A 103325-nucleotide genomic window follows, 5' to 3' on the forward strand; every position below is an offset into this window, starting at 1 on the left:
ACCAGGTGATCCTGGCTGGCGAGGCGAAGGAGGACGGCTCCGCAGTCACTTCGGTGGTCCTGGTCCACCTGGACCCGATCGACCAGGAGCGCGTCGCCAACGGCCAGCGGACCCGGGCTGAGGAAGTCGCCGATCGACTGGACGCCGAGAAGGTCCCCGCGAACTGGGGGCGCGACAAGCTCCGCAGCGAGTGCGCACGCCTCGGAATCCAGGCGCGGAACGAAGTTCTGGCCGAGGTCGTGAAGCTCCGCCGCGAACGGACGAACGCGGCAAAACGCCTGTCCCCAAACCTGTCCCCAAACCTGTCCCCGACCCTCTCGGGGACGGGACAGGAGGAATGGGACGAACCACCTGTCCCCGACCCGGGGACAGGTTAGTTAAAAACCCCAGGTCAAACCTGTCCCGGACAGGTCGGGGACAGGTCGGGGACAGGGCACGTCGGCCTACCTGTCCCCTCCCCCCTCCTCCTTTAGGGAGGGGACAGGTGGGACAGCCCCACCCCGGACGACCCGCAGACGGCCACCACCGAAGCCACCAACCGACCCTCCGCCGGAGATCGAAATGTCTTTTAGCCCCACCATCAACCAGCCCGCCATCGAGACCGCCACGGTCGAGATCCGCGTCCTGACCGTCAACGGCCGCAGCATGAACACCGGCCGCTTCCGCCAACTCATCGACGCCCCGCTCATCAGCCCGGCCGGCGAGTTCGAAGGGGAGCCCTGGGGCGCCGTCAACCTCCACCCCGACAAGTGCGAGGGCGACGATCACGTGCACGTCGTCTGGCAGGACGGCGACCAGCTCCGCCGCGCCCGCATCAACGCCCCCGAGCACGCCCTGTTCGAGGCGCCCGTCGCCGCTCACTACGCCATGGCCCGCATCCTCGACGGCGAACGCGACCTCGGCGCCGCCCGCAACCCCAGTGACTACTTCCGCTGCTACTCCGGCCGCGACCGGAACGGGAGGACCGCCTACGTGCGCCTGCGGCACGACGAGGTGCTGTTCCTCAGCGCGATCCCGGTCGCCTTCGACAGCCTGTGGCAGTACGGCTCCGGAGACATGGGTGCCCTGCGCCTGGCGGCCGATGAGGTCTACGGCGGCCCGCTTCCGTCCGTGGAAGATCTCGCTGACCAGCTCTCCTGGGCGGCCGACGCCTATCGGGCCGCGTGGTCGGCGCTGGAGGGCCTGCCGCAGTTGTTCGTCGGCGGCTGACGTGAACGTCGATGACGTGGTGGCGGCCCGGATCGAGGCGGCTCGACTGCGGGCCGGGTCCGCGAAGAAAGCCCGCGCCGCCCGTAAGGCCGCCCGAACCGAGGGGTTGGCGCAGCGCCACGCGGCGAAGCTCCGCAATCTCGCGGCCACCAGCCCGCCCGGCGCCAAGCCGGGCCCAATCAAGGAGGACTTGATGTCCAGCAAGCCGCTGTGCAAGCAGTACCAGCAGATCGACCCCGCCGGCCTCTACCACGTCGACCGGCTTCCTGCGGAGATGCACTCCGACGGCCGGATTGTCGAACACGGCTACAGCGTCCACCTGGGCGGCTTCCCGCGGTTCTTCTTCACCGCGATCGAGCCCGCATTGACGTTCGGGAGGGCCGCCCGCATGTCCCGCAACGTGCACGACTACGCCGTTGTCGCCGCCGCGGAGGTGAGGCAGTACTGCCCTGCCCACGGTGACGAGGTTGTGCACGTGGCCACGGGAGCCCCGCCGTTGGACCGTCAGCCCGGCGAGCAGGCGGTGTTCGCCCGGTTCGCCGCCAACGTGCGCGCGGACTCCTCCTCCTGGCATGGCGCCCCGTAGCCACGACCGGGCGGATACCGCCCGGTCGGAAACCGCCCCGACAATCCACAACCCGCAGGCCAGCACCCCCGCGCCTGTGGACAACCCGACGGACACCAAGGAGACCAGCTCATGAACTCGACCGACGTCGTTGCGCTCGGCGACCACCGTGACACGACCTTCGTCATCCAGACCGTGCCCGTCTCCAGCGGCGAGTGCTCCGCCGAGCGGGGGGCGTGCGGCAAGGCCGGCGTCATCGCGGTCCGCAACACCGTTAGCCACCAGCGGCCGGCCGAGTCCAGTACCCAGCGCGTCACGCTCTGCGCCGGCCACGAGTTCCACGCGTCTCGCATGCACGAGCTGTGGGTGGACGACGCCCGCCGTCTCCAGGACCCCAACGAGCGGGCCGCGTTCCTCGCCGCCGCCGGCGTGCACCAGGTGTAGCTACACCCGCCCGGCCGCCACTACGGCGGCCGGGCCCGACCGAAGGAGAATCACCGTGGACCAGCACGACGACATGAGCAACGCCGACGTCATGGCGCTCTGCGCCCGCCTCGGCATCGAGACCAAGACCATCACCGACACGTTCGGCCGCACCCTCATCGTGATCAACGAGGCGGGTATGCGGAAGCTCGCCGATTCCGCCCCGATCGGCTCCGCCGCCGGGCACGCCATCGTCGACCAGGTGCTGGCCGCCGCCCGTAACGCGCGCCCCGGCGGTGGGTCATGACCGGCAACGAGCTGTTCTTCTTCCTCGCCGGGATCAGCATCGGCATCGAGCTGGCCCTGCTGGTCTACTTCGGCGGCCGGCACCTGGATGCCCGCCGGGAGCTGCGCCAGGCCCGAGCCGAGCACGAGGCGGGCGGCACCGACGCCCGCGTCCTCACCGCGCCCGGTGACGGCCTGCCCGACGGCAACGCCGACCGCATCCTGGCCTACCCCCTGCCCGGCGGCCGCGCCTACATCGCCCCCGACCGCAAGGAACACCCGTGAAGACGCGTACCCGGGCGCGGGCCTGCACGGGGAAGGTCCGGCACCCCGACCGGGCCACCGCGCTGGTCGCCCGCGCCCGGCTCATCGCAGGCGGCGCCACCCGCCTGACCGTCTACCGCTGCAAGCACTGCGCGGCCTGGCATGTGGGCCACTACGGCCCGCGCTGAACGGAGCACCCATGACCACCAACTGCGAGTTGTGCGGGACTGAACTCCACTCCTCGACCCAACGCATGCTCTGCGAGGTGTGCACAGCGTCCTGCGGCCAGCAGCTCGCTGCGCTCCCGCACCTCTACCGGCAGCTCGCGGACGAGCTGTCGCCGCTCGGCTCGAACTGGCCGTGCGGCAACGGAGGGCACGGCACGGCGGTGGACGCCCCGATGCCGCTCGCGGAGCACCCGCTGGTGCTGCGGGCCGGCGGGGGCATCGTCGGGGTCCTGGAGGACTGGCGGGCCGCGCTCCACCAGGACCGGGGTTGGGCGCCGCCCCGGCTGGCGCCGGGGGTGGAGCCGCGGGTGCACGCCGCGGTGAAGGCCCTCACCGCGAACCTGCCGTGGATCGCGGAGCGGTGGCCGGCTGCCGGGGAGTTCGCCGGCGAGATCCGCGCCTTGTACCGCGAGGTGACGTCGGTCGTGGCTCCGCGGGAGTACCGCGGGGTGCGTCTTGGGCACTGCCCGGCGGTGTACGACGGGGTGCTGTGCGGGTCGGTGCTGTGGGCGGCTCCGGGCACGGCCGCAGTCACCTGCGAGTGGTGCAGCGCCGAATACCCGCCTCGGCTGTGGGAGTGGCTGCGGGGCGTCCAGGCCGAACTGGAGCAGGCGTCGTGAGCGAGAGGATCGTGCGGTGCCGGGTCCACAACCGCCTCAACGACCCGTGTTCGGGTGAGGCCGTCGACCCGGACGCGGAGCTGCTGATCTGCACCCGCCACCTGGCCGAGGCGCAACGGCTGATCGCGGAAGCGATGGGGCGGGCGGTTACTCCGGCTTCGCCGGGCGGGCGGGAAGCTCGTCGGTCTCATGGGTGAGCCAACGAAGGAACGCGTTGATGTGCGCGTTCATGTCGGAGCCCACCTCCGCGACCGCCGTCTTGGCGCGCTCGTACAACTCGGTGGTGTCGGGGCGGTAGGTCTTCGCGGTCTTCTTGTGGACTCCGGCTGGCATGACGGAATTCTCGCACAGTGGATTGCCACTGGTCCATGGATGTGCGTACAGTAGTGGAGTGCCACTGAGGGGCTGCTCCACCAGCCCCGGCATGCAGCGGCCCCGCACCGGGACTCCACTCCCAGACGGGGCCTGACCGAACACCTGCGTACACAGGAGACCGGCTATGGCTGATCTTGCCATGAGCGCTGCCCCGAGCAGCACCCCCGCCACCCCCGACGAGCTGTTCGTCGCCGCGTACACCCAGTACCGGAAGATGGTCCGCTTCACGATCATCAACCGGCTCGTGACCTCCGACTACGACCTTGCCGACGACCTCACCCAGAACACGTTCCTCCGCCTGTACCGCTACCGCACCAAGCTCCCCACGACCCGCAACGTCGGCGGCCTGCTCCGCGTCATGGCCCGCCAGTCGGTCTGCCACTACTTCCGGCTCATGCGCAACACCCGCGAGGTCCCCGCCGACACCGGCCACTGGGCCTACAGCAACCGCCCCCTCGTCCCCGCGACCGGCGGCACCCTCGCCCCCGTCCGCGACGGGTACGAGGGCGGCTCCGACCCGGACATGGACGAGGCCCTGCGCCGCATCCGCACCGGCCGCCAGATGGCGGTGACGGCATGACGACCATCTCCCGCATCCTCGCCGCCGCGGCCGACCAGCTCGACCCGCACGCGACCATGACCCACCCGATCGGCGGCCACGAGATCCCGGTGTGCATGACCACCGGCTGGCTCGACCTCGCCGTGGGTGATGCGGTCACCGCCGTTCTCCACCACATCCCGGGATTCATGCGCCTCGCCGACCAGTTCGCCATCATCGCCGCCGCCCGCCGCGCCCTGCCGCCCGTCGCCGGAACCATCGCCGAGTACGCCACGCAGCTCCGCACCCTGGCAGGTGCGCTGTGACGACCTGCCTCATCCCCGACTGCAACGGCTCCTGGCACGACGAGAACATCTGCGACACGGTCCTCGCGGACACCGCCACCCCGGCCGGCGCGGCGCTGATCGCCGAACTCGAAGCCAGCCCGACGATGCCCACCACGCTCGTCGTGTGGGAGGGATCGGACGGCCGCGACCTGATGCGCACCTCCGACCAGGCCGAGGCCCGCGCGTTCGCCGACCGGCTGCGTGCGTTCGCCCACGCGGTCGACAAGGGCGCCGGTCTGCTTGCGAGTCCGCCGAGCGGACCCGCAAAGCCGGAGCCGGTGGACTACGCGTCCCGGTTCGCGGCCCTCGACTCCGACGTCCTGTTCGACGTGGAGGACGCCGACGGCACCGACGCCCCGCACGCCTACGTCGAGTCCCTGCTGATCGTCCTCGCGGACTGGCGCCGCCACCTGGTGGGCCTGCTCGCCGAGGCGCCGGCCTGGTCCATCCCCGAGGTGACCGCCTACGAGCGGGCCCTGTCCCGGACCCGCGAGGCGTACATGCAGTGGTCGTTCCGCTGGCAGAACGGCCCGGTGCTGCCGCACTCGTTCGACCTGCCCCAGCCCGTTGCGGGGGACACCGTGTCTTCCGCAAACGTCGCCCGGATCGTGTCGGCCGGCCGCCGCACCCTCGCCGTCCGCGGGGTGGCCGCATGAACGAGACCCGCCCCGACACTGCCGCGAAGGCCACCCCCACGGGCGAGGCCACGTTGACCAGCAGCGTCCACAACCTCCTCGCCGCGATCCGTGACGCCCTCGACGTGCCCCTGCCCGGTGTCGAGGACGCCGACGAACGCCGCTTCTGCTGGCTCATGGACGACCGCCGCTCCGCGATCTACTCCACGCTCAACGCGATCCTGAACAGCCCCACTCCGCAGATCCACGACGCCGATACCGCGTACATCCGCCGCCGCATCGAGGACCGTCCCGTCACCTACACCGTGTGGCAGGACCCCGACCAGACGGACGGGAGCGCGAAGTGACCGACCGGACCATCGCCATCGACACCCGCGACCACGGGCCCGTCACCGTCGTGTGCCCGCCCTGGTGTACCGGCCTGCACCCCGCGGGCCTGCTCCGCGAGGAGATCCACCACCAGGGCGAGCCCGTCGACATCACCGTCGACACCAGCCGGGGCCCGCGCCGGCTGATCGAGCTGACCATGTGGCAGACCCCTTGGCCGGTGCCGTCCGACCGGCACTCCGACGACGTGCACATGGTCGTGCAACTCCTCGACGGCGACGCGTTCGGGTATGACGTGCAGGGCTTGGGAGCACTCGCCACGGACTTGATGGACGCCGCGGCGAAGGTGCGCCGCCTCTCCCGCCGGCTCGCCTGCGAGCACCGCGGGGGTGAGTGGTGACCCGCACCGGAGCCGGATGGCGCCTCGCCCTGTTCGTCGTGTCCGTCGCCGCGCTGGCCACCACCGGGTGGTCGCTGTACGCCGTCGCCCGCCACTACCAGGCCCCGCAGGGCATCGCGGGCGCCGCGGTCGCCGTGTTCGACGGCATCGCCTACGCCTGCCTGCACCTCGCATCAGACGCGTCCGCCAACGGCCGCTCCGCGTTCGGCCCCCGCCTGACCGCGCTGGCCATGGCGAGCACGTCGGTGTACCTCAACATCAACCACGCCCACCTGATCCACGGCGGCCGCCCCGCGGCGGTGTTCTTCGCCGTGCCCACCCTCGGACTGCTCGCCGTCTCGGAGATGTCCTGGGCCGGCCCGCGCGCCGCCCGCCGCGCCGAGCTGGGCGAGCGCCCGTACCGGCCGCCGGTCTTCGGCGGGATCGCCTGGGTCCTCGCCCCGATGCTGGCCGGCCGCACGGTCAAGGCCCGCGCCGTCGACCACATCGAGCACGGCGGGCGGCCCGCGCCGTCCGGGGCGGCCCCGCGCTCGGCCACGGAGGTGCTGCGAAGCCGGTTCGCGGAGATGGACCCGGGTGATGCGGTCCGCATCGCCCATGATGCGCAGCCCGGGCTGCCGCCGGCGGAACTGGCCGCGCTGCTCGTCACCTACGGCGTGATTGTGGACGCCGTCCAGGTCGCTCTCGTCCTCTCCGACACCCAGCAGCGCATCACGGTCGAGAGGGGTGATGCGCCCGGCCCCGAGGCTGATGCGGTGCAGGTCGGAGAGCTGCCGCCGGTCACACTCACGGGCGCCATCGTGGATGCCGCGGCCGAGCTGGGGCCGGAGGCGAAGTCGGCGGACATCGCCTCGCTGGTAGAGATGCGGCACCGCATCACGGTCGATGACGGGTACGTGCGCACCGTCCTCCACCGCGAGAGCAAGAAGGCCGCCGGTGATGTCGGGCAGGGCGGGGGTGGCTACGCATGAACCTCCGCCCACCCGGCCCGCATCAGCCCGCATCGCCTGACGCCACCCTCGTCCAGATCGGCGTCGACGACCAGGGCGGCCCGCTGTACGCCTACCGGCAGACCGCCCCGACCGTGATGCCCGCCCCGCTCGTACACCGCCCCTGGGGCGCCTACGCCGCGCTGGGCTGCGGGTTCCTGTTCGCCCTGACCGTCGTCGGCGTGGTGCTCGTCGCCATCGTCATCGGGTTCGCCATCGCCCTCGCGGTCCTCGCGGTGTGCATGGTCACCCTCATGATCTGCCTCGTCGTCCTGCGCGGCCTGTGGAAGGACGTCCGCCGGGGCTGACGGCCCTTCCGTCCCACTCACTTCCCGCGAGGAAGTGGGTCGGGCGGTGGGGCCGGCCAACCCGGCCGGCCGCCAACCCGAGAGGACCCGTCATGGGCCTGTTCAGCAAGAACAACGACCAGCAGTTCTACGACCAGCGCGCCTCCGAGGTGCAGGACGCGGTCGCCCGCGGCGACATCGACGCCGCCGCCCGGCTCGTCGCCGGCGCCGTGATCGAGGAGGGCACGGCCGCCCTCACGCACCTCACCACCGCCGTCGAGCGCAACAACCGGAAGGACTGAACCCCATGGCCGACAAGACCTACGTCGTCACCGCCTCGAACCCGGACGGCACCCCGTACACCGACGCCCTCGGCAAGCACGCCGTCGTCACCGGCGGCGCCGCCGCCTACGGAGACGCCGACCGTGACGAGCGGGTGGCCGCCATCGAGGCCGCCGGCCTCACCCCGCACGTCCGCCCCGCCTGAACAGGAGACAGACCCATGTCCGAGGAGCCCATGACCGCCGCGCAGATCAGGGAGCGCGCCGCGCGCCGCCTGAGCCAGCCCCGCCCCGCGCCCGAGGAGATCGCCGAGGCCACCGCCTGGGCCCTGCTCGCCATCTCCGCCGCCATCTCCGAGACCAGCACCCCGGCCGGAGGCACCGAGTGATCCGCACCCACCCCAACGACCCCCCGCTGACGGTCATCGAGGCCGGGAGGATCGCCCGCATCACCGCCGCCGCCATGATCCGCGGCGGAACCCTGACCACCGACCAGAAGACGGCCGTCGACCGCATCCTCGACGGCGCCCGCAAACGCGCCGAGAAGGCCGCGAAGAAGTAGCTCCGCCCCGGGCCGGCCGCCAAGCGGCCAAGCAGACCGGCCGGCCCGGGCCCCGCACCTCCCGAAAGAGAGCAGGACGTACAGCATGACCGACACGATCACCCGCCCGGCAGACGACACCACCGACGAGCCCCCGCCCGTCCTGCTCGTCAAGGCCCCACCGACCACGCCCGAGGACCAGGGCGAAGCCGTCGACCGGCCCGACAACCCCCTCGCCGACTGGTTGACCGTGCCGGACACACCGATCCTCCCCGCATGGCTGGCCACCCCCGCCGCGGTGCGCGCCAACGCCGGCGCCCTGGTCCGCCTCGGCGCCTACCAGGGCCGCTACCACTCCATCCGCCTCCCCAAGTACGGCGCGAAGGCCCTGGGCTTGGCCTGCCGCGGCGGATACCGCTGCACCGTGCGCCTGTGGCCCGTCCTCGCGGCCGCCGACCACACCAAGACCGTCAAGGCCCTCGCCGCGCAGCTCAAGGCCAAGCCCGACGACGCAACGCTCGCGGCCGCCCACCAGGCCGCGCACCGCGCCCGGACCGAGGCCCGCCGGTACCGGTTCGGATCCGCTGCCGCCGTTGCCGGCGCGGGCAGTGTGGCCCTCGCGCTGGCCGCAACGCCCGTCTTCCTCACGACTGCTGCTCTGCTGCTCGGCATCCTCGCCGTGGTCGGCCGCAAGGGCGCCACCGTCCCGTTCCTCGACACCGCCGCGCCACCCCTGCGCATCGACATGAACGCAGCCCAGCTCAACGACGCGCTCCGCGCGGCCAGTCTGCTCAAGGCCGGCAAGGGCGACGACGAAGGCCCCAAGGTCCGCGTCATCAGCGGCCCCATCCGCGACGGCCGCGGCTGGGCCGTCGTGTTCGACCTGCCCACCGGCGGAGGCAAGAAGGCCGCCGACGTCCTCGCCAAGCGCGAGGAGATCGCCGCCGAGCTGGGAGTCGACGAGATCCAGGTCATCATGTCCCGCGTCCGCGCCGCCGGCGGCGGCCACGCCGGCCGGGTCTCGATGTGGGTCGCCGACGACGACCCCTACCTCGGCGAGCCCACCCCGTCGCCGCTGGCCACACTCCCGACGTTCTCCGTGTGGGACCCGATCCCGTTCGGGCAGGACGCGCGCGGCAACCGCGTCACCGTGCCGGTCATGTGGCAGTCCCTGTTCTTCGGCGGCCTGCCCCGCCGCGGGAAGACCTTCACCCAGCGCCTCATGACCGCGGCCGGCCTGCTCGACGCCCACGTGCGGCACTACGTCGCCGACGGCAAAGGCGGCGCCGACTGGATGCCCATGCGGGCCGTCGCACACCGCCTGATCCTCGGCGCCGAAGACGACGCCATCGCCGCGTTCAAGGCCATGCTCAAGGAGCTGCTGGCCGAGATGGAACGCCGCTTCGCGCTGCTGCGCGGCCTACCCGCGTCGGTCTGCCCCGAAGGCAAGCTCACCCCGGCCATCGTGCAGCGCTACAACCTGCCGGTCATCTTCGTGACCATCGACGAGTTGCAGGAGTTCTTCACCGCCATGGACAAGGACGACCGCGAACAGGTCATCGACGACCTGTGCCGGATCGCGCGGCGCGGCCCGGCCGCCGGCTTCGTCTCCAACTACGCCAGTCAGCGCCCCGACGCCGACTCGGTGCCCACCAAGCTCCGCGAGATCATCACCCTGCGGTACTCCACACAGGTCGTCGACCGCACGTCGTCAGACATGGTCCTCGGCAAGGGCAAAGCCGCCCAGGGCGCGGACGCCTCGGTCCTGTCCGAGGAACACGTCGGCACCGGCGTCCTGGTCACCGGGCCCGCCAGCTTTGTGACCGTGCGGGCCGACTACCTCGACAACCCCGGCTTCGCCGAGCTGTGCCAGCGCGGCCGCGCGCTGCGGCAGGCCGCGAAGCAGCTCACCGGAGATGCCGTCGGCGACGTCACCGCGGCCGCCGACCAGGCCGGCATCACCATCCCCCCGGTGCTGTCCGACGCCCTCGACGTCATGCGGCACACCGACCGCATGCACACCGCCGACCTCCTCGCGCGCCTGGACAACGCCGACACCGACACCTACGGCGACTGGGACGCCGAACGCCTCGCCCGCGAACTGGAAGCCGCCGGAGTGGAGCGCACCGGCAAGCAGGTCAAGATCGGGAACGTCAACCGGGCCGGATACCGGCGCGCCGACCTCGAAGCCGCCGTCCCACCCGAACTGCTGCTCGCCGCGCGACAGGTAGACCCCGCCCCCGCTACCCACCCCACTACCTGAACCCCGACGGCACCCCGCTACCCGCACCCGCGACGTAGCGGGGACCCGCTACCCCGGTAGCGCCCCCGGTAAACGGCCCCTGACCTGCACGGTAGAGGCCCGTAGAGGGGGCAAGCCCACCCCCCGGAAAACCATCCTGGGCGGCATCATGGGGTCATGCACACCGCGCCCCGGCTCCAGCTCGCCGACGCCTACGCCGCCTCCGTCGAAACCGGCATCAAGCCCGGCACCATCCGCCAATGGCTCCACCGCGGCAAACTCACCCGCCACGGCTACGACACCGCCGGCCGAGCCCTCATCGACCTCGCCGAACTCCGAAACCTCAAGGGCACTTGATCTACGCCCCCAGCAGGTGTAACACTCAAGGCACGTCCGGCATGCCCAGACGGACCCCGCAGGCCCCGCGCTCACCGAGCCGGGGCCTGCCGCACGTCCCCAGCGCCGCAGAGCAGCACGGCAGCTCGCCGGGCCCACAACCCGGAGGACACAGGTTCGAATCCGGTCGGCGCCACCAAGACGCACAGCCGCACCGCGGCCACCAAGGATCCGCCATCCGGTCGATCGGACCGGCGGCAGCCCTTGAACAGGAGGCCAACCCGTGAGCACAAACACGAGGCACGCGCACAAGGTCAGCATCACCAGCGACGGACCCACCAAAGCGAGCGTCGTCGTTGACGGCGTCGACCTGGCGGCCGGCCTGACCGGACTCACCCTGACCATGGGCGTCGGCCAGATCCCGCAACTCACCCTCGACGTACAGATGATCGACGTCACCGAGATCCACGACATCGACGCCCAGGTGCTCATCCCCGACACCGCACGCAACGTCCTCACAACACTCGGCTGGACACCGCCACACGACAGCGAGGTGTCCACCCGGTAGACGGCGCCCACGCCCACCCGCGCCAGGCACACCACGGCAGCGAGGTGGTGACGCAGTGGCATCCACCAGCGACCGCGGTTACGGAACCGACCATCAACGGGTTCGTCGAGCGCTGCTCGCCGAGGCATACGGCCGCCCCTGTCACCACTGCGGCGCGCCCATGCTCAAGGGGCAAGCGCTCGACCTCGACCACACCGCCGACCGGAGTGCCTACCGCGGCTTCGCCCACGCCTCGTGCAACCGCAGCGAAGGCGCCAAGCGAGGCAACGCCAATCGCCGCAGGTCAAAGGGCATGCGAACCTCTGAAGCTTGGTGAACCAATCAAAACGGACATAGTACGACAGGCGGGACGAGGGGGGCATGTCCGACACGGGTTCATGATCGTCTCCTGACCCCGCCCCCAGTGAACGAATCCGTCCGTGAGGCTTTGCGTCCCGGGACACGAAAAAAGCCCCTCTCGCTCATCTTCTGAGCGATCAGGGCTTGTGACCTCGGCGTCCGTTCCGCCGTTGCAACTAGGTTCTCGCAGGTCAGAGGCTTAGTCAAGCCAATGGGGTCCATTCGTTCTTGATTCTTTTCGCCGCTCCGAGAGGAGCGTTCAAGCGGGACCGCTGACGGGACACCCGTCGTGCGGCAATCCTCACAGGCACCAGTCGCTGATCACGGCTGGGAGGAAGCCCCGAGTCTCCCGGCTCGGGGCTTCCGCATCTCCGGGAGGCCTCATGGCTCGTAAGCCCGATACGCCGTGTTCAACCTGCGGAAAGTTGCTCTGGGGAGGCTCCACATCGCTCCCGGCTGGCGAACGGAAGTGTCGTCAGTGCCGCCGGGCGACGCGGCGCCGCGAATGCCTCCACTGCAGAAGCGCGTTCCTGAGCGTGGGTAACGCCTCGTACTGTTCGACCTCTTGCTCCAATAAGTCGCTGGCGACGGTCGCGGGTAGGGCACGCCTGCCCCTTCGGCCGTGCGCCGACTGCGGCGTGCAGGTGCGTAGCCGGGGGACGATACCGCTCTGCCTGGAGCACCAGGCCGAGCGGAAGCTGGAGCGGTATCGGCGCAAGAACCGGCAGCGGCGCGGCGACGACATCGTGTCGGAGTCGTACACCCTGGCGCAGATTGCCGCGCGGGACGGGTTCCGGTGCGGACTATGCGGGCTTCTCGTGAACATGCGGCTGCGGCGCCCGAACCCGCTGTCGCCTTCAATCGATCACATGGTGCCGATCTCGGAAAGTCGTGACGACACCCGGGCCAACGTGCAGTTGGCGCACCTGTCGTGCAACGTCGCCAAGGGCGTTCGGCCGATGGGTGAGCAACTGGCGTTGATCGGCTAGGGATCCCAATGGTGAGGACTTGCGACTGCGGCAAAGAGTTCGAGGCTAAGCGGTCTTCGGCCCGGTACTGCTCCGAGCGGTGCAAGAAGCGCGCACAACGCCGCCCCGGCGGCGTCGAGGCCGACGTCAAGGTACTTCCACGGCCGGCCGACGACGAAGGGGATGGCGCGCTCGCCGAGGTGGTGCGCGCCGAGCTTGCCGCAGTTGCGCGTGCGGAGACATCGGCTGGCCAGGTGGCCTTGGCGTTGGCTCGGCGGATTGACGGTGCGGAGCAGGAGTCAGGGGCGTCGCTGGCGGCGCTCGTGAAGGAGTTTCGGGCATCCCTTGCGGCGGCTACGGCTGGCGCCGAGGTGGAAACGGATCCCATTGACGAGTTGAGGGCGCATGTGCAGCGCAAGCGCGCGGCTCGTTGAGCCGGCCTTTTCGTGGGTGCCCCCGCACGTGGACACCTACGGGGCGCAGGTCGCCGAGTTGTCGAAGCTGGCCGGGTTCGTGCCGGACCTGGAGCAGCGCCTGATCCTGGATGCGATCTTCGCAGTAGACAGCGCGGACAAGGTGGCCGCCCTGGAGGCCGCGGTCGTGGTGGGCCGGCAGAACATGAAGACCGGGCTGTTCAAGATGGCGGCACTGGGCTGGCTCTTCATCACTGACCAGCGACTCGTGGTGTGGTCGGCTCACGAGTTCCGGACGGCGCAGGAGGCGTTCCGGGACATGGAGCAGCTCATCATGGATACGCCGAGATTCGCCGCCCGGGTGAAGCAGATTCACCGAGGGAGCGGGAACGAGGCGATCGAGCTTCACGGGGATCGTCGTCTGATGTTCAAGGCGCGGACGCGGACGGGTGGTCGTGGTCTCTCCGGAGACAAGATCATCCTTGATGAGGCGTTCGCGTTGCAGCCGACGCACATGGGGTCGCTGTTCCCCACCCTGGCGGCGCGCCCGAACCCGCAGGTGGTGTACGGCTCGTCGGCTGGGCTCATCGACTCCGGCGTCCTGCGCGGGATCCGTGATCGTGGCCGCAAGGGCGGAGACCCGTCGCTGACGTACTTCGAGTGGTGCGCGCCACCCCCGAATGAGGCGTGCGCGGACGGCGAGACGTGCACGCACGCCCAGGACGTGAAGGGGTGCGGGTGCGACAACCTCGACCTGGTAAAGCGCGCAAACCCGGCGGTAGGCCGGCGCATCACCGTGGAGTACATCCTCGGCGAGCGCCGCGGTCTTCCCCCCGCCGAGTACGCCCGCGAGCGGATGGGCTGGTGGGACGACCCGATCGGCGGGGAGACCCCGATCAAGCCGGGCGACTGGGCTGCCTGCCTCGACGAGGAGTCGAAGCGGGAGGGCACGGTGGCGCTGGCGGTGGACATCACCCCGGACCGGTCCACGACGTCGATCGCGGTGGCAGGCCGGCGATCGGATGGCCTGGTGCACGGCGAGGTTGTGGAGCACCGACAGGGCACCGGGTGGGTGGTTGACCGGCTGGTGGAGTTGTTCGAATCGATCGAGCCGACACCGGTGGCGCTGATCGTGGACCCGGCGGGGCCGGCTGGGTCGCTGGAGAAGAGCTTGCTGGAGCGCGGGTTCACCTTGGACAAGGAGCCGTTGGGCGACGCGTGGCGGCTCCACATGATGGGGACGCGGGAGTACGCGCAGGCGTGCGGCGCCCTTGCTGACGACATCGCCAACGACCGGTTCCGGCACATCGGGCAGACCCCCCTGGATACGGCGGTGGACGGGGTCGCGACCCGGCCGCTTGCAGAGGCGTGGGCGTGGTCGAGGCCGAAGTCGGGTGCGGTCATTGCCCCGTTGGTGGCGGTGACGCTGGCTCGCCATGGTCATGCGACATACGGCGTCGAGGAGCCACAGGCTCCGTTCGTACTCGTTGGGTGAGGGGGCGTCGTGGCGGCGTGGAGCGAGCAGATCCCGCTGGATCAGATCACCGCGGAGGCCCGCAGGATCCGGTTCTGGCGCACTGTCCTGACTGTCCTGGGCGGCCTGCTGTTCGGGGTGGGCTGGCTGGCGGCGAAGGGCTGCGGGCTGGTCTGGCTGGGCGTGGCCTGGGTGGCGGCGGCGCTCCGAATCGGATGGCAGGAGGCCCGTCGTGGGGCTGCTCGAACGGATTGAGGCGCAGCGCGCCGCGGCGCGCACCGGCTCACGGGATGCCCCGCTGGATCTGAACCAGTGGGCGCAGTACTTCGGGTTCGGCGGCCTGGACTATCCGATCGTCCAGACCACGATGAACACCATCGACCAGGAGGCTGTCGCCCTCACTACGGCGGCGGCAGCGAAGACGAACGGGCCGATCTTCTCGCTGATCCTGGCCCGGCAGCAGATCTTCAGCCAAGCCCGATTCCAGTGGACGCGGTTCTCCGGTGGCGCCCCGACGGACCTGTTCGGCTCGCCGGAGCTTGGGTTGCTGGAGCGGCCGTGGCCGGGCGGCACAACGGGCGACCTGCTGGGTCGGATGGAGTGGAACGCATCGACGGCCGGCAACTCCTACGTGCGGCGTACTCGCGCGGACCGGTTGAACGTCCTGCCGCCGCAGTGGGTGATCATCGTGTTGGGGTCGCAGACGAACGCCGACAATCCGGCCGAGGCGCCGGACGTCGAGGTCGCCGGCTACGTGTATGACCCGCCGTCGGGTCCGATGCGGTTCTACCCGGCGGACGGCTCCAACGGGAGGATGGCGCACTACGCGCCGATCCCCGACCCGGACTTCCACTTTCTGGGCATGTCGTGGATCACGCCGGTGCTGCGGGAGTTGCAGGCCGACTCGATGGCGACGGAGCACAAGGCCCGCTTCTTCCAGAACGCGGCCACACCGAACCTTGCGATCAAGTTCGATCCATCAGTGAAGCTTCAGCAGGTCCAGGCATTCAAGGAGCTGATGGAGGAGGAGCACACCGGGGTCGCGAACGCCTACCGGACCCTGTACATGGGCGGCGGCGCCGATCCGAAGGTGATCGGCGCGGATATGCGGCAGCTCGACTTCGCCGCGACGCAGGGCAAGGGCGAGTCGCGTCTCGCGGCGGCGGCCGGTGTCCCGCCGTCCTGGGTGGGTTTCTCGGAGGGGCTGCAAGGGTCCGCACTGAATGCAGGGAATTTCTCCAGCGCCCGGCGGCGCCTGTCCGACGGGACGCTGGAGCACCTGTGGTCGAACGCCGCAGCATCCCTGGAGCCACTGCTCACGCCGCCCGACTCCGGATCGTCTCTCTGGTATACGACCCGGTCGGTGGCGTTCATGCGGGAGGACGCCGAGGTGCTGTCCCGCATTCAGCAGACCCAAGCACAGACCATCACCGCTCTCGTCCGGGACGGGTTCACCCCGGATTCGGCGACGCAGGCGGTCCTGAACAACGACATGTCCCTGCTCAAGCACACCGGCCTCACATCGGTGCAGCTCTTGCCGCCGAGCAACGGCCAGGAGCCGTTCAACCCCAACGCCCCGGCGGCACCGCCGGCTGAGCAGCCGCCAGCGGGCGGCGCCACCCCAGCGGAAGGAGCCGGCCAGTGACCGGTGAGCAGATCCACCAGCGCGTGTTCGCGCTCGACGACATCCAGATCCGCGCCGGGGGAGACGGCCGTACCGTCACCGCCTACGCTGCCGTCTTCGACTCGCCGACGCACATCCGCGACCAGGACGGCGAGTACGACGAGCAGATCGCCCGCACCGCGTTCGACAAGACCGTGCGTGAACGAGCCGGCCGTATCGGCGTGTTCTACAACCACGCGAAGACCCTGCACGGCACCCCGTCGGAGTCCGGGTCGATCCCGATCGGCACCCCGATCGAGGCGCCCCGAGCAGACAGCCGGGGCCTGCTGACCGTCACCCGGTACAACAAGACCCCGCTGGCCGACGCCGTGCTGGAGTCCATCCGCAATGGCGACATCACCGGGCAGAGCTTCACGGGCCGGTTCATCAAGAGCGACCCGAAGGGGCCGTATCTGCCGGACCGGTCGACGGGGCAGCGGGCGCTGGTGACCCGGCAGGAGATCGCCCTGATCGAGTACGGCCCGACTCCGATCCCCGCTTACTCGGACGCCGCGATCGTCGGCGTCCGCTCCCAGGGCGTCTCTGGCAACCTGGACACGCCGAACGTCGCCGACCTCGACGCCGCAGCCGTTGCCCATGCCACGGCGCAGGGCTGGACGATGCCCGACGGGGCATGCCCGATTCGCGATCTGGACCACCACGGTCGCGCCGACCTCGACACCGCGCTCGCGGCAGTCGACAACACCACCGCGGACGACGTCCGCGCCCACATCACCCAGCGGGCCGCGGAACTCGGGCTGTCCAGCCTGATCCCGGCCTCCTGGCCCAGCACTTCGGGACGCACCGAGCCGGCCCCCCGCACTCCAGCCGCTGTGCATGGCACTGGAGCCGCCAAGCCGGCCGCCGCGCCCACCACCACTCCCGAGCCGCCTCGGCACTCGGCCCCCACCTCACAGACAAGGACGACCGGCATGGCCGACGACGAGCGCATGACCATCGAGGAGCGGACCGCCCGGCTGGGCGAGATCAGCTCCCGCCTCCAGGAGATCGACACCGAGTTCAGCGGCGCGACGCTGCCGCAGGACGTGCAGACGGAGTGGGACGACCTCAACGGCGAGCACGACCGGCACGAGGAGGCCATCGCGGCGGCCACCGAGCGCACCGAGCGGCTGCGGCAGCTCGCCGCGGTCCCGGGAAGCACCGAGCGCACCGGTGGCGGGGGCGGCGGCACCCGCTCCGGGGACCGTAGCCGCGTCCCCGGGCAGATCCGGCGCCCGGAGAACATCTACGACCTCAACGAGGTGCGGCAGCAGGCCCGCAGCCTCGACGAGATGGCCGGCCTGTACCGGGACCGGGCGATGCGCGCGATCGACACCAGTCAGTTCCCCGGCGCGGACAGCAAGGAGGCCGCCCAGGAGCGCGCCGAGCGGCTGCTGAACGACGTCGATGACGAGCAGGGCACCCTCGCCCGCAGGATGCTTGCCACCGGCTCGCCGCAGTACAACCGGGCCTTCGGCCGGATGCTGATGGCGCTGTCCACCAACGGCCTCACCACCGAGGAGAACCGCGCGTTGTCGCTGGGCGTGGACGGCTCCGGCGGTTTCGCGGTCCCCTTCCAGCTCGACCCCACGGTGATCCTCACCTCGGACGGCAGCATCAACCCCCTGCGGGAGGTCTCCCGACAGGTGCAGATCGTCGGGAAGAAGTGGGAGGGCGTCACCAGCGCCGGCGTCACCGTCACCCGCGGCGCCGAGGGCGACGAGGCCCCCGACTCCAGCCCGACCCTCGCGCAGCCGTCCGTCGACACCCAGCGCGTGCAGGGCTTCGTGCCCTTCACCGTCGAGCTGGAGGCGTCGTGGAACGCGATGCGCGCCGAGATCTCCATGCTGCTCCAGGACGCCAAGGACAACGAGGAGGCCAACAGCTTCTTCCTGGGCGACGGCACCGGCGACAACCCCGGCGGACTGATCGGCACGATGCCGTCCGGCTCCCGTGTCGGTCAGACCGGCGCGGCCGGTGCTCTGACCGTCCCCGACGACCTGTTCGCGGTCGAGCAGGCCCTCGGGCCGCGGTTCCGCCGTAACGCCTCCTGGATGGCGAACAAGGCCATCTACAACAAGATCCGCGGCGCCGCCCAGAGCAAGGGCGGCCTGGCCGGGGACCTGTGGGCGCGCCTGGCCGGCGGGATGCCGCCGGAGCTGATCAGCTACTCGGCCTACGAGGCGACGGCCATGGACGGCGCCATCGCTTCCTCGGGCGGGGCGGCCAACTACGTCGCGGTGCTGGGCGACTTCCAGCGCGGTTTCCTCATCGTGGACCGGATCGGCATGAGCATCGAGCTGGTGCCGCACCTGTTCGGCGCGAACGGCCGCCCGACCGGGCAGCGCGGGATCTTCGCGTACTGGTCGAACAACTGCAAGATCCTCGTCCCGAACGCCTTCCGTGTCCTGAACGTGGTCAGCCCCGCCTGATCCCCCTTGGCGCCCCGGTCAGCCGGGGCGCCCGCTTGAGGAAGGAGACGCCGTGGCAGGCGATATCTACGTCGCGCGGAAGACCGCCGCGCTGGTCTTCGCCGGCAAGACCGTGTTCATCGAGGAGGGTTCGACCATGGCCCGTGAGGGCCACCCGATCCTGGAAGCCGCCGGCGAGATGTTCGAGCCGGTCTTCGTCCACTTCGAGGTCGACCCCGACGCGCTCCCGGTGAAGGAAAGCCAGAACGCGACCGCGGCGCCGGCCGCGAAGGACGTCCGCGCGTGGGCGAAGGACAACGGGGTCGACGTACCGGCCCGCGGCGCGATCCCCGAGGACGTGATGGCCCAGTACGCGGCGGCCCACGCGGGGGCGTGACGTGTCCATCGTGACCCTGGACGACGCGAAGAAGCAGATCAACATCCCTGCGGACGCGACCGAGTTCGACGACGAGGTGCAGGCGTACTGCGACGGCATCACCGCGGTCATCGAGGACTACAAGCGCGAGGTCATCGAGCCGCGCACCATCCGCGAGGACATCGAGCACGCCGGCCGCAGCGGACGCTGCTTCCGCTTGTGGTCGGTGCCGGTCATCTCCCTGACATCGCTCACCTCGGTGACCGGCTCGACCGTGTGGGACGTGAGCCCCACCGTGCTACGGGTCAACAGCAACACCGGCCTGGTGCGGGTGCTGTCCGGGCCGGCGGTGCGCGGCCTGGCCGAGGCCGTGTACCAGGCCGGCTACCAGACGATCCCGGACAACTACCGGAGAGGAGCACTGGTGGCCCTTCAACACAACTGGGAGACCCGCCGCGGCGCCGCGGGCGGCGGCGTCCGCAACGGCGTGGTGGGCCCTGAGGAGGTGTACGACCCGCGCTGGTCGTACAGCATCCCGCGTAAGGCCCTGGAGTGGCTGGGCGCCCCGAGGCCGGTGGTGGGCTGATGGCCTGGATGAGTACGGTCCCCGCGGCCCTGGCCGCTCTCGTGGACACGTTCAACACCGCGCCGGGGCTGGCCGACGTGACCGTCTTCGACGGGCCGGTGGCGACCAACGCGGCTCCGATGGCGGCGCTGACGGTCGGCTACGGGCTGGATGACGACCCGACCGGTGTCAGTGGCTCCACTGATCGGCCGGGCTTGTCCGCGTCGCCTTCCGAGGAGGCGTACACCGTCACGTGCGTGGCGTCGGTCCTGGACGGCGGCGGCAGCGTCCCTGCCGCCCGGGGGCGGGTGTTCGCCATCTACGCCGAGGTGGGCGCCGCGCTGGCCGCTGACCCGCGGCTGGGCGGTGCGGTGATGCAGGCCCAGCCCGGGTCCGTGTCGCTGACGCAGGAGCAGGGCAACGCCGGCGCCCTGGTGTCGCTGTCCTTCGGTATCGACGTGGTCGCGTTCACCCGCCGGTAGACCGGCCCTTCACTGCGGAGACCACCCCGAAGATCCCCAGAACGGTGAGGACGGCACTCATGACGTTCCACCAGCCGGGTTCGTCGTAGATGCTGCCCCAGACCCCAAGGCCGATCAGCCGCGGGACGGCCACCAGCAGGATCAGAAGCAGAACCGACCCGCCGACCGACCCCTGCTCCGTGGTGTCGGGCTCCGCGGCGGCCCCAGCGCTGTCCGGCCGAGACGTCTCGGCCGCCGGCTGACCAGTCCGTCCGGCGAGCACCTGCTCGACGGAGAAAGGCCGCCCGGCTCTCACCTCGATCCGCTCCTGGTCGCGCAACTCCTTGATCAGCGGGATCTTCTGCTTGTTCGGCCAGTCCGGATGAGCCCGGTCCACGGCGTCCTTGATCTCCCTCAGCCCCATTGCTCCCCCTACGGGTGTGTCCGATGTGGCCGCACTCTCCCATGTCCGCCGCAGTGGCGCGGCGGCTTCTTCCGAATCGTGAGGCGGTGGGGCCCATGGCGGCTCTTGCACCACATGTCGTGCCCCTCGTGGGGCTGCAACTCGACGCCCAGTTCGTCGCGGCAGCGTCCGGCGGCGACGACTGCCCGGTGGGCGCGGGCGTCGTGCTCGTCGTCAAGAACGCGGACAGCGCCAGCCACACGGTGACGCTGGCGACGCCGGGCACGGTGGACGGCGACCTGGCCGTCGCCGACCGGACCGTGACCGTGGCGGCCGGGACCACCGAGCTGATCCCGGTGACCAACACCTACCGCAACCCGGCCACCGGCCGCGCCAACCTCACCTACGACGGCGTCACCTCGGTGTCGGTCGCCGTGATCCGGGTGGCGACGTCATGACCAACGCCTACATCACCCACCCGGACCTGCCGGGCCGCGTCGTCGAAGTCCCCGACAGTGCGGTGCCGCACTACCGCGCCACCGGCTGGGAACTCACCAGCAAGCCGGTGCCCGTGCCGAAGCTGCCCGCGAACCCGGCCGAGGCCGCCACGGCCCCCATCTCCGACACCGGGATCACCGAGGCGAACGTCTCGGACCCGGCAGACACCACCGACACCGAGGCCGCCTCTGCGAAGCGGCGCCCGCGCGCAGCGAAGGAGAGCTGACGATGAGCGCTACCCCCATCACACCGTCCGCCCGGTACTACCGGCAGGGCCGCACCCGGGTCCTGTGGACGCCGACGATCGCCGACATCCTCAGCCCGACCCGCTCCGAGATCAACGCGGCGACGGACCTGTCCGGCGAGATCGCGGCCAGCTCCGGATGGGAGGTCACCGGCAACACCGAGGACACCCCGGATCTGGGCAGCGTCTTCGTCGGCAACATCCCTTCGACCACCACCTCCGACGCGTCCAGCCTCACGTTCTACTCGGACGAGACGAGCGTGGACGTGCGGACCCTGCTCCAGCGCGGGGTGGTCGGGAACATCATCTGGATGGACGAAGGCGATGTCGAGGGGTACCTCATGGACATCTTCCCGGTGCGGGTGACGTCCGCCCCGAAACAGCGTGACATCGCGGCTGTCGCGCAGATCATGGTCAACTTCGCCATCTCCCGGCAACCCGCGGAGAACGTCGCCATCCCGGCCTGAGCCATGGCCCCCCGCTCCGGGAAAGACCTGGCGAAGATCGCCAAAGAGCTGAAGGCGATGGACGACAAGGCCGTCCTGAAGGGCTTCCGGAAGGAACTGCGGAAGGCCGCCGCCCCGCTGGTGCCCGCGGTCCGCGCGAGCATCCGCGCGATCCCCTCCAGCAGGCCCTACTCGCCCAACGGCCTGCGCGGGCAGATGTCCCGCGCCACGACGTTGCAGGCGAAGACGACGGGCAAGCAAGCCTCGGTCGTCATCCGCGTGGACGGCCGGAAGATGGCCGCCGGCGCCAAGGCAGTGCAGGCGTACATGGAAGGCATCAAGAAGCCCTGGCGGCACCCCGTGTACGGCAACACCGAGGCGTGGGTGACCCAGCAGCCCCACCCCTACTTCTACAAGGTCGTGCGCACCGTCGGCCCCAGGGCGCGTCTGGCCGTGGCCCGCGTGATGGACGACATCACCAAGAAGATCACCTGAGAGAGCGAGTACCCATGACCCTGTCCCGTCAGGCCATCATCGACGCCCCCGACGCCGTGATCGAGAAGGTCCCCGTCCCCGAGTGGGGCGACGACCTCTACATCAAGGCCCTGTCCGGGATCGAGCGCGACGACTTCGAGGCGTCGGTGCGCCGCAACGGCGTGATGGTCTTCACCAACTACCGGGCCAAGCTGCTGGTGCGCGTGCTGGTCAACGAGAACGGCACCCGCATCTTCAGCGACCAGGACGCCCGGGCCCTCGGCAAGAAGAACGCCAAGATCATCAGCAGGCTGTTCGACAAGGCCAGCGAGCTGTCCGGCATGAGCGACGACGAGGAGACGGAGGGAAACTCCGAGGAGGAGACGGCGTCGGAGACGGCGGCTGGCTCCGATTCACCCTCGAACTCGCCCGCACCCTCTCCCGCACCCGAGACGAACTCCTTCGCAGCATCAGCAGCCGCGAGCTGAGCATGTGGTGGTCGCTCTACCTCATCGAGGCCGAAGAGCGCGCCGCCGCCGCACAGGAACAGCCATGACCGGCCCCCACACCTGAGCCGGCGGCGGCTCCCTGACCACGGAGGGGGTCGGCCATGGCTCTCACGTCGACTGGCGTCCGCTACGACGTCATCGCCAAGGACAGCGCGAGCAAGGTCTTCGACAAGATCGGCAAACAGGCCGGGAAGACCGACGGCATCCTCGGGAAGGCCGCCAAGTCGGCCGCGAAGTACGGCGCGGTCATGGGCGGGGCCGTCGCCGCCGGCCTGGTGGTCGCAGCCGACAAGGCCGTCGCCTTCCAGACCGAGATGACGAAGATCTCGACCCAGGCCGGCGGGACCACCAAGGACGTCGGCGTCCTGTCCAAGCAGGTGCTGCAACTCGGGAAGTACAGCGAGCAAGGGCCCCAGCAGTTGGCCGACTCGATGTACCACCTGAAGAGCATCGGTCTCGACAACGTCGCGGCGATGAAGGACCTGAAGGTCGCCTCCGACCTTGCCGCGGTAGGCGGCTCTAACCTCGAAGACACCACCAACGCCCTCGGTGGGGCGTGGCGCTCCGGCATCAAGGGCGCGGAGACGTTCTCGAAGTCCGCAGCGACCGTGAACGCTGTCATCGGCGCAGGCAACATGCGCATGGAGGACTTCGTCTCCGCGATCGGCACCGGGATCCTGCCCAGCGCGAAATCGTTCGGCCTGTCGCTGAAGTCGGTCGGCTCCGCGCTGGCCCTGATGACCGATGAGGGCATCCCCGCGGTCGACGCCGCGACCCGCCTGCGCATGTCCATCAGCCTCCTCGGCGCCCCGTCGGGCAAGGCCGAGGACCAGTTGAAGAAGATCGGCCTGACGGGCACGGACCTGGCGAAGGAGATGCGCTCCCCGGCCGGCCTGGTCGGCGCCATCGGCCTGCTGAAGACGAAGCTCGACGCCTCGGGACTGTCCGCGGTACAGCAGTCCCAGGTCATCTCCCGCGCGTTCGGCGGCGGCCGGTCCAGCTCCGGCATCCTCACCCTGCTGAACAACTACGACGTGCTGGTCCAAAAGCAGGCCCAGATCACGAAGTCCATGGCCAAGTTCCCCTCGGCCGTGGCGCAGCAGCGCAAGACCGTGCAGGCGCAAATGGACTTGATCAAGTCCAACCTCGACGTCACCGCGATCGAGATCGGCGACAAGGTGCTGCCGGCCGCCTCGAAGGCCGTGGTCTACCTCAACAAGACCGCGCTGCCCACCATCGGCAAGGTCAGCTTGTCGCTGGAGCGCATGATCCCTGTCAACCGCATCGAGGGCGACCTCAAGCAGGCCACCGGCTTCGTGTCGGACTTCGTGACCGGCCTGGAAGGCCCGAAGAAGGCCAAGGTCGAGGTCACCCCCGAGGTGAAGAAGCTCTCCCAGCTCCCGGCGAGCGCCCTGGAGTTCGGCGACGTCCTGCCGAAGAAGGCGGCCGTGCCGTTCCCGGTCAGCGAGGGCCTGATCCCGAGCATGCCGAAGCCGGCGGTCAAGAAGCAGGCCGAGTCGCAGGCCCAGCAACTCGGTGACACCCTGCGCAAGGCCATGTCGGACGGCCTCGGCGACGCCGTGAAGGGCCTGGACTGGAAGGGCTTGGGCGGGACTCTCGGCAAGGGCCTGGACAGCGCGTTCGGCTACGTCGCCAGCCACTCCAAGACCCTCGGGGAGAAGGTCAGCAAAGCGATCCAGGGCATCGACTGGGTCGAGGTCGGCAAGGACTTCGGTACCACGGCGCTGCCGCTCGCGATCGGCTTCATCGACAACATCTTCGCGCCGCTGTTCACCGTCGACTTCTGGAAGAAGCACTGGCTCGACACGATCATCGCCGTCGTCAGCGTCGTGCCGGTCGGGAAGGTCTTCGACGCCATCGGGGGCCTGTTCGCGAAGCTTCCGTGGGGCAAGCTCGGCGACGTCATCGGCGACGGCCTGTCGAAGATCCCGTGGGGCAAGTCGCTGGACTGGGCGAAGTGGATCGGACGGACAGGCAAGACCGCCGGGAAGGCGGTCGGCGATCTGGTGTCCCGGATCGGGACGGAACTGAAGGACTCCTTCTCTCGGACCTTCCCGTCCGTGGCGACATGGTTCGGCCGGGAGATCGGCCTTATCCCGACGCGGCTCGGCGTCATGGGCCTGGAGCTGAAGGCAGCCCTGAAGAACGGCTTCGAGTCGGTCACCGACAGCGTGCCGGGCGTCTCCGGCAAGCTGATCCGGGCCGTCCTGCGCTACTTCACGAAGTTCACCTTCTACAACGCCGGCATCAACCTGATCTCCGGCCTGTACAACGGGGTCGTCGACAAACTGGCGAAGGCCGGCGGCTGGGTCAGCGCCCACATCGTCGACCCGTTCGTCTCCCACGTGAAGAGCGCCTTCGGCATCCACTCGCCGTCGACCGTGTTCGCGGGCATCGGCGGGTTCCTGATCTCGGGCCTGTACAACGGCGTCGTCGACAAACTGGCCGGGATCGGCAAGTGGGTCTCGGCCAACATCAAGGCGCCGCTGGTCGGGGCCATCGTGAAGCCGGCGTCGTGGCTGCACAGTGCGGGCGGCAACATCATCAGTGGCCTGGTGTCGGGGACGTGGGACTGGCTCGCGCAGAAGGGACACGACTTCAAGTCGTGGGCCAGCAAGATCAAGGACAAGATCGTTGACGCGGTGGTCGACGTCTTCGACATCAACTCCCCGTCCAAGGTGATGATGGAGTACGGCGGGCACATCGTGGCCGGCCTGGCGAAGGGCATGCTCCAGGGCAAGGACGCGCTCAAGGCGGTGGCGAAGGAGGCGTTCCACTCCCCGCTGGAGGCTGCGAAGGCGCTGGTGTCCAACGGCGTGAGCCTGCCGGCGAAGTGGGCGGCGAAGCTGTTGTCGGCGAAGACTCCGGGCGCCGGCTCGGGGGCGCCTCTGGCGCCGGGTGTGGCGTCGGCGCAGAAGTACGCGTCGGGTCTCGTCGGTCAGATGTGGCCGAAGAGCGCCAGCTCGGAGATGTCCGCGCTGATCAAGCTGTGGAATGGCGAGTCGGGCTGGCGGGCCAACGCGGAGAACATGTCCTCGGGCGCCTACGGCATTCCGCAGGCGCTCCCCGCCAGCAAGATGGCGGCCGCCGGCTCGGACTGGCGGACGAACGCGGCCACACAGATCCGGTGGGGCCTGTCGTACATCAAGGGCCGGTATGGCGACCCCATGACCGCGTGGGCGAGTTGGAACTCCCACTCGCCGCACTGGTACGCGAAGGGTGGTCTCGCGCAGTTCGGCGAGACGGCCTGGGTGGGCGAGAAGGGCCCGGAGCTGATGCAGGTGACCCGGAAGGGCACCCGCATCTACAACAACACGGACTCCCTCGCCCTCGCCAAGGGTGCGGGGATCAAGATCCCCGGCTACGCGACGGGCACCGTCACGGCCGCGCAGGCGAAGGTGGACAGCGCTCAGCGGGCCTACGAGGCGGCAAAGGAGCGGGAGGATCGGGCTCGCGGTAAGGCGGCTCTGGCGGCGGCGAAGGCCGACTTGCGGGCGGCGCAGTTGCGGCTGTCGGCGGCGAAGAAGGAGTTGGCTGCGGCGACGGCGGCGGCGAAGCGGTCCAAGGCCGCGCGCACCACCGTGGCGAACGCCATCTCCAACGGGTTCCTGAAGACGCTGGAGACCGGGACCGCGTCGGCCATCGCGTCGGCCGTGAAGTCGATGAACACCAAGTTGCAGAATGCCGGGTACGGCAGCTTGGTCGCGGGCAACAACCGGACCGCGACCAAGCTCGGGGCTCTGGCGACGCAGAAGGCCAGCATCGCCTCGCAGATCTCCGCGGCGAAGTCCTACGCGTCGGATCAGGCTTCGTCCCTGGGCGACTACCTGGGTATCGGGGACACGTCGGCGACGTCGGTGTCCAGCCTGATCGCACAGATGCAGCAGTCCCAGTCGACGGGGCGCTCGTTCGCGTCGGAGATCGCGAAGCTCAGCAAGATGGGGTTGAACAAGACCCTTCTCGCACAGGTTGCGGATCAGGGCCCGGGCGGGTCGCTGGCGTCGATGCTCGCCGGCGCGTCGTCCTACGACATCAAGCAGCTCAACGCCCTCGCCACCAGCCAGAACAAGCTGACGTCGTCTTTTGGCAACACGATGGCGGACGCCATGTACGACAGCGGCGCGCAGGCCGGGAAGGGCTTCCTCACCGGCCTCCAGGCGCAAGAGACCGCGATCCAGAAGGAGATGAACAAGCTCGCCGAGGGCATGGTTTCGGCGATCAAGAAGAAGCTGAAGATCAAGAGCCCGTCGCAGGTGTTCCGTGACCAGGTCGGCAAGCAGGTCGCGCTCGGTATGGCGGCGGGCATCGCGGCGCACGGTCCGAAGGCCGTGTTGGCGGCTCAGCGCATGGCGGACATGACCGCGGCAGTGCGCGCCAAGGGCGGTACCGGCACGGGTGCGGCTGCCGCCGTCCACGAGACCCACGTTCACGTGCATTTCGATGACGAGGCCCTGCGCGGGCTGATCGACGTGCAGGTTAAGCAGGGCGTCGAGGCGGGGCACGCGGATCTGGTGGCGGCGGCACGGAACACCGGGGGGTACTGATGGCGATCCCCGGGAACTTCCTCAGTGCTGTTGCGGAGATGGTCGATCCGGATACGTCCGGGTGGACTACCACCCTGAACTGCACCAAGTCGCTGGGTTCGGGTGGCCGGAATGGCGACGGCGTCCTGACGCTCACCAGCGTGGCGTCCGGCGACATGCAGGCTGCGACGTCCGCGGCGTACAGGGTGACCGCTGGGACGGCGTATCAGGCGTTCGCGGATGCGGCCTCATCCACCCAGCCGGAGCGCATCGGTATCCAGTGGCTCAACGCGAGCTACGCGGCGGTGGGGACGGCGGCCTGGTCGCTGACGACGGACGCTGCGTCGGCGTCGTGGCACAGGATCAGTGTGGCCGCGACGGCGCCGGTGGGTGCGATCTACGCCCGGGTAGCGCTGTCGGCCACCACCACGGCGGCCGCCCGGACGCACTTCTTCGAGAACGTGTACCTGGGGCCGCCGCAGCGGACGAGCGGAAACCTGCTCAGCTTCAACGCCGAGTCCGGCGGAGACGTGGATGGCACCGCGTGGGTGGCGGACGCGAACTGCACGGTGACCAGGGACGTTCCGGTCGTGACGTGGCCGGTCAACTGGTACCTGTCCGGCGGCGAGGTCGTGAAGGCCACGACCACCGCCAACGGCAACATGGCAGTGCGGTGTGCGGAGGCGCCCAGCGTGCAGCCGGGCGTGGACTACCGCGGCTACCTGTACATCAACGCCCCCACGTCCACGTCCGCGTGCTGGGTGGAGCTGCGGTGGATGGACGGCACCGGGACGCTCATCTCCACCAAGAGGGCTGCTCTGGCGTCCCCGGCGGCGGTGGGCTGGTACCGGCAGATCGTGTCCGGCGTGGCCCCGGCGGGTGCGGATCACGTCGTGCTGGCCGCTGGCGTGACGTCGGCTACCGCCGCCCAGGTGCTGCGGGTGGAGGGCGCCACGATTCAGCAGGCGGCCACGGCGCCGGTGGCGATCGGCACGGTCATGCCGTATGAGGACGCCAGCTTCGAGCAGGGCGTCGGGCAGTGGACGGTCGCCAGCGGTGTGGCGACGATCGCCCGGTCCACGCCGTGGGGGGCCTCCGGGTACGACGGCGTGTACGCCATGGTCGTGACGTCTTCTACAGCCACAACGAGCGTGCTGGCGTCCGGTAAGTACCCGGTCACCCCGGGCGTCAACTGGCGCGCGCAGATCCAGTTCTCCGCCGCGTCCGGGACGTGGGCGGTGGCCCCGCAGATCCACTGGTACGACGCGTCCGGTACGAGCCTGGGCGCATCGTCCCTGCCTGCCGATTCGCTCGCGCCGGCGGGCGGCTGGTGGCGGGACTGGAATGACATCATCGCCCCGGCGAGCGCCGCCTCGGCCCGGGTCGAGGTCGACGTCACGGCGCCGTCCGCAGGCGCGGTGTGCCAGCTCGACGCGGTCTCGCTCACGCAGACGGCGCCGGCGTTCTCCGCGACGGCCGACAGTTCGCGGGCTGTGGTCACGCTGGTGATGCGGGAGCTGACGGTCGGGGCGACCCTGACGGTGTACCGGGTGGTGGGCAGTACGCAGGCGGTGGTGCGCGGCCCGTCGGGCGCGCTCCAGGGCGTGGTGGCGACGAGCGCGCAGATGGTGGTGGAGGACTACGAGGCCCCGCTGGGCGTGGACGTCTGGTACCGGATCGAGCAGTACGACGCGACCACCGGGGCGTTCGGTGGGAGCGAGGCGTCGGCGACAGTACGGCTCACCCTCGCGGACGTGTCGGACTGCTGGATCAAGGACCCGTTGCAGCCGCAGCGGAATGTCCTGGTCAGGGCGAGCGCCGCGCCGGACTGGTCCCGGCCGATCGAGCAGACCGAGTACCGGGTCAGGGGTCGTCGCAACTCGGTGATCTTGTCCGATGTGCGCGGTGGCCTCACCGGGACGCTCGCGGTGTGGACGGATGACGATCCGGGCCGCGGCGCCCTGCACTTCGCGCTCGACTCGGGGAATCCGCTGCTGATCCAGTTCTCGCCGGGGCTGGGCCTGGAGGACTCCTACTACGCGGTCGGTGACATCACTGAGGCGCGGCCGGTGGCCTATGGCGGTGAGCCCCGGCGGCTGTGGTCGCTGGCGCTGACGCAGCAGGACGCGCCGATCGGCGGTGTGGGCGGCACTGCCGGCTGGACGGTGCAGGACGTGCTGACGACGTGGCCGACCGCCCTGGACGTGGCCACCGCATATGCGACGGTGCTCGACCTGGTCCTCGACAACCGGGAGGCGTGAGCGTGTACACGCCTCCCTCGTCGCGGTTCCTGGCCGCACTCAACCACTCGCACCGCGTGGTGACCCGCGTCGAGCTGGTGCGGACGGACGGCACAGTGCAGGACCTTGACCACACGGGCGGGTCCGTGACGGTGGACCGGTCGGCGACTTCCCGCCGCACGTGCTCGGTGACGCTCGCGGACACGTCCCTGATCCCGCGGACTGCCGCCGACAAGCTCAGCGTGTACGGCTCCCAGTTGCGGATCTTCCGGGGCATCGGCTATCCCGACGGCACCGTCGAGATGGCCCCGATCGGAGCGTTCCGCGTCGAGGAGGTGTCCGGGGATGTGGACGTCGGCCCGGTGACGATCACCGGGTCGAGCATGGAGGCGCAGGTCGCCGACGCACCTTTCACCGCGCCCACCACCGTGCAGTCCGCCGCCACCACTGCGGTCGGCGGCATCAGCACCCTCATCCACGCCGTGCTCCCGTCTGCGGTCATCATCTCCCGGGCGACGGACGCCACGGTCGGCACGATGACGTGGGACCAGCAGGACAGCAGGTGGGACGCGTGTAGGACGCTGGCCACCGCGATCGGTGCCGAGGTCTACACGGACGCGGCGGGCCAGTTCATCATCGCTGCGCTCCCGGACTTGTCCGGCCCGTCCGTGGTGTGGGAGGTCGCCGCCGGCGAGGGCGGCGCCCTGGTGTCCGCGGACCGCGGCATGGCCCGATCGGGCGTCTACAACAGCGTCACGGCCTACGGGGAGAACACGACCGACGACACGGCGGCGGTCAGCGCGACGGTGGAGGACACCGACCCCACGAGCCCGACCTACGTCAATGGGCCGTTCGGCAGGGTGCCCACCTTCTACTCGTCGGCGACGCTGACCACGACGGCTCTATGCACGGCGGCGGCGACGCAGCTCCTCAAGACGTCCCTGAAGCCCAATGCGTCGGCGGACATCACGAGCCTGCCGAACCCGCTGCTGGAGCCGGGGGATGTGATCCGGGTCGTCTACCTGGACGGCACGCGCGAACTGCACCAGATCGCCAGCTTCGAGATCTCGCTGGACACGTCCGGAGACTTCACGCTGGCGACGATCGCCGCGAAGGAGGACGCGTGACGAGCCATGCAGCGCGCCGGGCGGCCCGTGCCCTCGCCACGGCCGGGAAGAGGAAGGCGGCGGCGACTCCGCTGGTGCGGGGTGCCGATTGGCGGACCGCGACCGTCGCGAGCATCAGCTCGACCGGCACGATCACCACCACCGACGGCATCCCGGCACGGCGCGTCCAGACCTACTCCTACCCGGCTGTCGGCGACCGGGTCGTCATTTCCCGCAACGGCGCGGGCAACTGGATCGCCATCGGGCCGCTCGGTACGGGCACCGGGGCGTGGGTGACGATCCCCGCAGGCACCGGGTATACGGCCCTGTCCGGCTACCAGGCACCCACCTGCCGCCTCTCCGGCGATGCCGTGGAACTGCGCGGCTCGTACAGCAAGCCCGGCACCGGCGTGACGATCACCTACGGCGACGTCTTCGCGGTGCTGCCCGGCGGCTACCGGCCCGCAGCGGACACGGACATCACGCTCGTCATCAACCAGGGCACCTCGGGCGCCACCTATGGGACGTGCCGCGGCATCGTCCGTGCGGCCAGCGGCAACATCGAGCACCGCGGGCCCAACAACGGGAACTTCATCTCCATCCCGCCCATGACCCTCTGGACCACCTGACAGGAGCAAGACCATGTCCTACGGGGACTGGACTCTCGACACCAACACGCCGACCTGGCGCCTCATCTTCCAGCACGCGAAGATCACCAGCTACGGGGCGACCGTCTTCGACATCTCCCACGGCATCACCGACGAGTCAGTGGACGACGCCGACATCGTGTTCCAGAAGCTCGTGGACCTGATCGCGTCCGACCCCGACTTCGAGATCCTGCTGGCGACGAAGACGGCACCGTCAGTGCAGCAGGTGACCCCCACGGAGGTGCCGGATGGCGACTGACCAGTGGGGGCAGGGCATCGACACCCTGGACTACACCGACCAGCCGGACCTGGTGGTCCTCGGCGCGTCCCTGCGGGACGGGCTGACGCCCCGGTCGGTGATGCGGTTCGCGGATGCTACGTCGCGGGATGCGGCGGTCGCCTCCCCGGTCGCAGGGATGATCGCGTGGCTGACCGCGACGAAGGTGTGGACGGGGTTCGACGGCACGTCGTGGGTGGCGCTCGCCGCAGGCACGCAGGCGTGGACGACACCGGTGCTGGCCACCGGGTACACCGCGAACGGCAACAGCAACGGCGTCCCGCAGTACAGGGTGGTCAATCTCTTCGGCGATCTGGTCGTCATGTGGCGGGGCGGCCTCGGCGTCACCTACACGTCCGGCGCTCCGGCGAACAGCGGGAACTTCCTGCATGACCCGCTGCCGGCCGGGGCAAGGCCGACGACCTTCCGCACGGTGACCGCGGCCTGCTCGGCGGTGTCGTCGGAGAGCTTGTCCGTGAAGATCGATTTCAAGGCGGACGGCACCTCGGCGATCGTCACCCAGTCCGGGGTGCAGCCGCCGTGGGTGTCCCTCAACAACATCATGTACAGCCTGACGTCCTGATGGCGTCTTCCCCGCGGCCTTCCGTGCCGCCCCCGGATCCTGCACCGCCCGCCGACGTGCAGACCCTCGTGGACGCCGGGCTCATGCCCGAGCAACCCGTGCCGTCCCCCGACCCGCCAGCGGACGATCCTCCCGTCGAGGAACCCGCCACCACCACCTGACGCCCCGGAGCCGACCGGCCCGGGGCTCTCGCATGCCCACAGGAGAATAAGTGTCCGCTCTCAAGTACGGCCGTCTGCCAGGCGCTGTCCCGGTCGGCATCCAGTCGCTGCCCCATTACGTCGCAGGAGCCCTCCCGAAGGCTCCGGCCTCGGTTCCGCCGCCGGTCCTGGCCGAGTGGGGGATGCTCGGTAACGACGAGTTCGGTGACTGTGGCGTCGCCGGTATCGAGCACGTCTTCATGGCCGTTGCCGCAGACGTCGGCGCGACCGAGAAGTTCCCGACCGACAAGCAGACCGTGTCGTACTACCTGAAGTACACCGGCGGCCAGGACTCCGGGGTCGTCCTCTCCGACTTCCTCGCCTACGTCCGCAAGCACGGTTACTACGGCCACAAGTTGGCGGCGTTCGCGCCGGTCGGCGTCCACGACGTCCCGACGTTGCAGTTCGCGCTGTGGGCCTACGACGCCGTGTACTGCGGCATCACCGTCACCGAGCAGATGATGGCCGACTTCCAGGCCGGGCGGCCCTGGACGATGGAGTCCCTGAACTCCCCGGTCGACGGCGGCCACTGTGTGCCGATCGTCGGCTACGACTCCCAGTACCTGTACATCGTCACCTGGGGCGCCATCCAGAAGATCGCCTACTCGGCGTGGCACCACATGTCCGAAGAGGCGTGGGCGCTGATCCTCGGCGAGCACGCCAACGGTGACGGGCACGGCCTGTCCCTCAAAGCGCTTCAGGCGGACCTCGACAAGGTCGCGAAGTGACCGCCCCGTCCGTGGGCCGTGTCGTCCACTACGTCTCCTACGGCACGCCGGGCGGCGAGTACACCTCGCAGTGCCGGGCCGCGATCGTCACCGACGCCGGTCCGCTCGGGGCCGATGCGGAGCCGGACCAGGTCTTCGCCAGCCTGTGCGTGCTCAACCCGACCGGGATGTTCTTCAACACCCACGTGCTCCAGGACGAGGACGGCCACGTCGGCGGCACCTGGCACTGGCCGGAGCGTGTCGAGTGAGCACCATCGCGGTGGACTTCGACGGGGTGCTGCACTCCTACGAGCGTGGTTGGGCGGACGGCACGATCTACGGCGACTGGAAACCGGGTGCGGTGGTCGCCTTGTCCCAGCTCATGCGGCGCCATGCCGTGTTCGTGCACACCACTCGCCCGGCCCGACAGGTCGCCCGCTGGATCGAGCAGCGGTCCGGTCACGGGATCGAGTGCACCACCCGCGTTCCGCGTACCGGGTGGTTGCGGCGCCCCGGGTTCTGGAACGAGCACGGCGTGCTGCTGGTCACCGACCGGAAGCTCGCTGCGACCCACTACATCGACGACCGGGCGGTGCGATTCGAGACGTGGCCGCAGGCGCTGCGCGACGTGGGGATCGAACCGCTCGTGGGGGAGGTACCGTGACCGGCTGCGAGGGCCAGGACTGGGCCTCTTACCAGTCCAGCACGCCGTCCACGACGGGGCTGAGTTTCGCGGCCGTCAAGGCCACCGAGTCGACCACCTACACGAACTCCCGGCACGCCGCGCAGGTCGCGCACGCCCGCGCTGCTGGACTGGTCATCATCCACTACCACTTCGTGCGCCCCGGCTCCATGGCCGCGCAGGTCGCCTACTTCCTGAAGCAGGCCGTCGTGCAGACCGGGGACGTGCTGTGCCTGGACTGGGAGGACACCGGCGTCTCCGGCGCGGACAAGGACACGTTCCTCAAGGCCCTCCAGAAGGCCGCACCGGGCCACCGCGTGATCCTCTACTGCAACGTCGACTTCTGGAAGAACCGCGACACCACGAGCTTCGCCGCCGACGGCTTGTGGATCGCCGACCCCAGCGCCGCGAAGGGCTCCCCGCGGGTCACCGCGCCGTGGCTCATGCACCAGTACAGCGAGGCCGGCGGCATCGACCGCGACTACTGCAACCTCACCGCCACCCAGCTTCGCGCGTGGGCGGCCGGTACGACACCGACCCCGGAGGACGACGTGGCGCTCACCACGGACGACATCAACAAGATCGCGGCGGCGGTGTGGGCTGCGGACGTGATCCCCGCGGCGCGGCCGCCGCACGCGAACGACGACTACAAGACGAACCCGACGTGGACCGCGAAGTACGGCGTGCAGGCTGCGGTCGAGGCAGCGCGTACCGCGTGCGATGTGGCGCCGGTCGCCCTCACCGACGCGCAGGTGACCGCGCTCGGCACGCAGCTCGCCGGGTCGGCCTCGTTCGCCACGGCTGTCGCGGAGCGGCTCGCCGACCTCCTCGCGCAGCGCCTCCAGTCCTGAACTCCCCACTTCGGCACGCCCCGAAGTGGTTCCCACCAGCAGAAACGGATCCGCCATGACTCTCTACGACTACCTCGCCTCGCTGTGGCGCACCGCGATCCCCCTGATCGTGGGCGCGCTCGGCACCTGGCTGGCGCACGCCGGGATCGGCATCGACAGCACCGTCCTGTCCGCGTGGCTCGGCTCCGCGTTCGCCGCCGCCTACTACGCCCTGTTCCGCCTCGCCGAGCAGCACGCCGGCGCCGCATGGGGATGGCTGCTCGGCCTCGCCCGGCCGCCGGCCTACACCAAGCCCGCACCGGCCGTGAAGAGCGTCTGACCGACACCAGCACCACGTAGGGGGTGAGCGTGCCCGATGACGTCTCCGTGGGAGAGACCTACCGGCGCCTCCAGGACCACGAGAGGCGGACCCAGCGCGAGCACGAAGCGCTGGATACCCGCATCACGAATTTGGCGCGCGACACCGTGCCGCTCCAGCTCTACCAGCAGGGCGAGCGCGATCGGGACGACGACATGAAGGCCGTCACCGACCGGCTCGGGAAGGTCGAAGACCGGCCCGCAATGAGCCTCGCGCGCTGGCTGGGGATCGTCACCGTCGTGGTCGCATTCCTCGCGCTCGCCGTGCAGGCATGGGGCACGCTGAAGGGGGCGCAGTGACCAGTCCACACGCGCTACCCAAGCTGCCCAGGCCCCGCCGCACTACCCTGCTGGTCGCGGCGGGGTGGGTGGCCGCTCTGGCCCTCGCCGCGTTCATCGCGATGGCTCTGCACTCCGTGCAGGACTCCAACCAGCGCCTCGCCAAGGGCCAAGCGGCGCAGAAGACCGTGATCTCCCGACTGTCGTCGGGGCTGGACACGAGCCGGAAGCAGCTCCAGCAGCACGGGGTGACCCCGTCGGCGCCCCCGGCGAAGAGCATCGTCCAGGACGTGCCGGGCGTGCCCGGGACACCGGGGGTCAAGGGCGAGCCGGGTAGTCCTGGACCGTCGGGGCCGCCGGGCAAGCCCGGGAAGGACTCGACGGTTCCGGGCCCGGCCGGGTCTCCGGGCGCCGACTCGACCGTGCCCGGGCCGGAGGGATCGCCGGGCGTGGCCGGTACGCAGGGCGATCCCGGGCCGGCCGGTCCTGCGGGCAAGGACGGGACGGACGGCAAAGACGGCCAAGACGGTAAGGACGGCGCGCCACCGGCCGGCTGGACGTTCACCGACGCGACCGGGCAGTCCTACACCTGCAGCCCGGTTGGCGACTTCGACCCGTCCGCGCCGCGGTACGCGTGCACGGCGGACGCCGCGGCGCCACCGGCGCAGTCCAGCGAGCGCGGCGGCCTGCTCGGCATCGGCATGCTCGTCACCTCGGCCGGCTATCGGCGGCTGTGACATCGCGAAAGCCCCCGCTCTCCTTCGGGAGGGCGGGGGCTTTTCGTCGTGCCCAAAAACCTCGAGGTCTGTGTCAAAGTGACGACAATGCTCTAGCGGTAGGGCTGTCGGTGGCCGGGGTTACCGTGGTGGTCCATCCATCCGGGCGGTGCGATGGAACCGGCCCCCGTCAACAGCGCGACGGGGGCCTTAGTCGTTCCGGGTCACTGCCGCGCGGCCGCCACGGCGTCGGTGTACTGCTCGGTCGTCAGGTCGCCGTCCTCGATGCCCAGCTCGGCGAGGACCGCGCGGACATCGGCGAGCGCGGCGTCGACCTGGTCGTCCGGGACGATCGTCTCCAGCTCGATCCAGTGCTGCCCACCGACCTCGGGCACCTGCACGAGCGTGGCGAGCATCGAGCGGCCGCGGGCCTTGAAGTCGTAGTTGCGGCAGCGCTTCTCGAACTCGATCACCGGCGTATAGCCGAGGCCGCGCACGATCGCGTGCACCGCGGCGGCGTCCTCAACGGGTGTCTCCGCCTCCGGCTTGGAGCCGGACGCCTCGTCCACGCGGGCGCCCTTGTACGTGAGGACCGTGCTGGTGCTGTCCGGGCCGTGGACGGTGCGCACGCGCAACTCGCGGTCCCCATCGGTCAGCTCGCGGCCGGGGGTGTCGTAGTACGTGTCGTGGTAGACCTCGGCCCGGCCGTCGGCGCGGCTCTCCAGCTCGGCGTGGACGTGCTCGGGGTCGCGCACCCTGGCCTTCAGCTCCGCCTCGATCAACTGCTCCTCCTCGCAGGTCAGATCGTCCGCTCGGCGTCCTCGGCGAGCGCGTCTAGCATCCTCCGGAACCCGGCGTACAGCGGGCCGCTCGGCGTGCTCATCACCTTGTACACCGCCGATTCGTGGCCTTCCCAGCCCGCGGTGAACGCCGAGAGGTACATGGTGCTGTCCAGCCGGATGATGCGCCAGGTCGGCAGGGTCCGGTACCGGTAGACGGCGAGCTGCCGCCCGGGCGCGAGGTCGCGCAGCCGGGCTTCCGACAGTCGGATGCCGCCGGCGAGGGACTCGGCTGACTCGCCGATCTCTGCCGCTCGGGTGGCCACCGTGGGCGCGTCGGGATCGAGCAGCAGCACCCGTACCCGGGGCGGCTCACGGCGTGTCAGGCCGGCCCGTAGCAGCGAGTCATTGAGGGCCAGGAGGCCGAGGCCGCGCACGGCCAGGACGTCGATTTCCGCGGCGGTTGCGGCGTGGCGCTGGATTTCGTCGGCGGCCGCGGCCTGCGACCCGTAGACGCGGACTACCTCGGGGAACGCTGCCAGGTCGAAGGCGACGCCGCCGGCGCGGGCCTCGCGGCTGGGGGCGAGGCCGAGCAGCCGGCGCGCGTCGTCCGGCATGCCGAGGCCGTCCGCGACCCGCTCGTACACGTCCAGCCGGCTCACCTCGCGGCGGCCGTTGATGATCTCGTTCACGCGGCTTTGCGTCATGTCGACGGCGGCAGCGATGCGGGCTTGGCTCGCGCCAGCGTACTTCTGGACGGCCCGGAGGACAGCGGACATGTCCCGGGCGCGCAGGGCCTCGCGGACAGCGGCCTGCTGCCAGGCCCAGTCGGGCATCTCCACGCGCGTGGTCGCGGTCGTCACGGCGCCTCCTGTACCGGGTGGGATCGAACCCCATCTCACCGTGAGATTACCGGTGGGGTATCGAGTCCGTACCCACTGTGACCGACGCTCGAAGAGAAGACCCCGCGCCGTGCGACCGGCCGGGGCGTGGCCACGCCGAGAAGGGGCGCGACATGGAGACCGTACCGCAGCCAACTCCCTTTCCTGAGGGGCTTCTTCGCCGGAATCCGGTGTGGCCGTCGGTCGCGCGGATGGTGACCGTGACCCACTACGACGGCTCCGAGACTACGAGCGTGATGCGCGTGGTCTACGAGCCCGACACGCCTCCGCCCGGTAGGGACGTCCGACAGATCTGCATCCGGGCGTGCCGGAAGTGCGCTGCGGAGCCGGAGCAGTGACCGCCTGGTGCACGCCGGGCCGCCACTCGATGCCCGACAGGGACATGACGCTGCTGAGGTACGAGCACACGCTCGACGGCGGCGAGATCCCCGTGTACGGATGCCCGCCTCACGTCCGCGAGCAGGGTCTCGTGCCGCGGCTCCCCGGCGGCGCGGCTTTCGTTGGCCACCGGAACACGTCCCCGACCGCGCCGATCGTCTGCGGCCCGCGGCCCACCCCGGGCGGTGCCCCCGTGCCGTGCGCGGAGTGCACGGAGCTGACCGCCGCCGGGCGCGACCCCCAGCGGATCCGCACCGGCCACGCGTCCCTCGACCTGTACCGCCTCATCGAGCACCGCATCGCCGCTCACGACACCGCGCCGACATGGCGGGAGGACTGCGACGCCTGCGCGCGCTGGCAGGCCGGTGGCCGAGGCATCGCGGCCACCCTCGCGGCCCACTGGAGTCGGCACCACGGCGTGATGCACACGCTGGGTATCGCCTCCGGCGGCGCCGGCAAGGGCTTGTGCTTCGCTGACCAGCCCGCGGACGTGCCACTGCACACCGCCCCCTGAGACCGCCGCGACCCCGCGCGGCGAAAGGCTCTGGCGCCGGTGCCCCTGGATCCCGGCGCCAGAGCCACCCCACCCACCGAGGAGACGCGCATGCCCGACCAACCGACGCCCGACCCCGACGACGACCTCGCCGAGATCGCCCGTTTCGCGCAAGCCGCCAACAACTCCGGCCTGCCCGAGGCGATCCGGCACGGCGCCGCGGCGGAGATCCGGCGCATCTCCGACCGCGAGCAGGAGTAGGTCCGCTGCCCCGTCACCCTCGGGGCCTTGTACGCCCGCGCCCGGCACACGGCCCCCCAAGGTTCGCCGGGCGCGGGTCCGCGCGGCGTCGGGGCGTACTCGGATCCGCCCCGGCGCCGCCCCCAGGGGTGGGCACCAATGCGTACCCTTCCCGCTGGTCACCGCCAAGGGTCCGCACCCAGTGCGGACCCTTTCTCGTCGTCCGGGGAGACGCACTGCATGGTGGCAGTCTATCCCTCTGACCTGCACGAACGGCCCGGGGTGTAGCAAATCGCGTTATTTTATTACGCCGAATCTCACACCCCGGGGGGCGTCACTGGCCCCGCACGGCCTCCCGGTACGCGTCCCGCGCCGCCTCGTACTTCGGCTTTATCTCCTGCACGGCGCCGACCGCCTGCTTCCACCCCTCGGACACCATGGGGATCGGGGCGCCCGGCGCGAGGGGCTTCACCTCGCCCAGTTCGTCGTGTTCCCGCCGCACGGCAGCGCTGTACTCCGCCAGCAGCGTCTCGTACCGCTCCAGCAGCCTGGCAAGATCCTCCGCCATCTTTGCTCCCTACTCCCGGCACCCCGGGCGGGTGCATGGCCGCAGTTCTACCGGAACGCGGCGACAGGGGTACCCGGATTGCGAGTACCCCTGTCGACCCGCGTGGGCCACCGCCTCACGCAGACCCTTAGCTTCGGCCGTGATTTCTTCACGGGCAGAGCTAAGGGTCGTTGCTGTCGGGGCCCCGTCTGCGGGACAATGGATCTGCGCAGGTCAGGCCGCACGTTGGAACTCGGATTGCGTGAGCGATGCGTGAGCGGACGTCCCAGAGCGGGCCGGAATCCCCTGGATCTCCCAGACTCCGGGAGCGGCTGACCTGGGATTCTCGGAGCGAACCAGAACCCCCGGAGTCTCCCAGAGTGAAACCTATCGACTTGTAAAGCGTAGGTCGTCGGTTCGAACCCGACAGGGGGCTCCACATCTGCCGCGGGCGGCGACGTCAGGCCCGGCGACTTCGCGTTCGCCGGAGGGCAGGTGTCGGAAGGCCTCTTCGGCGGATTCGCGGGTACGCGAGACCGCGTGAGAGCCGAATCAGCGAAATTGACGGGTCAACACGGTGCCAACCGGGTCGCGGACAGCAAGGCGGTCGAGGTCGGTGGCCGTGCCGGCTTCGCGGCCCGGGGGGTCATCTACGCCCTCGTGGGCGTGCTGGCGGTGCGCATCGCGTTCTCCGACGGGGGCGGCCAGCAGGCGGACCGTGGCGGAGCCCTTGCCGAGATCGCGCACAAGCCGTTCGGCAGCGTCCTCCTGTGGCTGTTGGGCGCGGCCCTCGCCGGGATGGCGCTGTGGCGCCTGTCCGAGGCGGTGATCGGTCAGCCGGGGGAGGACGGGGACAAGGCCGGCAAACGGCTGGCGGCCGCGGGCCGAGCGGTCTTCTACGGCTTCGTCTCGTACTCCGTCCTGGCCTACGCGGTCGGTGAGAAGACCAGCGGGAGCGGTTCGTCCGACAAGCGGACCGACGACGTCACGGCCAAGGCCCTGGGGTGGCCGGGCGGGCAGTGGATCCTCTCGGTCGCCGGGATCGGCGTGGCGTGCGCCGGAGTGTGGATCGCTGTGCGGGCCTTGATGCGTAAGTTCCACAAGCACCTGGAGATGGCGCGGATGTCCGAGCGCGAACGCCGTGTGGTGGACTTCCTGGGCATGTTCGGCGGAGCGTCACGCGGGGTGCTCTTCGCCACGGCGGGCGGCTTCGCCGTGGCCGCCGCGGTCCAGCACGAGCCGGGGAAGTCCAAGGGGATGGACGACACGCTACGGTCCTTCGCACATACCCCGGCGGGGCCCTGGCTGCTGGTGGTGATCGCCGTCGGCCTGGTGGCCTTCGGTTTGTTCTCCTGGGCCAACGCCCGCTGGCGCACGGTGTGAAGCGCGCTTTCGTCTCGGACCGCTGGCGGAGCCGACCGGGCGCCGGGCGGTCCCGGTGGAGCGGGTGGAGCGGGCAGCCGGGGTAGCTCGTCTGGACCGGGTGGACCCGGTGGTTCGGGCGGCTCGGATGGATCGAGTCGACCGGGTGGACCGGGCGGGGTGGGTGCGGGCAGGGTGCCCACGCGACCGCGTTCCGGGGTGGGAGCCGCGGTGCGTGGGGCGGCAGGGGTCAGTGGGACTTTTCGTATGCTTCTCGTACTGCCGCGGGGACGCGGCCGCGGTCGTTGATGTCGTAACCCTGCTCCTTGGCCCACGCCCTGACGGCGGCGGAGTCGTCGTCCTTGACGGGCCGGGGTGCCGTACCCCGGGCGCGCCGGCTCCTGCCGGTGGCCCCGTCGCGGACCCGGCGGGCTCCTTCCGCGTGCAGGAAGGGGCTCAGGGCCTCCATGAGCTTGTCGTGGCTGTCGGGGGTGAGGTCGATCTCGACCCCCGCGCCGTTGACCAGAATCGTGTACGTGTCGATCTCTGCGGACTCTTCTCCGGTGAGGTCATCGGTGTAGAGAGTCACTACCTTCTGTGCCATGCGAGGGACGATATGACCTCGCAGCAGGTCCTGGGTAGTCGCCCCTCACCGGCCGGGTGGTCGGAGGGGTCGCGGCGGCTCGGCGGGGCGTGCGCGGGCGCGGGCGCCGCGCGGTTCGGACGAGGGCGGCTCGCGCGCCCGGGGCGCGGAGTGAGCAGTGGCACGACGCGGCGAGCAGCAGGAGCAGAACCAGCACGACGAGGATCCCGAAACAGCCTCTACCCCCTCCGGGGTTCTTGTGGTCGGTCTCGACCAGGCCGCCGGGCGGGAGGCCGGGGTGGCGGATGGGATGCCGGGGTGGCGGGTGGAGTAGGCGGTGAGCTGCTCGTCCTCCCCTTGGGACTGCGTGCCCCAGGAGGCCCTGAAGCCGCATTCGCCGCAGCGGTAGAGGTAGGCCGTGTCGGTTCCTCAACGGTGCGTGCTGGGCGGGATGGTGGACCGGGTGTGGGTGTGGGTGTGGGTGTGGGTGTGGGTGCGGGAAGGGGTTTGTGCGCACGGGCATGCCAGGAGCCATCCAGCGGGAAGGCGGCCTGTTCCGGGTGGTCGGGGACGCCCGGCAGCGGCGCCACCTCGTTCGGGACGACCACGGCCGCCGAGCCGGTCTTCCAACCCCACAGCGGGTGGTAGTGGCCGCCGGCCCGGTGCAGCGGCCAGGCCCCGCAGCCTCCGATGCGGAAGTCCTCGACCCGCGGGTCGAGAAGCGCCGGACGGACCGCGCTGACCACCACGGTGGCCGCGTACAGGCGGGCCACATCGTCCGGGGTGACGTCGGGCAGCGCCAGCCGCCACCTGGCCAGCTCTTTGAGACGGCCGCGGCGCGGGCGGCGATGTCGCCCAGGTCGAGCGGCCCCACTGACCGGGTGAGCAGGTCCAGCATCCGCGCGACGCAGGCCCGGATCGCCTCGATCGCAGCGTGGTGCGACTCGGTGGCGCTGAACATCCCGTCGGCGACGTCGCTCCACCGTGCAGGTCACCCGGACACGCCCCGTCGGCGCCGACTCGTCGGCCACGACGCGGTCGCCAGCAGCGCGCCCTTCGTCTCCGTCATAGCTGGCCGGTCGGTCGGCAGCGGCCCGACGGGTATTTCCGACGGGGGCCCGATCGGGGTCCCCGGTCGGTGCGCTTGCCGTGAGTAGGTCGGTGCGTAGCGCTTCACGGGCCGGAGCGCCGGCGGGGGTGTGAGAGCACGGCCGCGGGGTTCTTAAAACGTATTGACAAACTTACTCGGCGATTCGTAGCTTCGAACGGCACCACACCAGCTCCTGCCGTACGGCGGGCCCGGTCTCCGCCGGTCAGGACGGGCGCGGCGCGCTTCCGGTCGAGCCGGGCCTCCGGCGGATTCGTGCCGGCGGCCGCAGGGCACGGATCGAGCGTCCGGGCCAGGCCGTCGCAGCCGGTCGTCCACCGACTCCGTCCCGCCCCCTCGAACCCAGCTATCAGGAGACCGTCCTCATGCATGACGACCGCAAACTGGTCGAGGCACGCTTGGAGCGCGTCCTGCGGGAGCGCATCCGCCCGGCGATCCACCCCCAGACGGTGCCGCTGACCGTGGAGATCTGGTCCACGTCCGGTGAGCCCGTTCCGGTGGCGGAGGGGTTGTCGGCGCCGACCCGGCCCATCTCCGCAGGCACCCCCTGGGGTACACCCTGGGGCACCAGTTGGTTCAAGGTCAGCGGAACGGTGCCCGAGGAGTGGGCCGGGCGCACCGTCGAGGCGGTGCTCGACCTCGGCTTCACCCGGCGCAGCCCCGGCTTCCAGTGCGAGGGCCTCGTCTACCGGCCCGACGGCACCCCGGTGAAGGGGCTCCACCCGCGCAACTCCGCCGTCCGCGTGGCCTCGCCGGCCACCGGCGGCGAGCAGGTCCGCTGGCACATCGAAGCCGCCTCGAACCCGGACATCGACGGTGAGGTGCCCTTCCAGCCCACGCTGCTCGGCGACCGCGCGACCGCCGGTGACGCGCCCCAGTACGTCCTCGGGTCCATGGTGCTGGCGGTCTTCGACGAGACCGTGTGGAACCTGGTGCTGGACCTGGAGGTGCTCGGCGAGCTGATGGCGGAGCTGCCCGTCGAGGGGGCGCGCCGCTGGGAGATCCTGCGCGCGGTCAGCCGGGCCCTGGACGCCGTGGACCTGCAGAATGTCAACGCCACCGCCCAGGCCGCGCGGGACGAACTGGCGAGCGTGCTCGCCGCGCCCGCGGTTCCGGCCGCGCACCGGATCAGCGCGGTGGGCCACGCCCACATCGACTCGGCGTGGCTGTGGCCGCTGCGGGAGACGGTGCGGAAGGTCGCCCGCACCGCCTCCAACATGACGGCGCTGCTCGACGACGACCCCGACTTCGTGTTCACGATGTCGCAGGCGCAGCAGTTCGCGTGGATCAAGGAGCACCGGCCCGAGGTGTACGCGCGGGTCAAGCAGGCGGTGGCGGACGGACGGTTCGTCCCTGCCGGCGGGATGTGGGTGGAGTCCGACACCAACATGCCCGGGTCCGAGGCGATGGCCCGCCAGTTCGTGCACGGCAAGCGCTTCTTCATCGACGAGTTCGGTGTGGAGAACGAGGAGGTCTGGCTCCCCGACACCTTCGGCTTCGCCGCCGGCCTCCCGCAGATCATCAAGGCCGCGGGCTCCAAGTGGCTGCTCACCCAGAAGATCTCCTGGAGCCGGACCAACACCTTCCCGCACCACACCTTCACCTGGGAGGGGATCGACGGCTCGCGGGTCTTCACCCACTTCCCGCCCGTCGACAGCTACAACTGCGAGATGTCGGGCGGCCAGATCGCACACGCGGCCCGCAACTTCAAGGAGAAGGGCGTCGCCAGCCGCTCCCTCGCGCCGACCGGCTACGGTGACGGAGGCGGCGGCACCACCCGCGAGATGGTCGCCAAGGCCGCACGGATGCGCAGCCTCGAAGGCTCGGCGACCGTGGAGTGGGAGGCACCCGCGGCCTTCTTCGCGAAGGCGGAGGCCGAGTACCCGGACCCGCCCGTGTGGGTCGGTGAGTTGTACCTGGAGCTGCACCGCGCCACGCTGACCAGCCAGGCGCAGACCAAACGCGGCAACCGGCGCAGCGAGCACCTGCTCTACGAGGCCGAACTGTGGGCCACGACCGCTGCTGTGCGCACCGGCGCGCCGTACCCCCACGAGGAACTGGACCGGCTCTGGAAGACGGTGCTGCTCCACCAGTTCCACGACATCCTTCCCGGCTCCTCGATCGCGTGGGTGCACAGCGAGGCACGCCGGACCTACGCGCGGGTCACGGGGGAACTCGAGGCGATCATCGCGCAGGCGCAGCAGGCTCTCGCCGGGGCGCGGAGCGCCGACGGCGGCGACTCGGTGGCAGGCAGCGGCGAGGTGGTGTTCAACTCCGCCCCGCACGGACGCGGGGGCGTACCGTCCGGCGGTGCGGCGCTCAGCACCTCCGCAGCGGCGCAGGCGTCCCCCGTGTCCCGTGCGGGCGGCGGCTACGTCCTGGACAACGGCCTGCTGCGGGTCGAGATCGACGGGCGCGGCCTCATGGTGTCGGCGTACGACATCGCCGCCGCCCGGGAGGCCATCGCCCCGGGGCAGGCGGGCAACCTGCTCCAGCTGCACCCCGACCTGCCCAACCAGTGGGACGCGTGGGACGTCGACGCCTTCTACCGCAACGTCGGCACCGACCTCACCGACATCACGGACCTCCGCGTTGACGGCTCCGCGGTACGCATCGAACGGGCCTTCGGTGCCTCCCGTGTCGTCCAACTGCTGTCGCTGCCGGCCGACGCCAAGCGGATCGACATCGACACCGAGGTCGACTGGCACGAGACGGAACGCTTCCTGAAACTCGCCTTCCCGTTGGACGTCCGCGCCGACCGGTACGCCTCCGAGACCCAGTTCGGCCACGTCTACCGCCCCACCCACCAGAACACCAGCTGGGAGTGGGCCAAGTTCGAGGCGTGCAACCACCGCTTCGTCCACCTCGACGAGCCCGGCTGGGGCATCGCCCTCGTCAACGACTCCACCTACGGCCACGACGTCACCCGTTCGGTGCGCGCCGGAGCCGACACGGGGACGACGACCACCGTGCGCGCGTCGCTGCTGCGGGCTCCGCGCTTCCCCGATCCCGAGACCGACCAGGGGGTCCACCGCTTCCGGCACGCGCTGGTGCCGGGTGCCGTGATCGGCGACGCCGTCCGTGAGGGCTTCCGGGCGAACCTCCCCGAGCGCCGGGTGCCCGGCACGAACGCCGTGGCCACCTTGGTGACCGTGGACGATGACGCCGTCGTGGTGAGCGCGGTGAAACTCGCCGACGACCGCAGCGGCGACCTCGTCGTCCGTCTCTACGAGAGCAGCGGCGGCCGCACCCGTGCCACGCTCAGGATCGACGGCTTCCTCGCCGACCGCGCTGTCCTCACCGACCTGCTGGAGCGTCCGCTCGCGGACACCGACCTCCCCGACCGCTCGCACGACGGAGTGGCCCTCACTCTGCGGCCCTTCCAGATGGTGACACTGCGCGTCCCGCGCGCCTGACCACGACCACTGCGCGGAGCGACTCCGGTTCGGAACCGACAGGGCGACACCGGCCGCCGACCAGGGAGGTGAGGACCGGACGGCGGCCCGGCCACCTCGGCCTCCCGCGCCACCCGGTGGCGTACCATGCCAGCAATCAAGGCCGTCGAAGAGGCGGCGGTCCCATGCCGCGTCCGTCGTCCCAGGCTGGGAGAGGCACAGTTGGCGACCATCGACAGCGGCGGTGACAGACCGCCGATCCGACGCGGAACCAACCTGCCGCGCATGGGCGACTACAACGAGTCCGTCGTCCTCGACGCCATCCGCCGCCACCCTTCCGGTCTGAGCCGGGTCGAACTCGCCCAGGCCACCGGGCTGTCCGCCCAGACCGTCTCGAACATCACCCGCCGCCTGCTCGACCAGGGCGTGGCCCGCGAATCCGGCAAGCAGAGCTCCGGCCCGGGCAAGCCGCGCACCCTCCTCGAAGTCGTCCCCACCGCCCGCTACGCGGTGGGGGTACACCTCGACCCGGCGATCATCACCTACGTTCTGGTGGACCTGCTCGGCACGGTGGTGGCGCACTACAGCGAGCGCACACCGCGAGGTGGAGGCTCTGACCAGATCGTGGCGGACATGGCCGAGTCCGTGGCCACCCTGATCGACAGCGCCGGTATCGACGCCGAACGCCTGCTGGGACTCGGCATCGCTGCGCCCGGCCCCCTCGACAATGCGGCAGGCCAGGTCCTCGACCCTCCCGAACTCCAGGGGTGGGGCAGCTACCCCCTGCGTGACCGGCTCAGCGAGGCCACCGGTCACCCGGTCCTCCTCGACAAGGACGTCACCGCCGCTGTCGTCGCCGAGCGCTGGGCCGGCGCCGCCACCGCGAGTCACAACCTCCTGTTCTTCTACTTCGGTACCGGCTCGGGCATGGGACTGGTGGTGCAGGACACGGTGCTCCGCGGCGTCTCCGGCAACGCGGGCGAGGTCGGCGGCCTCGGTGCGGGCTGCTCGATCCGGACCCTCGTCGACGAGGCGATCGCGCTCGGCGTACTCGGTGCCGAGTTCACCGTGCTGGATCCAGCCGACGCCCCGCGCGGGGTGGAGCGGTTGGCCACTCTGGTCACCGAGGGGGATGCCGCTGCCAAGGACCTGATCGACCGCTTGGCGGTGCGCATCGGCCGCGGTGTGTGTGCCGCCGCCACGCTCCTCGACGTCGACACCATCGTCTTCGGTGGCACGACCTGGCAGGTGCTGGCCCATCATCTTCTTCCCGTCATCGAGCCGATGGTCGCGCGGTCCCCGTTCGTGAAGGCCACGCACCCGACGGCGGTCATCACCACCACCCTCGGTGAGAACGTCGCGGCTGTGGGAGCCGCGTCCCTCGTGCTGGATCAGGCGCTCTCGGCGCAGCCCACTTCGCTCCTGTTGGGCTGATCCCGCCGCCGTCACGATCTTCGCCGGACCTGGCAGCGGACGGATGAGCCTGTCTTCTTCCGGCCCGGCCCCTCCCAGCGCCGGACCCGAACTCGTCCCGACTCGAACCCGGGATTCGATCCGGTTGCGGTCCGCCTCGTCTGGGCCCTGGGCGAGGCCGAACGAGGCTCGGGGCCATCCCGTCAGACGATCCCGCTGATGGTGACCGTGACGCTGACCGGCTGAGACTTGTCGTCCGGGAACGCCACCATCAGAGCCGTCGTGGCGGCTTCCCGTATCGCTCGGGCGACGTCCAGCGCGCGGTGGCCGCGGCTGGCGACGACGTGGATGCTCACCGCCCACGGTTCGGGACCCGGACCCCGGACAAGGCGAACACCCTCGGTCGGCCGACCCGGCGATCCGAGCGGCACCGATCGTATGGACGCTCGCAGTAGCCCATGCAGACTCGGCTTGAGGAAGGCCACCCCAGGCACTTGGCGGACGGCGGCGGCGACTTGCGCGGCGAGGGCCTCGCCGGCGGCATGCTGGTTCATCGGGTCCGTCCTTCGCTGGGTACCTCGCCGAGGAGATCGGTGAGGCGCACGTCGACCGTCGCCACGGGCATGCCCAATTGCTGATCAGCGGCCTCGAACACCTCCCGACGCACCTGATCCGCGAGTTCGTCGAGGTCGGGAGCGAACGGGAAGGTCACCTCCAGATGCACCCGAACCGGCTCCCGGCCGGTCTGCGGTCCGGTGCGGGTGCGTGCGGCCGGACCGGTGAACGCGTCCAGCGAGGGCGCAATACGGCACGAACCGGCCTGCACGCCGGGCAGTGATTCCGCTGCGGCGCGGAGCACCCGGGCGGCGGTTGCCTCGGTGATCCACGCGTCCTCCTCGGGCTCGCCGAGAGGGAGAGTACGGCCGGGCCGCAGCTCCAGTCGGACCACGTCCATGACACGCTCGGCGAGGGAGGTGGTGTCCAGCGGCGGAGGGGTGTCGGAGCGCAGCTGCTGGATCGCGTCTCCGAGCAGATCAAGATCCGACAGTGCCGCTGAGCAGTGGGGGCACAGCGCCGTGTGTGCGTCGCTCTCCCCGTTGTCCTGAGACTCCCACACCTCGGAGAGCATCCGGCCACAGAGCAGTTGCTCGTCCTCGGGAAGCGGCTCCGGTGCCTGGCCTGGCCGGCTGCTGCCGGTTCCCGGGTTGTTGGTCATCGCCATGCGCCCATCGCCTCCGTCAGGCCGCGTCGTGCACGGAAGATGCGGCCGCGAACCGCTTGCGGGCTGATCCCGACCAGTTCGGCGATCTCCTCGTACGTCTGTCCGTTCAACTCTCTGAGCACCCAGCAGGCCCGCTGCTCGGGTGAGAGCAGGGTCATCGCCTGGGCGAGGGCCTGCGTCGCGGCCCTCGACTCGGTCACGCGCTCGGGTGAGGTCTGATGGTCGGGCGCCGGCAGTTCAGGGGCGCCGTCCAGCGGAACGACGGGGCGGCGCGCCCGGAGGACATTCAGACAGCGGTTGGTGACGATGCGGTACATCCACGTGTTGAACCGGGCTTCGCCTCGGAACTCCGGCAGTCGGCGCCATGCGCTGACAAAGCCGTCCTGAACGGCGTCCTCGGCCTCCGCGCGGTTTCCGAGCAGTCGTTCTGCGAGTTGCAGCAGCGGTGCGGCGTGCCGCTGTACCAGTGCGGAGAAGGCGTCTTCGTCGCCTTCTCCGGCGCGGACGGCCAGCAATTCGTCGGCCGGCAATTCGTCGGCCGGCGTTTCGGACGACGGCGGATGAGTCGGCGGATGTTCCCGTGGATGCACCGACGGTCTTGCCGACGACGGTGTGGCCGTAGGCGCGGCGACAGTCTCAGTGGCGCCGGGCGGCGCTGTGCTGCCGGTGTTTGCGCTGCCCGGCCTGGTGATTTTGCGGTACCCCGACACGCGGCGGCTCCTTTCGTTCGCTCATTGTCTTCGACACGCGAAGCCGTCGGATGTCACGCCGACAGGGCAGATCAACGCGAAAAAAATCTCCACCGCGGATGCGTGACGAAGTGCTGTCAGCAGGGTCCAACCAAGTAACCGCACGCGATGGCAACGCACGAAGGAGGCAGCGATGACGGCACAGCAGGTCGAGGCGCCCGCACGCAAGGCAGTTGAGGGCTCCGCGAGGTCCGGTGAGGGTGCCACGACGGTCAGCGGCGGCAGGGTCGGCGTGAGCGAGCCGGCCGCCAACAGGGGAAAGACGTCCATCGCCGACGTGGTCGTCGTCAAGATCGCGGGCATGGCCGCGCGCGAGATTCCGGGTGTCTATGACATGGGCGGTGGCCTGTCCCGCACGATCGGGGCTGTTCGTGATCGCGTGCCCGGGTCCCGGCCGAACGTCGGGCGTGGCGTGAAGGTCGAGGTCGGTGAGCGCCAGGCGGCGGTGGATCTGGACCTCATCGTCGAGTACGGCGTTCCCATCGCCGACGTCGCCCGTGACGTCCGCGAGAACGTCATCGTGGCCGTGGAGCGCGTCACCGGCCTGGAGGTCGTCGAGGTCAACGTCGCAGTCAACGACGTGCATCTGCTGGATGGCGAAGAGCCGACATCGGATGCGCGTGTGGAGTGATATCGACTCGGCACGGCGGTCCCCAAGCCCGCGCGGACAAGTTGAGGTCAGCCTGAATCCTGGGCCAGGCGATGCCTGGCAGTTCGATGGGCCACGCCCTGGTCCGGTCCGCGATCCGGCTCCACATCCTTTCCAGTGTCGGTACGTCGGGTGAGGTGAAGAAATGAGCAGAGCAGTGGTCGGAATGCTGGTGGGCATGGCACTGGCGTTCGCCGGGTGGTTCGGAGGATTCGGGGCGTTCGTCCTTGTGGCGGCTCTCGGTGCGGTGGGGTTCGCTGGCGGCCGGCTGGTGGAGGGGGACGTCGATTGGCGCGAAATCCTCAACACGAGCAGTAGGAGTCGAAGGTGACCGCGGCGGCTGAGCGTGGCGCGACCGTCATTGCCGACCGGGTGGTGCGCCGCATTGTCGAGCGTGCCGCCACCGAGGCCCTACCCGGACGTCAGGTTGACGTCTGCCGCGCCTCCTCGACCGTGCGGGGCTCTCGTGTATCGGTGGCGGTTTCGGTCAGCGTGCCCTATCCGCTAGAACTCGAGAACGCCGGCGACGCCGTCAAGGACCACATCGTCAGCCGTGCCGGGGAGTTGACGGGACTGACGGTGAGGCCACCGCGTGTACTCATTGCCGCCCTGCCTCTGGCTAGAGATAGGGATAGGGAGGAGCGCCTCTCCCGAGCCCGCCAGGATGCGATTGGCGTCCGGGACGTCCGGCCAGGCGCCGCGCCGAGCCAGGAAGGGCGAGCAGATGCACCAGGACTGCCCGAGAGACCCCGAAGTCCGGATGGGCATGCGCTTGGTGTGCCCCGCGATCGGACCGGGCCGCCCGGTGAGGACAAATCCACTGCGGGTGCACGAGAACTTGCAGCTGGGATTGACGGTCCCGATCCCCCCAGCAGGGCGCCCGAATATGCAGCTGCTCACGGTGGTTCGGAAGCACGTAATTCGACAGCGGACAAAGCGATAGGGGGTAGCGGCTGGCGTTCGGTGCAGAGATCGTCGGCACCGAAGGTACAGCTTCGTCGGCCTGGCCGTCGGGTGTGGGTCGCGCGGCGCCTGCCGATGGCTGCGGTGATGCTGGTGGGCTCGATCTGCGTCGCGCTGCTGCTGGCCGATGTGGTTGCCGTCCATGCGACCGGGCGTGCTCCGGCCCCATGGAGGGTGCGGCTACTGGACGCGTTGGAGCGCCACGGACCAGGGCAGCATGCGGTGACGCTCGCTGGCCTCGTCGCGGCGCTGGTGGGGATCTGGTTGCTGTGCCTCGCGCTCACGCCTGGACGCCGCGGGCTGCTGACCATGGACCTGGGACCGTTCGGACGCGTGGCGCCGGGTAGCGGTGAAGGTGCCCTTGGTGCCAGCTCTTGGTCCGACCCTGGCTCAAATGTCGGAATAGCCTCGCAGACACCGCTGTCTCTGCGCGCCACCGTGGAACGCCGCACCGTCGCGTACGTGGTGTGTGATGCCGTCGCGGACGTCCCGGGGATAGCCGGCCCGCGCGCGACGGTGGGCCGCCGTCGTGTACGGGTCCACGCGCAGGTAGCGTTCGGCGACCGGGAGGAGGGCCGGGCGTCAGTCAGCGCGGCAGCCGAGCGGGCACTCCGAGGCATGAAGTTGGTTCACTCACCTCGGTTGCGCTGTGCGGTCCGTGCCGCACCGCATTGGCGACCTGTTCAGTCGGCGGTCGACCCAGGTGAGGAGGGGAAGGGAGATGGATCGGACGCGTAGCGTGGTGAACCGTGCGGTCTTGGCGCTGCTCGGTCTGGCGCTGATGGCTGGTGGTGGGTGGCTTGCGTCTGCCGCCCCATCGGTTCGGCATCGTCTTCCTCGCTGGTGGCACCCGCCCATTGCACACACGGTGCTGGTGGGACCTGCGGATCTGGCCAGGATGCGCGCACACGGTTGGTGGACGCCGGTGGTGGTCGCGGTGGCTGCTGTCGCTCTGATAACGGCACTGATCGGTTTGGCCGGGCAAGTGCGAAGGGGCCGCGCCAGAGAACTGCCGCTGTCAGGAGGGGCGGTGCGCGTCCGTACCCGCGCATTGGCTCAGGCGATCGCCGGGCACGCCGACATACCCGGTGTGGCCCGTGCCCGGGTACGGCTGAGCGTCCGGCGAAACCGTATCGACGCCGAGGTACTGATGCGCCTGAGTCCGGGAGCGGATCCGGGGACCGTCACGCGGGAGTTGGCACGTGAGGTGCTGCCCTGGGCCCGTGCGGCCGTCGCGCCACGGCCCATACGGGTCGACGTTCGACTGGCCATGCGTACGGGGCATATCGGACGGGTCCACTGAGTTCGTCGGGTGGCGGTCGCAGTGCGTGCACGGTGCGGTTGCCCGCACGGTCCCCTGCCCGCATAGTTCGTTGCCGTTGCCGTTGCCGTTGCCGTTGCCGTTGCCGCTACCCCGCCCGAGCCCCGTCTTCCCGGCGGCGGCACGCTTCGGCTCCCTTCGCCGCACCGCCCCCGCCCACGGTCGGCCGCTCCCCCCGCCCCCACCCCGCCCCCGGGCACCACGCCCCCGGCCCGGCGCCCGGCCCGGCCTCGGCCCCGGCGCCCGGCCCATGAACCCGGCTACGGCCACCCAGACATCGGATGACGGCTGCCCGCCGTCCGCGTGGCTCGCCCTGGCACCCTCAACCGTCACATGGGCCTCTACCGTTGTCGAACTGTGGGCGGATGTCGCGCCGTTGGGTGCCCGCCGCCGGTGGGGGCCTGCCTCGCTGGATCTCCTACGGAACGAGCGGTGCCTCATTGGTCCGACCGCTTGCGCGCGTCATTGACGTGTTCCTGCCGCATAGCTAACTTCGCCGAGAGCGCTCTCCTCTCGTCGGCGTCCTTAGGGCGCCCCAGAGCCCCGGAGTCCCCCCATGTACGCACTCGCATCAGTACGCGTTCCATCTCCGCATGGCTGGACAACGTTGTCGTACCTCGCTCACCACTCCGGAGTCGCGCTCCCGTGAAGCAGACAACGCTGTCGAACTCACGAACAGAGGAGAAAAACCCGCGATGACACGACTGTCGAGACCACCGGGAGCCGCCGCGATCGGCGTGCTCGCGGCTGCGGCGTTGGCCGTGGCCGGGATGTGTGCCCCTGCGTCGGCGGCCGGGAAGGCCGCGCTGGTGACGTCGCCGGCCACGCTGGTCAACCCGTTGATCGGGACCTCGAACCAGGCCGACGACTTCCCGGGCGCGGACGTGCCGTTCGGCATGGTGCAGTGGAGCCCGGACACGCCGTCACGTCCGGCCGGGGGTGGTTACGAGTACAACGACTCGTCGATCACCGGTTTCAGCCTGACCCATATCGCCGGGCCCGGGTGCGGCGCGGCCGGTGACATCCCGGTGCTGCCCACCGTGGGCGCGGTGAACACCGGGGCGACGGACGCGTTCTCCCACGCCAACGAGTCGGCGTCCGCGGGGTCGTACAAGGTCACGCTCAACAACCAGGTCACCACCGAGCTGACCACGACCACCCGCAGCGGGATGGCGCGGTTCACCTTCCCGTCCAGCACCCAGTCGAACCTGGTCTTCAAGCTGACCGGAAGCCAGAACGGCGACTCCGCGACGCAGTTCACCAAGGTGTCGAGCACCGAGGTGAGCGGGCAGGTGACCAGCGGCCACTTCTGCGGCGCGGGCAACACCTACACCGTGTACTTCGACATGGTCTTCGACCAGCCGTTCGCCTCGGAGGGCAGTTCGGCGGTGAAGGCGACGGCCAGCACCCCCGCGACGTCGGGCACGGCGTCCAAGAACGCCGCGGAGAAGCCGAACGAGCCGGTGCTGCACGGCAAGGCGCCGAAGGCGGCGACCTCGTCCGCGTCGCCGGACGCGTCCGCGTCGAACGGCTACGTCACCTTCAACACCACGTCCAACCCGGTCGTGCAGGCCAAGGTGGGCATCTCGTACGTGTCCGTCGCCAACGCGACCGCGAACCGCACGGCGGAGAACAGCGGCTGGGACTTCAACGCGACCCGCACCGCCGCGCAGAACGCCTGGAACAGCGAGCTGGGCAAGGTGCAGATCGCCGGCGGCACCGCCGCCCAGCAGCAGACCTTCTACACCTCGCTCTACCACTCGTTGCTGCACCCGAACGTGACCAGCGACACCAACGGCCAGTACTACGGCTTCGACGGCAAGACGCACACCGTGGACGCCGGCCACAGCGCGGCGTACGCCAACTACTCCGGCTGGGACATCTACCGTTCGCAGGCCCAGCTCGAAGCGCTGATCGACCCGAAGGCCGCGTCGGACACCGCGCAGTCCATGGTCGACGACTACACCCAGACCGGGATCTTCCCCAAGTGGTCCGAGGACAACGGCGAGTCCTACGTGATGGTCGGCGACCCCGCGGCCGCGATCATCGCGGACTACCACGCCTTCGGCGCCACGCAGTTCGACACCTCCACCGCGCTGACCGACCTGGTCGCGCAGGCCAGCAAGACCAACAACGACCGGCCGGGCCTGAACTACCTCGGCTCGCCCGGGTACATGCCGCACGACGGCAGCTACGGCTGCTGCAACTTCTACGGCCCCGTCGCCACCACGCTGGAGTACAACACCGCCGACTTCGCGCTCTCCGCCCTCGCCGGCGCGCTCGGCGACTCCGGCAACCAGAAGACGTACGCCAACCGCGCGCAGGACTGGCGCAACGTGCTGAACCCGGCGTCCGGGTTCGTCGAGCCGCGCAACGCGAACGGCTCGTGGACCGGCGGCTTCGACCCCACCAGCGGCACCGACATGGTGGAGGCCGACTCCTGGATCTACACCGGCATGGTGCCCTTCGACGTCGGCGGCCTCGCCAAGGCCAAGGGCGGCAACGGCGCGATGAACGACTACCTCGACACCACGCTGCGCAGCTTCACCGGCGCCAACGGCTACGCCTGGGTCGGCAACGAACCCAGCATCGAACTGCCGTGGGAGTACGACTACACCGGAGCGCCCTACAAGACGCAGGGCACGGTGCGGGCGATCCAGGACCAGATCTGGTCGAACACCCCGGCCGGTCTCGCCGACGGCAACGACGACCTCGGCGCGATGAGCGCCTGGTACGTCTGGTCGGCGCTCGGCATGTTCCCGGAGACCCCGGGCACGTCCGACCTCGCCCTCGGCTCGCCGCTGTTCACCCAGGCCGTGGTCACCCTGCCCTCGGGCAAGACGCTCACGATCAACGGCAACGGCGCCGCCGACAACGCCCCCTACGTCCAGTCCGCGGCGTGGAACGGGGCGGCCTGGAACAACGCCTACGCCCCGACCACCGCGATCACCGCCGGCGGCACGCTCGACTACACGCTGGGCACCTCCGCCAACACCTCCTGGGCGACCGCCGCGTCCGCGGCCCCGCCGTCCTACGCCGGTGACACCACCGCACCGGCCTCGCCGAAGATCGGCGCGGTCGTCTCCGGAGTCGCCTCGAACCTGTGCATCGACGACGCGACCTCCGGCACCGCCGACGGCACCCACGTCCAGATCTGGGGCTGCGACGGCACCTACGCGCAGGACTGGATCGTCGCCTCCGACGGGACCCTGCGCACCCTCGGCAAGTGCCTGGACGCGGACCACAGCGGCACCACCAACGGCACGCTGATCCAGCTGTGGACCTGCAACGGCAGCGGCGCCCAGCAGTGGACCGCCGGCTCCAACGGATCGCTGGTCAACCCGGAGTCCAAGCTGTGCCTCGACGACCCGAACTCGTCCACCACCAACGGCACCCAACTCCAGCTGTACACCTGCAACGGTTCGGCCGCGCAGAACTGGAAGCTGCCGAGCTGAGCCGCAACACCCGTACGGCGCCGTCCTGCTGAACGGCGAACCGCGCCCCCGCACGTCCCGTCCGACCGGCCGGGATGCGCGGGGGCGTTTCCGCGCGGCTCTCGCCCGATCGCGGCGCCGCCACGCCGGACCACCCCCGCCGCGGCCTTCCGCGCGCGCCCGACCGCACCTGGTCGTGATAGGGATGCAGTTCTCCCTGCCCGGAAAAACCAGGAGTGTCCCGGTATGACTATCCCTACGCACTGGGCCGCGCTGCCCCGCCCCTCGGGTCCCGCCCGACCCGGCACCGGCACCGGCGCCCGAAGCGGGACCGGTATCGAGGAACGCGAACTCAGCTCCGGCGGCTACCGCTTCGTCTCCCGCGTCGCCTGGTGCGAGGACCCCCGCACCGAGCCCTTCCTCATCCTCGGCGGCTCGTCCCAGGACCGGCTGTCCTGGACCCGGCACGAGCGCGCGCTGCTCCCGCTGGGCCACGTGGTCACCGTGGACCTGCCCGGCTACGGCGGCGCCGCCTTCCTGCCGGCCCGGCTCGGCATCGACTTCCTCGCCGAAGCCGTGCGCGACACCCTCGACGACCTCGGCATGACCCGGGTGAACCTGCTCGGCGCCTGCTTCGGCGGCGCGATCGGGCTGCGCTTCGCCCAGCGCCACCCCGAGCGGGTGGAGCGGCTGATGCTCGTCGGCATGACCAGGGACCTGCCGCAGGACTACACCGACTGCGTGCCGCGCTGGATGGCGATGCTCGCCGAGGGCCGCGGCGACGACATCGCGCGCGAACTGGTGGACCGCTTCATGTCCCCGCCGGGGACCGGGAGCGTGCGGCGGTACGCGGCCGTGTCCCGGCTGCTGTACCGGCAGTTCGCCGAGCGCAGCGTCGAGCAGGTGCGGATGGACGTGGAGCACAACCGCCGTCTGCTGGCCCACGACTGGTACGTCCCGCTGCCGGCGCCCCGGGTGCCCGCGCTGGTGCTCACCGGCGAGCACGACACGCTCACACCGCCCGCCGTGGGGCTGGCCACCGCGCGCTGCCTCGCGGGGGCGTGGTTCACCACGGTCAAGGACGCCGACCACCTCCTCCCGGTGGAGCGCAGCGACGAACTCGGCGATCTCATCGCACGGTTCTGCACGGGTCGTGCGATCGACCCGCTGCCGTACTGCAACCCCGCGACGTACGTGCCCGCCGCCGCGTAGGTGTGCCGCCGGCGCCGCACCGCTGCCACTGCACCGCACGGCCGCCACGGCACCGTCGGGCGGAGGGGTTCGGGTGTCCATATTGGTACGTGTCGCTTTTTGGACAACCCTGCCTGCGGACGGGTGAATTCCCAGGTCGTGGTGGGGTTGGGGACGTGTGTCCGGGTCGGCTGCGGGAAAAGGGCGCTAGGCACCGCACCGCCTGTTCGGATATCAATTCAGCACGGCACTTCGCGGCGTGACTCCCCGTCCGCGAAGCCGCCCAGGCGCCCAGCGCGCCGCCGGCCGCGGTGTCCCCGTATCACTGCGGCCATGTGCCGCCGAGGATCAGGCCGGTCTGCTCGCCCGGCCTCCCGGGGGGGAATCCTCGGTGGCCGTCAGGCGGGGCCTTCCGGCCCGACGGTCCCGCACCGCTCGTCCCCGCGCGTCCACTGCGCGGGGACGAGCGGAAACCCGCACGGTCCCGCACGCACCCACGAGGCACGCGCGTGTGTACGGGTACGAGGGGCGGGTACGGACACGGACGCGCAGGCCGCGGCCCCGCACGCGCGCGCCACCGTCGCGCTCAGGACGGCGGGCGGCCCGTCCGCGCCGCGGGCGGGCGCACCCGGTTCGGCGCGAGCACCCCCATCAGGTTCGGGTCCTGGGCGAGTTTCAGGCCCGCCTCGAAACGGCTGCCCGCGTCCAGCCGGTCCATGAGTTTCGCGATCACCCGCTGCACGGTGCGGCGGTGCACCCCCACCTTGCGGGCGATCTGCTCGTCACCGAGCCCGGCGGCCATCAGCCGGATCACCACCCGCTCCTGCATGGTGAGTTCTGCGCGCCGACCGGCGCCGGCCCCCGCCCCCGACCCGGCCCCCGACCCAGCCCCGGCCCCCGACCCCGACCCCGATCCGGCCCCCGACCCGCCCCCTGACCCCGACCCCGTCGCAGCCCCGGACCGGGAGGACCGCGACCCGGCTCCGCTACCGGCGCGCAGCGCCTCCTCCACCGTCACCGCCCGCAACCAGTAGTCGTCGAAGATCGCGGTGAGCGTCTGCACCAGGGCGGTGCTGCGCACCAGCAGCATGGGGTTGTCGTAGACCGCGTTCGGGTCGGACGGCATGCAGGCCAACTCGTTGTCGTGCAGCAGGATGTCGCACGGCGCGTGGTCGAGGAGCCGCACGCTGACGCCCAGGTCGGCGACCTCCCGCAGGTAGTGCAGGTACCTGGACGTCTGCACGAGGGACAGCGGGTAGATGGCCCGCAGCCGGACGCCACGCTTGACCAGCTGCGCGTCCCGCCGCAGCGAACTCTCCAGCACGTCGACCGGCGGCATCGGCCCCGGGTGCAGCGAGTCGCAGGTGCGCTGGATGGTGGCGGTCAGCGCGTCGAGCACCCGGTGCTTGGACCAGCGGTCGCGGATGTACTCCACCTGCACCTCGGACGCGACGCGCTCCACCGCGGGCCGGTAGACGTGGAGGAGGGCCTGGCCGGCCTCGCGCAGGGCCCGGGACCGGCGGGCCTGGTCCTCGGTGGCCAGGTGGTAGGCGTCCAGGGTGCGCACCAGCGCCGTGTCCGGTTCCACCGACTCGACGTGCCCGTCGGCGCGCGCCTCGACCAGCCCGATCTCGGTCAGCCGCCGCAGGGCGGCCCCGGCCTGCTCGGCGTCCAGCCCGGTCGCCGTCCCGAGGTCGCCCTCCACCGCGCTGCCCAGCCGGCGCAGCGCCTCGTACACCGCGAGCGCCCGGTCCTCCTCATCCGGCATCCGCCGGCCCTCCCCGCGTCAGAGGTCGAACTCCGCGGGGTTGAGGCCCACCGCGAAGCACGCCTCGCGTACCACTCCCTGCTCGGACTTGTCGAAGTCGCCGTCCGCGCCGCCGATGACGATACCGATCTGGATGACCGCACGGGCCTCGGTGGGCTTCTTCTGCACCTTGGCCACCTCCTGGAGCACGGCCACCTTGCCGAACTCGAAGTCCGCGGCCAGCCGGTTGAGGTAGTCCTCGAAACGGCGCTGGAGGTCGGCGGCGGGGAAGTTCTGCAGGACGTCGTTGCCCGCGATGAGCGCGGCCACCCGGCGCCGCTCCTCGGGCGCCACGCTGCCGTCGGCCGCGGCCACCAGCGCGCAGATCGCCATGCTGGCGTCGCGGAAGGCGCCGCTCTTCAGGTCGTTCTTCTTCGCCGTGAGCTGCGTCTGCATGCCCTGGGCGGATTCCTTGAAGCGGTCCCACAGTGCCATGGCGTCTCTCCTGAGCGTGTGTCGGTACGGGGCCGCGCTGCGGTCGTACGGGTCGTCGCTGTTCCGTACCGAGAACTCGCGCGGACCGTAAAGGAGTTCCCAAGGGCTGCGGGCCGACCGGGGCGGGCGCGGGCCGTTTCCCCTGGTACGCGGCCGGGTTCCGCGGTTGGTGCCGGGCGTGTTCGCTGCGGGCGAACGGGTGCACGTGCGCACGGGGTGCACATGCCGACGGCTCCCGCCGCGCCGGCCGGTGCCGGGCGGGGGAGCCGTCCGCGGGGACGTCAGAGGTTGACGCCGAAGTCCGACGCGATGCCGGCCAGACCGGAGGCGTACCCCTGGCCGATGGCGCGGAACTTCCACTCGGCGCCGTTGCGGTACAGCTCGCCGAAGACCATCGCGGTCTCGGTGGCGGCGTCCTCGCTCAGGTCGTAGCGCGCGATCTCGGAGCCGCCGGCCTGGTTCAGGACGCGGATGTAGGCGTTGCGCACCTGGCCGAAGTTCTGGCTGCGGCTCTCCGCGTCGTAGATCGACACCGGGAAGACGACCTTGTCGACGTCGGCCGGCAGCGCGGCGAGGTTGACGTTGATCTGCTCGTCGTCGCCGTCGCCCTCGCCGGTGACGTTGTCGCCGGTGTGCACGACGGTCTGGTCGGGGCTCTGCTTGTTGTTGAAGAAGACGAAGAAGCCGTCCGAGTGGACCTTGCCGGTCGCGTTCACGGCGATCGCGCTCGCGTCGAGGTCGAAGTCCGTACCGGTGGTGGTGCGGACGTCCCAGCCGAGTCCGACGGTGACGGCGGTCAGGCCGGGTGCCTCCTTCGTCAGCGAGACGTTGCCGCCCTTGGTCAGGCTTACCGCCATGGGAAGTCCCCTTTGTGTGGTCGTGGGTGTTGCGGACGAAAGTACCGTCACCCGTCTGAACGCGGCGCGGGGTTCGTACGGTTCCGTTCCCGCCGGAAATCCCCGTGACGGGGAGGGGGCGGGCGCGCGACCATGGAGTCATGTCCGGGCCACTGATCATCCGCGGCTCGGTCTCCATCCCGGAGGCCGAGCTCATGTGGCGTTTCTCGCGCTCGTCCGGACCGGGCGGCCAGCACGTGAACACCAGCGACAGCCAGGTCGAGCTGCGGTTCGACCTCGCGGCGACCGAGTCCCTGCCGCCGGTGTGGCGGGAGCGCGCGCTGGAGCGGCTGGCGGGGCGCCTGGTGGGCGGGGTGCTCACGGTGCGGGCGTCGGAGCACCGCTCGCAGTGGCGCAACCGGGAGACGGCCGCGGCCCGGATGGCCTCGCTCCTCGGCCAGGCGACGGCCCCGCCGCCCAAGGCGCGCCGCCCCACCCGCATACCCCGGGGGATCAACGAGAAGCGGCTGCGCGAGAAGAAGCAGCGCGGCCAGACGAAGCGGGGCCGCGGCGGAGCCTGGGACTGAGCGCCCGGCGTCCGGCCGCGCTCACGCGAGGTAGCGGTACCGGCCGCGGAAGTACGTGAGCGGGCCGCCCTCGGCGCTCGGGGTGCGCGCGGTCATCACCCTGCCGATCGCGAGCACGTGGTCGCCGGCGACCACGCTCTGCTCGGTCTCGCACTCGAGTATCGCCAGGGCGCCGCCGAGGACGGGGGCGCCGGACGCCTCGCCGCGGTAGTAGGACACGTCCTCGAAGAGCAGCCGGTCGCTGATCCTGCCGCGCATCGCGAACCGCCCGGCGATGTGCCGCTGGCTCTCGCTGAGCACCGACACCGCCCACCGCGGCTGCCGGTCGAGGAGTTCCTCCATCCGGGAGCCGACCCGCACGCTGACGAGCACCAGCGGGGGTTCGAGCGACACGGACATGAACGCCGTCGCGGTCATGCCGACGTCCTCGCCGCGCGGCCCGTCCTCGGGGTCGTGCGCGGTGACGAGGACGACGCCCGCGGACAGGCGTGTCAGGGCGGCGCGGAAGTCGTCGATGCTGGCGGTCTGACCCATGGTGGTCCCAGGATGCCGTCCGGGCGGAGTTCGAAGCACGTCTCCCAACGGTACGGGGCGGTGCCGCGCGGCCGCGTCGGGCTGCGGTCCGATGCCGCGCGGGTAGCGGGACCTAGGTCCGCCGGCCCACGGTCCGTGTCCAACTGCGCACCCGGAGGTGTGACTTGAGTCACAAGCGGTATGAATTGTTGACCCTGTGTACCGGCTGCACAGCTCGCTGTGATTCAGTTGCGTTGTAATTGGAAGACTGTGAATTACGGCGCGGTCGCTACGGCGACCGGGGTATGGGAAACCTCGCTGGAGTTGCCATCCGACCCGTGGGGAGGGCGCTAGGCATGGACACCGAGTCGGAGCCGTATGTCCGTCTCGCGACCCTGCGTCAGCTCCACCAGGTCGTGGCGGACCTCAACACCGCGCGCAGCCTCGCGGACGCGCTCCAGGCCGTCGCCGACGGCGTGGTCCGCGGGCTGGGGTACGAACTGGCCGCGGTGAACCTGGTCCGGCCGGACGGAGACCTCGTGGTGGCCGCGTTCGCCGGGAGCGCCGCGGGGGAGGCGCTGCTGTCCGGGCGGGTCGGCTCGCGCACCTCGTGGGACCGCCGGCTGACCATGGGCGAGCAGTGGGGGACCCTGCGCTTCATCCCGCACACCGAGGGCTGGGTGCTCGTCGACGACGACGTGCCGCAGTGGCACACCGAGGGCCCGCTGCCGCGCTTCCCCGACGAGTGGCACCCCGGCGACCGGCTGTACGCGCCCATGTACGCCTCCCAGGCGGTCGGCAGCGAGCTGATCGGGGTGATATCCGTCGACCGCCCCACCAGCGGCCGCCACCCCGGGCCCTGGGGCTGCGAGGCCCTGCAGATGTACGCCTTCCAGTCCGGCATCGCGATCAGCAACGCCCGGCTGAGGGCGAACATGCAGCGCGCCCTGGTCCGGCTGGAGCGCGACCAGCAGGCGCTGCGGGCCAGCGAGGAGAGCTTCCGGCAGGCCTTCGAGTACGCGCCCAGCGGCATGGCCATCGCCGAGATGGGCGGCGACCAGCACGGCAAGCTGCTGCGTGCCAACGACGCGCTGTGCCGCCTGCTGGGCCGCTCCGCGTCCGTCATGCGCCGCTACTCCTTCTCCGACCTGGTGCACCCCGAGGACGTCGGCGTGCTGCTGCGCACCTCCGCCGAGGGCGGCCGGGCCGAGCTGCGGCTCGCGCGGCGCGACGGCAGCTACGTCTGGGTGAGCCTGCGCAACTCCGTGGTCGCCGACACGACCGACGGCCCGCGCTTCCTGCTCACCCACGTCGAGGACATCGAGGAGCGCAAGAGCCGCGAGCTCCAGCTCGCCCACCGGGCCAGCCACGACTCGCTGACCGGCCTGCCCAACAGCGCCGAGCTGCGCTCCCGGCTGTCCGCCCGGCTGTGCGCGCAGCCCCAGGAACGCGGTGCCGCCGGCGCCTCCGGGCTGCCCGCCGAACCCGAGGGCGGCGACGGCTTCGCCTTCAGCTACGGCTACGGGCCGGACGACCTGGCAGCGCCGCTCTCCTTCGACTCCCACGTCCACACCGTCGCGCCCGACGAGTCCGACGAGGAGGGGGCCGGCAAGGGGCTCGCGGTGCTCTTCTGCGACCTCGACGGCTTCAAGTCCATCAACGACCGGTTCGGGCACCACACCGGCGACGCCGTCCTCATCGAGGTGGCGCGGCGCCTGACCGGGGCGGTGCGCGACGGTGACACCGTTGCCAGGCTCGGCGGCGACGAGTTCGTCGTCCTCGCGGACGGGCTCGCCCCCGCCGACGCGTCGGACCTCACGGTACGGCTGCGCAACGCGATCATCCCGCCGATCCGCGTGGACGGCCGCGCCGTCCGGGTCGGCGCGTCCTTCGGCATCGGATGGGCCGGCTGCGGCATGACCGCGGAGGAGGTCCTCCACTCGGCCGACCAGCGGATGTACGTCGAGAAGCGCTCCCGCGCCACCTCCCGCCCCAACCACCGCCGCGCGGGCTGACGCGGGCCGGCCCGGCGCGCACGCCCCGGGCCACCCCCTGACGCGCGACGGCCGCCACCGGGACGAGGGGTGCCCCCAGGGGCCGGGCACCCCGACCGGATGTCCACCTTGCGGAGTAGCGGGGATCGCTCTGCGGGCTGACCCCGCGACGGGTTGCCGTGCCTACGCTGGGTTATGTGCAGCGCGTCTACGACTTCTTCCGCCGACACCCGACGTGGGTCGACAGCTTCTGGGCTGCCGTCCTGCTGGTGTCGTGCGCGCTGTGGATCACCGTGGACGACTCGCTCCCCCGGCCGCAGCAGATCGTCGCCGTCCCGCTGTCGGTCGCCCTGGCCGCGGTGGTCGCGCTGCGCCGCAGGGCCCCGGAGCGCCTGCTGCTCGTCGCGGTCGCCGTCGGCCTGCTCCAGCTCGCCCTGGACGTGCAGCCCAACCCGGGCAACCTCGCCTTCCTGGTGATCATCTACACCTGCGCGTCGAACGGGGCCCGCTGGTCCTCCCGGCTCGCCCTGGTCGGCGGCCTGGCCGCGGCCCCGGCGTCGATGCTCCGCTGGCCCCCGCACAGCGAGTACTCCACGGTGTGGACGACCCTCCTCCAGACCTTCTTCCTCACCGTGATCTACGCGCTGTCCTGGGTGATCGGCGACCGCCTGCGCACCCGGCGGGCGTACTACGCCGAGCTGGAGGAGCGGGCCGCGCGGCTGCACCGGGAGCGCGAGGCCCAGTCGAAGGCCGCGGTGGCCGCCGAGCGGGCCCGGATCGCCCGCGAGCTGCACGACGTGGTGGCGCACAACGTGTCGGTGATGGTCGTACAGGCCGACGGCGCGGCGTACGTGCTGGACGGCGCGCCGGACCAGGCCAAGCAGGCGCTCACCACCATCTCGACCACCGGGCGGCAGGCGCTCGCCGAGATGCGCCGGCTGCTCGGGCTGCTGCGCGCCGGCGACGACGCGGGCGGCGAGTACGTCCCCCAGCCCGGGGTGGACCAGCTCGCCGACCTCATCGACCAGGTGCGCGGCGCCGGACTGCCGGTGCGCTTCGAGGTGGCCGGGCAGGCCCGCCCGCTGTCCAGCGGGGTCGAGCTGACCGCCTACCGCATCGTGCAGGAAGCGCTCACCAACGTGCGCAAGCACGGCGGCGACGGGGCCAGCGCCAGCGTGCTGCTCGGCTTCGGCGACGCCGCGCTCGACCTGCTCATCGAGGACGACGGCCGGGGCGCGCGGCAGGAGCTGTACGCGCAGGGCGGCCGGGACGGCCTGGGGCAGGGGCTCATCGGCATGCGCGAGCGCATCGGCATGGTCGGCGGCACCCTCACCGCGGGGCCGCGCCCGGGCGGCGGTTTCCGGATCAGCGCGGTGCTCCCGCTGCGCGGCGCGGGATGACGCGCCGGGCCGGCCCGGCAGGCGCCCTGGAGCCCCGGTACACCGCTCGCGCCGCCCTCCCGGCCCCGGACTCCCACCGAGCCGCCGCCGCGCCCTCCGGCGCCCCCTGACGGCCTTCTCGGGCCCCGGGGAGGCCCGCCGATCCTCCGACCCCTTCCGATCCTCCGACCCCTTCCGAGCCGCCGACCCCGGACGATTGCCCCCGCGCCTGCCGGCCCCGAAGTCCGCCGACCTCCGATCTCCGACCTCCGCCCCCCGAACTCCGCGACGACCGCGCACCCGCCCCCGAAAGGACCCGACCGATGGCGATCCGCGTCATGCTCGTTGACGACCAGGCGCTGCTGCGCACCGGCTTCCGGATGGTGCTCGCCGCCCAGCCGGACATGGAGGTCGTGGCCGAGGCGGGCGACGGCGCCGAGGCGCTGGACGTGCTGCGGCACACCCGGGTCGACGTGGTGCTGATGGACGTGCGGATGCCGCGCATGGACGGGGTGGAGGCCACCCGCCGGATCTGCGGCGGCGACCGCAGCGCGGACCGCGGCGCCGCCCAGGGCGCCTCCGGCGCCGAGTCGGGCGCGCCCCGCGTGCTGATCCTGACCACCTTCGACCTCGACGAGTACGCCTTCACCGCCCTCAAGGCCGGCGCCAGCGGCTTCATGCTCAAGGACGTCCCGCCCGACGAGTTGCTGACCGCGATCAGGGCGGTGCACAGCGGCGACGCGGTGGTCGCCCCGAGCACCACCCGCCGGCTGCTGGACCGCTTCACCCCGATGCTGCCCAACGCCGCCGAGGCCGCCGCCGGCCCCACCGCGATCGACCGCCTCACCGACCGCGAGCGCGAGGTCCTGCTGCTGGTCGCCCAGGGCCTGTCCAACGGCGAGATCGCCAGGAAGCTGGTGCTGTCCGAGGCGACCGTCAAGACGCACGTCGGCCGCATCCTCACCAAGCTCGAACTGCGCGACCGGGTCCAGGCGGTGGTGCTCGCCTACGAGTCCGGGCTGGTGCGCGCCGGCGGTGGCGGCGCCGCCCGGTGATCTTCCGGTGAAGGTCGGGAACAACGCGGCTGCACAAGGGAGTTCCCAGGGCAGAATGCGTAACGACCGACAGGCCCGCCGGCACACCCGAACCGGCGGAGGACCGACCACCGGCGCCGCGCCGGCATCACCTCGGCGCGGTGGCCGGAGAGCTAGGGGGAGCACCACATGCGCGCCATCGTCTTCGAGGAGTTCGGCGGACCGGAGGTACTGACCCTCGCCGACGTGCCCGAACCCCGCCCCGGCCCGGGCCGGATCACCGTCGACGTCGCCTACGCGGGGATCAACTTCGCCGACATACTGGCCCGTTCGATCGGCTACCGGGTGCCCGAACTGCCGTTCCGTCCCGGCCTGGAGGTCTCCGGACTGGTCCGCGAGGTCGGCGAGGGCGTCAGCGGCCTCACCCCCGGGCAGGAGGTCGCGGCCTTCCTCGACGGCGGCGGCTACGCCGACGTGGTGGAGGCGCCGGCCGCCGCGGTCTTCGCGGTGCCCGCGGGCATCGACCTGCGCACCGCCGCCACCCTGCCCAGCGTGCTGCCGACCGCCTACGGCCTGCTGCACGAGGTGGCCCGGCTCCGCGAGGGCGACACCGTCCTGGTGCAGGGCGCGGCCGGCGGGGTCGGCACGGTCGCCGGCCAGCTCGCCCGGGCCGGCGGCGCCAGCGCGGTCTTCGGGGTCGTCTCCAGCCTGGACAAGGCCGAGCACGCCCTCAAGTCCGGCTACGACCAGGTGTTCACGACCGACACCTTCGACCGGGAGGTGCTGGCGGCGACCGGCGGCCGCGGCGTGGACATCGCCCTCGACCCGGTCGGCGGCGAGACCTTCAGCCGTACGAAGGCGGTGGTCGCGCGGTTCGGCCGGCTGGTCTCCTTCGGCAACGCCAGCGGCGACGAGCCGTGGCAGGTCGGCCCCGCCGACGTCATGCCGACCGCCCTGACGGTGGGCGGCTTCTCCATCCTCGGGCTGGCCGCCTCGGATCCGGAGCTGCTGCGCGACATAGCCGACCGGGCGTTCCACACCGTCACCGAGGGCGGGGTGGAGCTGCCGGTCAGCGCCGAGTTCACCCTTGAGGAGGCGGCGCGGGCACACGTCCTGGTCGAGTCGCGGACGAGCACCGGCAAGCTGCTGATCAAGGTGGCCGGCTGACCCGGCCGCGCACCGTACGGTCACGGGGGTCGTACGGCGCCGGCCCGGCGCCCGGCGCGCGGCAGGCGTGTCCGGCGCCGGTCCCGGCTCAGCCCAGGCGGGCGGCGAACTCCGCCGCGGCGGCCCGGACGTCGGACTCCGTCCAGGCGAGGGCGGGTTCGGCCACGGTGACCTCGGTCATCGACAGTCCGGGCGGCCCGGGCTCGGTGAAGCGGCGCAGGCCGAAGAGGCTGGTGCCGGTCTCCTCCGCCATCCGCAGCCCGGCGTCGTCCAGGGCCGCCGCGGGATACGGCAGCCACAACTGGAACTGGTGGGTGTGCGGTTCGGCCGGGTGCGTCAGCGGCAGCGTGACCCCCGCGTCCGCCAGTCCCTCGCGCAGGGCCCGGGCCACGGTCCGGGCGTGCTCGACGTAGCGCGGCAGCCGCGGCAGCACCCGTTCCAGGGCGGCCAGCGCGGACAGCGCCGCCGGGAACTGGTGCGCGATCTGGCCGCCGTACCGGTGCCGCCAGGCCTTCGCCTCCGCCACGAAGTCCGCCGGGCCGGCGAGCGCGGCGCCCGACAGGCCGCCGAGGGACTTGTAGAAGCTCACGTACACGCTGTCGGCGAGCCCGGCGATCTCCGGCAGGTCCCGGCCGAAGTGCGGCGTGCACTCCCACAGCCGGGCGCCGTCGAAGTGCACGACCGCGTCACGCTCACGGGCGGCGGCCACCGTCGCGGCCAGCTCGTCCCAGGTCGGCAGCACGAACCCGGCTTCACGCAGGGGCAGTTCGAGCATCAGCGTGCCGAACGGCTCGTCGAGGTCGGCGACCTCGGCCGCGTCCGGCAGCCGTCCGGCCCGCGTCGGGTGCACCGTGCGCAGTCCGGTCACCGTCCGCAGCGCGTCCCGCTCGTACATCTCGGGATGCGCCAGCGGGTGCAGGGCGACCGTGGGGTTCCCGGTCCGGCCCGCCCAGGTGCGCAGGGCCACCTGCTGGGCCATGGTGCCGGTCGGGAAGAACGCGGCGGCCCCGGTGCCGAGCAGTGCGGCGACCCGCGTCTCCAACTCCGCCACGACGCCGTCGCCGTACAGGTCCGCGGGCGCGTCCAGATCCACGCCCGCCGCCTCGGCGTCCTCGGCGAGCAGGGCGGACCACTCCCGCAGGGTGCGGTCGTGGCCGTCCACCAGGACGCGTGAACACGCCGCGACGGCGGCGCGCCGCCGGGCTCGTAGCTGATCCGTCGTTTCCATCCCCAGATTGTGCTCCGCCGCCCCCGGGCCCTCCGGGCGCCCCCCGCGGGGCCCCGGGGAGCGGCGCAACCGGCCCCACCGGGCAGGTGGCCCCGGGGCCGGCGGGACGGGGCACCCGGGGGGTCACGGGGAAGACGTTCGCGTAAGGTTGACGAGAAGGGGTCGCCGAGGCTGGGAGGCGTGGTGGAGGAGAAACCCGCGAGGCTCACGGTGGGGGTGGTGGGTGCGGGCCGCGTCGGCCCGGTGCTGGCCGCCGCGCTCGCGCTGTCGGGGCACCGCCCGGTGGCCGCCAGCGGCGTGTCGGACGCGTCGCGGCGCCGCGCGGAGGCGCTGCTCCCGGGCGTCCCGCTGGTGGAGCCCGCCGCGGTGCTGGCCCAGGCGGACCTGGTGCTGCTCACGGTCCCCGACGACGCCCTGCCCGCGCTGGTGCGCGGCCTCGCCGAGACCGGCGCCGTACGGCCCGGCCAGTTGCTGGTGCACGCGTCGGGCCGCTACGGCACCGACGTGCTGGAGCCCGCGCTGCGCGCCGGGGCGCTGCCGCTCGCGCTGCACCCCGCGATGACCTTCACCGGCACGCCCGTGGACGTGCAGCGCCTGGCCGGCTGCTGCTTCGGCGTCACCGCCCCCGGGGAGCTGCGCACGGCCGCCGAGGCGCTGGTCATCGAGATGGGCGGTGAGCCCGAGTGGATCGAGGAGTCCGCCCGCCCGCTGTACCACGCGGCCCTCGCGATCGGCGCGAACCACCTGGTCACGCTCGTCGCCCAGGCGATGGACCTGCTGCGGCAGGCGGGCGTGCAGGAGCCGGGCCGGATGCTCGGCCCGCTGCTCGGGGCAGCGCTCGACAACGCGCTGCGCTCCGGCGACGCCGCCCTCACCGGTCCGGTGGCCCGCGGCGACGCCGGCACGGTCGCCGCCCACCTGGCCGAGCTGCGCGCCCGCGCGCCGGAGGACGTCGCGTCCTACGTGGCGATGGCCCGTGCGACCGCGGACCGCGCGCTCGCCAACGGAATGCTCAAGGCCGAATACGCGGAGGCGCTGCTCGGCGCCCTCGCCGACGGGGGGACCCGATGACCCGACTCGTCCACCGCGCGCGCGACCTGGCCCCCGCCACGGCCGTGGTCATGACCATGGGCGCGCTCCACGACGGCCACGCCGCCCTGATCCGCGCCGCCCGCGCGCACGCCGGCAGCGGCGTCGTGACCGTCACCGTCTTCGTCAACCCGCTCCAGTTCGGCCCCAACGAGGACCTCGACCGCTACCCGCGCACCCTGGAGGCGGACGTGAAGCTCGCCGAGGCGGCGGGCGCCGACCTCGTCTTCGCGCCCGGCGCCGACGAGGTGTACCCGGGCGGCCCGCCACAGGTGCGCCTGGCGGCCGGCCCGATGGGGGAGGGCTTCGAGGGCGCGTCCCGGCCCGGTCACTTCGACGGGATGCTCACCGTCGTCGCCAAGCTGCTGCACCTGACCAACCCGCTTCCCCCCGTGCCCGGGGCGGCCCGCACGGCCGCGTTCTTCGGGCAGAAGGACGCGCAGCAGCTCGCACTGGTCCGCCGGATGGCCACCGACCTGAACTTCCCGGTCGACATCGTCGCCGTGCCGACCGTCCGCGAGGACGACGGCGTGGCGCTGTCCAGCCGCAACCGCTACCTGTCGGACGCGGACCGGGTCTCGGCCCGGGCGCTGTCCCGCGCGCTGTTCGCCGGCCGCGACGCCGCCGCGGGCGGGCCGGGGGCGGTGCTCGACGCGGCCAGCGCCGTGCTGGACGCCGCCGCCTCGGCCGAGCCGCCGGTCGGCCTCGACTACCTGGCGCTGGTCGACCCCGCCACCTTCACCGCGGCCGCGCCGGACCACACCGGCCCGGCCGTGCTCGCCGTCGCCGCCAAGGTCGGCGGCACCCGGCTGATCGACAACCTCCCCCTGGAGTTCGGAGCCCCCGAATGACCACCTCACCCGCCGGTTCGCCCGGCCCCGCCGACCTCCCCGGCATACGCCTGCACGCCCCGGCCCCCGGCTGGTCGCTGGGCGCCGACGTGGTCGTGGTCGGCTCCGGCGTGGCCGGGCTGACCGTGGCGCTGCGCTGCGCCGCGGCCGGCGCGAAGGTCGTCGTGGTGACCAAGGCGCACCTGGACGACGGCTCCACCCGCTGGGCCCAGGGCGGGATCGCCGCCGCGCTCGGCGAGGGCGACACCCCGGCGCAGCACCTGGACGACACCCTGGTGGCCGGCGCCGGCCTGTGCGACGAGGACGCGGTGCGCCTCCTGGTCACCGAGGGCCCGGACGCGGTCCGCCGGCTCATCGCGACCGGCGCCCACTTCGACACCGACGAGGCCGGGTCGATCCTGCTCACCCGCGAGGGCGGGCACCACCGCCGCCGCATCGCCCACGCGGGCGGCGACGCGACCGGCGCCGAGGTCTCCCGCGCGCTGATCGCCGCGGTGGTGGACGCCGGCGGGCACGTCCCGCAGGAGGACGAGGACGCCTCCGACGCCGGGACCGGGACGCCGGCCGCGACCGGGACCGAGACCGCGACCGGGACCGAGACCGCGACCGGGACCTCGGCGGGAAGCGCGTCGGGAACCGGCGCGGGCGCGGGGAGCATCGAGTTCGTGGAGAACGCCCTCGTGCTCGACCTGCTCACCGACGCCGGCGGCCGTACCGCCGGCGTCACGCTGCACGTGATGGGCGAGGGCGCCCGCGACGGAGTGGGGTCGGTGCGCTCGCGCGCCGTGGTGCTGGCGACCGGCGGCATGGGCCAGGTCTTCTCCGCGACCACCAACCCGGCGGTGTCCACCGGCGACGGCGTGGCGCTGGCGCTGCGGGCCGGCGCCGAGGTGAGCGACCTGGAGTTCGTGCAGTTCCACCCGACCGTGCTGTGGCTGGGCCCGGACGCCGAGGGCCAGCAGCCGCTGGTGTCCGAGGCGGTCCGCGGCGAGGGCGCGCACCTGGTCGACGCCGACGGCGTGCGCTTCATGGTCGGGCAGCACGAACTCGCCGAACTGGCGCCGCGCGACGTCGTCGCCAAGGGCATCATGCGCCGGATGCGGGAGACCGGCGCCGCGCACATGTACCTCGACGCGCGGCACTTCGGCGCGCGGATGTGGGCCGAGCGGTTTCCGACCATCCTGGCCGCCTGCCGCGCGCACGGCATCGACCCGGTCACCGAGCCGATCCCGGTCGCACCGGCCGCCCACTACGCCTCCGGCGGGGTGCGCACCGACCTGCGCGGGCGGACCACCGTGCCGGGCCTGTACGCCTGCGGGGAAGTCGCCTGCACCGGTGTCCACGGCGCGAACCGGCTCGCCTCGAACTCCCTGCTGGAGGGGCTGGTCTTCGCCGAGCGGATCGCCGCCGACGTGGTGGCGGACACGGAGCCGGCGCCGGGCGAGCCGGTGCCGCCGGCCCCGTCGGGCGCCCCGCTGCTCGCCTCCGAGGCGCGCTACGAGGTGCAGCGGATCATGACCGCCGGCGCCGGGGTGCTGCGCAGCGCGGAGAGTCTCGCGACGGCCGCGGGCGCGCTGGAGCGGCTGCACACCGCGGCCGTGGAGGCGCACGAGCGGGACGGCAAGACCGCCGAGCCGTGCGTGGAGACGTGGGAGGCGACCAACCTGGGCCTGGTGGCCCGGGTGCTGGTGGCCGCGGCCCGGCGCCGCGAGGAGACCCGCGGCTGCCACTGGCGGGAGGACCGGCCCGACCGCGACGACCGGGACTGGCGCCGCCACCTGGTGGTGCGGCTCACCCCGCACGGCACCCTGGACGTGCGCGCCACCGACGGCCCCGCGCTGCCCTCCACCCGCCCCGGCGGGCGGCCGGCGGTCACCCCCGCCGCCGGGATCGGGGATGATGGGGCCGCCGCCGCACCGCGGCGGCCACGGCCGTGAGAGGTCGGCGCCGCGGCGCACGGCGGCGCGGACCGGCCGCGGGAGACGGCGGCACGCGCGAGCAGTGGACGCGGCACCGCAGGCGACAAGGCACGCAGCACACGCAGCACACGAAGGAGCTTCCGTGACACCCCCCGATGTCCCTGACCGGCCCCAGCCCGTCGCCCTTCCGCTGCCGACGCTCGGCCCGCCCGCCGAGTCCGCGGGCGGCGGCTGCGGTGACGGCTGCGGCTGCGGCGACGCCCCCGACCCGTACGACCTCGACCCGCTGGAGTGCGGCCTCGACCCGGACCTCGCGGCGCTGATCGTGGACGCCGGCCTGGACCCCGTACAGGTCGAGGACATCGCGCACATGGCGATCGAGGAGGACCTCGACCAGGGCGTGGACGTCACCACGGTGGCGACCGTGCCCGAGGACGTCTTCTCCACCGGGGACTTCACCGCGCGCGAGGCCGGCACCGTGGCGGGGCTGCGGGTCGCCGAGGCGGTGCTGTCGGTGGTGTGCACCGACGAGTTCGAGGTGGAGCGGCACGTCGAGGACGGCGACCGGGTCGCGGCCGGGCAGAAGCTGCTGACGGTGCGCACCCGCACCCGGGACCTGCTCACCGCCGAGCGCAGCGCGCTGAACCTGCTGTGCCGGCTGTCCGGCATCGCCACGGCGACCCGCGCCTGGGCCGACGCCCTGGAGGGCACCGGGGCGAAGGTGCGCGACACCCGCAAGACCACCCCGGGGCTGCGCGCGCTGGAGAAGTACGCGGTGCGCTGCGGGGGCGGCGCCAACCACCGGATGTCGCTGTCGGACGCGGCCCTGGTCAAGGACAACCACGTGGTCGCCGCGGGGGGTGTCGCGGCCGCCTTCAAGCTGGTCCGCGCCGAGTTCCCCGAGGTGCCGATCGAGGTCGAGGTGGACACCCTGCACCAGGTCCGCGAGGTGCTCGACGCCGGCGCCGACCTGATCCTGCTGGACAACTTCACCCCCGCCGAGACCGCGGAGGCGGTCGCGGTCGTCGGCGGCCGGGCGCTGCTGGAGTCCTCGGGCCGGCTCACGCTGGACAACGCGCGCGCCTACGCCGACACCGGGGTCGACTTCCTGGCGGTCGGCGCGCTCACCCACTCCTCCCCGATCCTCGACATCGGCCTCGACCTGCGAGCGGAAGCGTAGAGGCGGATGCTGCTCACCATCGACGTCGGCAACACCCACACCGTGCTCGGGCTCTTCGACGGCGAGGAGATCGTCGAGCACTGGCGGATCTCCACCGATCCGCGCCGCACCGCCGACGAACTGGCGGTCCTGCTCCAGGGCCTGATGGGCATGCACCCGCTGCTCGGCGACCTCGGTGACGGCATCGACGGCATCTCCATCTGCTCCACGGTGCCGTCGGTGCTGCACGAGCTGCGCGAGGTGACCCGGCGGTACTACGGCGACGTGCCGGCGGTCCTCGTGGAACCCGGCGTCAAGACCGGCGTGCCGATCCTCGTCGACCACCCCAAGGAGGTCGGCTCCGACCGGATCATCAACTCGCTCGCCGCGGTGCACCTCTACGGCGGCCCGTGCATCGTGGTCGACTTCGGCACCGCCACCACCTTCGACGCGGTCACCGCGCGCGGGGAGTACGTCGGCGGCGCGATCGCCCCCGGCATCGAGATCTCGGTCGACGCGCTCGGCATGCGCGGCGCCCAGCTCCGCAAGATCGAGCTGGCCCGGCCGCGCAGCGTCATCGGCAAGAACACCATCGAGGCGATGCAGTCGGGCATCCTCTACGGCTTCGCCGGGCAGGCCGACGGCATCGCCGAGCGGATGGCGCGCGAGCTGGCCGACGACCCCGACGACGTCACGGTGATCGCCACCGGCGGCCTGGCCCCGCTGGTGCTGGGCGAGGCGTCCCTCATCGACGCGCACGAGCCGTGGCTCACCCTCATCGGGCTGCGCCTGGTCTACGCCCGCAACGCCCCGCCGACCGCCTGAGCCGCCCGGCCCCGACACCCCGCCGCCCCCCGTGCCGCCCGAAGCGGCGCGGGGGGCGGCGCGGTCTCCGGGCGCGGCGTCGGGGCGCGTTCTCCAGGGCGCGGGCGGTGCCGGGCCGGGTGGGCTTCCCGGCGAGCCGCGCGGCGATACGTGAGGTTTGTCCGCTTAACGATTAATGTCCATGCATGCCCACGCCACATGGAAACCGAGGGGGAATGGCGTTCAGCGCGGACGAGGTGCGCGTGCTGCGGCGCGCGCTCGCGGAGGTGCTGGGCCCGCGCGCGACGGCGGGACCGCCCGCCGTGGTGGTCGCGCCGCGCTCCGCGGAGCACGTCCAGGACTGCCTGCGCCTCGCCGAGGGCCTGGACGACGCGGTACGGGAGGCGGGCCGGATGCGCGCCTTCCACCTGGCCGAGCTGCACCGCTACCGCCTGGCGCTGCCCGGCGCGGCGAGCGGCTACCTGGACCGCCTGGCCGCCGCCCTCGACGGCGGCCACCTGCCCGGTCCCGACGACCTCGCCGCCCTGCGCCGGCTGCGCGCCCAGTCCACCGGAACCCCGGAGCACCGCCGCCGTACCGCCCTGCTGCACCGCTGCGAGACCCTCGCGGAGAACGACGTACGCCAGCGTCTGGAGGCCCACATGCCCGCCCCGCGCCGCCTGCTGTCCCTGCCCCTGCCGGCCCCGGCCGCCGCAGGCGAGGGCGACCGCCCCAAGCCCCGCCCCGCTCCGGCCCCCGCCCCCGCCCCGGCGCCGGGCGGCAAGCCGAAGCCGGCCGCCCCGCCGCCCGCCGCCGAACCCCGCGACCCGGGCCGCCGCACCCCCACCCCGGCCGAGATCTGGCCGCCCCGCCGCAGGGACCGCAAACCGGACGAGGCCCGCTCCGCCTAGCGGAGGAGGGGGTGGCTACGCTGGGCGGTATGGACTACATCTCGGCCATCGTGCCGCCGCTGGTGATGGCGGTGCTCTTCACCGCCCTGATCGTCACCATCGTCAGGAACCAGGGCGGTGCCAACAAGGCCAAGGAGGACGCGGCCGTGGACGCCGCGCTCGCCGCCGCCGACGCCTCCCGGACCGCCACCCCCGAAGAGCGCTGACCGGCCGGGGCGCGCCGGGCAGCGGCGCGTCGGCCCCCGCTCCGCCGCCTCCCGGCCGCCCCGGGGCCGCGAAGAGCGGTAATTACGACATTCGTCGCGTTCCGCCCGTAGTATTTCCGGTGTGCCCCGACCACTCGGAGAACTCGAAGACGCCGTGATGACCCGGGTGTGGGAGTGGAACCGCGCGGTCACGGTTCGTGAGGTACTCGAAGACCTCTCACGGGATCGTTCCATCGCCTACACAACGGTGATGACCGTAATGGACAACCTCCGGCAGAAGGGGTGGCTGCGCCGCGAGGCGGAAGGCCGCGCATATCGCTATGAGGCGGTATCGACGCGTGCGGCGTACTCGGCCGCACTGATGAACGAAGCCTGGGCGGCGAGCGACAACCCGGCCGAGGCCCTCGTCCACTTCTTCGGCATGATGACCCCGGAACAGCGCGAGGCCGTGCGGGACGCATTGCGCATCATCCAGTCCGTGGACCCTGGCGGACCGGAGGAACCCGAAGGACGATAGCGTCCGCCCCATGCCCCTGATGTCGAATGACGTGACGATCCGCCGGGCCCGAACCGGCGATGTCCCCGCTCTGCGGCGGCTGCTGGACTCCTATGCCCAGGACGGCATCCTGCTCGACAAGGCCACGGTGACCCTTTATGAGGACATCCAGGAGTTCTGGGTCGCCGAACGCGACGAGGACGCCGACGTCGTCGCCTGCGGCGCGCTGCACGTGATGTGGGAGGACCTGGCCGAGGTCAGGACGCTCGCCGTGCACCGCTCGCTGCGGGGGGCCGGTGTCGGGCACCAGTTGCTGGCCAAGTTGCTGCACACTGCACGCTGGCTCGGCGTCAGGCGTATTTTCTGCCTCACCTTCGAAGTCGACTTCTTCGCACGGCACGGCTTCGTGGAGATCGGCGAGACGCCGGTGGACGGCGATGTCTTCGGCGAGCTGCTCCGTTCCAATGACGAGGGCGTCGCCGAGTTCCTCGACCTGGAGCGAGTGAAACCCAACACCTTGGGTAACAGCCGGATGCTGCTGCAACTCTGAGACCGGTATGTCCGGATCGCGCTGGCGCACGGGGGAGCCACTTCGCGCAAGGGGTTTGTGTTTTTCGGTGAAAGGCGCTTTGCTTTTACCGTTAATCCGTTTTCGATGAAAGGGAAGCCGGTGGCACAGAAGGTTCAGGTCCTTCTTGTGGACGACCTCGACGGTGGCGAGGCCGACGAGACGGTGACGTTCGCGCTCGACGGTGTGACGTACGAGATCGACCTCACCACGGAGAATGCCGACAAGCTGCGCGGGCTGCTCAACCCGTACACGGACAGTGGCCGCCGTACCGGGGGCCGTGCCGGGCGCGGCCGCACCAAGGCCGTGCGCGGTGGCAGCAGCTCCAGCCAGGACACCGCGAAGATCCGCGCGTGGGCCAAGGAGAAGGGCTACGACGTCAACGACCGCGGTCGCGTGCCCGCCACCATCCGTGAGGCGTACGAGAAGGCCCACGGCTGATCCGGGCAGCGCGCCCGCAGCGCGACGCGGTGGCAGGCGGTGGCCAGGGCGGCCACCAGCACGGTGAGCCCGACGGGAACCCCCGTTTCGTCGGCCTCCCGGGCGACGCGCAGCGCGGGCACGGTCGACTCCACGTCGAACCCGGGCCGAGGAGGCCGCAGCCACACCGGCGCCGACCGGTCGTACGCGGCCTCCCTGCGGTCCCACTCCGGGTGCGCGGGGGCCCGCAGGGTCTGCCCGGCGCCCAGGGCCCTCAGGTCCAGCTCGATGCCCCCCCACTGAAGCCACTCCAGCAGTCCGGGCAGTTCCTCGGCCGTCCCCGCGGCGACCAGCAGCCGCACCCGGTGGCCGTCCAGCGCCACCGGGCCGAGCAGGTCCGGACGGGAGAACCGGCTCAGCATCGCGAAGCCCGCCTCCGCCGGCGCGTCGAGCGCGTCGAACCGCATCCCCGTGACCAGCGCCGGGGGCGGGCCCCCGGCCGTCGGCCACTCCAGTTCGTGTTCGTACCAGCCCATGACGTGGTCAACTGCCGCCCCGCGCCGCCGGTTACGTATCGTCGGGACTCGAACACACCTGGTGATGGCGGCGGTCGCGGCGGGCCGGAGGGCGTTCGGCGTGGCCGGAAATGGGCACGCGGTGTTCGCCCGTAGCGCAGAGCGGAGTGTCCGCGCGGTGTGGATTGTCGGCGACCGAGGGTAAGAAGTACCTAGTGGGAAGGGCTGGTGTTCGAGCAGGCGGGGCGGGCGTTCGCCACGGGCGTACTGATTGGAAGGGCATTCGCCTGGCCTGCGGGAACATCGTCTCGCACCATCGAGGTTGTGGGAGTGACGTCAGCCGGTTGCGCGGCTTTCCCCGTGAGAGCGGGGGTGATTCGTGAGCGGCGCCGCTGTGCGGGACTAGCATGCGGAAGGACAGGGAGGGGACCGACCCCTCACTGCCCGACCGCTCTGAGGAGCGATTAACGATGTTCGAGAGGTTCACCGACCGCGCGCGGCGGGTTGTCGTCCTGGCTCAGGAAGAAGCCCGGATGCTCAACCACAACTACATCGGCACCGAGCACATCCTCCTGGGCCTGATCCACGAGGGTGAGGGTGTCGCCGCTAAGGCCCTGGAGAGCCTCGGGATTTCTCTTGAGGCGGTCCGCCAGCAGGTGGAGGAGATCATCGGGCAGGGGCAGCAGGCCCCGTCCGGCCACATCCCCTTCACTCCCCGTGCCAAGAAGGTGCTGGAGCTGTCGCTCCGCGAGGCCCTTCAGCTCGGCCACAACTACATCGGCACCGAGCACATCCTGCTCGGCCTGATCCGCGAGGGCGAGGGCGTCGCCGCCCAGGTCCTGGTGAAGCTGGGCGCCGATCTCAACCGGGTCAGGCAGCAGGTCATCCAGCTTCTGTCCGGCTACTCCGGCGGGAAGGAGTCGGCCACGGCCGGCGGGCCGGCCGAGGGCACCCCCTCGACCTCGCTCGTGCTGGACCAGTTCGGCCGCAACCTCACCCAGGCCGCTCGTGAGACCAAGCTCGACCCGGTGATCGGGCGCGAGAAGGAGATCGAGCGGGTCATGCAGGTGCTGTCCCGCCGCACCAAGAACAACCCGGTGCTCATCGGCGAGCCCGGTGTCGGCAAGACCGCCGTCGTGGAGGGCCTGGCCCAGGCGATCGTCAAGGGCGAGGTGCCCGAGACGCTGAAGGACAAGCAGCTCTACACGCTCGACCTCGGCGCCCTGGTGGCCGGCTCGCGGTACCGCGGTGACTTCGAGGAGCGCCTGAAGAAGGTGCTCAAGGAGATCCGCACCCGCGGCGACATCATCCTGTTCATCGACGAGCTGCACACCCTGGTGGGCGCCGGCGCGGCCGAGGGCGCGATCGACGCGGCCTCGATCCTGAAGCCGATGCTGGCCCGCGGCGAGCTGCAGACCATCGGTGCCACCACGCTCGACGAGTACCGCAAGTACCTGGAGAAGGACGCGGCCCTGGAGCGCCGCTTCCAGCCGATCCAGGTCGCGGAGCCGTCGCTGCCGCACACCATCGAGATCCTCAAGGGCCTGCGGGACCGGTACGAAGCCCACCACCGCGTCTCCATCACCGACGAGGCCCTGGTGCAGGCCGCCACGCTCGCCGACCGCTACATCTCCGACCGGTTCCTGCCGGACAAGGCGATCGACCTGATCGACGAGGCGGGCTCGCGGATGCGCATCCGCCGGATGACCGCGCCGCCGGACCTGCGCGAGTTCGACGAGAAGATCGCCGAGGTGCGCCGGGAGAAGGAGTCCGCGATCGACTCGCAGGACTTCGAGAAGGCCGCCTCCCTGCGGGACAACGAGAAGCAGCTCCTCGCCGCGAAGTCCAAGCGGGAGAAGGAGTGGAAGGCCGGCGACATGGACGTCGTCGCGGAGGTCGACGGCGAGCTGATCGCCGAGGTCCTGGCCACCGCCACCGGCATCCCGGTCTTCAAGCTGACCGAGGAGGAGTCCACCCGGCTGCTGCACATGGAGGACGAGCTCCACCGCCGCATCATCGGGCAGGTGGACGCGGTCAAGGCGCTCTCCAAGGCGATCCGCCGCACCCGCGCCGGCCTGAAGGACCCCAAGCGTCCCGGCGGCTCGTTCATCTTCGCCGGCCCGTCCGGCGTCGGTAAGACCGAGCTGTCCAAGGCGCTCGCCGAGTTCCTCTTCGGCGACGAGGACGCGCTGATCTCGCTCGACATGTCCGAGTTCAGCGAGAAGCACACCGTCTCGCGGCTCTTCGGCTCCCCGCCCGGATACGTCGGGTACGAGGAGGGCGGCCAGCTCACCGAGAAGGTGCGCCGCAAGCCGTTCTCGGTCGTGCTCTTCGACGAGGTCGAGAAGGCCCACCCGGACATCTTCAACAGCCTGCTGCAGATCCTGGAGGACGGTCGGCTGACCGACTCCCAGGGCCGGGTGGTGGACTTCAAGAACACCGTCATCATCATGACCACCAACCTCGGCACCCGGGACATCTCCAAGGGCTTCAACCTGGGCTTCGCCGCCCAGGGCGACACCAAGTCCGGGTACGAGCGGATGAAGAACAAGGTCAGCGACGAGCTCAAGCAGCACTTCCGCCCCGAGTTCCTCAACCGTGTGGACGACGTGATCGTCTTCCCGCAGCTCAGCCAGGAGGACATCCTCCAGATCGTCGACCTGATGATCGGAGCGGTGGACGAGCGGCTGCGCGACCGCGACATGGGCATCGAGCTGAGCCTGGAGGCCAAGGAGCTGCTCTCCAAGCACGGGTACGACCCGGTGCTCGGCGCCCGGCCGCTGCGCCGGACCATCCAGCGCGAGATCGAGGACACGCTCTCGGAGAAGATCCTCTTCGGCGAGCTGCGTCCCGGCCACATCGTGGTCGTCGATGTCGAGGGCGAAGGCGAGGCGGCGAAGTTCACCTTCCGCGGCGAGGAGAAGGTCACCGTGGCCGACGCCCCGCCGGTGGAGACGGCCGGCGGCGCGCCGAACCTCTCCAAGGAGTGACACCGCGCTCGACCTGAGTCGAGCCCGCCCGGCCCCGGCCCCCGCAAGGGGAGCCGGGGCCGGGCGTTTTTCCGCCGGGGCCCTCCGGCGCACCTGGGGGTGCCGTCAGGGCCGCGCCCCGGGTCGTGCCGGCGCCGGGTGCGCGGGCACGACCCGGTCAGCTCTCGTACCGCAGGCTCGACGCGCCGCCGTCCGGGGCGCCGATCAGGAGGTGGCCGCCGGTCGCCGACTTCGGGTGCAGGGTCAGGGAGACGGTGTGGGTGGTGCCGGAGCTGCGGGAGCCCTCGGCCCCCGCCTCGACGATCCACGCCTTGACGCCGCCGCGGCCGCTGCTGGTCCGCTGCAACTGCACCGTGAACTCCATGTGGATCTCGCCGACCTCGAAGCGTACGTCCGCGCCGGCGCCGCGCACGGCGCCCGCCATCAGCCCGGCGCGCACCGCCTCGACGGCGTCGGCCAGCTCCATGCCGGTCAGCGCCGACGCGGACTCGTGCGGCGCCGGCCCGTGCTGCGTGGAGGCGTTCGGCGCGGATTCGTGCGGTGCGGTCATGGTCCCCCCTCTGGACTCCGCGGAAAGGCGTTCCCACGGTAGTGCCGGTGAGGTGTCCCACGTGACGCGGACCACTTACTAAGGGAAATAGTGCGGGTGGAGCGGGGCGCGACCCACAGGGAAGACCTATCGGGCAATTCGGACACAAAGCATCTTTTCGGCTACGAATGTGCGTAGTAAGGGGGGTCCTTGCCTGCGTCCGGAATGCCGGGTTACCAAGGATTCGCGACGGACCGCTGCCGGATTCGTCGCTCCCCCATCCAGTGAGGTCATTCCTTCATGCGCAAGAACTCCACGACGCAGAACCGCACCCGCAGCACCGTCACCCGCGGCCGGGTCGCCGTAGTGGGCGGCGGCCTGTTGGTGTCGCTCGCGCTGGGCTCTACGGCGGCGTTCGCCGCCACGTCGCACCCCTCGACCCAGGACACCGCGGGCTTCATGACGGCAGGCACGGCCGCCGGCGTCTCGAACGCCGTGCACGCCGAGACCGTCGCCCACAAGACGACCGCGGCCCAGACGGCGGCCCAGACCGCGGCCAAGGCCAAGGCGTCCGCGAAGGCCAAGGCCGCGGCGAAGGCCAAGGCGGCCGCCAAGGCCAAGAAGCTCCAGGCGTCCTGGGTCACGCCGGTCACCGGCTACACGCTGGGCGCGGGCTACGCGCAGGCGGGCCCGCACTGGATCCACACCCACTCCGGTCAGGACTTCGTGGTCAACAGCGGCACCACCGTGCGCGCCGCGCACAGCGGCACCGTGGTGACCGCCGGCTGGGGCGGCGCCTACGGCAACAACATCGTGATCAAGCACGGCTCGCACCTGTACACGCAGTACGGCCACCTGTCGAAGATCGGCGTGCACGTCGGCGAGCACGTGAACACCGCGGAGAAGATCGGCCTGTCCGGCTCCACCGGCAACTCGACCGGCCCGCACCTGCACTTCGAGGTCCGGACCACGCCGTACTACGGCTCCTCGGTCGAGCCGCTGCACTTCCTGCGCGCGCACGGCGTCAACCCGTAAGGCGGGCACGACCCACGAAATGAGGACCCGGGCACCGGTCGGTGCCCGGGTCCTCGCCGTGCGGTCCGGTCGCGTCGGTTCTCGTCCGGTCCCGTCGGGCCCCGTCCGGCTCTGTCCGGCTCTGTCCAGTCCCGTCGGGCCTCCGTCAGGCCCTGGTCAGGTCGGATTCCGCCTGGGCGACCAGGTCGAGGGCGACCGCGAGGATGGCTCCCCGCTTCTCCTCGGCGTCGCCCTCGACGCTCTGCATGACGTGCATCCCGGCGTGCATCGAGAACAGCGCGGTCATCGAGCGGATCTGCGCCGTCAGGGGCGCGTCCGGCTCCGTGAGCAGTTCGCTGAGCGCCTTTATCCGGGTCTTGAAGGACTCGCCGATCGCGAGGTCGCGGACCGTGGCCTGGTTCTCCTGGAGGAACCGGAAGAGGTCGGCGGCGCCCCACAGGGCGTCGCAGTAGCGGCGCAGCACCTCCTGCTTGGTCTCCAGCGTGCGCGGCTGCCCCTGTGCCCAGGTGATCAGCTCGTCGATCGGCGCCATGAGGTCCGCCGAGATGCTGATCAGGATGTCTTCCTTGGTCTTGAAGTGGTAGTACAGCGCGGCCTTGGTGACGTGCAGCCGCTCGGCGATCTCCCGCAGCGACGTCTTCTCGTACCCCTGCTCGGCGAAGAGCTTCAGGGCGACGTCCTGGATGCGGTGGCGCGTGTCGCTGCGCCGGGTCTGGTGCGGTGTGGCCATGGCGGTCGCTCTCCTGCTGCACTACGCGTGACCTCGGCCGGCCACGGCGTGACGGGCCCCTTCACGGTAGGCCCTGCCACGACCTTACGCACTTACTTGACGCCCGGCTAGTTGGCACCGTACGTTGCTCCCTGACCAGAGCTAGCCGGGCGGCAAGTAAGTTCACTGAACGACTCCGCCCTCCTCCCGGAGGAAGGAACGCCGGCCATGACCCAGACGCAAGCGCCGCGCACCCACCAACCGCCCGCCGACGCGGAACCGCGCCAGCGCAGCGTGCGGGTGGTGATGGGGGGCCTGCTCATCGCCATGCTGCTCGCGATGCTCGACAACATGATCGTGGGCACCGCGATGCCCACGATCGTCGGCGAGCTGGGCGGCCTGGACCACCTGTCGTGGGTGGTCACCGCCTACACGCTGGCCACCGCCGCCTCCACCCCGATCTGGGGCAAGCTCGGCGACATGTACGGCCGCAAGGGCGTCTTCCTCACCTCGATCGTGCTGTTCCTGGTCGGCTCGGCGCTGTCGGGCATGTCCCAGTCGATGGACCAGCTCATCGCGTTCCGCGCGGTCCAGGGCCTGGGCGCCGGCGGCCTGATGGTGGGCGTGATGGCGATCATGGGCGACCTCGTCCCGCCCCGCGAGCGCGGCAAGTACCAGGGCATGATCGCCGGCGTGATGGCCGTGGCGATGATCGGCGGCCCGCTGGTCGGCGGCACCATCACCGACAACTGGGGCTGGCGCTGGAGTTTCTACATCAACCTGCCGATCGGCGCGGTCGCCCTCGCCGTGATCACGGCGGTGCTGCACCTGCCCCGCCGCAAGCCCGGCGGCGCGGCCAGGATCGACTACCTCGGCGCCGCGCTGCTCACCGTCGCGATCACCTCGCTGGTGCTGCTGACCACCTGGGGCGGCACGCAGTACGCCTGGGGCTCCGCGCAGATCCTCGGCCTGCTGGTGCTCGGCGTGGTCGCGCTGGCCGGCTTCCTGTTCACCGAGACCCGCGCCGCCGAGCCGGTGCTGCCGCTGCGCATCTTCCGCAACCGCAACTTCTCGCTGATCTCGGTGGTCGGCTTCCTCGTCGGCTTCACGATGTTCGGCGCGATGACCTTCCTGCCGCTCTACCAGCAGACCGTGCAGGGCGCCTCCGCCACCAACTCCGGCCTGCTCCTGCTGCCGATGCTGCTGGCGATGATGGCCGTGTCGATGGTCGCCGGCCGGCTGACCACCAGCACCGGCCGGTACAAGGTCTTCCCGATCGTCGGCGGCGTGCTGATCACCGTCGGGCTCTACCTGCTGTCCACCATGGGCGTCGACACCTCCCGCACCACCTCGGGCCTGTTCATGGCCGTGCTGGGCGCCGGCATGGGCTGCGTCATGCAGATCACCATGCTGGTGGCGCAGAACAGCGTCGAGATGCGGGACATGGGCGTCGGCTCCTCCTCCGCGACGCTCTTCCGCACCATCGGCGGCTCCTTCGGCGTCTCGCTCTTCGGCGCGCTGTTCTCCCACCGGGTCCAGGACGTCATGACCGCGCGCCTGGGCGGCAAGGGCTCGGCCGCGCTCGGCGGCGGCGCCCAGCTCGACCCCAAGGCGGTGGCCCGGCTGTCGGCCGGTGTGAAGGACGGGTACTTCCACGCGGTGTCCTCCGGCACCCACCAGGTCTTCCTGTGGGGTGCGGTGGTCAGCGTGGTCGCCTTCGTCGCCGCGCTGTTCGTCGTCGAGACCCCGCTGCGGGGCGCCGCCCCCAAGGCCGGGGAAGCGGCGGACGGCGACGTCCCGGCTCCGGTCGAGGTGATCTGACGGCGGGGGCGCCGGGCCCCGGCGGCGCGTCGCGCGGGGGGGTACGGGCCCGGCGGTGCGTCGCGCGGTGGTCCCTCAGCGGCCGGGCCGGGGGGCCTCGCCGCGCGGGAGCAGCAACTGCGCGACGGCGCCGCCGCCGTCGGACGCCGCGGCGTTGCGGAAGGTGAGGCGGGCGCCCAGGACGCGGGTCTGGCCGACCGCGATCGTCAGGCCCAGCCCGTGGCCGCCGCCGGCCCGGTCGCTGCGGCCGGTACGGAACCGGCTGGGCCCCTCGCGCAGCAGGTCGGCGGGGAAGCCGGGCCCGTGGTCGCGGACGCGGACCGCGGCGCCGTCGACCCGGACCTCGATCGTCGGCGCGCCGTGCCGCAGCGCGTTGGCCAGCAGGTTGCCGAGCACCCGCTCCAGACGGCGCGGGTCGGTCCGCACCACGGCGTCCTCGGCGACGACCACCTCGGCGCCGGGCGCGAGCGCGGCCACCCGGCGGCGGACGAAGTCGCCGAGTGCGATGTCCTGGAGCTCGGGGTGCTCGGCGGCGCCGTCCAGCCGGGCCACCTCCAGGACGTCCTCCACGAGGGTGCGCAGCGCGTGCACCCGGTCCCGCACCAGCTCGGCGGGGCGGCCGGGCGGCAGCAGCTCCGCGGCGGTGACCAGGCCGGTGACGGGGGTGCGCAGCTCGTGCGCGATGTCGGCGGTGACCCGTCGCTCGGCCTCCAGCCGTAGCTGGAGCGCGTCGGCCATGCCGTCGACCGCGCGGGCCAGCTCGTCGGTCTCGTCGCGGACCCGGCGGCCTCCGATCGCCTCGCGCACCCGCACCTCGGTGTCGCCGTCGGCGACCTTGCGGGCCGCGATCGCGGCCTTGCGCAGCCGGCGCGACATCCGGCCGCCGATCAGCACCCCGATCGCGGTGCCGCCGACCACCACCGCGATCGAGCCGGCGATGAGCGCCTGGTCGAGGTCGACCAGCACCGAGTAGCGGTCGCTGAAGGCGCTCTTGAGCGACAGCACGTGACCGCCGCCGGCCGGGGTCTCGGCCCACACCGTGGGGGCGTCGTGGTGGTCGGCGGCGACGTAGGTGGCCCGCTGGCCCTTGGCGGCGTACCGCTTGAGGGCCGGGGGCAGGCCGGGGTCGTCCAGCCGGGCGTAGAAGACCAGCCGGCCGGTGGCCTCGTAGATCCGCAGCGCGGACTGGACGCGCTCGTCCTGGACGTCGCGGGTGGAGTTGATCATGCTGACCCGGGCCGCGTTGTGCACCACGAGGCTGAGGGTGAGGACGACCAGGGCGGAGACCGCGGCGATGGCCGCGCTGATCTTCCAGCGCAGGCCGCGGCGCAGGAGGAGGCGGCGCGGCAGCGGGTGGCGGCGCAGTGTGCGGCGCACCCGACGGGCCAGGCGGGCGCAGGACCGCCCGAGGCGGACCGGCGGGCGGGAGCGGGCCGGCGGGCGGAAGCGAGCCGTCCCGCCGGCCGCCGTCCCTCGGGCCCCGTCACCGGACCCGTCGCCGGCCCTGCCGGCCGGCACCTCCCCGAGCACGCCCCCGGGCACATCTCCGGGCCCGCCTCCGGCCGGGTACGCGCCCGCCAGGGGCTCGACACGGTCGCGGAGCGGCTCGGAGGCGGCCACCTCAGGCCCTCAGCTTGTAGCCGAAGCCGCGGACGGTCTCCAGCCGGTCCTGGCCGATCTTCGCGCGCAGCCTCTGCACATGCACGTCCACCACCCGGGTGTCGCCGCCCCACGCGTAGTCCCACACCCGTGCCAGCAGGTGGTCGCGGGACAGCACGGTGCCGGGGGTACGGGCGAACTCCAGCAGCAGCCGCATCTCCGTCGGGGTCAGCGCCAGCCGCTGCCCGGCCCGGGTGACCTCCATGCCCTCGGGGTCGATCGCGATGTCGCCGAAGGACAGTACGGCGCCCTCGTCGGGCCCCTCGCCCGGGGAGGCGGCGCGGAAGCGGCGCAGCACCGCGCGGATGCGGGCGACCAGCACCGAGCCGTCGAACGGCTTGGTGACGTAGTCGTCGGCGCCGGCCTCCAGGCCGAGCACCACGTCGATCGCGTCGGCCCGCGCCGAGACCATGATCACCGGGACCGTGGACTCGTCGCGGATACGGCGGCACAGGCTCACCCCGTCGATGCCCGGCACCATCACGTCGAGCAGCGCCAGGTCCGGGCGCTCCTCGCGGAACGCCTCCAGCCCGGTGACGCCGTCGGGCGCCGCGGTGACCTGGAAGCCGTCCCGTTCCAGGGCGAGCGTGGTCGCCTCGCGGATGACGTCGTCGTCCTCGACGAACAGCACGTGGGTGGCGGCCATGTCCCTATCGTCCCCCACCCGTGCCGCCGGCCGGCGTGGTGGCGGCGCCGGCCCCGGAGGCCGGGGCGGCCGAGGGCGCGGAGGAGGACGGGGAGGCCCCGGGCGCGGAGGACGAGGGGGAGGCCGCGGGGGCCGGGGCGGCGGCCGACGGCAGCTCCGGGTCGAGCAGTTCGGAGTGCGGCAGCGGCGCGGGATCGGTGGAGGTCGGCTCGGGGCTCGGGGTGGGCGTCGTGGCGCCGAAGTCGAAGTAGGAGCGGGAGACCTCGAGGAAGTGGGTGCCGCGCCAGGCGTAGGCGACCGTCTCCTCGCCGGTCGGGTACGCCACCGCGTCGTCGGTCCGATAGACCTCGTGGACCACCTGGAGCCGGCCGTTGATCACGCTGCCGTAGACCGGGGAGCGCTCGTCGGCGAAGACGCAGCGGTACTTCGTGCCGGTCCTCCGGTACACGTAGGCGGCGATGCCGAGGCCGTCGCCGCAGGTGGTGACGTTCACCACCAGGTCGGGGCCGTCCCCCGAGGTGAGGTCGCCCGAGTCGGTGTCCAGCGGGTAGGTCGCGCCGGTGGTGTCGGAGCCGTCGCCGGAGCCGCCGGAGGTGCACGGCTCCAGGTCCTCCCGCACGTCGGCGCTCACGCTGGTGTCGCGGCGCACCATCCCCGCCAGTGCCGCGGGGTCCGCGGCGAGCGCGGGCGCGCCGGTGTCCGGGGCCTTCACCGTCGCGGTCGGGGCCGGGCCCTCCTGCCGGGCGCCGGTCACCGTCGTGCCGCAGCCGGCGGCCGCGACGCAGGCGAGGGCGCCCGCGGCGGTGGTCAGCGCTACGCGGCGCACCGGCTCTCCCTCCGCCTGTATCCGTACCCGCCGTGCTCCAGCTCGTGGCGCAGTCGGGCCAGTGCCCGGTGCAGGGTGCTCTTCACGGTACCCGCCGACATTCCGAGCGCCCGGGCCGTCTCCTCGGTGCTGAGCTGGCCGTAGTGCCGCAGGAGCACCACCTGACGCTGCTGCGGTGCCAGCACCCGCAGCACGTCGCGCAGCATCTCCCGGTCGGCGTGCTGCTCGGCGCCGTCGTCGACGCTCCGCTCCGGCAGGTCGCCGGTCGGCACCTCCTCCAGCCGCCGGCTGCGCCACCACTCGGTCCGGGTGTTGATCATCACGCGGCGCATGTAGGCGTCCGCGAGCCGCTTGTCGGCGATGCCGTCCCAGCGCGGGTAGGTGCGCACCAGGGCGGTCTGTACCAGGTCCTGCGCGTCCACCGGGTCGGGCACCAGCCGGCGGGCGCTGCGCAGCAGGGCGTCCTGCCGGGTCCGTACGTACTCCTCGAACTCCAGAACCCCGCTGCTCGCCGCCATCTGTGCCGCCTCCACCCCGCCGGTTACGCACGCCGTCCACGGCCGGGGAGAAGGGCTCCCACGGCCGGTTCCGACGCTACGAACCGGATGTTGGGCTTTGGCGACCGCCGCCGCACAGCGACCGCACAGCAACCCATCGGTTGTGTAACAGGGGGTCGAGCGGGGCGGCGGGGACGCGGTCCTACCAGGGCCGGTGCCAGGGCCAGGGCCAGGGCCGGGGCGCGAGCCGGAGCCCCGCGTCCGCGTCCGTGTCCGCTTCCGTGCCCGCCCGGGCCGTGCGGCCCGCGGGGGTCAGGCCGGCAGGCGGTAGTGGTCGTCGGGCAGCCGCTCCACCAGGCCGTCGGCGAGGAGGCCGTCGAGGGCGCGGGCGCGCTGCACCGGTTCGCTCCAGGCGGTGTCGAGCAGGGCACGCGGGACCGGGGTGCGGCTGGCCCGCAGGATCGCCAGCAGCCGGCCGCGCACCTGCCGGTCGGTGCCGGCGTACGTCTGGCCGCGCCGCGGCGGGCCCTCGTGCGCGGGCGAGCCGGCCAGCCGCCACGCGCAGCGGTCGGCCACGGGGCAGCTCCCGCAGCGCGGTGAGCGCGCCGCGCACACCAGGGCGCCCAGTTCCATGGTGGCCGCGGCCCACCGCGCGGCGGTGCCCTCGTCGTCGGGCAGCAGCGCGGCCGCGAGCCGGCGCTCCGCGGCCGTGGTGGCGTTCGGCGGGTACTCCACACCGGTGGCCAGGCGGGCGAAGACCCGTCGCACATTCGTGTCGAGCACGATGTGCCGCCGCCCGTACGCGAACGACGCCACGGCCGCCGCGGTGTACTCGCCGATGCCCGGCAGGGCCAGCAACTCACTGTGCTCGCGGGGGACTTCGCCGCCGTGCTGTTGCGCTATGGCCGTCGCGGCGGCGTGCAGCCGCAGGGCGCGGCGCGGGTAGCCGAGCCGCCCCCAGGCGCGTACCGCCTCGCCCGCGGACTCGGTGGCGAGGTCGGCCGGGCGCGGCCACCGCTCCAGCCACTCCGCGTGCACCGGCAGCACCCGGTTCACCGGGGTCTGCTGGAGCATGAACTCGCTCACCATCACCGACCAGGCGCCCGCGTCGGGCCGTCGCCAGGGCAGGTCCCGCGCGTGCTCGTCGAACCAGTCGATCACCGCGCCGTGCAGGGCCCCGGTGGCGGGCAGGTCGACGGGTACGGGTGCCGCCGGAACGGACGCGGACACGGACGCAGGCCCTGGCGTCGGCCCGGGTCCGGGCGCGGGCGCCGACACGGGCACGGTCGCGGGAACGGGCCGGGCGGAGCCGTCGGCGGCGGTGCGCGGGGTGCCCTCCGCCGCGGAGGAGGCCGCCGGAAGCTGGGTGGGTGACAGGTCGTTGCTCATCGCAGACCGATCCTCGCACATGCCAGGGACATCGAACGCGGACGGTCACCGGCGCACGGCGGCGCGTGAGGAGGCACTCCGGGTGGTACGCGGGGGGCGCGGAAGGGGGCGCGAAAAGCGGTGACTTCGGGGCGTAGTAAACGTGATGATCGGCAAAGACCGGAAGTATGGCGGCGGGTGGTGCGGCGCGGCGGTACTGATCTCCCCTAGAGTGCGTCTGTGGGCTCCATGCGCAATCCCGTCGGTCCTCTGCCATCGTCCATCTACTGGCGGCGGCGGGCGGTCCTGCTGTGCCTGCTCGCCCTGGTGGCCGCCGTCGTGCTGGTGGTGGTCAACCTCCGTGGCGGCGGCGGAGGAGGAGGCCACAGCGCGGGCGCGCCCGCCGACTCGCACACTCCGGCGCAGACCATCACCCCGGGCCCCACCCCGTCCGGACCGCACGACGGCAGCGAGCCCGGCGGCCGGGACACCGCGCCCGGCGACTCGTCCGGCGGCTCTTCCGGCAGCGGCAGCGGCGGAGACGACAACGGCGGTACGGGCGGCGGCTCTTCGAGCGGCGCGGGCACCGCCGGCGGCGACGGTTCCACGACCGGCACGGGCACGACCGGCTCCGGCAGCGGCGGCTCCGGCACGGGCACCGGCCCGGTGCCCGCCCCCGGCCGGCAGGTGCCCGCCGGCTCCGCGCTGCCGACCTGCGCGCCCGGTACGGTCACGCTCGCGCTCAGCAGCGTGCTCAACTCCTACCAGCCGGGCCAGGACCCGGAGTTCCGCCTGGTGGCGGCGAACTCCGGTGCGTCCGCCTGCAAGATCGACGTCGGCCCGAAGAGCGCGGTGTTCACGGTCACCGGCGCGCCGGGCGACAGCCACGTCTGGGCGTCGGACGACTGCCCGGCCACCGGCTCCCGCCTGCTCGAAGTCCCGGCGCACTCCTCGATGTCGTACACGCTGCGCTGGAACGGGAAGACCAGCTCGCCGCAGTGCGCGAAGCCGAAGGGCCAGCAGGCCGCGCCCGGCACCTACCTGGTGCAGCTCCAGAAGGCCGGGTACGGCGCCAAGCAGGCGTCCTTCCAGCTCGCGGACGACTGACGGCGTCGCCGCGGGGAGCGGCGCGCCGAGGTGCGGGGGACTACACGTACCGTTCGAGGATCGAGGACTCGGCCAGCCGGGACAGGCCCTCGCGGACCGAGCGCGCCCGCGCCTCGCCGACGCCCTCGACGGCCTGGAGGTCGTCCACGCTGGCGGCCAGCAGCTTCTGAAGGCCGCCGAAGTGCTCGACCAGCCGCTCGATGACGGTGTTGGGCAGTCGCGGCACCTTCGCCAGCAGCCGGTAACCGCGCGGCGAGACCGCGGAGTCGAGCGACTCGGGGGAGCCGGTGTAGCCCAGTGCGCGGGCCACCGTGGTCAGTTCGATCAGCTCGTTCTGCGGGAGCGCGTCCAGTTCGGCGAGCGCCTCGGCGACGGTACGGCTGCGCTTGGCGGTCGGCTCGGGGACGTAGTCGCGCGCGACGAGCTCGCGCTCGGGCTCGACACCGGCGATCAACTCGTCGAGCTGGAGGGCGAGCAGGCGCCCGTCGGTGCCCAACTCCACGACGTACTCGGCGATCTCGGTGGCGATGCGGCGCACCATCTCCAACCGCTGGGCCACGGCGGTGACATCGCGCACCGTCACCAGGTCCTCGATCTCCAGCGCCGACAGCGTGCCGGCCACCTCGTCGAGCCGGAGCTTGTAGCGCTCCAGGGTGGCCAGGGCCTGGTTGGCGCGGGAGAGGATCGCGGCGGAGTCCTCCAGCACGCGGCGCTGCCCGTCGACGTAGAGCGCGATCAGCCGCATCGACTGGCTGACCGACACCACGGGGAAGTTGACCTGGCGGCTGACCCGGTCCGCGGTGCGGTGCCGGGTGCCGGTCTCCTCGGTGGGGATGGTCGGGTCCGGCACGAGTTGCACGCCGGCCCGCAGGATCTTGGTGATGTCCTTGTCGAGGATGAGGGCGCCGTCGAGCTTGCACAGCTCGCGCAGCCGGGTCGCGGTGAACTCCACGTCCAGCACGAAGCCGCCGGTGCACAGCGACTCGACGGTCTTGTCCATGCCGAGGACGATCAGACCGCCGGTGTTGCCGCGGACGATCCGCTCCAGGCCGTCCCGCAGGGCCGTGCCCGGGGCGACCGCGCTGAGCGAGGCACGCATCAGGCCGCCGTCGCCGCCCGTGCCGCCGCCGGCGCGCCCGGAGGAGTCGCCCGCTGCCCTACGAGCCGGGGCGGAGCCCCCTGCCCGGTCGTTGGCTGCCACTCTGCTCCTCACGGTCGCTGCGTTTGGGCAAGTTTACGACTCCCCGCGGGGGGCTCGGGCGGACCCGCCGTAGGCGGGGTGCGCTGGGGGTTCGCGGGACCTTCCGGCTGTGGGCGGGGTGTGTGCGGCCTCGCGCCGTCGCGGTGCCGGTCCGTCCCCGACCGCGGGCCGGTGGGGGCCGGTCGCGCCGTTCCCCGCGCCCCTTCGGAGCCCGCGCCGTGGGATGGCGATCGTTGCCGGGTGCGGGCGGTGGCCTGCTGGGCGCGCGGTTCCCCGCCTCCCCGTGGGGTGCGGCCCACCGCGCGGGACGGGGCGGCCCGAGGGGTCAGGGGCGCCCCGTGGAGCGGCGGGGGAGGGCGCGCAGGGCGTCGGAGACGTCGGAGACCTCGGTCACGCGCATCCCCGCGGGGATCTTCCCGGGGTCCGGCGGGACGAGCGCGTGCGTGAAGCCGAGCCGGTGGGCCTCGGACAGGCGCCGCTGCACACCGGTGACCCGGCGCACCTCGCCCGCGAGGCCGACCTCGCCGACGGCCACGAGGTTCTTCGGCAGGGGCGTGTCGATCGCGGCACTGGCCAGCGCCAGCGCCACCGCCAGGTCGGCCGCGGGCTCGGTGAGCCGCACTCCGCCGACGGTGGCCGTGTAGATGTCCTGCTTGCCGATCGCCTTGATCCGCCCGCGCTGCTCCAGGACGGCCAGCATCATGGACACCCGGGAGTTCTCCAGGCCGGACGTGGTGCGCCGCGGTGAGGGGATCTGGGTGTCCACGGTGAGCGCCTGCACCTCCGCGACCAGGGGCCGGCGCCCTTCGAGCGTGACCGTCAGGCAGGTGCCGGGCACCGGCTCGTCGCGCCGGGTGAGGAACAGCCCCGACGGGTCGGCGAGACCGGTGATGCCCTCGTCGTGGAGCTCGAAGCAGCCGACCTCCTCCGTCGCGCCGTAGCGGTTCTTGACCCCGCGGATCAGCCGCAGCCGGGCGTGCCGGTCGCCCTCGAAGCTCAGCACGACGTCGACCAGGTGCTCCAGCAGCCGGGGCCCGGCGATCGCGCCGTCCTTGGTGACGTGGCCCACCAGGAGCGTGGCCATGCCGCGCTCCTTGGACGCCCGGATCAGGGCGCCGGCGACCTCGCGGACCTGGGCCATGCCGCCGGGCGCGCCGTCGATCTCCGGCGAGGCGACGGTCTGCACGGAGTCGAGGACCAGCAGGGACGGCTTGACGTCGTCGAGGTGGCCGAGGACCGCGGACAGGTCGGTCTCGGCGGCGAGGTAGAGGTGGTCGGCGAGGGCGCCGATCCGGTCGGCGCGCAGCCGCACCTGGGAGGCGGACTCCTCGCCGGTCACGTAGAGCGTGGGGGTCTGCGGGCCCGACGCCTTCGCCGCCACGTCGAGCAGCAGCGTGGACTTGCCCACCCCGGGCTCGCCGGCGAGCAGGACGACGGCCCCGGGCACCAGGCCGCCTCCGAGTACCCGGTCCAGTTCGGGCACGCCGGTGGAGCGCGCGGTGGCCTGGGTGCCGTCGACCTGCGCGATCGGGCGGGCGGCCGCCGTCACCCGGCCCGGGGCGGTGGTGCGGACCGCCGGCGCGCCGCCGAACTCCTCGACGGTGCCCCACGCCTGGCACTCGCCGCAGCGGCCGAGCCACTTCACCGTGGTCCAGCCGCACTCGGTGCAGCGGTAGGAGGGGCGGTCCTTGGACGCGGGTTTGCGGGTGGCCATGCCGTTCACCGTAGCGGGCCGGACCGACAACCGCCGTCACTCGTACGTGCGGGCGCGACGTCACCAATTTGTGGCGGATCGTTACCCGTACGGGTTAAACAGGGCCGGGAGTGCTGAACCGGGGCCGCCCGCGGGCCTACCGTCACCCGGTGATGAGCAGGCACGGAACCCCCAACCCGACGCAGAGCACCGGAGCGCACCGCAAACACCGTGCTCCGTCCGGACGGCCGTGTGCCGACGCGGAGCCGGAGCGGGCCGGCCGCGGGCCCGGCGGCCGCCGCGAGGGCCGCACCGCCCGGCCGCAGGGCACGCTGCCGATGCAGCCGCCGGCGCACTACGAGCCGTACCTGGACGGCCTGTTCACCTACTGCCTGTCCATCCTGTGCGAGCACGACGCGGCCGCCGGCGCGCTCGGCGAGGCGCTGGCGCTGGGCGAGCGGCAGCGGGTCCGGCTGCGCGACCCCGGCCTGCGCAGGCCGTGGCTGTACGCCCTCGCGCGGTGGGTGTGCCTGCGCCGGCTCGCCGCCGGCAGGCCGGTCGCGCCGCACACCTCGGAGCCGGTCGCCGAACAGCGGCGGGCCCAACTCGCGTCGCTGGCCTGGCCGGAGTCGGCCGGCACCACCCCGGAGCAGCGCGAGGCGCTGGAGCTGGCGGTGCGCCACCAGCTCGCGCCGCGCGAGGTGGCCCTCGTGGTCGGGCTCGACGCGGACGCGGCCAGGACCCGGCTGGCGCGGGCCGCCTGCGAGGTGGAGCGGACCCGTACGGCGATGGCCGTCGTGGACACCGGCCGCTGCCCGGAGGTGGCGCAACTGGCCGGCGACACCCGCGTGCTGCTCGGCACCACCCTGCGGACCGAGCTGGTCCGCCACGTCGACGACTGCCCGGCCTGCCGCCGCACCGCCGAGCGGGTCGTCGCCGACGGCCCGTGGCCGGGCGCGGCCGACGCCGCGGCGGTGCTGCCGCTGGTGGAGGCCCCGCGCTCGGCGTCGTACGCGGCGATGCTGCACGCCATGGACACCGGGTTCGGCCGGGTCCGGGAGTCCACGCCGCGCTTCGACCGGCGCGGCTTCCCCGCCGACCTGGGGGACAAGGCCGCCCGGCGGGCGGTGCTGCGGCACCGCGCGGTGACCACCACGGTGGTCGCGGCGGTCGTGGCCGCTCCGGTGCTCGCGGTGTGGGCCGCCTACCGGGCCACGCCGCTGGGCGAGGGCGCGCACGACGGGCCCAGCGCGACCGCGCCGGACGGGATCGACGGGGTGCCCTACGAGAAGGCGGGGAACGCCGGACCGTCGCCGGACGCCCGCACCGTGCAGCCCGGCTCCGGGGCGCCGTCGTCCGCCGGGACACCGCAGGACACCACCGTGGCGGTCACCGGGGGCAGCGCGCCGCCGGCCTCGTCGGTGTCCCGGGGAGCCGGCTGGCTGGAGGTGGCGGCGCGGCCGGGGACCGAGGCCACGTACGTCACGCTCACCGCCGGCGGGGGCGCGCCGGTGGAGTGGAGCGCGGCCACCTCCGCCTACTGGCTGGAGTTCTCCGCGCGTTCGGGCACCTTGAAGCCAGGGGAAACGGTCACTCTTGTGATCCGGGTGGACCACTCCCTGGAGCCGTCGGGTTCGTGGTCGGCGCGCATCCGGTTCACGCCGGGGGACGCCACCGTCACGCTGCAGGGCTCCTCCCGGCGCTCCACGCCGCCGACCTCCGCGTCACCGACCGGGGGGACCACACCGCCCAGCTCCCCGCCGCCGACCTCGTCCTCTCCGCCGCCGAGCAGCGCCCCTCCGACGGAGTCGCCCACGCCGACCGGAACCGCGACGGCCTCCCCGTCGGAGACGCCCTCGGGCTGACCGAGGGCCGGCCGGGGCGCGTCAGGCCCTGTCCGGGCCCACCGGGTCCGCCGGGTGCGGGGCGACCAGCGGCAGCGACGACGCCAGCCGGGCCTCGCACAGCCGCGCCAGTTCCGCGTACCCGGCCGCGCCCATCAGCTCCGTGAGCTCCGGCCGGTAGGACAGGTACACAGGCTCGCCCGCGCCGTGGGCGGAGGTCGCCGACGTGCACCACCAGTGCAGGTCGTGCCCCCCGGGACCCCAGCCGCGCCGGTCGTACTCGCCGATCGACACCACCAGCACCCGGCTGTCGTCGGGCCGGTCCACCCAGTCGAAGGTGCGGCGGATCGGCAGTTGCCAGCACACGTCGGGCTTGGTCTCCAGCGGCTCGCGGCCGTCGCGCAGCGCGAGCGCGTGCAGGGCGCAGCCCTGCCCGCCGGCGAACCCGGGCCGGTTGGAGAAGACGCAGGCGCCGTCCACCACCCGGGTCTGCCGCTCGCCGTCCTCGTTCTCCTCGGCCCAGAACCCGTCCGCCCCGGTGCCGACGGCGTGGAACTGCCAGTCGTCCGCGGTGAGCCGGGCCACGTACCCGGCGACCCGCTTCTCGTCGTCGTCGTCCGAGAAGTGCGCGCCGAGCGAGCAGCACCCGTCGTCGGCCCGGCCCGCCACGATGCCCTGGCAGCCGCTGCCGAAGACGCACGTCCAGCGCGAGGTGAGCCAGGTCAGGTCGCACCGGAAGACCTGTTCCTCGTCGGCGGGGTCCACGAACTCCACCCAGGCCCGGGCGAAGTCCAGCCCGGCCTCGTCGGGGACGCCCGCCCTGGTCGCCGCGGTCGTACCGGCGCTCTTCTTCGTGCCCTTGCGGGTCTTCACCTTCGCCACGCGCCCAAGCGTAAGACCGTAATGCGCCGATTGCGGTCACGCGGGCCCGTGCGCATCCAGATGGGGCCGGACGCCCCCGCCGGTCCCGCTTGACCCGCACCGCCGCCGAACGCCGCTGGCTACAGTTCTGCCCATGCGACTGGGAGTGCTCGACGTGGGGTCCAACACCGTTCACCTGTTGGTGGTGGACGCGCACCCGGGCGCGCGCCCGCTGCCCGCGTACTCGCACAAGGCCGAGCTGCGGCTCGCCGAACTGCTCGACGTGCGCGGCACGATCGGCCGGGTCGGGATCGACCGGCTGGTGGGCACCGTGGCGGACGCGATGCGGGTGGCGGAGGACAAGGGCGTCGAGGACGTCCTGGCGTTCGCCACCTCCGCGGTGCGCGAGGCGGCCAACGGCGAGGAGGTGCTGTCCCGGGTCGAGCGCGAGACCGGGGTGCGGCTGACGGTGCTGTCCGGCGCCGACGAGGCCCGGCTGACCTTCCTCGCGGTACGCCGCTGGTTCGGCTGGTCCGCGGGCCGGCTGCTGGTGCTGGACATCGGCGGCGGCTCGCTGGAGGTCGCCTTCGGCATGGACGAGTACCCCGACGCCGCCGTCTCCCTGCCGCTCGGGGCCGGCCGGCTGACCGGGAGCTGGCTGCCCGCCGACCCGCCCGCCGCCGACGACGTGCGGGCGCTGCGCAAGCACGTGCGGGCCGAGATAGCGCGCGCGGTGCCGGACTTCGCGCGGCACGGGCGCGCCGACCACGCCGTGGGTACCTCCAAGACCTTCCGCCAGCTCGCCCGGATCGGCGGTGCCGCCCGCAGCGCGGACGGCCTGTACATGCAGCGCACGCTGCGCCGCGACGTGCTGGAGGACTGGGTGCCGCGGCTGGCCGCGATGACCGCCGGCAAGCGCGCCGAGCTGCCCGGCGTCTCCGAGGGACGGGCGCGGCAACTGCTGGCGGGCGCGCTGGTCGCCGAGGGCGCGATGGACCTCTTCGAGATCGACGAGCTGGAGATCTGCCCGTGGGCGCTGCGCGAGGGAGTGATCCTGCGCAAGCTCGACGTGATGGTGGGCGAGGTGGCCGGGGCCGCCCGCGACCAGGCGGTCGAGGAGCGGCGCGGCGCCGCCCGCGCCTGAGCCCTCGGCCCGGGTCCCCGCCCCCGGGTTCCCGACCGGGCCGGCGGCCCCGGCCCCGGGTTCCGACTCCGGGCCTGCCAGCTCCCGGCTCCCGACTCCGGGCCTCGCGTCCGGCGCCCGGGTTCCCGCCCGGCCCGAACTCCAGCCCCGCCCGCCCCGCCCCCGGGTTCCCGCTCCGCACCCCCGGCCGGGCCGGCTCCGTCGCCGCCTCACCGTACGGCGGGTGGCGGCGCGCGCGTGGGCGGGCGGTGCCGCCGAACCCGCCGGCCGCCGTACGCTGGCTTGCGTGCCCCAGCGAGCGGACCGACCCGAGGCGTGCGACGCCCTCCGGGGCCGTGCGGCCGGCGTGTCCGGTATCTCCGGAATGACCGGGCCCTCCGGTGCGAGGGTGGCGCTCTCCACCGCCTCGGTCTACCCCGAGTCCACCGCGACCGCGTTCGAGATCGCCGCCCGGCTCGGCTACGACGGCGTCGAGGTCATGGTGTGGACCGACCCCGTCAGCCAGGACGTCGAGGCGCTGCGCAGGCTGTCGGACTACCACCGGGTGCCGATCCTCGCGGTGCACGCGCCGTGCCTGCTGATCACCCAGCGGGTGTGGTCCACCGACCCGTGGACCAAGCTCCAGCGCGCCCGCGCCGCCGCCGAGCGGCTCGGCGCCTCCACCGTCGTGGTGCACCCGCCCTTCCGCTGGCAGCGCGGTTACGCCCGCGACTTCGTGCGCGGGGTGTGGCGGATGGCCGACGAGACGGACGTCCGGTTCGCGGTGGAGAACATGTACCCCTGGCGCTACCGCGACCGCGAACTGCTCGCCTACGCGCCCGACTGGGACGTGACCAGGGACGACTACCGGCATTTCACGGTGGACCTCTCGCACGCGGCCACCTCGCGCAGCGAGGTGCTGGACATGGCGGCGCGGATGGGCGACCGGCTCGCCCACGTGCACATGGGCGACGGCAACGGCTCGGCGAAGGACGAGCACCTCGTGCCCGGCCGCGGCACCCAGCCGTGCGCGGAACTGCTGGGCGCGCTGGCCGCGAGCGGCTTCGGCGGGCACGTGGTGGTCGAGGTGAACACGCGCCGGGCGATGTCCTCGGCCGAGCGCGAGGAGGACCTCGCCGAGGCGCTGGCCTTCACCCGCCTGCACCTCGCGGGCGTCAGGGTGCCCTGATCACAGGGGGCAGCCCCCGGCCGCCGCCCCCCACGGCAGGGTCACCATGCGGACATGCCGTCCGAATCCTGGGCGACCGGCGTAGGCTCGACCTCCAGGCAGTCGCGAGTCCCGGCAGCGCAGACTCGTACGAGCGAAGTGGACCCGAGGCGCGAGAACCCGGGGCCAAGAAGGAGGGGAAACCGTGCCCGAGCTGAGGTCACGTACGGTCACCCACGGCCGCAACATGGCCGGCGCACGCGCGCTGATGCGCGCGTCCGGCGTCGCCAACTCCGACATCGGCAAGCCGATCGTCGCGGTCGCCAACAGCTTCACCGAGTTCGTACCGGGTCACACCCACCTCCAGCCGGTCGGCCGGATCGTCTCCGAGGCGATCCTCGCGGCGGGCGCGGTGCCGCGCGAGTTCAACACCATCGCCGTGGACGACGGCATCGCCATGGGCCACGGCGGCATGCTCTACTCGCTGCCCTCCCGCGACCTGATCGCCGACTCCGTGGAGTACATGGTCGAGGCGCACTGCGCGGACGCCCTGATCTGCATCTCCAACTGCGACAAGATCACCCCGGGCATGCTGATGGCCGCGCTGCGGCTGAACATCCCCACCGTCTTCGTCTCCGGCGGGCCAATGGAGGCCGGCCGCGCCACCCTCGTCGACGGCACCGTCCGCAAGCTCGACCTGATCAACGCGATCTCGGACGCCGTCAACGAGGACGTCTCCGACGAGGACATCCTCCGCATCGAGGAGAACGCCTGCCCGACCTGCGGGTCGTGTTCCGGCATGTTCACCGCCAACTCGATGAACTGCCTCACCGAGGCGATCGGCCTGGCCCTGCCCGGCAACGGCTCGGTGCTCGCCACCCACACCGCCCGCCGCGCGCTGTACGAGCGGGCCGGCACCACCGTGGTCGACCTGGCCAAGCGGTACTACGAGCAGGACGACGCGTCCGTGCTGCCGCGGTCCATCGCCACCCCCGCCGCCTTCGAGAACGCGATGGCGCTGGACATCTCGATGGGCGGCTCCACCAACACGATCCTGCACCTGCTGGCCGCGGCCCAGGAGGCGCAGGTCGACTACGGCCTCAGCGAGATGGACGAGGTCTCCCGCCGCGTGCCCTGCCTGGCCAAGGTCGCGCCGAACGTGGCGCCCGGCGGCACGTACTACATGGAGGACGTGCACCGGGCCGGCGGCATCCCCGCCATCCTCGGCGAGCTCTACCGCGGCGGGCTGCTCAACGAGGACGTGCACACCGTGCACTCGCCCTCGATCAAGCAGTGGCTCGACACCTGGGACGTGCGCGGCGGCTCCCCCTCGGCCGAGGCCGTCGAGCTGTGGCACGCCGCCCCCGGCTGCGTCCGCTCCGCCGAGGCGTTCTCCCAGTCCGAGCGGTGGGAGACCCTGGACACCGACGCGGCGGGCGGCTGCATCCGCGACGTCGAGCACGCCTACTCCAAGGACGGCGGCCTCGCGGTGCTGCGCGGCAACCTCGCCGTGGACGGCGCCGTGGTGAAGACCGCGGGCGTCGACGAGTCGATCTGGACCTTCGAGGGCCCGGCCGTCGTCTGCGAGTCGCAGGAGGAGGCCGTCGAGAAGATCCTCGCCAAGAAGGTCGTCCCCGGCGACGTGGTGGTCATCCGCTACGAGGGCCCGCGCGGCGGCCCGGGCATGCAGGAGATGCTCTACCCGACCTCCTTCCTCAAGGGCCGCGGCCTGGGCAAGGTCTGCGCGCTGGTCACCGACGGCCGCTTCTCCGGCGGCACCTCGGGCCTGTCCATCGGCCACGCCTCCCCCGAGGCGGCCTCCGGGGGCACCATCGCGCTCGTCCAGGACGGCGACCGGATCAGGATCGACATCCCCGGGCGCAGCATGGAACTGCTCGTGTCCGACGAGGAGCTGGCCGCCCGCCGGGAGGCGCTGAACGGGGTGTACGCACCGCGCGCCCGCACCCGCCACGTCTCCACCGCGCTGCGCGCGTACGCGGCGATGGCGACCAGCGCGGACAAGGGCGCCGTGCGCGACATCACCCTGCTGGAGCGCTGAACCACCGGCCCGCCCCGGGGCCGCGGCCCGCGCCGCGCCCCGGGACGGCCGTACGGTCCCGACCGCCGCCCGCCCCCGCGGTCAGATCAGCGGGGGCCGGCCGAGCCTGGTCATCCGCCACGCGGTCGACCACCGCATCGGGCGGCGCGGCGGGCACGGCGTGCGCACCCCCTCCACGAACCCCGCGCACCACGCCCGCAGCCCCGCCCCCGACCGGGTGCGCGCCACGGTCAGCGCCGCCCACACCCCCAGGTACGCGGGCACCAGCAGCACCGGCAGGCGGCGCTTGGCCAGCCAGACCCGGTTGCGGGCGAGATTGCGGTAGTAGACCGCGTGCCGCGTCGGCGAGGTCCACGGGTGCCGCAGCACCAGCTCCGGCGCGTACCTGACGTTCCAGCGCGCGTCCAGCGCCCGCCAGGCGAGGTCGGTCTCCTCATGCGCGTAGAAGAACGGGTCCGGCCAGCCGCCGATCTCGTCGAGCATCCGCATCGACAGACCGTGCCCGCCGCCCAGGAACGTGGTGACCAGCCCGCCGCGCATCGGGTCCGACGCCCGCAGCCGCGGCACGTGCCGACGCGCGGTGCGGCCCCGCTCGTCCACGATCCTGAACCCGACCACGCCCAGCCGGTCGTCGGCCTCGTACAGCGCGCACAGCCGGGTGAAGACGTCCGCGCCCACCAGCAGCCCGTCGTCGTCCAGATCGACCAGGACGTCCACGTCGCCGAACTCCCGCAGCGCCTCGATCGCCACGTTCCGCCCGCCGGGGATCCCGAGGTTCTCGCTCAGCTCGACCCCGGCCACCCCTTCGGGGAGGTCCGGCAGCGGCGACCCGTTGCCGACCACCACGACTCTCGTCGCCGGGGTGTCCTGCGCCGCCACGGAGTCCAGCAGCGCGAGGAGCTCCGCGGGCCGGGTTCCCATCGTCAGAATGGCAACACCTAGTCGAGGGTGGCGCACGGGTGAACTCTCCGTTCCTCGGGGCCGATCCGCCGATGCTAACGCCACACTCAGCGGTTCCCGTCGAGGAATCCCCGTGGTTCGGCCCTTCGTGGTGCCCCCGGCTCACGCCACGGTGAACCCGCCGTCCACCGGCAGGATCGAGCCCGTCACGTAGTCCGCGCCGATCACGTACCGGATCGCGCCCGCGACGTCCTCGGGCCTGCCGACCCGGCCGGCCGGGACGGACTGCGCGACGGCCGCGAACTGGGCCTCGCGCTGCTCCTCGGGCAGGAAGGACCACCAGTCGGTGTCGATGACACCCGGCGAGACCGCGTTCACCCGGACCGGCGCGAGGTCGGCGGCGAGCGGCGAGACGATCCGCTCGATGGAGCCGTTCACCGCCGCGAGCCCGGCCAGTCCGGGCAGCCCGGCCCGCGCCGAGGCCGCGGAGACGAGCGTCACCGACCCGGTGACCTGCGCCCGCTGGACGGCGAACAGGTAGGCGAAGAGCTTCCCTTCGAACGCGGCGCGGAGGTCGGAGAGCTTGATCTCCCTGATCGCGCCGACCCCGACCTGCCCCGAACTGAAGGCGAGCACCAGGTGCTCGAAGGCCCCGATCCGCTCGAAGAACGCGGCGACCGCGGCCTCGTCGGTCCCGTCGACGCCCTCGGCGGTGAGCCCCTCCGCCGCGGCCGCCGCCAGCCGCTCCTGGTTCCGGCCCGTCACGATGACCTCGGCGCCGTCCTTCCGCAGTGCGCGAGCCGTCTCCAGCCCGATACCGGCCGTGCCGCCCATGACCACCACACGCATGTCCGTGCCCCCTCATAGATTCGATACGCGCTGTCTCGTTTTTATATCGAGACGGACCGTCTTGTAAAGTAGGGTGAGCGCATGACGGGTGAGCGGCGGCCGGGCCGGCCACGCAGCGAGGCCGCGCGCCAGGCGATCCTGGGCGCGGCCGTCGCCGAGCTGAAGGAGCGCGGGTACGCCGCGCTGACGGTGGAGGGCATCGCCGCGCGGGCCGGCGTCGGCAAGCAGACGATCTACCGCTGGTGGCCGTCCAAGGCCGACGTCGTGCTGACGGCGCTGCTCGACCTGTCGCAGACGACGGTCACGGTGCCGGACCTGGGCTCGCTCTCCGACGACCTGATGGGCTTCCTCGCCGACACCTTCCGGCAGAGCGGGCAGCGGCCGGTGCTGGTCGGCCTGATGGCGCAGGCGCTGCTCGACCCGGTCTTCGCGGACGCCTTCCGCGACCGGTTCCTCTTCCGGCGGCGCGCGGTGCTCCGGGAGATCCTCGAACGCGCCGCCGCCCGGGGCGAGATCGCGCCGGGCGTGGAGCTGGAACTGCTGATCGACGTGGTCTACGGGGTGCTGTGGTACCGGCTGCTGCTCGACCACGCGCCGCTGGACGAGCAGGCGGGGCGGCGGCTCGCCGACCTGGTGGTGCGGGCGGTGCGCTGAGCCCGCCGTCCGGCCGCCGCCGTTCCCGCGACCACGCGCGCGACCGGCTACGCCCGCGACCTGCCGAACGTACCCGCGACGCCGACCACCGCCGCCACCACGGCCCCGTGCCACAGCCCGGTCCACACCGACCCGAAGAAGCCCTGGCCGGTGAGCACCTGCCGCAGCACCACGTCGGTCAGGAACATCATCGCTGCCGGCACGCACGCCACCTGCCACGGGTGCGAGCGCGCCCAGCGCCGGATCCGCCGGTCCCGCCCGCCGCCCCGCGAGGAGTAGCCGAGCACCGAGCCCGCCCCGCCCACGCAGAAGAACAGCAGCGCGGCCACCGACAGCGCCCCGGTCAGGACACCGAGCCCGAAGTGCCCGTGCACGAGGTGCAGGGCCAGCGACACTCCACCGCCCAGCGCGCCCACCACGGCGGCCGGCCGCCAGGGTCCGAGGGTCACCGAGGCCACGGCCAGGTGCCGCTTCTCCGCGCCCGACACAGTGATTTCACGGGATGAACGACTCATACCGCTACGGTCCACCCCGCACCGCGCGCACGCCATAGGGGATGACCCTGAACCGACCCCCACCGCCTCCCCGGGGCGCGGCGCCGACGCGGCCCGGGCGCGCGCCCCCGGACACGACCGGGTGCCTGCCCGATCCGAGGACGCGCGCCCGCCCGAGGAATGGACACGTCCACCACCCCACCCCCGCCCCTGCGAGGATGACGGCACAGGGAGCCCCGTACCGCTTGAGGTGAACCGTCATGACCGCCACCACCGCGCTGACCCAGACCGTCGCCGTCCTCGGCACCGGCAAGATCGGCGAGGCGCTGCTCTCCGGGATGATCAGGGCCGGCTGGGCCCCCGACGACCTGCTGGTCACCGCCCGCCGCGCCGAGCGCGCCGAGGAACTGCGCATCCGCCACGGCGTCCGGGCCGTCGACAACGCGCACGCCGCCAAGGCCGCCGACACCCTCATCCTCGCCGTCAAGCCGCAGGACATGGACGCCCTGCTCACGGAGCTCGCCCCGCACGTCGGCGCCGACAAGCTGGTGATCAGCGCCGCCGCCGGCATCCCCACCACCTTCGTCGAGGACCGCCTCACCGACGGCACCGCGGTCGTCCGGGTCATGCCCAACACCCCCGTGCTCGTGGACGAGGGCATGTCCGTCATCTCCGCCGGCCGGCACGCCGACGAGACGCACCTCGCGCGCGCCGAGGCGATCTTCCAGCCGGTCGGCAAGACCCTGCGCGTCC

At 72.1% G+C, this 103325-nt stretch carries 114 protein-coding genes (2 of these 114 cut by a window edge); 86 read left to right on the forward strand and 28 right to left on the reverse strand.

Annotated features, from left to right (window positions below; translation table 11 throughout):
* The 8 genes from RVR_RS20645 to RVR_RS20680 all read left to right on the forward strand — a co-directional run.
* Positions 1-377: the end of an AAA family ATPase gene (locus RVR_RS20645; protein ID WP_202235260.1), read on the forward strand. 757 nt of this gene lie to the left of the window's left edge; only the last 377 of its 1134 coding nucleotides appear in the window; the start codon falls outside the window, past its left edge; the stop codon is at positions 375-377.
* 184 nt (positions 378-561) lie between these two features.
* Positions 562-1209 carry a hypothetical protein gene (locus RVR_RS20650; RefSeq protein ID WP_202235261.1) on the forward strand — a complete coding sequence of 216 codons (648 nt, stop codon included), beginning with the start codon at positions 562-564 and terminating at the stop codon, positions 1207-1209.
* 1 nt (position 1210) lies between these two features.
* Positions 1211-1795, forward strand: a complete 585-nt coding sequence (locus RVR_RS20655) for a hypothetical protein (RefSeq protein WP_202235262.1) — start codon at positions 1211-1213, stop codon at positions 1793-1795.
* Between the two features lie 111 nt (positions 1796-1906).
* The gene (locus tag RVR_RS20660; RefSeq protein WP_202235263.1) at positions 1907-2218 is read left to right on the forward strand and encodes a hypothetical protein; all 312 of its coding nucleotides are present in this window, start codon (positions 1907-1909) and stop codon (positions 2216-2218) included.
* Between the two features lie 55 nt (positions 2219-2273).
* On the forward strand, positions 2274-2504 hold the full coding sequence (locus RVR_RS20665; protein WP_202235264.1) for a hypothetical protein: 231 nt from the start codon (positions 2274-2276) through the stop codon (positions 2502-2504).
* The gene (locus RVR_RS20670) at positions 2501-2767 is read left to right on the forward strand and encodes a hypothetical protein (RefSeq protein ID WP_202235265.1); all 267 of its coding nucleotides are present in this window, start codon (positions 2501-2503) and stop codon (positions 2765-2767) included. Before RVR_RS20665 ends, RVR_RS20670 begins: the two co-directional genes overlap by 4 nt.
* Positions 2764-2934, forward strand: a complete 171-nt coding sequence (locus tag RVR_RS20675) for a hypothetical protein (protein ID WP_202235266.1) — start codon at positions 2764-2766, stop codon at positions 2932-2934. The genes RVR_RS20670 and RVR_RS20675 overlap by 4 nt, the downstream gene beginning before the upstream one ends.
* A gap of 11 nt (positions 2935-2945) precedes the next feature.
* Positions 2946-3593 (forward strand): hypothetical protein, encoded by a 648-nt coding sequence (locus RVR_RS20680; protein WP_202235267.1) that lies wholly within the window; start codon positions 2946-2948, stop codon positions 3591-3593.
* A gap of 147 nt (positions 3594-3740) precedes the next feature.
* Here RVR_RS20680 and RVR_RS20685 read toward each other — a convergent pair whose 3' ends face one another.
* Complete coding sequence (locus RVR_RS20685; RefSeq protein ID WP_202235268.1) at positions 3741-3926, reverse strand: hypothetical protein; 186 nt, start codon at positions 3924-3926, stop codon at positions 3741-3743.
* Positions 3927-4092: 166 nt separating this feature from the next.
* Between RVR_RS20685 and RVR_RS20690 the strand changes: the two genes are divergently transcribed.
* From RVR_RS20690 to RVR_RS20805, 24 genes are all read left to right on the forward strand, one after another.
* Positions 4093-4548 (forward strand): RNA polymerase sigma factor, encoded by a 456-nt coding sequence (locus RVR_RS20690; protein ID WP_202235269.1) that lies wholly within the window; start codon positions 4093-4095, stop codon positions 4546-4548.
* Entirely contained in the window at positions 4545-4832 is a 288-nt protein-coding gene (locus RVR_RS20695) for a hypothetical protein (RefSeq protein WP_202235270.1), read from the forward strand. Before RVR_RS20690 ends, RVR_RS20695 begins: the two co-directional genes overlap by 4 nt.
* A complete protein-coding gene (locus RVR_RS20700) occupies positions 4829-5509 on the forward strand; it encodes a hypothetical protein (protein WP_202235271.1) in 681 nt (226 codons plus the stop codon). The genes RVR_RS20695 and RVR_RS20700 overlap by 4 nt, the downstream gene beginning before the upstream one ends.
* A complete protein-coding gene (locus RVR_RS20705) occupies positions 5506-5835 on the forward strand; it encodes a hypothetical protein (RefSeq protein WP_202235272.1) in 330 nt (109 codons plus the stop codon). The genes RVR_RS20700 and RVR_RS20705 overlap by 4 nt, the downstream gene beginning before the upstream one ends.
* Positions 5832-6215 (forward strand): DUF6907 domain-containing protein, encoded by a 384-nt coding sequence (locus tag RVR_RS20710; protein WP_202235273.1) that lies wholly within the window; start codon positions 5832-5834, stop codon positions 6213-6215. The genes RVR_RS20705 and RVR_RS20710 overlap by 4 nt, the downstream gene beginning before the upstream one ends.
* A complete protein-coding gene (locus RVR_RS20715; RefSeq protein ID WP_202235274.1) occupies positions 6212-7186 on the forward strand; it encodes a hypothetical protein in 975 nt (324 codons plus the stop codon). The genes RVR_RS20710 and RVR_RS20715 overlap by 4 nt, the downstream gene beginning before the upstream one ends.
* The gene (locus tag RVR_RS20720; protein WP_202235275.1) at positions 7183-7512 is read left to right on the forward strand and encodes a hypothetical protein; all 330 of its coding nucleotides are present in this window, start codon (positions 7183-7185) and stop codon (positions 7510-7512) included. The genes RVR_RS20715 and RVR_RS20720 overlap by 4 nt, the downstream gene beginning before the upstream one ends.
* Positions 7513-7604: 92 nt before the next feature.
* Positions 7605-7793, forward strand: coding sequence for a hypothetical protein (locus RVR_RS20725; RefSeq protein WP_202235276.1), 189 nt, complete (start codon positions 7605-7607; stop codon positions 7791-7793).
* Between the two features lie 5 nt (positions 7794-7798).
* Positions 7799-7978 (forward strand): hypothetical protein, encoded by a 180-nt coding sequence (locus RVR_RS20730; protein WP_202235277.1) that lies wholly within the window; start codon positions 7799-7801, stop codon positions 7976-7978.
* 15 nt (positions 7979-7993) lie between these two features.
* Entirely contained in the window at positions 7994-8161 is a 168-nt protein-coding gene (locus tag RVR_RS20735; protein WP_202235278.1) for a hypothetical protein, read from the forward strand.
* On the forward strand, positions 8158-8334 hold the full coding sequence (locus tag RVR_RS20740; RefSeq protein WP_202235279.1) for a DUF6257 family protein: 177 nt from the start codon (positions 8158-8160) through the stop codon (positions 8332-8334). The genes RVR_RS20735 and RVR_RS20740 overlap by 4 nt, the downstream gene beginning before the upstream one ends.
* A gap of 85 nt (positions 8335-8419) precedes the next feature.
* Complete coding sequence (locus RVR_RS20745; protein ID WP_202235280.1) at positions 8420-10576, forward strand: FtsK/SpoIIIE domain-containing protein; 2157 nt, start codon at positions 8420-8422, stop codon at positions 10574-10576.
* A gap of 156 nt (positions 10577-10732) precedes the next feature.
* Positions 10733-10912, forward strand: coding sequence for a hypothetical protein (locus RVR_RS20750; protein WP_202235281.1), 180 nt, complete (start codon positions 10733-10735; stop codon positions 10910-10912).
* A 262-nt stretch (positions 10913-11174) separates the two neighbouring features.
* Entirely contained in the window at positions 11175-11459 is a 285-nt protein-coding gene (locus tag RVR_RS20755; RefSeq protein ID WP_202235282.1) for a hypothetical protein, read from the forward strand.
* A 55-nt stretch (positions 11460-11514) separates the two neighbouring features.
* Entirely contained in the window at positions 11515-11775 is a 261-nt protein-coding gene (locus RVR_RS20760) for an endonuclease domain-containing protein (protein ID WP_202235283.1), read from the forward strand.
* A 661-nt stretch (positions 11776-12436) separates the two neighbouring features.
* Positions 12437-12787: an HNH endonuclease gene (locus RVR_RS20765; protein WP_202235284.1), complete on the forward strand. Its 351-nt coding sequence runs from the start codon at positions 12437-12439 to the stop codon at positions 12785-12787.
* 8 nt (positions 12788-12795) lie between these two features.
* Positions 12796-13200 (forward strand): hypothetical protein, encoded by a 405-nt coding sequence (locus RVR_RS20770; RefSeq protein WP_202235285.1) that lies wholly within the window; start codon positions 12796-12798, stop codon positions 13198-13200.
* 28 nt (positions 13201-13228) lie between these two features.
* Positions 13229-14674: a terminase gene (locus tag RVR_RS20775; protein WP_202235286.1), complete on the forward strand. Its 1446-nt coding sequence runs from the start codon at positions 13229-13231 to the stop codon at positions 14672-14674.
* A gap of 9 nt (positions 14675-14683) precedes the next feature.
* On the forward strand, positions 14684-14908 hold the full coding sequence (locus RVR_RS20780) for a hypothetical protein (protein ID WP_202235287.1): 225 nt from the start codon (positions 14684-14686) through the stop codon (positions 14906-14908).
* The gene (locus RVR_RS20785) at positions 14886-16298 is read left to right on the forward strand and encodes a phage portal protein (protein ID WP_202235288.1); all 1413 of its coding nucleotides are present in this window, start codon (positions 14886-14888) and stop codon (positions 16296-16298) included. Before RVR_RS20780 ends, RVR_RS20785 begins: the two co-directional genes overlap by 23 nt.
* Positions 16295-18748: a phage major capsid protein gene (locus tag RVR_RS20790; protein WP_202235289.1), complete on the forward strand. Its 2454-nt coding sequence runs from the start codon at positions 16295-16297 to the stop codon at positions 18746-18748. Before RVR_RS20785 ends, RVR_RS20790 begins: the two co-directional genes overlap by 4 nt.
* Positions 18749-18800: 52 nt before the next feature.
* Positions 18801-19124, forward strand: coding sequence for an Lsr2 family DNA-binding protein (locus tag RVR_RS20795; protein ID WP_237404873.1), 324 nt, complete (start codon positions 18801-18803; stop codon positions 19122-19124).
* Position 19125: 1 nt separating this feature from the next.
* A complete protein-coding gene (locus RVR_RS20800) occupies positions 19126-19689 on the forward strand; it encodes a hypothetical protein (RefSeq protein ID WP_202235290.1) in 564 nt (187 codons plus the stop codon).
* Positions 19690-19697: 8 nt separating this feature from the next.
* Positions 19698-20150, forward strand: coding sequence for a hypothetical protein (locus tag RVR_RS20805; RefSeq protein ID WP_202235291.1), 453 nt, complete (start codon positions 19698-19700; stop codon positions 20148-20150).
* Here RVR_RS20805 and RVR_RS20810 read toward each other — a convergent pair.
* Positions 20137-20553 carry a hypothetical protein gene (locus RVR_RS20810; protein WP_202235292.1) on the reverse strand — a complete coding sequence of 139 codons (417 nt, stop codon included), beginning with the start codon at positions 20551-20553 and terminating at the stop codon, positions 20137-20139. The two genes, RVR_RS20805 and RVR_RS20810, sit on opposite strands and share 14 nt — an antisense overlap.
* 95 nt (positions 20554-20648) lie before the next feature.
* On the opposite strand from RVR_RS20810, the gene RVR_RS20815 reads away from it, so the two are divergent.
* From RVR_RS20815 to RVR_RS20900, 18 genes are all read left to right on the forward strand, one after another.
* On the forward strand, positions 20649-20990 hold the full coding sequence (locus RVR_RS20815) for a hypothetical protein (RefSeq protein ID WP_202235293.1): 342 nt from the start codon (positions 20649-20651) through the stop codon (positions 20988-20990).
* Entirely contained in the window at positions 20987-21256 is a 270-nt protein-coding gene (locus RVR_RS20820) for a hypothetical protein (RefSeq protein WP_202235294.1), read from the forward strand. The genes RVR_RS20815 and RVR_RS20820 overlap by 4 nt, the downstream gene beginning before the upstream one ends.
* 2 nt (positions 21257-21258) lie before the next feature.
* Complete coding sequence (locus tag RVR_RS20825; protein ID WP_202235295.1) at positions 21259-21741, forward strand: phage tail tube protein; 483 nt, start codon at positions 21259-21261, stop codon at positions 21739-21741.
* A 3-nt stretch (positions 21742-21744) separates the two neighbouring features.
* A complete protein-coding gene (locus tag RVR_RS20830; protein ID WP_202235296.1) occupies positions 21745-22215 on the forward strand; it encodes a hypothetical protein in 471 nt (156 codons plus the stop codon).
* 14 nt (positions 22216-22229) lie between these two features.
* The gene (locus RVR_RS20835) at positions 22230-22682 is read left to right on the forward strand and encodes a phage tail assembly chaperone (protein WP_202235297.1); all 453 of its coding nucleotides are present in this window, start codon (positions 22230-22232) and stop codon (positions 22680-22682) included.
* 122 nt (positions 22683-22804) lie between these two features.
* On the forward strand, positions 22805-27268 hold the full coding sequence (locus RVR_RS20840; RefSeq protein ID WP_202235298.1) for a phage tail tape measure protein: 4464 nt from the start codon (positions 22805-22807) through the stop codon (positions 27266-27268).
* Complete coding sequence (locus RVR_RS20845) at positions 27268-29508, forward strand: hypothetical protein (protein ID WP_202235299.1); 2241 nt, start codon at positions 27268-27270, stop codon at positions 29506-29508. The genes RVR_RS20840 and RVR_RS20845 overlap by 1 nt, the downstream gene beginning before the upstream one ends.
* Positions 29509-29510: 2 nt before the next feature.
* Positions 29511-30614 (forward strand): DUF5047 domain-containing protein, encoded by a 1104-nt coding sequence (locus tag RVR_RS20850; RefSeq protein ID WP_202235300.1) that lies wholly within the window; start codon positions 29511-29513, stop codon positions 30612-30614.
* Positions 30611-31222 carry a hypothetical protein gene (locus RVR_RS20855; RefSeq protein ID WP_202235301.1) on the forward strand — a complete coding sequence of 204 codons (612 nt, stop codon included), beginning with the start codon at positions 30611-30613 and terminating at the stop codon, positions 31220-31222. The genes RVR_RS20850 and RVR_RS20855 overlap by 4 nt, the downstream gene beginning before the upstream one ends.
* A gap of 13 nt (positions 31223-31235) precedes the next feature.
* Positions 31236-31499, forward strand: coding sequence for a hypothetical protein (locus RVR_RS20860; RefSeq protein WP_202235302.1), 264 nt, complete (start codon positions 31236-31238; stop codon positions 31497-31499).
* Positions 31489-32100 (forward strand): hypothetical protein, encoded by a 612-nt coding sequence (locus RVR_RS20865; RefSeq protein WP_202235303.1) that lies wholly within the window; start codon positions 31489-31491, stop codon positions 32098-32100. The genes RVR_RS20860 and RVR_RS20865 overlap by 11 nt, the downstream gene beginning before the upstream one ends.
* Positions 32101-32311: 211 nt before the next feature.
* Positions 32312-33028, forward strand: a complete 717-nt coding sequence (locus RVR_RS20870) for a C1 family peptidase (RefSeq protein WP_202235304.1) — start codon at positions 32312-32314, stop codon at positions 33026-33028.
* A complete protein-coding gene (locus RVR_RS20875; protein ID WP_202235305.1) occupies positions 33025-33276 on the forward strand; it encodes a hypothetical protein in 252 nt (83 codons plus the stop codon). Before RVR_RS20870 ends, RVR_RS20875 begins: the two co-directional genes overlap by 4 nt.
* Positions 33273-33671 carry a hypothetical protein gene (locus tag RVR_RS20880; protein WP_202235306.1) on the forward strand — a complete coding sequence of 133 codons (399 nt, stop codon included), beginning with the start codon at positions 33273-33275 and terminating at the stop codon, positions 33669-33671. The genes RVR_RS20875 and RVR_RS20880 overlap by 4 nt, the downstream gene beginning before the upstream one ends.
* Positions 33668-34540, forward strand: a complete 873-nt coding sequence (locus tag RVR_RS20885; protein WP_202235307.1) for a glycoside hydrolase family 25 protein — start codon at positions 33668-33670, stop codon at positions 34538-34540. The genes RVR_RS20880 and RVR_RS20885 overlap by 4 nt, the downstream gene beginning before the upstream one ends.
* Before the next feature lie 55 nt (positions 34541-34595).
* Positions 34596-34859 carry a hypothetical protein gene (locus RVR_RS20890; RefSeq protein ID WP_202235308.1) on the forward strand — a complete coding sequence of 88 codons (264 nt, stop codon included), beginning with the start codon at positions 34596-34598 and terminating at the stop codon, positions 34857-34859.
* A 29-nt stretch (positions 34860-34888) separates the two neighbouring features.
* Positions 34889-35197: a hypothetical protein gene (locus RVR_RS20895; RefSeq protein ID WP_202235309.1), complete on the forward strand. Its 309-nt coding sequence runs from the start codon at positions 34889-34891 to the stop codon at positions 35195-35197.
* Complete coding sequence (locus RVR_RS20900) at positions 35194-35913, forward strand: hypothetical protein (RefSeq protein ID WP_202235310.1); 720 nt, start codon at positions 35194-35196, stop codon at positions 35911-35913. The genes RVR_RS20895 and RVR_RS20900 overlap by 4 nt, the downstream gene beginning before the upstream one ends.
* A gap of 203 nt (positions 35914-36116) precedes the next feature.
* Here RVR_RS20900 and cyaB read toward each other — a convergent pair whose 3' ends face one another.
* Positions 36117-36674 carry a class IV adenylate cyclase gene (cyaB, locus tag RVR_RS20905; protein WP_202235311.1) on the reverse strand — a complete coding sequence of 186 codons (558 nt, stop codon included), beginning with the start codon at positions 36672-36674 and terminating at the stop codon, positions 36117-36119.
* 17 nt (positions 36675-36691) lie between these two features.
* Positions 36692-37534 (reverse strand): helix-turn-helix domain-containing protein, encoded by an 843-nt coding sequence (locus tag RVR_RS20910; RefSeq protein WP_237404874.1) that lies wholly within the window; start codon positions 37532-37534, stop codon positions 36692-36694.
* A gap of 421 nt (positions 37535-37955) precedes the next feature.
* Here RVR_RS20910 and RVR_RS20915 point away from each other — a divergent pair, with 421 nt between their 5' ends.
* Together RVR_RS20915 and RVR_RS20920 are read left to right on the forward strand one after the other, a co-directional pair.
* Positions 37956-38465: a hypothetical protein gene (locus RVR_RS20915; protein ID WP_202235312.1), complete on the forward strand. Its 510-nt coding sequence runs from the start codon at positions 37956-37958 to the stop codon at positions 38463-38465.
* A gap of 90 nt (positions 38466-38555) precedes the next feature.
* On the forward strand, positions 38556-38705 hold the full coding sequence (locus tag RVR_RS20920; RefSeq protein WP_202235313.1) for a hypothetical protein: 150 nt from the start codon (positions 38556-38558) through the stop codon (positions 38703-38705).
* A 313-nt stretch (positions 38706-39018) separates the two neighbouring features.
* Here RVR_RS20920 and RVR_RS20925 read toward each other — a convergent pair whose 3' ends face one another.
* The gene (locus RVR_RS20925) at positions 39019-39252 is read right to left on the reverse strand and encodes a hypothetical protein (RefSeq protein WP_202235314.1); all 234 of its coding nucleotides are present in this window, start codon (positions 39250-39252) and stop codon (positions 39019-39021) included.
* A gap of 540 nt (positions 39253-39792) precedes the next feature.
* On the opposite strand from RVR_RS20925, the gene RVR_RS20930 reads away from it, so the two are divergent.
* Entirely contained in the window at positions 39793-40614 is an 822-nt protein-coding gene (locus RVR_RS20930) for a DUF1206 domain-containing protein (RefSeq protein WP_237404875.1), read from the forward strand.
* A gap of 229 nt (positions 40615-40843) precedes the next feature.
* On the opposite strand, the gene RVR_RS20935 is transcribed toward RVR_RS20930, so the two are convergent.
* A complete protein-coding gene (locus RVR_RS20935; RefSeq protein ID WP_202235316.1) occupies positions 40844-41197 on the reverse strand; it encodes a histone-like nucleoid-structuring protein Lsr2 in 354 nt (117 codons plus the stop codon).
* A 157-nt stretch (positions 41198-41354) separates the two neighbouring features.
* On the opposite strand from RVR_RS20935, the gene RVR_RS20940 reads away from it, so the two are divergent.
* From RVR_RS20940 to RVR_RS20950, 3 genes are all read left to right on the forward strand, one after another.
* Positions 41355-41510, forward strand: coding sequence for a hypothetical protein (locus RVR_RS20940; protein ID WP_202235317.1), 156 nt, complete (start codon positions 41355-41357; stop codon positions 41508-41510).
* A 1139-nt stretch (positions 41511-42649) separates the two neighbouring features.
* Complete coding sequence (locus RVR_RS20945; RefSeq protein WP_202235318.1) at positions 42650-45700, forward strand: alpha-mannosidase; 3051 nt, start codon at positions 42650-42652, stop codon at positions 45698-45700.
* A 264-nt stretch (positions 45701-45964) separates the two neighbouring features.
* Entirely contained in the window at positions 45965-47113 is a 1149-nt protein-coding gene (locus RVR_RS20950; RefSeq protein WP_202235319.1) for an ROK family transcriptional regulator, read from the forward strand.
* Positions 47114-47295: 182 nt separating this feature from the next.
* On the opposite strand, the gene RVR_RS20955 is transcribed toward RVR_RS20950, so the two are convergent.
* The 3 genes from RVR_RS20955 to RVR_RS20965 are packed head-to-tail and all read right to left on the reverse strand — an operon-like array spanning position 47296 to position 48844.
* Positions 47296-47646, reverse strand: a complete 351-nt coding sequence (locus RVR_RS20955) for a hypothetical protein (protein ID WP_202235320.1) — start codon at positions 47644-47646, stop codon at positions 47296-47298.
* A complete protein-coding gene (locus RVR_RS20960) occupies positions 47643-48314 on the reverse strand; it encodes an Asp23/Gls24 family envelope stress response protein (RefSeq protein WP_202235321.1) in 672 nt (223 codons plus the stop codon). The genes RVR_RS20955 and RVR_RS20960 overlap by 4 nt, the downstream gene beginning before the upstream one ends.
* On the reverse strand, positions 48305-48844 hold the full coding sequence (locus tag RVR_RS20965) for an RNA polymerase sigma factor (RefSeq protein WP_202238849.1): 540 nt from the start codon (positions 48842-48844) through the stop codon (positions 48305-48307). The genes RVR_RS20960 and RVR_RS20965 overlap by 10 nt, the downstream gene beginning before the upstream one ends.
* Positions 48845-49196: 352 nt before the next feature.
* Here RVR_RS20965 and RVR_RS20970 point away from each other — a divergent pair, with 352 nt between their 5' ends.
* From RVR_RS20970 to RVR_RS20985, 5 genes are all read left to right on the forward strand, one after another.
* Positions 49197-49694: an Asp23/Gls24 family envelope stress response protein gene (locus RVR_RS20970; protein ID WP_202235322.1), complete on the forward strand. Its 498-nt coding sequence runs from the start codon at positions 49197-49199 to the stop codon at positions 49692-49694.
* Between the two features lie 163 nt (positions 49695-49857).
* Positions 49858-50043 (forward strand): hypothetical protein, encoded by a 186-nt coding sequence (locus RVR_RS20975; protein ID WP_202235323.1) that lies wholly within the window; start codon positions 49858-49860, stop codon positions 50041-50043.
* A gap of 941 nt (positions 50044-50984) precedes the next feature.
* A complete protein-coding gene (locus RVR_RS39185; protein ID WP_430393241.1) occupies positions 50985-51413 on the forward strand; it encodes a DUF6286 domain-containing protein in 429 nt (142 codons plus the stop codon).
* Positions 51414-52691: 1278 nt separating this feature from the next.
* Positions 52692-55451 carry a lectin gene (locus RVR_RS20980; RefSeq protein WP_237404876.1) on the forward strand — a complete coding sequence of 920 codons (2760 nt, stop codon included), beginning with the start codon at positions 52692-52694 and terminating at the stop codon, positions 55449-55451.
* Positions 55452-55676: 225 nt separating this feature from the next.
* Complete coding sequence (locus RVR_RS20985) at positions 55677-56642, forward strand: alpha/beta fold hydrolase (protein WP_202235324.1); 966 nt, start codon at positions 55677-55679, stop codon at positions 56640-56642.
* A gap of 565 nt (positions 56643-57207) precedes the next feature.
* Here RVR_RS20985 and RVR_RS37800 read toward each other — a convergent pair.
* The 3 genes from RVR_RS37800 to RVR_RS21000 form a co-directional block, all read right to left on the reverse strand.
* Positions 57208-58389, reverse strand: a complete 1182-nt coding sequence (locus tag RVR_RS37800) for a helix-turn-helix domain-containing protein (protein WP_237404877.1) — start codon at positions 58387-58389, stop codon at positions 57208-57210.
* An 18-nt stretch (positions 58390-58407) separates the two neighbouring features.
* The gene (locus RVR_RS20995) at positions 58408-58863 is read right to left on the reverse strand and encodes a tellurite resistance TerB family protein (RefSeq protein ID WP_202235325.1); all 456 of its coding nucleotides are present in this window, start codon (positions 58861-58863) and stop codon (positions 58408-58410) included.
* 281 nt (positions 58864-59144) lie between these two features.
* Positions 59145-59720, reverse strand: coding sequence for a TerD family protein (locus tag RVR_RS21000; RefSeq protein WP_202235326.1), 576 nt, complete (start codon positions 59718-59720; stop codon positions 59145-59147).
* A 140-nt stretch (positions 59721-59860) separates the two neighbouring features.
* On the opposite strand from RVR_RS21000, the gene arfB reads away from it, so the two are divergent.
* The gene (gene arfB, locus RVR_RS21005) at positions 59861-60286 is read left to right on the forward strand and encodes an alternative ribosome rescue aminoacyl-tRNA hydrolase ArfB (RefSeq protein ID WP_202235327.1); all 426 of its coding nucleotides are present in this window, start codon (positions 59861-59863) and stop codon (positions 60284-60286) included.
* 21 nt (positions 60287-60307) lie between these two features.
* Here the strand turns inward: arfB and RVR_RS21010 are convergent, their stop codons facing one another.
* Positions 60308-60820 (reverse strand): flavin reductase family protein, encoded by a 513-nt coding sequence (locus RVR_RS21010; RefSeq protein WP_202235328.1) that lies wholly within the window; start codon positions 60818-60820, stop codon positions 60308-60310.
* Between the two features lie 335 nt (positions 60821-61155).
* On the opposite strand from RVR_RS21010, the gene cdgB reads away from it, so the two are divergent.
* The 4 genes from cdgB to RVR_RS21030 all read left to right on the forward strand — a co-directional run bounded on the left by cdgB (position 61156) and on the right by RVR_RS21030 (position 66373).
* Entirely contained in the window at positions 61156-62814 is a 1659-nt protein-coding gene (gene cdgB, locus RVR_RS21015) for a diguanylate cyclase CdgB (RefSeq protein WP_202235329.1), read from the forward strand.
* Positions 62815-62990: 176 nt separating this feature from the next.
* A complete protein-coding gene (locus RVR_RS21020) occupies positions 62991-64193 on the forward strand; it encodes a sensor histidine kinase (protein WP_202235330.1) in 1203 nt (400 codons plus the stop codon).
* A 302-nt stretch (positions 64194-64495) separates the two neighbouring features.
* The gene (locus RVR_RS21025; RefSeq protein WP_202235331.1) at positions 64496-65227 is read left to right on the forward strand and encodes a response regulator; all 732 of its coding nucleotides are present in this window, start codon (positions 64496-64498) and stop codon (positions 65225-65227) included.
* A gap of 168 nt (positions 65228-65395) precedes the next feature.
* On the forward strand, positions 65396-66373 hold the full coding sequence (locus RVR_RS21030; RefSeq protein ID WP_202235332.1) for a quinone oxidoreductase family protein: 978 nt from the start codon (positions 65396-65398) through the stop codon (positions 66371-66373).
* Positions 66374-66461: 88 nt separating this feature from the next.
* Here RVR_RS21030 and RVR_RS21035 read toward each other — a convergent pair whose 3' ends face one another.
* Positions 66462-67601 (reverse strand): threonine aldolase family protein, encoded by a 1140-nt coding sequence (locus RVR_RS21035; RefSeq protein ID WP_202235333.1) that lies wholly within the window; start codon positions 67599-67601, stop codon positions 66462-66464.
* A gap of 180 nt (positions 67602-67781) precedes the next feature.
* Here RVR_RS21035 and RVR_RS21040 point away from each other — a divergent pair, with 180 nt between their 5' ends.
* The 10 genes from RVR_RS21040 to RVR_RS21085 all read left to right on the forward strand — a co-directional run bounded on the left by RVR_RS21040 (position 67782) and on the right by RVR_RS21085 (position 76045).
* Positions 67782-68672 carry a Rossmann-like and DUF2520 domain-containing protein gene (locus tag RVR_RS21040; protein ID WP_237404878.1) on the forward strand — a complete coding sequence of 297 codons (891 nt, stop codon included), beginning with the start codon at positions 67782-67784 and terminating at the stop codon, positions 68670-68672.
* Positions 68669-69541 (forward strand): pantoate--beta-alanine ligase, encoded by an 873-nt coding sequence (gene panC / locus RVR_RS21045; protein ID WP_202235334.1) that lies wholly within the window; start codon positions 68669-68671, stop codon positions 69539-69541. The genes RVR_RS21040 and panC overlap by 4 nt, the downstream gene beginning before the upstream one ends.
* Positions 69538-71478: an L-aspartate oxidase gene (locus RVR_RS21050; protein ID WP_202235335.1), complete on the forward strand. Its 1941-nt coding sequence runs from the start codon at positions 69538-69540 to the stop codon at positions 71476-71478. Before panC ends, RVR_RS21050 begins: the two co-directional genes overlap by 4 nt.
* A gap of 124 nt (positions 71479-71602) precedes the next feature.
* On the forward strand, positions 71603-72640 hold the full coding sequence (gene nadC / locus RVR_RS21055) for a carboxylating nicotinate-nucleotide diphosphorylase (RefSeq protein ID WP_202235336.1): 1038 nt from the start codon (positions 71603-71605) through the stop codon (positions 72638-72640).
* Positions 72641-72646: 6 nt separating this feature from the next.
* Positions 72647-73444, forward strand: coding sequence for a type III pantothenate kinase (locus tag RVR_RS21060; RefSeq protein WP_202235337.1), 798 nt, complete (start codon positions 72647-72649; stop codon positions 73442-73444).
* A gap of 215 nt (positions 73445-73659) precedes the next feature.
* Entirely contained in the window at positions 73660-74334 is a 675-nt protein-coding gene (locus RVR_RS21065; protein ID WP_202235338.1) for a hypothetical protein, read from the forward strand.
* Between the two features lie 29 nt (positions 74335-74363).
* Complete coding sequence (locus RVR_RS21070; RefSeq protein WP_202235339.1) at positions 74364-74540, forward strand: hypothetical protein; 177 nt, start codon at positions 74364-74366, stop codon at positions 74538-74540.
* Positions 74541-74661: 121 nt separating this feature from the next.
* On the forward strand, positions 74662-75057 hold the full coding sequence (locus RVR_RS21075; protein WP_202235340.1) for a BlaI/MecI/CopY family transcriptional regulator: 396 nt from the start codon (positions 74662-74664) through the stop codon (positions 75055-75057).
* A gap of 10 nt (positions 75058-75067) precedes the next feature.
* Entirely contained in the window at positions 75068-75586 is a 519-nt protein-coding gene (locus tag RVR_RS21080) for an amino-acid N-acetyltransferase (protein ID WP_202235341.1), read from the forward strand.
* Positions 75587-75706: 120 nt separating this feature from the next.
* Positions 75707-76045 (forward strand): histone-like nucleoid-structuring protein Lsr2, encoded by a 339-nt coding sequence (locus RVR_RS21085; RefSeq protein WP_202235342.1) that lies wholly within the window; start codon positions 75707-75709, stop codon positions 76043-76045.
* Here the strand turns inward: RVR_RS21085 and RVR_RS21090 are convergent.
* Positions 75976-76560 (reverse strand): SCO3374 family protein, encoded by a 585-nt coding sequence (locus tag RVR_RS21090; protein WP_202235343.1) that lies wholly within the window; start codon positions 76558-76560, stop codon positions 75976-75978. The two genes, RVR_RS21085 and RVR_RS21090, sit on opposite strands and share 70 nt — an antisense overlap.
* A 449-nt stretch (positions 76561-77009) precedes the next feature.
* On the opposite strand from RVR_RS21090, the gene RVR_RS21095 reads away from it, so the two are divergent.
* Positions 77010-79529, forward strand: a complete 2520-nt coding sequence (locus RVR_RS21095; protein WP_202235344.1) for an ATP-dependent Clp protease ATP-binding subunit — start codon at positions 77010-77012, stop codon at positions 79527-79529.
* A 157-nt stretch (positions 79530-79686) separates the two neighbouring features.
* Here RVR_RS21095 and RVR_RS21100 read toward each other — a convergent pair whose 3' ends face one another.
* Entirely contained in the window at positions 79687-80079 is a 393-nt protein-coding gene (locus tag RVR_RS21100) for a trypco2 family protein (protein WP_237404879.1), read from the reverse strand.
* Between the two features lie 279 nt (positions 80080-80358).
* Between RVR_RS21100 and RVR_RS21105 the strand changes: the two genes are divergently transcribed.
* A complete protein-coding gene (locus RVR_RS21105; RefSeq protein ID WP_202235345.1) occupies positions 80359-81093 on the forward strand; it encodes a M23 family metallopeptidase in 735 nt (244 codons plus the stop codon).
* A gap of 145 nt (positions 81094-81238) precedes the next feature.
* On the opposite strand, the gene RVR_RS21110 is transcribed toward RVR_RS21105, so the two are convergent.
* Positions 81239-81823, reverse strand: coding sequence for a TetR/AcrR family transcriptional regulator (locus tag RVR_RS21110; RefSeq protein ID WP_202235346.1), 585 nt, complete (start codon positions 81821-81823; stop codon positions 81239-81241).
* Positions 81824-82030: 207 nt separating this feature from the next.
* Here RVR_RS21110 and RVR_RS21115 point away from each other — a divergent pair, with 207 nt between their 5' ends.
* The gene (locus RVR_RS21115) at positions 82031-83623 is read left to right on the forward strand and encodes an MDR family MFS transporter (protein WP_202235347.1); all 1593 of its coding nucleotides are present in this window, start codon (positions 82031-82033) and stop codon (positions 83621-83623) included.
* Between the two features lie 75 nt (positions 83624-83698).
* On the opposite strand, the gene RVR_RS21120 is transcribed toward RVR_RS21115, so the two are convergent.
* From RVR_RS21120 to RVR_RS21140, 5 genes are all read right to left on the reverse strand, one after another.
* A complete protein-coding gene (locus RVR_RS21120) occupies positions 83699-85000 on the reverse strand; it encodes a sensor histidine kinase (RefSeq protein WP_237404880.1) in 1302 nt (433 codons plus the stop codon).
* A 244-nt stretch (positions 85001-85244) separates the two neighbouring features.
* Complete coding sequence (cseB, locus tag RVR_RS21125; RefSeq protein ID WP_202235348.1) at positions 85245-85928, reverse strand: two-component system response regulator CseB; 684 nt, start codon at positions 85926-85928, stop codon at positions 85245-85247.
* Between the two features lie 4 nt (positions 85929-85932).
* Complete coding sequence (locus tag RVR_RS21130; RefSeq protein ID WP_202235349.1) at positions 85933-86754, reverse strand: hypothetical protein; 822 nt, start codon at positions 86752-86754, stop codon at positions 85933-85935.
* On the reverse strand, positions 86742-87272 hold the full coding sequence (locus tag RVR_RS21135; RefSeq protein ID WP_202235350.1) for a SigE family RNA polymerase sigma factor: 531 nt from the start codon (positions 87270-87272) through the stop codon (positions 86742-86744). The genes RVR_RS21130 and RVR_RS21135 overlap by 13 nt, the downstream gene beginning before the upstream one ends.
* A 291-nt stretch (positions 87273-87563) precedes the next feature.
* The gene (locus RVR_RS21140; RefSeq protein ID WP_430393242.1) at positions 87564-88529 is read right to left on the reverse strand and encodes an HhH-GPD family protein; all 966 of its coding nucleotides are present in this window, start codon (positions 88527-88529) and stop codon (positions 87564-87566) included.
* Between the two features lie 339 nt (positions 88530-88868).
* Between RVR_RS21140 and RVR_RS21145 the strand changes: the two genes are divergently transcribed.
* On the forward strand, positions 88869-89726 hold the full coding sequence (locus tag RVR_RS21145) for a hypothetical protein (protein ID WP_346731465.1): 858 nt from the start codon (positions 88869-88871) through the stop codon (positions 89724-89726).
* A gap of 40 nt (positions 89727-89766) precedes the next feature.
* On the opposite strand, the gene disA is transcribed toward RVR_RS21145, so the two are convergent.
* Positions 89767-90927 (reverse strand): DNA integrity scanning diadenylate cyclase DisA, encoded by a 1161-nt coding sequence (gene disA / locus RVR_RS21150; protein WP_430393157.1) that lies wholly within the window; start codon positions 90925-90927, stop codon positions 89767-89769.
* 325 nt (positions 90928-91252) lie between these two features.
* Positions 91253-92641, reverse strand: a complete 1389-nt coding sequence (gene radA / locus RVR_RS21155) for a DNA repair protein RadA (protein ID WP_202235352.1) — start codon at positions 92639-92641, stop codon at positions 91253-91255.
* Between the two features lie 152 nt (positions 92642-92793).
* Here radA and RVR_RS21160 point away from each other — a divergent pair, with 152 nt between their 5' ends.
* Complete coding sequence (locus RVR_RS21160; protein WP_202238864.1) at positions 92794-94485, forward strand: BACON domain-containing protein; 1692 nt, start codon at positions 92794-92796, stop codon at positions 94483-94485.
* Positions 94486-94506: 21 nt separating this feature from the next.
* Here RVR_RS21160 and RVR_RS21165 read toward each other — a convergent pair whose 3' ends face one another.
* Complete coding sequence (locus tag RVR_RS21165; RefSeq protein ID WP_430393158.1) at positions 94507-95346, reverse strand: DUF3109 family protein; 840 nt, start codon at positions 95344-95346, stop codon at positions 94507-94509.
* A 133-nt stretch (positions 95347-95479) separates the two neighbouring features.
* Here RVR_RS21165 and RVR_RS21170 point away from each other — a divergent pair, with 133 nt between their 5' ends.
* The 3 genes from RVR_RS21170 to ilvD all read left to right on the forward strand — a co-directional run bounded on the left by RVR_RS21170 (position 95480) and on the right by ilvD (position 99675).
* Positions 95480-96469 (forward strand): Ppx/GppA family phosphatase, encoded by a 990-nt coding sequence (locus RVR_RS21170; RefSeq protein WP_202235353.1) that lies wholly within the window; start codon positions 95480-95482, stop codon positions 96467-96469.
* A gap of 364 nt (positions 96470-96833) precedes the next feature.
* The gene (locus RVR_RS21175) at positions 96834-97637 is read left to right on the forward strand and encodes a sugar phosphate isomerase/epimerase family protein (protein ID WP_202238866.1); all 804 of its coding nucleotides are present in this window, start codon (positions 96834-96836) and stop codon (positions 97635-97637) included.
* 184 nt (positions 97638-97821) lie between these two features.
* Complete coding sequence (ilvD, locus tag RVR_RS21180; protein WP_202235354.1) at positions 97822-99675, forward strand: dihydroxy-acid dehydratase; 1854 nt, start codon at positions 97822-97824, stop codon at positions 99673-99675.
* A gap of 81 nt (positions 99676-99756) precedes the next feature.
* Here ilvD and RVR_RS21185 read toward each other — a convergent pair whose 3' ends face one another.
* Both RVR_RS21185 and RVR_RS21190 read right to left on the reverse strand, forming a co-directional pair.
* Entirely contained in the window at positions 99757-100632 is an 876-nt protein-coding gene (locus RVR_RS21185; RefSeq protein WP_202235355.1) for a glycosyltransferase family 2 protein, read from the reverse strand.
* Between the two features lie 105 nt (positions 100633-100737).
* Positions 100738-101424, reverse strand: coding sequence for an SDR family oxidoreductase (locus RVR_RS21190; protein WP_202235356.1), 687 nt, complete (start codon positions 101422-101424; stop codon positions 100738-100740).
* Positions 101425-101505: 81 nt separating this feature from the next.
* Here RVR_RS21190 and RVR_RS21195 point away from each other — a divergent pair, with 81 nt between their 5' ends.
* Positions 101506-102078, forward strand: a complete 573-nt coding sequence (locus RVR_RS21195) for a TetR/AcrR family transcriptional regulator (protein WP_237404882.1) — start codon at positions 101506-101508, stop codon at positions 102076-102078.
* 47 nt (positions 102079-102125) lie between these two features.
* On the opposite strand, the gene RVR_RS21200 is transcribed toward RVR_RS21195, so the two are convergent.
* Positions 102126-102593 (reverse strand): hypothetical protein, encoded by a 468-nt coding sequence (locus tag RVR_RS21200; protein WP_202235357.1) that lies wholly within the window; start codon positions 102591-102593, stop codon positions 102126-102128.
* 257 nt (positions 102594-102850) lie between these two features.
* Here RVR_RS21200 and proC point away from each other — a divergent pair, with 257 nt between their 5' ends.
* Positions 102851-103325, forward strand: the 5' portion of a protein-coding gene (proC, locus tag RVR_RS21205; protein ID WP_202238870.1) for a pyrroline-5-carboxylate reductase. Its footprint extends 332 nt past the window's final position; the window shows 475 of its 807 coding nt (coding positions 1-475); it begins with the start codon at positions 102851-102853; its stop codon lies beyond the right edge, outside the window.

This window comes from Streptomyces sp. SN-593 (assembly GCF_016756395.1).
GTDB classification, from domain to species: Bacteria; Actinomycetota; Actinomycetes; order Streptomycetales; family Streptomycetaceae; genus Actinacidiphila; species Actinacidiphila reveromycinica.

What these genes read in the sequence shown, in the direction of transcription:
- RVR_RS20650 (WP_202235261.1), top strand. Translation starts at nt 562, where the DNA reads ATGTCTTTTAGCCCCACCATCAACCAGCCCGCCATCGAGACCGCCACG.
- RVR_RS20660 (WP_202235263.1), top strand. Translation starts at nt 1,907, where the DNA reads ATGAACTCGACCGACGTCGTTGCGCTCGGCGACCACCGTGACACGACC.
- RVR_RS20670 (WP_202235265.1), top strand. Translation starts at nt 2,501, where the DNA reads ATGACCGGCAACGAGCTGTTCTTCTTCCTCGCCGGGATCAGCATCGGC.
- RVR_RS20680 (WP_202235267.1), top strand. Translation starts at nt 2,946, where the DNA reads ATGACCACCAACTGCGAGTTGTGCGGGACTGAACTCCACTCCTCGACC.
- RVR_RS20685 (WP_202235268.1), bottom strand. Translation starts at nt 3,926, where the DNA reads ATGCCAGCCGGAGTCCACAAGAAGACCGCGAAGACCTACCGCCCCGAC.
- RVR_RS20690 (WP_202235269.1), top strand. Translation starts at nt 4,093, where the DNA reads ATGGCTGATCTTGCCATGAGCGCTGCCCCGAGCAGCACCCCCGCCACC.
- RVR_RS20695 (WP_202235270.1), top strand. Translation starts at nt 4,545, where the DNA reads ATGACGACCATCTCCCGCATCCTCGCCGCCGCGGCCGACCAGCTCGAC.
- RVR_RS20705 (WP_202235272.1), top strand. Translation starts at nt 5,506, where the DNA reads ATGAACGAGACCCGCCCCGACACTGCCGCGAAGGCCACCCCCACGGGC.
- RVR_RS20720 (WP_202235275.1), top strand. Translation starts at nt 7,183, where the DNA reads ATGAACCTCCGCCCACCCGGCCCGCATCAGCCCGCATCGCCTGACGCC.
- RVR_RS20725 (WP_202235276.1), top strand. Translation starts at nt 7,605, where the DNA reads ATGGGCCTGTTCAGCAAGAACAACGACCAGCAGTTCTACGACCAGCGC.
- RVR_RS20730 (WP_202235277.1), top strand. Translation starts at nt 7,799, where the DNA reads ATGGCCGACAAGACCTACGTCGTCACCGCCTCGAACCCGGACGGCACC.
- RVR_RS20735 (WP_202235278.1), top strand. Translation starts at nt 7,994, where the DNA reads ATGTCCGAGGAGCCCATGACCGCCGCGCAGATCAGGGAGCGCGCCGCG.
- RVR_RS20745 (WP_202235280.1), top strand. Translation starts at nt 8,420, where the DNA reads ATGACCGACACGATCACCCGCCCGGCAGACGACACCACCGACGAGCCC.
- RVR_RS20750 (WP_202235281.1), top strand. Translation starts at nt 10,733, where the DNA reads ATGCACACCGCGCCCCGGCTCCAGCTCGCCGACGCCTACGCCGCCTCC.
- RVR_RS20770 (WP_202235285.1), top strand. Translation starts at nt 12,796, where the DNA reads ATGGTGAGGACTTGCGACTGCGGCAAAGAGTTCGAGGCTAAGCGGTCT.
- RVR_RS20805 (WP_202235291.1), top strand. Translation starts at nt 19,698, where the DNA reads ATGAGTACGGTCCCCGCGGCCCTGGCCGCTCTCGTGGACACGTTCAAC.
- RVR_RS20810 (WP_202235292.1), bottom strand. Translation starts at nt 20,553, where the DNA reads ATGGGGCTGAGGGAGATCAAGGACGCCGTGGACCGGGCTCATCCGGAC.
- RVR_RS20815 (WP_202235293.1), top strand. Translation starts at nt 20,649, where the DNA reads ATGGCGGCTCTTGCACCACATGTCGTGCCCCTCGTGGGGCTGCAACTC.
- RVR_RS20820 (WP_202235294.1), top strand. Translation starts at nt 20,987, where the DNA reads ATGACCAACGCCTACATCACCCACCCGGACCTGCCGGGCCGCGTCGTC.
- RVR_RS20825 (WP_202235295.1), top strand. Translation starts at nt 21,259, where the DNA reads ATGAGCGCTACCCCCATCACACCGTCCGCCCGGTACTACCGGCAGGGC.
- RVR_RS20830 (WP_202235296.1), top strand. Translation starts at nt 21,745, where the DNA reads ATGGCCCCCCGCTCCGGGAAAGACCTGGCGAAGATCGCCAAAGAGCTG.
- RVR_RS20835 (WP_202235297.1), top strand. Translation starts at nt 22,230, where the DNA reads ATGACCCTGTCCCGTCAGGCCATCATCGACGCCCCCGACGCCGTGATC.
- RVR_RS20840 (WP_202235298.1), top strand. Translation starts at nt 22,805, where the DNA reads ATGGCTCTCACGTCGACTGGCGTCCGCTACGACGTCATCGCCAAGGAC.
- RVR_RS20845 (WP_202235299.1), top strand. Translation starts at nt 27,268, where the DNA reads ATGGCGATCCCCGGGAACTTCCTCAGTGCTGTTGCGGAGATGGTCGAT.
- RVR_RS20860 (WP_202235302.1), top strand. Translation starts at nt 31,236, where the DNA reads ATGTCCTACGGGGACTGGACTCTCGACACCAACACGCCGACCTGGCGC.
- RVR_RS20865 (WP_202235303.1), top strand. Translation starts at nt 31,489, where the DNA reads ATGGCGACTGACCAGTGGGGGCAGGGCATCGACACCCTGGACTACACC.
- RVR_RS20890 (WP_202235308.1), top strand. Translation starts at nt 34,596, where the DNA reads ATGACTCTCTACGACTACCTCGCCTCGCTGTGGCGCACCGCGATCCCC.
- RVR_RS20915 (WP_202235312.1), top strand. Translation starts at nt 37,956, where the DNA reads ATGACGCTGCTGAGGTACGAGCACACGCTCGACGGCGGCGAGATCCCC.
- RVR_RS20920 (WP_202235313.1), top strand. Translation starts at nt 38,556, where the DNA reads ATGCCCGACCAACCGACGCCCGACCCCGACGACGACCTCGCCGAGATC.
- RVR_RS20925 (WP_202235314.1), bottom strand. Translation starts at nt 39,252, where the DNA reads ATGGCGGAGGATCTTGCCAGGCTGCTGGAGCGGTACGAGACGCTGCTG.
- RVR_RS20935 (WP_202235316.1), bottom strand. Translation starts at nt 41,197, where the DNA reads ATGGCACAGAAGGTAGTGACTCTCTACACCGATGACCTCACCGGAGAA.
- RVR_RS20945 (WP_202235318.1), top strand. Translation starts at nt 42,650, where the DNA reads ATGCATGACGACCGCAAACTGGTCGAGGCACGCTTGGAGCGCGTCCTG.
- RVR_RS20950 (WP_202235319.1), top strand. Translation starts at nt 45,965, where the DNA reads ATGGGCGACTACAACGAGTCCGTCGTCCTCGACGCCATCCGCCGCCAC.
- RVR_RS20955 (WP_202235320.1), bottom strand. Translation starts at nt 47,646, where the DNA reads ATGAACCAGCATGCCGCCGGCGAGGCCCTCGCCGCGCAAGTCGCCGCC.
- RVR_RS20960 (WP_202235321.1), bottom strand. Translation starts at nt 48,314, where the DNA reads ATGGCGATGACCAACAACCCGGGAACCGGCAGCAGCCGGCCAGGCCAG.
- RVR_RS20970 (WP_202235322.1), top strand. Translation starts at nt 49,197, where the DNA reads ATGACGGCACAGCAGGTCGAGGCGCCCGCACGCAAGGCAGTTGAGGGC.
- RVR_RS20975 (WP_202235323.1), top strand. Translation starts at nt 49,858, where the DNA reads ATGAGCAGAGCAGTGGTCGGAATGCTGGTGGGCATGGCACTGGCGTTC.
- RVR_RS39185 (WP_430393241.1), top strand. Translation starts at nt 50,985, where the DNA reads ATGGACCTGGGACCGTTCGGACGCGTGGCGCCGGGTAGCGGTGAAGGT.
- RVR_RS20980 (WP_237404876.1), top strand. Translation starts at nt 52,692, where the DNA reads ATGACACGACTGTCGAGACCACCGGGAGCCGCCGCGATCGGCGTGCTC.
- RVR_RS20985 (WP_202235324.1), top strand. Translation starts at nt 55,677, where the DNA reads ATGACTATCCCTACGCACTGGGCCGCGCTGCCCCGCCCCTCGGGTCCC.
- RVR_RS37800 (WP_237404877.1), bottom strand. Translation starts at nt 58,389, where the DNA reads ATGCCGGATGAGGAGGACCGGGCGCTCGCGGTGTACGAGGCGCTGCGC.
- RVR_RS20995 (WP_202235325.1), bottom strand. Translation starts at nt 58,863, where the DNA reads ATGGCACTGTGGGACCGCTTCAAGGAATCCGCCCAGGGCATGCAGACG.
- RVR_RS21000 (WP_202235326.1), bottom strand. Translation starts at nt 59,720, where the DNA reads ATGGCGGTAAGCCTGACCAAGGGCGGCAACGTCTCGCTGACGAAGGAG.
- arfB (WP_202235327.1), top strand. Translation starts at nt 59,861, where the DNA reads ATGTCCGGGCCACTGATCATCCGCGGCTCGGTCTCCATCCCGGAGGCC.
- RVR_RS21010 (WP_202235328.1), bottom strand. Translation starts at nt 60,820, where the DNA reads ATGGGTCAGACCGCCAGCATCGACGACTTCCGCGCCGCCCTGACACGC.
- cdgB (WP_202235329.1), top strand. Translation starts at nt 61,156, where the DNA reads ATGGACACCGAGTCGGAGCCGTATGTCCGTCTCGCGACCCTGCGTCAG.
- RVR_RS21025 (WP_202235331.1), top strand. Translation starts at nt 64,496, where the DNA reads ATGGCGATCCGCGTCATGCTCGTTGACGACCAGGCGCTGCTGCGCACC.
- RVR_RS21030 (WP_202235332.1), top strand. Translation starts at nt 65,396, where the DNA reads ATGCGCGCCATCGTCTTCGAGGAGTTCGGCGGACCGGAGGTACTGACC.
- RVR_RS21035 (WP_202235333.1), bottom strand. Translation starts at nt 67,601, where the DNA reads ATGGAAACGACGGATCAGCTACGAGCCCGGCGGCGCGCCGCCGTCGCG.
- panC (WP_202235334.1), top strand. Translation starts at nt 68,669, where the DNA reads ATGACCCGACTCGTCCACCGCGCGCGCGACCTGGCCCCCGCCACGGCC.
- RVR_RS21050 (WP_202235335.1), top strand. Translation starts at nt 69,538, where the DNA reads ATGACCACCTCACCCGCCGGTTCGCCCGGCCCCGCCGACCTCCCCGGC.
- RVR_RS21060 (WP_202235337.1), top strand. Translation starts at nt 72,647, where the DNA reads ATGCTGCTCACCATCGACGTCGGCAACACCCACACCGTGCTCGGGCTC.
- RVR_RS21065 (WP_202235338.1), top strand. Translation starts at nt 73,660, where the DNA reads ATGGCGTTCAGCGCGGACGAGGTGCGCGTGCTGCGGCGCGCGCTCGCG.
- RVR_RS21070 (WP_202235339.1), top strand. Translation starts at nt 74,364, where the DNA reads ATGGACTACATCTCGGCCATCGTGCCGCCGCTGGTGATGGCGGTGCTC.
- RVR_RS21080 (WP_202235341.1), top strand. Translation starts at nt 75,068, where the DNA reads ATGCCCCTGATGTCGAATGACGTGACGATCCGCCGGGCCCGAACCGGC.
- RVR_RS21090 (WP_202235343.1), bottom strand. Translation starts at nt 76,560, where the DNA reads ATGGGCTGGTACGAACACGAACTGGAGTGGCCGACGGCCGGGGGCCCG.
- RVR_RS21095 (WP_202235344.1), top strand. Translation starts at nt 77,010, where the DNA reads ATGTTCGAGAGGTTCACCGACCGCGCGCGGCGGGTTGTCGTCCTGGCT.
- RVR_RS21100 (WP_237404879.1), bottom strand. Translation starts at nt 80,079, where the DNA reads ATGACCGCACCGCACGAATCCGCGCCGAACGCCTCCACGCAGCACGGG.
- RVR_RS21105 (WP_202235345.1), top strand. Translation starts at nt 80,359, where the DNA reads ATGCGCAAGAACTCCACGACGCAGAACCGCACCCGCAGCACCGTCACC.
- RVR_RS21110 (WP_202235346.1), bottom strand. Translation starts at nt 81,823, where the DNA reads ATGGCCACACCGCACCAGACCCGGCGCAGCGACACGCGCCACCGCATC.
- RVR_RS21115 (WP_202235347.1), top strand. Translation starts at nt 82,031, where the DNA reads ATGACCCAGACGCAAGCGCCGCGCACCCACCAACCGCCCGCCGACGCG.
- cseB (WP_202235348.1), bottom strand. Translation starts at nt 85,928, where the DNA reads ATGGCCGCCACCCACGTGCTGTTCGTCGAGGACGACGACGTCATCCGC.
- RVR_RS21135 (WP_202235350.1), bottom strand. Translation starts at nt 87,272, where the DNA reads ATGGCGGCGAGCAGCGGGGTTCTGGAGTTCGAGGAGTACGTACGGACC.
- RVR_RS21145 (WP_346731465.1), top strand. Translation starts at nt 88,869, where the DNA reads ATGCGCAATCCCGTCGGTCCTCTGCCATCGTCCATCTACTGGCGGCGG.
- radA (WP_202235352.1), bottom strand. Translation starts at nt 92,641, where the DNA reads ATGGCCACCCGCAAACCCGCGTCCAAGGACCGCCCCTCCTACCGCTGC.
- RVR_RS21160 (WP_202238864.1), top strand. Translation starts at nt 92,794, where the DNA reads ATGAGCAGGCACGGAACCCCCAACCCGACGCAGAGCACCGGAGCGCAC.
- RVR_RS21170 (WP_202235353.1), top strand. Translation starts at nt 95,480, where the DNA reads ATGCGACTGGGAGTGCTCGACGTGGGGTCCAACACCGTTCACCTGTTG.
- RVR_RS21175 (WP_202238866.1), top strand. Translation starts at nt 96,834, where the DNA reads ATGACCGGGCCCTCCGGTGCGAGGGTGGCGCTCTCCACCGCCTCGGTC.
- RVR_RS21190 (WP_202235356.1), bottom strand. Translation starts at nt 101,424, where the DNA reads ATGCGTGTGGTGGTCATGGGCGGCACGGCCGGTATCGGGCTGGAGACG.
- RVR_RS21195 (WP_237404882.1), top strand. Translation starts at nt 101,506, where the DNA reads ATGACGGGTGAGCGGCGGCCGGGCCGGCCACGCAGCGAGGCCGCGCGC.
- RVR_RS21200 (WP_202235357.1), bottom strand. Translation starts at nt 102,593, where the DNA reads ATGAGTCGTTCATCCCGTGAAATCACTGTGTCGGGCGCGGAGAAGCGG.